Source organism: Pseudomonas sp. 2(2015) (assembly GCF_000955865.1).
Lineage (GTDB): Bacteria > Pseudomonadota > Gammaproteobacteria > Pseudomonadales > Pseudomonadaceae > Aquipseudomonas.
The window spans coordinates 1-111,077 of record NZ_JYOF01000001.1; the positions used below are offsets into that span (position 1 = coordinate 1).

Genomic DNA, 111,077 nt, shown 5'->3' on the forward strand with positions numbered 1-111,077 from the left:
GTAGGTGCCGACGAAGGTGCCGTAGGTGCCGACGAAGGTGCCGGCAGTAATTGGCCCGGTGGGTACACGGTCCGCACCCTGCACATCGTTGGTCAGCACGTTGCCGGTCAGGGTCAGCTGGTTCTCGGTAGCGGTGACGGCGTTGGTATCTGCCGCCGCGTTCGGCACGTCGTCGACGATGGAAACATCGATACTCATGCTCGCGCTGCTGCCATCGGTATCGGTGGCAACCACGTTGAAACTCTCGCCCAGTGAGTTGCTGCCATTGCCGGCGGCATGCGCTTCGCTGCCATTGAGGGTGTAGCTGTAGGTGACCTCCCCGGTGGCCGGGTTAAAACCGTTGATGGTCAGGGTGTTGCCCAGGGCCGTGGTGAGTGATTGCGGGAAGCCATTGACCACCCCGGCACTGATCACATTGATACCGCCCACCGTCAGCGATTGCAGGCCGTCGGCGGCGGTCACGGTGAAGGTTCCACTCTGGGTCAGTGCCGCCGCATCAGGGCTGCTGCCAGCTGCCAGGTTCTTCTCGAACAGCACCAGCTCGCCGCCATTGATGCTCAGCCCGTTGAGTTCCACCGGGTCATTGAGGTTGCTGACGTTGAGCACCAGATTGGCGCTGGAAACATCACCGTCGGCATCGGTGAGGGTGTAGGTGAAGGTCTCGACGCCATTACCACCGCCATGCAGATTGATGAAATCCGGATCGGCAGTATTCAGCGTATAGGTGTAGGAACCGTCGGCGGCCAGCACCAAAGTGCCGTAGGTACCGACGAAGGTGCCGGCGGTAATCGGCCCGGTTGCTACCCGGTCTGCGCCTTGCACGTCATTGGTCAGCACGTTGCCGGTCAGGGTCAGCTGGTTCTCGGTGGCGGTGACGGCATTGCTATCGGCCACTGCCCGCGGTACGTCGTCAATCACCGTGACATCCAGCGAGCCAGTGGCTACGTCGCCGTCGGTATCACTGACCAGTACCGCGATGCTTTCACCAAGCCCGTTGGCACCCGCGCCACTGGGGTGGGTTTCGGCACCGTTGAGGGTGTAGCTGTAGCTGACCACGCCAGTGGCAGGGTCATAGCCGGTAATGGTCAGCAAATTGCCCAGGCCAGTGGTGATCGACTGGCCGATGCCGGTCACCGCACCGGCGGTGACCACATTGATGCCGCCGACGTTAAGGTTGAACACCCCATCGGGTGCCTGCACGGTAAAACTGCCCGCCTGGGTCAGGGCCGCCGGATTGCTGGCCGAGCCCTGGGGTAGATTGGCCTCGTTCAACGACAGCTCGCCGCCCTCGATGGCAAGCCCTTCGAGGCTGACCGGGTTGTCGATCACCGGCACTGGCGGGGCTTCGTCATTGTTGTTGATCAGGCCGACGTCCAGCTGCGGCAACTCGGGAAAGCCGTTGAAGCCTGCAGTGGGAAAGCCGATCTGCGGATCAACGCGCCCGGCCACCTCGTTGAGGATCACGAAGGTATGCCCGCCGCCCAGTGCCCCCGTTGCACCGCCAGTGCTTGGCCCGGCTGCAGTGGGGTCGGCGTCCTGGCTCGGGTCGGCACCCGCAGCGATGGCTTGCTGGAGTTTCTCGACATCAGACAGTTGCGCCTGGCTGGGGGTCTGCGACTCCGGTGTATCAACATGCGGCGCGCGATCCGCCAGCAGCTCAGGGGTCAGGGTCAGATTGCTGTCACGGCCGAGGGTCAGTTCGGCACCGTTTTGCAGGTGGACGGCGACTGCGCCAGCAAGGCCTGTATCCAGCTGCTCGCCGGCATATACCTTGTCGCCTTCGATCAGCGGCCGGCGGCTGCCATCGCTGCCTACAGCGAAGACTTCGCCCACCACCTTGCTGACGACACCGATTAACTTAGCCATGAGCGCACTCCTCCACTGCAAATCGGTTGATTGCAGCAACGTGCGCTGAACTATCGCGTGGCCAGCCCGGCGGAATTAACCCGGGCCAACGCTAAAACAGCCCTGGAGTGCGAGATGATTTCAATGAAATCAATGACTTCGCCTGCCAGAGCTGCGGTGAAAGTGATTGAGCGAAGTGGCCTAGTGACACCTGCCAAAAATTTGTCGCCAAACTTCGCCCCGCCTCCATCCCCTCCGCTACATCCATGCCCTCTGCTGCAAAAACACGGGAACTTTCTCTGACGCCCGAAAAAATGCACCCTAGCGCTGATTCCACGGGCTGCCTGATATGAACAATGTCTCGGATTTCTTAGACCGCATAAGTTTTTTTTCGCATAACTCTTATGAAAAAATCTTCTTAGCTTCGCGCGTAAATGTTCTTAGCTCTGTTGTTACAAGCCTGATACGGTTTGACCTCAGGTTTTCGTCACTTTTTTGACGAATCGCAGGACCATTATTAGAAATCAGGGAGAAGTAACCCATGCGCGTTTTGACCCCCATCACCAGCGCAATTCTGTTGGCCATGGCATGTGCCAATGCCCAGGCGATGTCACTTAATGAGGCTGTGCAAAGCGCCGTGGATTACCACCCGGAAATCGGCTCCAGCAAAAACAGCCGGCTGTCGGCCGATGAAGACGTGAAGTTCGCCCGAGGCGGTTACTTCCCCACCGTCGACCTGGTGGCCGGTTACGGTCGACAACGCTCCGACAACACCAATACCCGTGGCTTCAATGCCGACGGCACGCGTAATCATAATAAAGAGACACTGACCTACACCCAGTCCGACCTGCGCCTGCGGCAGATGCTCTTCGACGGCTTCAACACCGCCAACGAAGTCGGCCGTACCGAGGCAGTGGTGAACTCGCGGGCCTACTACACCCAGGCCACCGCCCAGTCCGTCGCCCTGAGTACCGTCGAGGTGTACCTTGAAGTGCTCAAACGCCGCGAGCTGGTAACCCTGGCCAAGAACAACCTGCAGGCGCACCTGCGGGTCAACGACCAGATCGGCCTGCGCAGTGAGCGCGGGGTCGGCAGCAATGCCGACCGCGACCAGTCCACCGCCCGTCGCGCCCTGGCCGAGAACAACCTGTACACCGCCGAGGTCGACCTGGCCGATGCCGAGGCCAGGTTCTATAGCGTCGTCGGTCGCCAGCCCGATGAGCTGGAAACCCCGGTGACCATCAAGGGTGAAGTGCCTGCTGACCTGGCTGCTGCACGCCAGGACATGCTCGAAAACAACCCTTACCTGAAATCCGCCCAGGCCGACGTCAATGCGGCCGAGCAGCAATACGAAGTGGCCAAGTCGCCGTTCTACCCGCGTATTGACGCAGTATTGGCAACCGGTGCCAACAACAACACTGCAGGTCAGGTCGGCCACGACAACAACGACTGGCAGGCCGGTGTCGAGCTCAGCTACAACCTGTTTCGCGGCGGCAGCGACAAGGCCCGCCTGCAGTCCGATGCGCACAAGATCAACCAGGCCATGGACATCCGCAACAACGCCCTGCGCCAGCTGACCGAAGACCTGTCGCTGTCGTGGAACGCCATGAACAACGCCCGCGTGCAACTGCCGGCGGCCCGCGAGTACGCCGAGACCACCACCCGTGTGCGCGCCGCTTATCAGGACCAGTTCGGCCTCGGCCAACGCACCCTGCTCGATTTGCTCGACAGTGAAAACGAGTTGTACAACGCCAACCGCCGCTACACCGAAGTGCGCTACACCGAAGAGTTCTCCATGTACCGGGTGCTGGCCAACATGGGTGAACTGCTGAACAAGCAGCGCATCTCGCTGCCACCCGAGGCGATCGCCAAGAGCGAAGTGAAGAGCGAGGCGCGCCTGCCCGATATGCGCTAAACCCCTCCAACTGCGGCAGGAGTAGGCGACTGTGACCAGCATGCAACCTGCGAGCTCGGCAATAGATCCGCGCCAGAGTTTCGATGACCCGCTACTCGATGGCTTGCTGATCCTTTGCAAGCTGCATGGTTGCACTGTCAGTCGCGCCGGCCTGAGTGCCGGCCTGCCGCTGCCCGAGCAACGCCTGAGCCTTGAACTGCTGCCCCGGGCAGCGGCACGGGCCGGTTTGCAGGCGCGGATCCTGCGGCGTGAGCTGGGAGCGATCTCGGCGCTCAACCTGCCGGTGCTGTTGCTGCTCAAGGACGGCCGCTGCGCGGTGCTGCGGCGTTGGGGCGATGACGGCCGGGCGCTGATCCTGCCCTGTGAAGCCGAAGGCGGCGAGCAGTGGGTCAGCCGCGAAGAACTGCTGCAAGCCTACGCCGGCGAGGCGCTGTTCGCCCGCCCCCGCCATGAACTCGAAGACCTGCGTGCGCCGTTGATGCCACGGGTCAACGCCTGGTTTCGCGACACCCTCAAACTCTCACGCTGGCTCTACAGCGACGCCATTCTCGCCAGCCTGCTGATCAACCTGCTGGGGCTGATGGTGCCCCTGTTCGTCATGCAGACCTACGACCGCGTGGTGCCCAATCAGGCTACCTCGACGCTGTGGGTACTGAGCGCCGGCCTGCTGATCGGCACCCTGTTCGAATTGACCCTGCGCGTGGTCCGCGCCCACCTGCTCGACCAGGCCGGGAAAAAGACCGACCTGATTCTTTCCGCCACCCTGTTCGAACGCATCACCGGCATGTCGATGAAAGCCCGGCCGGCCACGGTTGGCGGCTTTGCCCAGAGCATTCATGACTTCCAGGGCCTGCGTGAATTCCTTACCGCCGTGACCCTGACCAGCATTATCGACCTGCCCTTCGTGGTGCTGATGCTGGCGGTGATCGGCCTGCTCGGTGGCTGGCTGGTGGTGATCCCGCTGATTGCCTTCCCGGTGACCATTTTCTTTGCCCTGTTCATCCAGGTGCGGCTGCGCGATACCGTGCAAAAAAGCCTGGCCCTGGGCGCGGTGCGCCAGGCGCTGCTGATCGAAACCCTCGGCGGCCTGGAAACCCTCAAGGCCTGCAGCGCCGAAAGCGAGCGCCAGTACCAGTGGGAAAGCACCCACGGCGCCCTCACCCGCCTCGACGCCCACGCCCGCAACCTGTCGGCACTGGCCACCAACGGCACGCTGTTCATCCAGCAGTTCTGCGGCATGGCCACCATCGTTGCCGGGGTCTACAGCATCATTGCCGGCAACCTCAGTGTCGGCGCCCTGGTTGCCAGCTACATGCTCGGCAGCCGGGTGCTGGCACCGCTCGGGCAAATCGCCGGGCTGATCACCCGCTACCAGCAGGCACAGCTGACCATGCGCAGCACCGACGCGCTGATGGCCCTGCCGCAGGAGCGCCAGGCCGGCCAGCAACCGCTGGAGCGCACCCAGTTGCACGGCGGCCTCGACGTCAGCCATGTGAGCTTTCGCTACCACGGCCAGAACGCTGCCGCCCTCAATGACATCAGCTTCAGCGTCAAGCCGGGCGAACGCATCGGCATCATCGGCCGCAGCGGCTCGGGCAAGAGCACCCTGGCGCGCCTGTTGATGGGTTTCTATGCCCCGGACGAAGGGCAGATCCTGCTCGACAACCTCGACCTGCGCCAACTGGACATCGCCGACCTGCGCCACCAACTGGGCTACGTCGCCCATGACCTGCCGCTGCTGGCCGGCAGCCTGCGCGACAACCTGACCCTCGGCGCGCGCTATGTGAGTGACGCGCGCATGCTTGAAGTGGCCGAGCTGACCGGCGTCAGCGAGCTGGCCCGCCAGCACCCGCAAGGCTTCGACCGCCCGGTCGGCGAGCGCGGCCAGTTGCTCTCTGGCGGCCAGCGCCAGGCCGTGCTGCTGGCCAGGGCGATGTTGCTCGAACCGCCGATCATGATCCTCGACGAACCCACCAGCCACATGGACAACAGCAGCGAAGACCAGCTGCGCCAGCGCCTGCATGGCTGGGTGCAGGGCAAAACCCTGCTGCTGGTCACCCACCGCACCTCGATGCTCAGCCTGGTCGACCGGCTGCTGGTACTGGACAACGGCAAGATCGTTGCCGACGGGCCGAAGGAAGCGGTCATCGATGCACTGCGCAAAGGCCGCGTTGGCGCGGCACTCTAGGGGGTCATTCATGTCCGTAAGCCAAGGCCTGCGCAGCTACTTCCAGAGTTTCGGCAAAACCGCCGAACGCGAGTTCATGCCCGATGTGGCCGGCGCCACCCTGCAGGACTCGCCGCGTCTGTCGCGGATCACCGTGTGGCTGGCCGCGGGGCTGTTGCTGGTGGCGCTGCTGTGGGCCAAGTTCGCCGTGCTCGATGAAGTGACCATGGGCGAAGGCAAGGCCATTCCGTCGAGCAAGGTCCAGGTGATCCAGAACCTTGAAGGCGGCATCGTCACCGAGATCTTCGTCCGTGAAGGGCAGATGGTGAACAAGGGCGATACCCTGCTGCGCCTGGACGACACGCGTTTTCTCTCCAACAAGGGCGAGAGCGAAGCCGACCGCTTTGCCCTCACCGCCCAGGTCGAGCGCCTTGCCGCCGAAGCCGAAGGCCGGCCGTTCCAGCTCTCCGAAGAAGTACGCAGCAAGGCGCCGCAGGTGGCTGAAGACGAACTCTCGCTGTACCAGTCGCGCCAGCGTCGGCTGAGCAGCGAAAAGCAGACCCTCAACGAGCAACTGCGGCAAAAAACCCAGGAACTGGCCGAGTTTCGCTCCAAGGTCGAGCAGTACCGCTCGGCCCTGGCGCTGTTGCAGCAGGAACTGAACATGTCGACGCCGCTGGTTGGCACCGGGGCGATCTCACCGGTGGAAATCCTGCGCCTCAAGCGCAGCGCCGTTGAAGCCCGCGGCTCGCTCAACGCCACCAGCCTGGCAATCCCGCGCGCCGAAGCGGCGGTGGCCGAGATCAAGAGCAAGATCGAAGAGTCCGAAGCCGGGTTTCGCTCAGAGGCGGCCAAGGAACTCAACGAAAAACGCACCGACCTGTCGAAGATCACCGCCTCAAGCATTGCCATCGATGACCGGGTAACCCGCACCACCGTGGTTTCGCCGGTGCACGGGATCATCAAGCTGCTCAAGGTCAACACCATCGGCGGCGTGGTCCAGCCCGGCAGTGACCTGCTGGAGATCGTGCCGCTGGAAGACAACCTGCTGATCGAGGCCAAGGTGCGCCCGCAAGATGTCGCCTTCCTGCACCCCGGGCAGTCGGCGATGGTCAAGTTCAGCGCCTACGACTACACCATCTACGGCGGCCTGAAGGCCAAGCTCGAACTGATCAGCGCCGACACCGTCACCGACGACAAGGGCAACGCCTTTTACCTGATCCAGGTGCGCACCGACAAGAACCACCTGGGTGGTGATAACAAACCGCTTTTGATCATCCCCGGCATGACTGCCACGGTGGATATCATCACCGGCCACAAGAGCGTGCTCGATTACCTGCTCAAGCCGGTGCTCAAGGCACGTACCGAAGCCATGCGCGAACGCTGAGGCGCTCGCAGTGGCTCAACGCAGATGATTGCGCTCGTAGGTCTCGCGCCCCATCGCCGCAATCTGCCCCTCGATCAGCGCCTCGAACGGTTTTAACAGCGCGTCAAAATTAACCGGCGCCTCCAGCACGTTGAGCGCCTGCACCAGTGCCTCCAGAGTCGATACTGCCCCCGCCTGCGGCGCTTTGCGCAGGCGATAGCGCGAAGGCAGGACCTGGGCCAGGGTTACCCGCGGCAACGTGCCAAGCAACGGGTTCACATGCAACAACTTGCTCGCCTTGCGCCAGGTACCATCGGGCACCACCAGTTGCCACGGTCGCTTATCCTCTTCGTCGGCATAGGCCACCAGCGGCTGCGCCGCATCGCCCGGAAACAGCAAGGCACTGCGGTACCCCGGTGCTTGCAGCAGCTCAGGCAGATCCTCGAACACTTCGCCCACGTGCAATTGCGCATTGCGCAAGCCAAGCGCCGCCAGCTTGGCGGTATTGAGGGCGTGGCGCACTTCACTGGGATGCTGCAGCAACAGCACGCGGGTACGGCTGTCGAGGGAAGGGATTAGCGGACAAAGGCAATGGGCTTGTGGGCGCAGGCAGCGCTCGCAGTGGATTCTGGACATCGGGTTCTCCTGAGCGGGCAAAGTGTGCCACAGCAGCCCCGAAAAAAGCCCACTTCCCTGTGGGAGAGACGAAAAGCTTCAGCGGTTGAAACGTTCGGCCAGGCTGTACAGGTAATCGGCCATGCGTTCGAGGTCCTGGCTGATCTCGGCGCCCTGCTTGGCCTGCCCGGCGCTGTGATCGCAGAGCTGGGCAATGCGGGTGATCTGCTGGTTGATGTCCTCGGCGACATGACTCTGCTGTTCCGAGGCCGTGGCCATCTGCTGGCTCATGCCGGTGATGCGGCTGACCGCCTGGGTGATGCCCACCAGCGCCGACTGCACCGCCTCGACGCTGTGCACGCTGTCGCGGGAGATCTGCTCGCCCTTGCTGGCACTGGACACCGCCCGCTCGGCGCCGGCGCGCAACGAGGCGATAATCTGGTGGATCTCCTCGGTCGAGGTACGGGTACGCTGGGCCAGCGAGCGCACCTCGTCGGCGACCACGGCAAAGCCCCGGCCCTGCTCGCCGGCCCGCGCCGCCTCGATCGCCGCGTTGAGCGCCAGCAGGTTGGTCTGCTCGGCAATCGAGGTGATGACATCGACCACGCTGCCGATCGACTGGGTCTGATCGGCCAGGGCATTGACCGCCTGGCCGATGTCGCTGACCGCCTCGGCCATACTGCCCATGGCGCGCAGGCTTTGCTGCGCCAGGTCACTGCCCTGCTGGGCCAGGTGATCGGCATCGGAGGCGGCCGTAGCGGTGTTCTGCACGTTGTGCGTCACTTCCTGGATGGTCGCTGCCATTTGCGCAATCGCCGTGGCCGACTGATCGGTTTCGCTGCGTTGCTTGTCGAGCATCTGCGCCTGGGCCCCGGACAGGTCGGAGGATTGCGCGGCGCGCGTCTTGACCCCGACACCGGCATCCACCAGGCGCGTCAGGGCCGTTTGCAAGCGGGCTTCTTCACTGATGATCGCCAGGTCCAGCTGGCCCTGCAGGCCGCTGTTGTCGCTGTAGGTCAGGGCCACCAGAGGGCTGGTGAAGGCTTTCGGGTGTTCGCCCAGGGTGCGGCGGATCACCCGGTTCTGCCGCGCCTCGATCAGGTACCAGGCGCTGAGCAGGCTGGCCATCAGCACACCCAGGGCGGCGTACTGGGGCAGCCACAAATAGCTGATCACAGACAAAATACCAGCGCCGACCAAGGGCCAGCCGTGTTCCACTGTCGCGCCCAGTCGAGCCGCCAGCGGCACCGGGCTGCGCCCCTGGCGCAACCGTGCATACAACGCCGTGGCCCGGCGGATCTGCTCGCGGGTCGGTACCGAGCGCACCGACTCGTAGCCGCTGATCCGGCCGTTTTCGTAAATCGCCGTAACGTAAGCGCTGACCCAGTAGAAGTCGCCGTTTTTGGCGCGGTTCTTCACCACGCCCATCCAGGGTTTGCCCTGTTTGATGGTTTCCCACATATGCCCGAACACCGCGGGGGGCATGTCCGGATGACGCACCAGGTTGTGCGGCTGATCGAGCAATTCCTCGTAGGTAAAACCGCTGATGGCGACAAAGGCGTCGTTGCAATAGGTGATGCGGCTATTGAGGTCGGTAGTGGAAATCAGCCGCTGTTCGCTCGGAAAGGTTCTTTCATGCTCAGTGACGGGCAAATTCATGCGCATCTGGGCGATCCCTGCAAAGGAGAGATGGGAAATTTCATCAAGCCAATACAGGTTTAGCAGAGCAATTACGGGGTTGCGGCCGATATTTTCAGGAATTTTTGCAGCCACGACTAAATTTTTCAGGGGCCGTTTCGTTCAGGCTGGAGTGAGTTGCGCCTTGAGCAGATCGCGAAAGGTCTGGATCAAGGGTTCGCGGCTGCGGCCACGGCGAATGATCATGGAGAACGGCGCCTGATAGCCGAAGGTCGCCGGTGATAACACCCGCAAATCGCCCTTGTCAGCCCAGGCCTGGGCATAGTGTTCCGGCAGGTAGCCGATATAGGCGCCGGACAACACCAGGATCAGTTGCGCCTCCATGCTCTCCACCGTTGCCGCGCTGTGCTTGAAGCCGTGGCGGGCAAGCTCAGCCTGGCTCCAGTAACCGCGACCGACCATGCGCTGCTGGGTAATCACCTGCTCGGGAATGCGCCGCTCGTTGAACAGCGGGTGGCGGTTGCTGCAATACAGCCAATGTTGCTCGCGGTACAACGGCTGATACACCAGCCCGCTCATGCGCGTGGAAAAGGCGCCGATGGCCAGGTCCAGGCGGTTGTCCTGCACCCCCAGTTGCAGCTCGTAGGGGCTCGACACCGACAGGTGCAAGTGCACCGCGGGGTGCTCCTGGCTGTAGGCACCGATAGCTTCAGCCAAAGGCAAGGCCCGATCACCGACGGTGGAGTCGATCACCCCAAGGTTGAGGGTACCGCGCAATTCCCCCTTGAGCGCCGCCGCGTATTGCTCGAAACCGTCCATTTCTGCCAGCAGGCGCAAGGTCTCCTGGTGGAACAGTTCACCCTTGCTGGTCAGGCTGAAACCGCCACGGCCGCGATGGCAAAGGACGATGCCAAGGGCCGCCTCGAGCTGGCTCATGTAGGTACTGATGGCCGAGGTCGACAGGTTCAGCTCGCGCTGGGCGTTGGCAAACCCCTGGTGGCGCACGATGCTGACGAAGATGCGCAGGAGTTTCAGGTCGGGCAAGGCAGAGGCCATGTGATCGCGGTCCGCAGGGCTACAGATGGCCGGATTCTAACCGCAATACCGGCATTAGTTCAGAAAAACCTGAACTAAGTATTTGCCTGTAGCGATTCTTTTCATCCACTACCTTTTGCAGACTCTGCCGCAATGCACCTGCTTGCCGGTATTTCAGGGGTTGCCCCGGGCCAGCCAGACAGGTTCCAACAACTAGAACAATCGAATCGATGAGGCCCGACCGTGGACAAGATTCTGCACCAACCACTGGGCGGCAACGAAATGCCGCGCTTCGGCGGCATCGCCACCATGCTCCGTCTCCCTCACCTGCAAAGCGCCGAAGGCCTGGATGCCGCGTTCATCGGCATCCCCCTGGACATCGGCACCTCGCTGCGCTCCGGCACCCGCTTCGGCCCACGGCAGATCCGCGCCGAATCGGTGATGATCCGCCCGTACAACATGGCCACTGGCGCTGCGCCCTTCGATTCGTTGTCGGTTGCCGATATCGGCGACGTGGCGATCAACACCTTCAACCTGCTCGACGCCGTGCGGATCATTGAAGAAGCCTACGACGAGATCCTCGAACACAACGTCATCCCCATGACCATGGGCGGCGACCACACCATCACCCTGCCGATCCTGCGCGCTATCCACAAGAAGCACGGCAAGGTCGGGCTGGTGCACATCGATGCCCACGCCGACGTCAACGATCACATGTTCGGCGAGAAGATCGCCCACGGCACCACCTTCCGCCGCGCCGTCGAAGAAGGCCTGCTGGACTGCGACCGCGTGGTGCAGATCGGCCTGCGCGCCCAGGGCTATACCGCCGAAGACTTCAACTGGAGCCGCAAGCAGGGCTTCCGTGTGGTCCAGGCCGAAGAGTGCTGGCACAAGTCGCTGGAGCCGTTGATGGCCGAAGTGCGCGAGAAAGTCGGTGGCGGCCCGGTGTACCTGAGCTTCGACATCGACGGTATCGACCCGGCCTGGGCACCGGGCACCGGCACCCCGGAAATCGGCGGCCTGACCACCATCCAGGCGATGGAAATCATCCGTGGTTGCCAGGGCCTGGACCTGATCGGCTGCGACCTGGTTGAAGTCTCGCCACCTTACGACACCACCGGCAACACCTCGCTGCTCGGTGCCAACCTGCTGTACGAAATGCTCTGTGCACTGCCGGGCGTGGTTCGCCGCTAACGGTAGTACACCAGGAGTTGCAACAGGGCAGGAGCCATGACAGTCGGGCCGCAACGACGGCCCACTGAGTAGACGAATGACCCGGCGCCAGGCTTGCCTGGCGCCGGGGTCGATCTCACCATAATAAAGATAATTGGAGACACCCATGGCCTTGGACATATTCGTTGTTCTGATTTATGCCGCCGGCATGCTCGCGCTCGGCTGGTTCGGCATGCGCCGGGCAAAAACCCATGAAGATTACCTGGTGGCCGGGCGCAACCTGGGCCCTAGCCTGTACATGGGCACCATGGCCGCCACGGTACTGGGCGGCGCGTCGACCGTCGGCACCGTACGCCTGGGCTATGTCCACGGGATTTCCGGCTTCTGGCTGTGCGCCGCGCTGGGCCTGGGCATCATCGCCCTGAACCTGTTCCTGGCCAAGCCGCTGCTGCGTCTGAAGATCTTCACCGTTACCCAGGTGCTGGAAAAACGCTACAACCCCATGGCCCGCCAGGCCAGTGCGGTGATCATGCTTGCCTACGCGCTGATGATCGCGGTGACCTCGACCCTGGCCATCGGCACCGTTCTGCAAGTGCTGTTCGACCTGCCGTTCTGGGGCGCGATCCTGCTCGGTGGTGGCGTGGTGGTGGTGTACTCGACCATCGGCGGCATGTGGTCGCTGACCCTGACCGACATCGTCCAGTTCGTGATCAAGACCGTCGGCCTGATGTTCGTCCTGCTGCCCATCTGCCTGTACAAGGTCGGTGGCTGGGATCAACTGGTGGCCAAGCTGCCGGCCAGCAACTTCAGCCTGACCACCATCGGCTGGGACACCATCATCACCTACTTCCTGATCTACTTCTTCGGCATCCTGATCGGCCAGGACATCTGGCAACGGGTGTTCACCGCCCGTGACGAGAAAGTCGCCAAGTACGCGGGCACCACTGCTGGCGTGTACTGCGTGATCTACGGCCTGGTGTGCGCACTGATCGGCATGGCCGCGCATGTCCTCCTGCCGGACCTGGACAACGCCAACAACGCCTTTGCCGCGATCGTCAAATCCACCCTGCCTGACGGTATCCGTGGCCTGGTGATTGCCGCTGCGCTGGCAGCGATGATGTCCACCGCCAGTGCCGGCCTGCTGGCCGCCTCCACGGTCCTGACCGAAGATCTACTGCCGAAACTGCGCGGCGGCAAGCAGTCGAGCCTGGGCATCAACCGCCTGTTCACCCTGCTGACCGGTATTGCCGTACTGGGTATCGCCCTGGTGGTAACCGATGTGATCAGCGCCCTGACCCTGGCCTACAACCTGCTGGTGGGCGGCATGCTGATTCCGCTGATCGGCGCCATCTACTGGAAACGCGCCACCACTGCGGCGGCGATCACCAGCATGACCCTGGGCTTCGTTACCGCCCTGGCGTTCATGATCATGGATGGGATGGATGCCAACACGCCGATCTACTACAGCCTGGCGATCGGCCTGGTGAGCTTTGTGGTAGTCAGCCTGATGTCGCGCCGCCCGGTAGGCGCCGTCAACCTGGCCTGATAGACAGGTGCACCACGGCCGTCGCATCAGCAATGATGCGGCGGCCGATGTGTTTTAGCGACGTGGCTGGCGCTTGCGCTGTTCTTCGTCGGTAGGGATCGGCACCGGCTGCAGCGGTGGCGGGATCAGGCCCAGGGCAGCGGCCAGGTCGTGGAGCCAGTTGAACAGATGGTTTCTCATAACTCCCCCTTACGGGTCAGCCTGCACGGCGAATAAATCCTGCGATGCTTCATACAGATCATAGTCCCAAGTATTGCAATGCGCATGTCTGTGCAACATGACTTGAGGGCAAGTTTGATCTCAATCAAGCCTCCTGCGCCATCTGCGCTGCCTGGGTAACTGTTTCCCCTTGTTGCAAATCGATCCAGGCGCTCAAATTCGCCCCGCGCATGCCCTTGCGCCACATCAGCCAGGTGGTGGCCTGATCGAACGGCGCCTGCAGGCGATGCACCGCCACCCGTTCGCGGCCCGGCAGGCTGTCGAGCATCGACTGCGCCATCAACGCAACCCCAGCCCCGGCTATCACACAGGCGAGCATGCTCGGGTACGACTCGATTTCCATGACCCGGCCCATGGCCGCGTGATCGTGGGCATACCAGGCCTCCAGGCGCATCCGGTACGAACAGCCTTGACGAAAGGTGAACACCGCCCGCCCGGCGACATCGCGAGCACTGCGCACCGGCCCATGGCCGGGTTCGGTGATCAGCACCAGGGTTTCGTCGCACAGCGGCACGCCGTCGAGCCCGGCCAGGGCCAGCGGCCCGTCGACCAGGGCGGCATCCAGGCGGCCGCTGAGCAAGCCTTCGAGCAACTCGCCGCTGGGCGCCGCCTGCACCTGCAGGTTCACCGCCGGGTAAGCGCTGTGGTAACGGGCCAGCAAGTCGGGCAAATGAATGGCCGCAGTGCTGTACATCGAGCCCAGCACGAACTCCCCGGCCGGCTGCCCGCCCTGCACGGCGGCAAAGGCCTCATCGTGCAGGGCGAGCATGCGCCCGGCGTAATCGAGCAGCACCTTGCCCGCCGGCGACAGCTGCAAGCGCTGGCGCTCGCGGCGAAACAGCTCAACGCCCAGTTGCTCTTCGAGCTGGCGCAGGCGCGTCGACAGGTTCGACGGCACCCGGTGCAGGCGCTCGGCGGCGCGGGTCACCGAGCCCTCCTCGGCCACCGCCTGGAAAATCCGCAATTGGCTGAGCTCCACGAGCTATTCTCTAAAACAGAACAAGTTGCTCATCATTATTCAATTTTATTGAAAGTCAACCGGCTTTAGCCTGACGGTCATTCACGCTTGTGCAGGAATTGCCGCCATGTCGCCAGTTGTTCGCCTTCTCGCCTGTGCCGTTGCCCTGATGATGGCCATGGGCATCGGCCGCTTCGCCCTCACCCCACAGCTGCCGCACCTGATCAGCGAAGGGCAGGTCAGCCTGACCGCCGCCGGCCTGATCGCCGCCGCCAACTACCTGGGCTATCTGCTCGGCGCCCTGGACGCCATGTTCGCCCGCCGCCCGGGCCAGGTCAGTGCGCGCCTGCACGGCGGGCTGTGGCTGTGCGTCGTGCTGACCCTGGCGTCGTTCTCGGCCAGCGGCTTCTGGGCCCATCTGCTGCTGCGCTTTGGCACCGGCGTGGCCAGCGCCTGGGTGCTGGTGATGCTTACCAGCCTCAGCCAGCAGGTGGCAGCGGCCAGCAATCGGCCACAGCTCGGCGCCCTGGTGTTTGCCGGGCCCGGGGTGGGAATTTTTTTGACCGGAATGCTGGCGCTGACCGCCAACCTCAACGGGCTGGGCTCGGCGCCGCTGTGGTTGATCTATGCCGCCGTTGCCCTGTTGATGCTGCTGATCGTGCTGCCAGCGCTGCCACGCCCGCAGACGCTAACGCCTACTGTCAGCGGGGCGCGCGTCCAGCCAGCCGGGCAAGGGATTGCCCGCCTGGGCCTGGTGTATGCCCTGTACGGTATTGGCTACATCATCCCCGCGACCTTCATGTCGCAGATGGCCAGCGCGCGCTTTCACGGGCAGTGGCTGGCTGATCTGTTCTGGCCCGGTTTTGGCCTGGCGGCGGCACTGGGCGTGGTGCTGGTCAGCCTGCGCCGCCCGGGCATGGGCAGCACCTCAAGCTGGCTGATAGCGACCCTGTGGCTGCAGGCCGCCGGCGTGTTCGCCTGCCTGCTGGGCAACGGCCCGGGCCTGGCGCTGGGGGTAATCCTCTGTGGCGGCCCGTTCCTGGCCTGCATGCAACTGGTAATGCAACGCTCGCGGGAGCTGGCACCGCACGCCAGCCAGCGCAATGCCGGGCTGTTGACCGCCTGTTTTGCCCTGGGCCAGCTCAGTGGACCGCTGCTGGCGGCGCTGAGCAATCAGTTCGCCGGCAGCCTGCAGCCAGCGCTGCTGATCGCCGCCAGCGGCCTGGTGCTCGCCGGCCTGCTGCTGTTGCGCCCGCAGGCTAGCCGAGCAGGCTGCGCAGGCGCCGGCGCACCCACTGTTCAGCGCTGACCAGGGTCACCCCGAGCAGCACCATGATCGCGCCGAGGACGAAATTCAGGCTCAACGGCTCGCCCAGCAACAGCACGCCGAAGGTCACCCCGAACAACGGAGTAATGAACGAGAACACCGCCAGGTTCGAGGCCAGGTAACGGCGCAGCAGCCAGAACCAGGTCAGGTAACTGAAAAACGACACGATCAGGCCCTGAAACAGCAGGCTGCCGATCGACAGCGGGGTGAACTGCACCTGGGTAACCTGGCCACTGGCGACAGCGATCAACAGCAGGCCGACAAAACCGACCGCCAGTTGATAGAACAGCGTCAGGGTCGCTGGCGCCTCCGACAGCCGCGAAGCGCGCACCACCACGGTGGTTGCGCCCCAGGCCAGGCCCGCCAGCACCCCGAAGGCATCACCCAGCAGCATTTGTGCGTCCAGATGCTCAAGGGAAACGCCACCGGCAAAGGCAAAGGCAATACCGCCAAAGGCCAGCAGGATGCCCAGCCACTGCAAGGGCCGCAGCCGCTCGCTGGGCAGCATGAAATGCAGGCCCAGGGCGGTGAACACTGGTGCGGTGTAGAGGAATACCGACATGTGCGCCGCCGAGGTCAGCTTCAGGCCTTCGGCGATGAACAGAAACTCCAGGCCAAACAGGGAACCGGCCAGTAGCCCGCCGCGCCAGGTGCTGGAGACCTGGTCCCAGCCGCCACGAAAACACATCAGCAGGCCGACCAGCAATGCCGCCATCCCCGAGCGCATGGCTTGCTGCATCACCGGGGCAATATCCGGTGCGGCCCACTTGATCATCACCTGCTGGATGCCCCAAATCAGGCACAGCACCAGCATCACTTGCAGGGCAAAGGCATCGGTATTGCGGCGGCTGGCGCTCATCGGGCGCCCCCGGTTTCTGGCAGCAACATGGCAGGCTCTCGGCAGAAGTGGATCCAGCGCCGATTATCAGCGGCGGCGGCCGCTCAATGCCAGCCTTGTGTTACCTGCTTCAGGCAATCTGCGCCTTGGAGGCCAACTGATCGAAAGTCGCCTCGTCCAATGCATCCTCCTGTTCATCCAGCACCTGGCGCGGGTGATCGTTGCCCGGAATGCTGCTGTCCAGCAGGCTCAGCAGCCGCGAGCCCCGCTCGGTAAGGATGAAGTTCTCGCCGTTGCCGCCCTCGTCTTCCGGGCGTGAGGCAAAGTAACCGCGCTCGAACAGCAGCTTTTCATACTCACATGCCAGGGTTTTCAGATGATCGAGATCGCCAGGGGCTGCACCTTCGGCCGCCAGCTGGGCCGCATGCTGCTCGGCGTAGGGTCTGGGGGTAAAACTGTGGCCGGCGCTGTTCTGCGCTTCGTGCAACAGGCGTTCGATCAGGTCCCAGTCGTAGGTGGTCATCGGCATAGCCTCAATCAGGGGTAGGTAAGATTGTGACCGGTGTACGCAGCTGCGGTTCGACTGAACTTTCGCCGCCCGGCCAGGCTCAACCGCAAGACTTCACCTTGATTGCCCAGGAGCCTGCCAATGAAGACCCTGTTGAACATTGCCGCTGCCGCCAGCCTGCTGCTGGCCCTGCCCGGCTGGGCGTGCACGCTGGAAGAAGCGACGGCCAAGCGCGAAGAACTGGCCAAGGAAGTGAGCAAGCTCACCGAGCAGAACCCGCAGAAGGCCAAGGAGATCAACGACGAGCTGCAGAAGATGGAGCTGGGCACGGCCAGCAAGGACTTGCCGGACAAGTGCCAGCTGATCGACAAGCGGATGCAGGAATTGAAGACCGCTGAGAAAAAGACTTGAAATCGGGGTGAAATAATCGCGGGTCAAGTCGGGTCGCCGCACCGCCGCTCCCACAAGGGCTGCAAAGAACCTGTGGGAGGGCTATGAAGCCGGCGCTTACTCCGCAGCCGGCGCCGGTTTGCGGCGCTTGAGCGGTGCCAGGCCGTCGGCGCTGGCCAGCGGGGCGTTAGGCTTTGGCTTGGCTGTTGGCTTGCGCTTGGCCACGACCTTCTTGTCGCCTTTTTTATCGGTCTTTTTCTTTTTCACACCGGCCGCCTTGCCCGAGGCCTTGACCTTCTTCGGCCCGGTGTAGGTGCCTTTGACTTCCTTGATGACCCGGCGCTCGAAGGTCTGCTTCAGGTAGCGCTCGATGCTCGACATCAGGTTCCAGTCGCCGTGACAGATCAACGACACCGCCAGGCCCTCGTTACCGGCACGGCCGGTACGGCCGATGCGGTGCACGTATTCGTCGCCGCTGCGCGGCATGTCGAAGTTGATTACCAGGTCCAGGCCATCGACGTCCAGGCCGCGGGCGGCAACGTCAGTAGCCACGAGGATCTTGGCGCCGCCCTGCTTCAGGCGCTCGATGGCCAGCTTGCGATCTTTCTGGTCTTTGTCGCCGTGCAGGACGAAAGCCTTGTAGTCCTTGGCCACCAGGTGACCGTAGATGCGGTCGGCCATCACCCGGGTATTGGTGAAGATGATCGCCTTGTCGTAGGTCTCGTTCTCCAGCAGCCACTGCACGATCTGTTCTTTGTGCTGGTTGTGGTCAGCGGTGATGATCTGCTGGCGGGTGCCTTCGGCCAGCTGGCTGACGCTGTTGAGCATCAGGTGCTCAGGGGTTTTCAGCACCTTGCCGATCATGTCGCGCAGGCCGGCGCCGCCGGTGGTGGCGGAGAACAGCATGGTCTGTTCGCGGTTCGGGCATTCATTGCACAGGCGCTCGACGTCTTCGGCAAAGCCCATGTCGAGCATGCGGTCGGCTTCATCGAGCACGATCACCTGGACATGCTCCAGGTGCAGGTTGCCGGCATTGAGCTGCTCGAGCAGGCGGCCCGGGGTGCCGATCAGCACGTCCGGCACCTTGCGCAGCATGGCGGCCTGCTCCTTGAAGTCTTCGCCACCGGTGATCAGCCCGGCCTTGATGAAAGTGAACTGGGAGAAGCGCTCGACTTCCTTGAGGGTCTGCTGCGCCAGCTCGCGGGTCGGCAGCAGCACCAGGGCGCGAATCTCGACGCGTTTCTGCTTGAGGTCAACCAGGCGGTTGAGCATCGGCAGGACGAAGGCTGCGGTCTTGCCGCTACCGGTTTGCGCCGTCACCCGCAGGTCACGCCCTTGCAACGCCAAAGGGATGGCCGCTGCCTGCACCGGCGTCGGCTCGACAAATTTCAGCTCGGCCACGGCTTTGAGCAGGCGTTCGTGCAGGGCGAATTGGGAAAACACGGGTGTACCTCGGGCATGTGCAAAAAATTCAGTTGCATAGGGTAACGTTTTCCGGCGTCGGAGCCGAATTTCTTTTGGCAACTTCTTGCCGATCCGCGCTCTAATGGCCTTGTTTTCGACTTGCGGACCCTTTACGACACCGTTATGGACATTCAACAGCTGTGGCAAAACACCCTGGACCTCTGGGGCACCCTTGATCAACACCCGCTACTGCACGCCGGTATCGGCCTGGGCGTATTGCTGGTGATCGCCCTGCTGCTCGGCCGCGTGGCGCGCTTTCTGGTGCTGCACGCCGCCCGTCTGCTTGGCCGCCAGCCAGCCCTGCACTGGGTCAATGACCTGCGCGAGAACAAAGTGTTCCAGCGCCTGGCCCAGACCACCCCGTCACTAGTGGTGCAGTTTGGCCTCAAACTGGTGCCGGAGCTGAGCGCCACCAGCCAGCACTTTCTCGGCAACCTCGCCCTGGCCTTCACCATCCTGTTCCTGACCCTGGCCCTGAGCGCCCTGCTCGACGCCCTGCTGGACATCTACGCGCGCACCGAGCACGCCCGCACCCGCTCGATCAAGGGTTACGTGCAACTGGCGAAGATGGTCCTGTTCGTGTTCGGCGCCATCGTTATCGTCGCCACCCTGATCGACCGCTCGCCGCTATTGCTGCTCTCGGGCCTGGGTGCCATGTCGGCGGTCATCTTGCTGGTCTACAAGGACACCCTGCTGTCGTTCGTCGCCAGCGTGCAGTTGACCAGCAACGACATGCTGCGGGTCGGCGACTGGATCGAAATGCCCCAGGTCGGCGCCGACGGCGATGTGGTCGACATCACCCTGCACACGGTCAAGGTGCAGAACTTCGACAAGACCATCGTCTCCATCCCCACCTGGCGCTTGATGTCCGAATCCTTCAAGAACTGGCGCGGCATGCAGCAGTCGGGCGGGCGACGGATCAAGCGCAGCTTGTTCATCGATGCCGGCGGCGTGCGTTTCCTGCGCTCCGATGAGGAGCAGCGCCTGAGCGAAGTACGCCTGCTGACCGACTACATTGCCCGCAAGCGCAGTGAGCTCAGAGCCTGGAACGAGGCTCAGGGCAATGTCGCCGAACTGTCCGCCAACCGTCGCCGGATGACCAACATCGGCACCTTCCGTGCCTATGCCCTGGCCTACCTGAAGAGCCACCCGGAGATCCAGCCGAACATGACCTGCATGGTCCGCCAGATGCAGACCACCGCCCAGGGCGTGCCGCTGGAAATCTACTGCTTCACGCGCACCACGGCGTGGGCCGACTACGAGCGGATCCAGGGCGACATCTTCGACTACTTGCTGGCGGTGATGCCGGAGTTCGGCCTGAGCCTGTACCAGCAACCCAGCGGCAATGACCTGCGCGCCGGCCTGTTACCCTCGACCCTGCCCAGCCAGCAGCGGGCGCTGAGTGCCGAGACGACTGAGCCATAGCGACGCGAGGATCACCGCCCCGCCGATGAACAACCGGCCGAGCGGCTCGTGCTGGTTCCAGATCAGCAAATTGAGCAGCAAACCGACCGGCACGTGCAGGTTGTTCATCACCGCCAGGGTGCCGCCTGAAACCAGGCAGGCACCCTTGTTCCACCAGTACAAGCCCAGTGCCGTCGGGCACAGCCCCAAAAACAGCAGCACCAGCCATTGCACCTCGGTGCTCGGCAGGTGCTGGCTGTTGCCAAACAGCAAAAAGGCCGGCAGCACCACCAGCAAGGCGCCCAGGTAGAAGTAACCGAAACGCCGGTAATGCGGCAGGTCGCTGGGGTTGCGCGCGATCAGGTGACGGTACAGCACCTGCCCGGCGGCATAGGTGAAGTTAGCCAGTTGCAGCAGCAAGAAGCCGATGAAAAAGTCCGGGCTGATGCTGTCGAAGCGAATCACCGCCGCGCCGGCAACCGCCACCAGCGCCGCCACCAACGCCCAGGGGTTGAAGCGCCGGTTCAGGGCATCCTCGATCAGGGTCACGTGCAAGGGCGTGAGAATGGTGAACAGCAGCACCTCCGGCACCGTCAGCACGCGGAAGCTCAGGTACAGGCAGACATAGGTGATGCCGTACTGCAGCGCACCGATCAGCAGCATCGAACGCATGAAGCGCGCTTCGACCTGGCGCCAGCGGGTCAGCGGCAGGAACACCAGGCCGGCCAGCAGCACCCGCGCCAGCACGGCGAAATAGCTGTCGACATGCCCGGCCAGGTACTCGCCGATCAGGCTGAAGGAAAACGCCTGGATCAGCGCGACGATCAATAAATAGCCCATGTTGGCCCCTTGCTGTGGAGGCGGCGACCTTAACGGTTAGCGGCTAGCCCGGCAATAGTCGCTGGCAAGGCCGGCTAGCACGCCAAGCAGCATAAAAAAGCCCGGTCACGCGCAAGGCAGACCGGGCAGGTACACCCAAAGGAGCAACAGGTGTCAGGCGGGAAATTTCATTGCCGGCTTAGGCCACGGCGGCAAGCTGCGCCTTGGCCTGGTTCAGGCCCTTCTCGTGGAAATCACCGCCCATGTTCAGGCCTTCGGCGTGGATGAAGGTCACGTCATGGATACCGATGAAGGCCATGACCTGGCGCAGGTAAGGTTCCTGGTGATCGCTGCTGGCGCCGGCATGGATGCCGCCGCGAGCGGTAAGGATGTAGGCGCGCTTGCCGGTCAGCAGGCCCTGGGGCCCGGTTTCGGTGTACTTGAAGGTGATGCCGGCGCGCAGTACGTGGTCCAGCCAGGCCTTGAGGGTGCTGGGGATGGTGAAGTTGTACATCGGCGCGGCCAGCACCAGCACATCGGCGGCCAGCACTTCATCGGTGAGCTCGTTGGAGCGTGCCAGGGCCTCTAGCTCTTCGGCATTGCGCTGGGTTTCGGGCTTCATCCAGCCGCCGAGCAGGTTGCCATCCAGGTGCGGCACCGGGTTGACGGCCAGGTCGCGCAGGGTCACCTGGTCGGCTGGGTGGGCGGCTTGCCACTGGCTGACGAAGTCGCGGGTCAGTTGCCGGGAGATCGAGTCCTGCTGGCGGGCGCTGCTTTCGATGACGAGTACACGGGACATGGGGCTTGCCTCCATCGGCGAGTTCGGTAAGTCGATGGAGGCAAGATTAATGATTGACCTATCGATAAAAAAGCGTAAAAACTGGGTCCAACCTATCAGTTAAATTGTTTTATTTCGGCTTGCAGTCCAAGGTGATGCGCAGCTTGATGATTTCCCGGTTGAACTTGGCAGTGGCGTCGACGCTTTTTTTCGCCGGCACATTCACCCGGCGTACCCGTGGCGCTTCCGGGCCATTGCGGAAAGTCACCTTGCACTGGGCATCGACGTCGCCATAGTTGTTGACGCTGATCGAACCGATGTCACGGTCGGTGTCGTAGGTGGTGTAGTCGACCTTGACGCCGTCGATGTCTTTTTTCACGTCGATGGGATAGGCCAGGGCCGTGAGCGGAAGCAGGGCCAGCAATACAGCACAACATTTCTTCATACGACGCTCTCCATGAAAGAGCGCCAGCTTAGGACAACAGGAGCCGAAGATGAAAGCGCCGCGCGTAACCCTGGATCAGTGGCGGACCCTGCAGGCGGTGGTCGATCACGGCGGTTTTGCCCAGGCCGCCGAGGCCCTGCACCGTTCGCAATCCTCGGTGAGCTATACCGTGGCGCGCATGCAGGACCAGCTCGGCGTACCGCTGCTGCGTATCGACGGGCGCAAGGCGGTGCTGACCGAGGCCGGCAACGTGCTGCTGCGCCGCTCGCGGCAACTGGTCAAGCAGGCCAGCCAGCTTGAAGACCTGGCCCATCACATGGAACAGGGCTGGGAAGCCGAAGTGCGCCTGGTGGTCGATGCCGCCTACCCCAATGCCCGCCTGGTCCGCGCCTTGAGCGCGTTCATGCCGCAAAGCCGTGGCTGCCGGGTGCGCCTGCGCGAAGAGGTGCTGTCCGGGGTTGAAGAGGTGCTGCATGAAGGCATTGCGGACCTTGCCATCAGCGGCTTCAACATTTCCGGCTACCTGGGCACCGAACTGAGTTCGGTCGAATTCGTCGCCGTAGCCCACCCCGAACACAGCCTGCACCGCTTGAACCGGGAACTGAGCTTCCAGGACCTGGAAAGCCAGCTGCAGGTGGTGATTCGCGATTCAGGCCGCGCCCAGCCACGCGATGTCGGCTGGCTGGGCGCCGAACAGCGCTGGACAGTCGGCAGCCTGGCCACCGCCGCCACTTTCGTCAGCAGCGGCCTGGGCTTTGCCTGGCTGCCGCGGCACCTGATCGAACGCGAGCTACGTGAAGGCCTGCTCAAGCCATTACCGCTGGATCAGGGTGGCAGTCGCCACCCACTGTTCTACCTTTACTCGAACAAGGACAAACCCCTGGGCCCGGCAACGCAGATCCTCGTCGAGTTGCTGCGCAATTTCGACACCGCACCGCTGGATGTGCCCTTCGCCGCGCCCGCCCAAGCCTGACAGGAATCACGCCGATGGCCTACTTCGAACATGAAGGTTGCTCGCTACACTACGAGGAATACGGTCAGGGCGAGCCGCTGGTGCTGTTGCATGGCCTGGGCTCCAGTTGCCAGGACTGGGAAATGCAGGTGCCGGAGCTGGCTCGCCACTACCGCGTGATCCTCATGGACATCCGTGGCCATGGCCGCTCCGACAAGCCACGCGAGCGCTACAGCATCGCCAGCTTCAGCGCCGACCTGCTGGCCCTGCTCGAGCGGTTGCAGACCGGCCCCGTGCACCTGGTCGGGCTGTCCATGGGCGGCATGGTCGGTTTTCAGTTTGCCGTCGATCATCCCCAGTGGCTGCGCAGCCTGTGCATCGTCAACAGCGCCCCGGAGGTCAAGCGCCGCAGCCGCAGCGACTGGATCTGGTGGGCCAAGCGCTGGGCCCTGGCCCGCGTGCTGAGCCTTGAAACCATCGGCAAAGGCCTGGCCGAGCGGTTGTTCCCCAAGCCGCAGCAGGCCGATTTACGCCGCAAGATGGCCGAGCGCTGGGCAAAGAACGACAAACGCGCCTACCTGGCCAGTTTCGACGCCATAGTCGGCTGGGGCGTGGCGCAACGCCTGGGGCAGATTCACTGTCCTACCCTGGTCATCAGCGCCGACCAGGATTACACCCCGGTACAACTTAAAGAGCGCTACGTTGCGCTGATTCCACAGGCACGGCTGGCGGTTATCGAAGATTCCCGGCACGCTACACCCCTGGATCAACCTCACGTCTTCAATCAGACGCTGCTGCAGTTCCTGGCGGCGTCCACTACCTCTCAAGGATCATTGAGCCCATGCTGAAAAAACTCCTGCTCGCCACCTGCTCGGTCGTTTTCGCCACCAGCCTGATGGCTTCCGACAAGACGCCCCACGTATTACTCGACACCAGCTTCGGCCAGGTCGAAGTGGAACTGAACGCGGAAAAGGCGCCGATCAGCACCAAGAACTTCCTACAGTACGTGGACAGCGGCTTCTACAACAACACCGTGTTCCACCGGGTGATCCCGGGCTTCATGGTCCAGGGCGGTGGCTTCACCGAGCAGATGGTGCAAAAGCCCACCAAGGACCCGATCCGCAACGAAGCCAGCAATGGCCTGCAGAACGTCCGTGGCACGCTGTCGATGGCGCGCACCTCCGACCCGAACTCGGCCACCAGCCAGTTCTTCATCAACGTCGCCGACAATGCCTTCCTCGACCCGGGCCGCGACCGCGGTTACGCGGTGTTCGGCAAGGTCGTCAAAGGCATGGAAGTGGTCGACCAGATCGTCAACTCGCCCACCACAGTGAAAAAAGGCATGCGCGATGTGCCGGTCGACCCGGTGTTCATCAAGTCGGCCAAACGCATCGACTGACCTTGGGCTTCACAGGGACGTGAACCAGGCCCGCGGGTCGAACTGAACAGGAGTTACCGTTTTCATGCTGTTTCGCCGCTTCGAAAAACTGATCGACATTTTCCGTGAGGCGCCCACTGCGGCGCCACCGACCACGGTGTGGCCGTTCTACGTGTACTACCTGCGCCAGGTCTGGCCGAGCTTTGCCGCCCTGTTGGTGGTCGGCCTGATCGGTGCGCTGATCGAAGTGGCGCTGTTCAGCTACCTGAGCCGGATCATCGACCTGGCCCAGGGCACGCCGAACGTCAACTTTTTCAGCGAGCACGGCGGCGAGCTGATCTGGATGCTGGTGGTGGCGCTGTTGCTGCGCCCGGTGTTCGTCGGCCTGCACGACCTGCTGGTGCACCAGACCATCAGCCCGGGCATGACCAGCATGATCCGCTGGCAAAACCACACCTACGTGCTCAAGCAGAGCCTGAACTTCTTCCAGAGCGATTTTGCCGGGCGCATCGCCCAGCGCATCATGCAGACCGGCAACTCGTTGCGCGACTCGGCGGTGCAGGCGGTGGACGCGCTGTGGCACGTGCTGATCTACGCGATCAGCTCGCTGGTGCTGTTTGCCGAGGCCGACTGGCGGCTGATGTTGCCGCTGATCACCTGGATCGCCTGCTACATCGGCGCGCTCTACTACTTCGTGCCACGGGTCAAGGCCCGTGCGGTGATCTCCTCCGATGCCCGCTCCAAGCTCATGGGCCGCATCGTCGATGGCTACACCAACATCGCCACCCTGAAACTCTTCGCCCATACCGACTTCGAGCAGCAGTACGCCCGCGAAGCGATCAGCGAACAAACCGAAAAAACCCAGCTGGCCGCCCGCGTGGTCACCAGCATGGACGTGGTCATCACCAGCCTCAACGGCCTGCTGATCGTCAGCACCACGGGCCTGGCCCTGTGGCTGTGGACCCAGTCGCTGATCACCGTCGGCGCCATCGCCCTGGCCACCGGCCTGGTGATCCGCATCGTCAACATGTCGGGCTGGATCATGTGGGTGGTCAACGGCATCTTCGAGAACATCGGCATGGTCCAGGACGGCCTGCAGACCATCGCCCAGCCGGTCAGCGTCAACGACTCGCCTAGCGCGCCCAAGCTCAAGGTCGAACGCGGCGGGGTCAAGTTCGACAACGTCAGCTTTCACTATGGCAAGGGCAGCCGCATCATCGATGGCCTCAACCTGGACATCCGCCCCGGCGAGAAGATCGGCCTGATCGGCCCGTCCGGCGCCGGCAAGTCGACCCTGGTCAACCTGCTGCTGCGCCTTTACGACCTGGAAAGCGGGCGCATCCTCATCGATGGCCAGGACATCGCCCAGGTGACCCAGGCCAGCCTGCGCGCACAAATCGGCATGATCACCCAGGACACCTCACTGCTGCACCGCTCGATCCGCGAAAACCTGCTCTATGGCCGGCCCGATGCCACTGAAGATGAGCTATGGGAAGCGGTGCGCCGGGCGCGGGCTGACGAGTTCATCCCGCAGCTGTCCGACGCTCAGGGCCGGACCGGCTTCGATGCCCATGTCGGTGAGCGCGGGGTCAAGCTTTCCGGCGGCCAGCGCCAGCGCATCGCCATAGCCCGGGTGCTGCTCAAGAATGCGCCGATCCTGATCACGGACGAAGCCACCTCAGCGCTGGACTCGGAAGTCGAAGCGGCAATCCAGGAAAGCCTGGAAACCCTGATGCAAGGCAAGACCGTGATTGCCATTGCCCACCGACTGTCGACCATTGCCCGCATGGACCGCCTGGTGGTGCTGGAAAAAGGCCGGATTGCCGAGATGGGCAGCCACTCGGAGTTGCTGGCGCATCAGGGCCTGTATGCGCGGTTGTGGCACCACCAGACGGGGGGGTTTGTCGGGATCGACTGAACACCGTGGTGTCTTCATCGCTGGCAAGCCAGCTCCCACACAGGACCAGTGTGGGAGCGGGCTTGACCCGCGATGAGCCCCTCAACTTTGCCGATAAGGCAACGCCAAACGCGCTTCCTGGGCATAAGCCAACACCCCTGCCCGCTCCTGCTCAAGGAACTCCTCCACTGCCCGGCGCAAGCCCGGGTGCAGCAGATAGTGCCAGGAGCGGGTGATCACCGGCTCAAAGCCGCGAATCAACTTGTGCTCGCCCTGCGCACCGGCATCAAAGCGCTGCAAACCCTCGGCAATCGCCCAATCCATGCCCTGGTAGAAACAGGTCTCGAAGTGCAGCCGGTCGAACTCGTCCAGGCAGCCCCAATAACGGCCATACAGGCTGTCGCCACCGACCAGGCTGAAGGCCATGGCCACATCACGCCCACCCTGGCGCGCCATCACCACGCGTATTGACTCAGGCATGCGCTCGGCCAGCAGGCTGAAGAATTCCCGGGTCAGATACGGCGCACGGCAGCGTACGGCATAGGTATTGGCATAACAGGCGAAGACGAAATCCCACTGCGCCTCACTCAGCGCTTCGCCGCGAAACCAGCGAAACTCGATACCCTGCCCCGCCACCTGCTCGCGCTCCTTGCGCATTTGCTTGCGCTTGCGTGAACTCAAGGTATCGAGAAAATCCTGGAAGTCGCGGTAGCCCTGGTTGCGCCAGTGAAACTGGCATCCCAGGCGCTCCATCCAGCCGTCACGCTCGCGCATCAGCGCATCCGCCTGCGCATCGGTGAAGTTGATATGGGCGCCGGACATCCCCTGCTCGAACAGTTCATCGGTCAGTTGATCCACCAACTCGGCCGCCGCCTGCGGGTCGCCCAGCAGCCGTGGGCCGGTCACCGGCGAGAACGGCACGGCACACAGCAGCTTGGGATAGTAGGCAATACCCGCCCGCTCACAGGCATCGGCCCAGCCGTGGTCGAACACGTACTCGCCGAATGAATGGGTTTTCACGTAGGCCGGCAAGGCCGCTCGCAGTTGCCCGGCGCCGTCGGTCAGCAACTGGTGCGCGGGGCTCCAGCCGGTGTGGCGGCTGACACTGCCGCTGTCCTCCAGGCTGCACAGGAATGCATGGCGCAGGAACGGCTGGTCCCCCGGCACCAGAGCGTCCCAGGTGGCAGGCGTGAGTTCGGCTAGGTGTTGCAGGATGAGCTTGGGCATTGGCGCAGTCTGCCTCGTCGCGCAGACGAAAAAAAGCCCCGCGCAAGCGGGGCTGAAGATCTAACGGATGAGGAGCGGTGTTGCTTAGAACACGTACTGCGCGCGCATTACGAAACCGTCGCCGCTGTCGTCGCCGGCAGCGTTCTGGGCGTTGTCGACCTTGGCCTTGACGTACACGCCGCTGAGTTTGATCGACTCGTTGGCATACCAGTTCAGGCCGACGTTGTGGACCTTGCCTTCGACATCATCGATGTTGGCAAAGGCGCCGTTGTCGTCATCGACGCTCAGGTGGTCATAGCGGTAGAACACTTCCCAGGCACCGATCTGCTTGTTCGAAGGCTTGATGCTGTCGAACTTGCCGAGCTTGTAGCCACGGGCTTCACCGGTGATGGTGTAGGCCAGCTGGCCGTAGTAGCCGTCTGCCTTGATGTCGGAGAACGAGGCGCTGTCGGCCTGGACGTCACGCTTGACGTATTCGCCCTGTACCGAAAACGGGCCCATGGCCCATGCCGCTTCCAGGCCCCAGGCCTTGTCGGTGTCGTAGGCACCGGCCGGGGTGTTGTTGGCGCCGCCCAGGGTCAGGCGGTTGCCGTTGCTGCCGGCATCCTGGCCACCGTCGGTGCTGACGCCGCGCATGCCCAGGCGGCTGCGGATACGACCATCGAAGGCGGTGTCGGAGAGGTCACGCTGGGCGTAGTTGATACCGAAGTGCAGGACATTGCCGGCTTCGTGCATCGGCGCGAAGACGCCGCGCAGGTTGAACTGCTTGGTGCTGTCGCCGTCCTTGTCCTGGTTGGTGGCGTCCTTGGCGAAGGCACCGACCGAGCCGTACAGCGAGTCACCGACGGTACCCGAAGCCTGGATACCCAGGCCGCCGTTGTGGGCGTTGGTCCAGTCGACCAGGTCATAGGCGGCAGTACGTTCCTGCGCGGTCACCCACTTGGAGCTGGTGGCTTTTTCCAGGCCGAACTCGGGGTCGAAACGACCGACCTTGATCGATACCGGGCTGAAGCCGTTGTAGGCCAGGGACGCTTCATCGAAGTAGCCGTCTTCGGAACGGTTGTCACCGCCGGAGTTGTGCGAGAAGTCGTAGGCGATCTGGTAGGCCCAGTCCTTGTACATCACGCCGCCCAGTTCCAGGTAGGCGCGGCGGAAGTAACCGGCGTCGGCGGTATTGCCGTTGTTGGTGTAGAAACCGTCGAAACGGCTGTAGTCAGCCTGGATCCGACCGCCCAGCTTGAAGCTGAATTCCTTGTCGGTGGTAGCGACCTCGAGGCCACCCTTGGTCTTGACTACGATATCGGCGCCGTCGGTGGTCACGGTACCCGCGAAAGCCTGGGCGGTAACGGCCATGGCCAAGGCGCTGGCTACGAAACCTGCGAAGTGCTTACGGATCATCGAAGAAGCTCCCCTACTTTATGGTCTTGATAATGTTGGAAAAACACGCGGCTCAGGCCACTTGTGCTGGGGAGGAATCTTGGCGGGGGTGTATGTCAGATCAGTGGCTTTTAGATAAATGTTTTGTGACAGGGGAACTTTTTTACTTCGAAATGAAATAAGCCGGAAAGCTCCGTTGCAGAGCTTCCCGAGCCGGATTCAGGAGTTTTTCAGCTCGCGCGCCAGACGCTCAGCCAATGCCTCGCTGTCACCCGCCGACTGCTCCGGCAAGGCCCGTACCGTGGCCTGGGCCACGCGCATCTGCTTGAGAAAGCGCCGGCAATGGCGACAGAACAACAAGTGCTGACGGACCATCAGGCGCTCGCCCAGGGTCAGTTGTCCGTCGAGATAGTCGCTGGAGCGGGCGACGAGTTCCTTGCAGCTCAGCATTGACCGGTTTCCTCGAAATGTTCCAGGGTGGCAAAGACCTTCAGGCGCGCGCGGTGCAGCAACACGCGGACATTGGAGAGGGAAATCTCGAGAAGATTACAGATCTGCTCCAGCTCCAGGCCCTGGCGCTCGCGTAGCACCAGCACACTGCATTGCAGTTCCGACAGGCTGAGCAAGGTGTGCTCAAGGCATTCACGCATCTGCTCGCGGCTGAGCAGGGCTTCCGGGGTGTCCTCATGCCAGGCCGAAGGCCCTTGCAGCCAGTGGCCGTCGGTAGCAAAGCGCTCATCGCCAATGGTGCCATGCGGGCCTGGCAGGTCATCGAGAAGCACTTCGCGACGATTTTGCTTGTAGCGGGTCTTGGCCGCGTTGGCGGTAATGGTCAGCAACCAGGTTTTCAGGCTCGAGCGCTGCTCGAACCCCTTGAGGTTGCGCACCACCGCCAGCCAGGCGTCCTGTACCGCTTCGTCGGCATGCCGGCTGCCGACAATCGCATAGGCCACTGCGCGCATGGCGCCCTGATAGCTGTCGACCAGTTCCTTGAACGCCTGTTGCTCACCCTTGAGCAGCCGCTCCAGCAAGCGGGTTTGTTGTTCAGCAGTCATCGCCATCCATCCATCGTTCTGCGAGTAGAGTCCGATTAGGCGGATTTGTTACAGCCAACGCTATCAGTGAAGTGTCGCAACAACGTGGGACACTTCACCGGTAGTTGCAGCTCAACGCTTGCGCAGGATCACGCTACCGATCGAATAGCCGGCCCCGAACGAGCTGAGCACGCCCAGGGCGCCCTGTGGCAGGTCGTCCTGATGCTTGTGCAGGGCGATTACCGAGCCTGCCGAGCTGGTGTTGGCGTAGCTGTCGAGAATCACCGGAGCCTCTTCTTCGAGGGCGTCACGACCAAGCAGTTTCTTCACGATCAGGTGGTTCATGCTCAGGTTGGCCTGGTGCAGCCAGAAGCGCTTGACGTCGCTGACATTGAGGTTGTTCTCGGCCAGGTGCTGGCCGATCAGCTCGGCGACCATCGGGCAGACCTCGCGGAACACCTTGCGGCCTTCCTGGACGAACAGCTTGTCGGGGGCGCCAATGCCCTCTTCGGCTGCGCGGTTGAGGAAGCCGAAGTTGTTGCGGATATTGTTCGAGAACTGGGTCAGCAGTTTGGTGCTGACGATGTCGAACTGGTGCCTGGAGGTGGCCAGGTCGGCGCGCTCTACCAGCACGGCGGTGGCGGCATCACCAAAGATGAAATGGCTGTCGCGGTCACGGAAGTTCAGGTGGCCGGTGCAGATTTCCGGGCTGATCACCAGCACTGCGCGGGCCTGGCCCAACTGTACGCTGTTGCAGGCAGTCTGAATGCCGAAGGTGGCCGACGAGCAGGCTACGTTCATGTCGAAACCAAAGCCGTTGATGCCCAGCGCCTGCTGCACTTCGATGGCAATCGCCGGGTACGGGCGCTGCAGGTTGGAACAGGCAACGATCACCGCATCGACGTCGGCGGCAGTACGCCCGGCGCGTTGCAGGGCCTGCTCGGCGGCGGCCACGGCCATCTGGCAGAGGATCGACGGTTCGTCGTTGGAGCGCTCGGGCAGGCGCGGCTTCATGCGCTGCGGATCGAGGATGCCGTCCTTGTCCATGACGAAGCGGCTCTTGATACCCGAGGCTTTTTCGATGAAGGCGGCGCTGGACTCGGCCAGGGCCTGGACTTCACCGCGCTCGATGGCGGCGGCGTTGTCGCGGTTGAACTGCTGCACGTAGGTATTGAAGGACTCCACCAGCTCTTCGTTGGAAATGCTGTTGGCCGGGGTGTACAGGCCGGTGCCGCTGATGACGACGTTATGCACGGTCGTTCCTCTGTTCGGGGCCATTGCCAGCCCGGCAACGGCCTGTTCGGTCGGTTTGAGTTGGCACCAAAGTACCAACTTTGACTGGCAATGCCCCCAGCTTGCGGGCCACTGCGCAGTGCTGCATGCGTGAGCCGCGCAGGCCCGGCAGGTTATTCCGGGATGCGCGGCGTATATCGGTCAAGTGTGCCACAACTGCAGGGGTTTAGGCTTCCACCTGACTCCACTGCTTGCTCAGTCGTTTGTCGGAAACCGGGACCTTGGTGCCCAACTGCTGGGCGAACAACGACACCCGGTATTCCTCTAGCCACCAGCGGTACAGCTGCAGCTGCTCGTCGCGCTTGCCTTCCTGCAGGTGCTTGTCCAGGCGGGTCTGGTACTGGCTCCAGAGGTTGCCCAGCTCGCCGCTCCAGACCCGGTCCTTCTGCACCTGGGCGCCAAGCTTCTCAAGACGCAGCTCGATCGCCTTGAGGTAGCGCGGCAGCTCCTTGAGCCACAGCCCCGGGGTTTCGCGGACAAAGCCGGGGTAGACCAGGTTGCCCAGTTGCTGCTTGATGTCGTTGAGGGCCACGGCCTGGGCCAGGTCGATCTTGCCCTTGAAGCGCTTTTGCAGGCCATGCCAGAGCTTGAGGATTTCCAGGGTCAGGCGAGCCAGACGCTCGGCGTGCTCGGCCCAGCTGCCGCGCTTGCGCTCGGCCAGCGAAGCCAGGCCGGCGCCGTCGCGTGGCAGCGTGGCCTCGCCTTCGAGGATGCAGCTGTCGAGGCTGGCCAGCAGAATGTCTTCGACCAGCGCCTCGACCCGGCCCAGCTCGCGGTACAGCAAGCCCAGCTCGGTCAGCCCCGGCAGCTTGCCGCGCAAAAACTTGGCCGGCTCCGCCAGTTGTTGCAGCAGCAGGCGCTGCAAGGCTCGGCGGTGCTGGAACTCGGCTTCAGCCTGGGTCGAGAAACGCCCTTCCTTGACCGTGCCGTTTTCTTCCACCAGCGCCGGATAGACCGTCATCGACAGCCCGGCAAACTTTTGTTGCGCAGTCTCGGCCACCTGGGTGAAGGCCTTGGCCTGCACCGGCTGCTGGCTTTGCGCGGTTTGCGGGACCGCCAGCGCGGCCTGGCTGGCCGCGGCAAAGCGCGCGGTCAGCTCGGCCAGGTCACGGCCTTCACCGAGGAACTTGCCCTGGCCATCGACCACTTCCAGGTTCATCTTCAGGTGGCTGTCGACCTGGGCCGCAGCTTCGGCCCAGGCTTCGTCGCTGACCCGCGCACCGGTCATGCGCAGCAACTCGCGGCCGAGCGCCTGGGGCAACGAACCTTCAGCGAAGCTCATGCGCTGCAGGGCGGCCTTGACGAAGTCCGGCACCGGCACGAAGTTCTTGCGCAAGGCCTTGGGCAGGTTGCGCACCAGGGCAATGCACTTGGCTTCCAGCAGGCCCGGTACCAGCCACTCCAGGCGTTCGCCCGGCAGGCTCGGCAGCAGCGGCGCCGGCACCCGCACGGTGACGCCGTCGCGCGGATGGTTTGGCTCGAAGTGGTAACTCAGGGCCAGGCTCAGGTCGCCCAGGCGCAGGGTGTCCGGGTACTGCGCGGCGGTGACTTCACTGGCCTCGCGGGCCAGCACGTCTTCCTCGCGCATGATCAGCAACTGCGGGTCTTTCTGGCTATTGACCCGGTACCAGCTGTCGAAGGTTGCGGTCTGGTGGATCTCGGCCGGCAGCCGCGCCTCATAGAAGCCGTACAGGGTTTCTTCATCGGCGAGGATGTCGCGCCGGCGGGCCTTGGCTTCCAGCTCGTCGAGTTGCTCAAGCAAGCGCCGGTTGGCGGTCAGGCACCTGGCCTTGGACTGGATCTCGCCGCCGACCAGGGCCTCGCGGATAAACAGCTCGCGGGACATTACCGGGTCGACCGGGCCGTAATGCACCGGGCGCCGGCCAACCACGATCAGGCCATAGAGGGTGACCTGCTCGAAGGCCACCACCTGGCCGCGCTTCTTCTCCCAGTGCGGTTCGAAGTGGTTTTTCTTGATCAGGTGCCCGGCCAGCGGCTCGATCCAGTCCGAATCGATCTTGGCCACCATGCGCGCATAGAGCTTGGTGGTTTCCACCAGCTCGGCGGTCATCAACCATTGCGGACGCTTCTTGCCCAGGCCGGACGAGGGGTGCACCCAGAAGCGCCGTTGGCGGGCACCGAGGTAGTCACCGTCTTCGCTCTTCTGGCCGATCTGGCTGAGCAGACCGCAGAGGATCGCCTTGTGCAGGCGCGGGTAGTCGGCAGGCTCTTTATTGATGCTCAACTGCAGGTCGCGGCAGATCAGGCTGAGCTGACGGTGAGCATCGCGCCATTCGCGCAGGCGCAGGTAGTTGAGGAAATTCTTCCGGCACCAGTTGCGCAGCGGGCTGGCGGTCAGAGCCTGGCGTTGCTCTTCAAAGCCACGCCACAGGTTGACCAGCGCGGCGAAGTCGGAGTCGGCGTCTTTCCATTGCGCATGGGCCTGGTCCGCCGCTTGCTGGCGCTCCGGCGGCCGCTCGCGCGGGTCTTGCACCGACAGCGCACTGGCGACGATCAACAGCTCATTGAGGCTGCCCTGCTTGGCGCCTTCGAGCAGCATGCGGCCCAGCCGCGGGTCCACCGGCAGGCGCGCCAACTGGCGGCCCAGGGGCGTGAGCTGGTTCTCGCGGTTGACCGCCGAGAGCTCCTGCAACAGGTTGAAGCCGTCGCTGATGGCCTTGCCGTCCGGCGGCTCGATGAACGGGAAGGCGTCAATATCGCCCAGGCGCAGGTGCAGCATCTGCAGGATGACTGCCGCCAGGTTGGTACGCAGGATTTCAGGGTCGGTAAAGGCCGGCCGCGCATTGAAGTCTTCTTCGCTGTACAGGCGCACGCAGATGCCCGGCTCGACCCGCCCGCAGCGGCCCTTGCGCTGGTTGGCGCTGGCCTGGGACACCGCTTCGATCGGCAGGCGCTGAACTTTGGCCCGGTAGCTGTAGCGGCTGATGCGCGCGGTGCCGCTATCGATCACATAGCGGATGCCCGGCACCGTCAGCGAGGTTTCGGCAACGTTGGTGGCCAGCACCACGCGCCGCCCCGGATGGGACTGGAAAATCTTCTGCTGCTCGGCCGGCGACAGGCGCGCGTACAGCGGCAGGATTTCGGTGTGGCGCAACTGCGCCTTGCGCAGCATCTCGGCAGCGTCGCGAATCTCGCGCTCGCCGGGCAGGAACACCAGCACATCGCCCGGGCCCTTGCCCTGGCTGCGCTCAAAGGCGGCAATCTCGTCGAGGGTGGCGAGGATCGCCTGGTCGACGGTGAGGTCGTCCTCGACGCGGTTGCCCTCCTCGTCCTGCTCGCGGGTTACCGGCCGGTACCAGGTTTCCACCGGGTAGGTGCGGCCCGACACCTCGATGATCGGCGCATCGTTGAAATGCTTGGAGAAGCGCTCAAGGTCGATGGTCGCCGAGGTGATGATGACCTTGAGATCGGGGCGACGCGGCAGCAGGGTCTTGAGGTAACCGAGCAGAAAATCGATATTAAGGCTGCGCTCGTGGGCTTCGTCGACAATGATGGTGTCGTAGCGCTCGAGAAAGCGGTCGTGCTGGGTTTCGGCCAGCAGGATACCGTCGGTCATCAGCTTGACCAGGGTATTGGCGTCGCTCTGGTCTTCGAAGCGCACCTGGTAGCCGACCAGCGCCCCCAGCGGCGTACCGAGTTCTTCGGCGACCCGGGTGGCAACGCTGCGCGCGGCAATCCGCCGAGGCTGGGTATGGGCGATCAGGCCGTGCTGGCCGCGGCCCAGTTCCAGGCAGATCTTCGGCAGCTGGGTGGTTTTGCCCGAGCCGGTTTCGCCGGCGATGATCAGCACCTGATGCTCGGCCAGAACCTTCTTGATTTCTTCACGCTTGGCTGCAATCGGCAGGCTGTCGTCGTAACGGATGCTCGGGACACTGGCCTTGCGCGCGGTGACCTGGGCGCAGGAGGCCTGGACCTTGTCGACCCATTGCGCAAGCCTGGCCTCATCCGGGCGCTTGCGCAGCTCGTGCAACTGCCGGCGCAGACGGTGGCGCTCGGCAATCATGGCGTGGTCGAGGTTTTTCAGCAGTTGATCAATCGCGTGGTCAGTCATGGGGGCTTTTTAGTCGTGCAGGTGAGCCTGCTTTTGCATGATCGGCTTTTCAAGGGCTGCGATTGTCGCAGATTTGCCGACGCTCGGCACGGTTGCGGGCGGGCGGACGATTGTTTAGCCGCGGCTTATCTGAAGTTACCCAAAGGCTGATTTAATGAACCTTCCCCGGCATGGGAGTATCCAGGCATGACTTCGTCTACCGGTTTGCCCCGCCTGCTGCTGCGCCCTTCGTTCCCGAAGGTGCGGGCGCGCTCTGGGGAAAATCCGCTGGTGCACATCATTCTCGCCTTCTGGGCTTTGTGGCACTGCCGCCATGCCCGCCCACCGGACGCCCGCCTCGCTCTGCAGTGAACCGTGCGGCCAGCTTCTGGCCGACCTTCCTTGTCGAAGACTGCCGCCTGACCGGCTAGACAGTCCTGTGCGCCTGAGGGCGCGAGCGAGCACACCATGCACTTTGCCCCTATCGAGCAGGCCCGAACGTTCCTGTCTGAAAACCCCGATATCGAGATGATCGAGCTGTTCATCCTCGACGCCAACGGCGTACCACGCGGCAAGCTGCTGCACCGCGAAGAGCTGCTGGCGGTGTACGAAAGCGGACGGCCATTGCCCAGCACCATCCTCGGTTTGACCCTCAACGGCGACGATGTGGAAAACTCAGGCCTGGTCTGGGATGTCGGCGATATCGATTGCCGCGCCTACCCGCTGGAAAACAGCCTGGTGCGCCTGCCGTGGCGGCAGATTCCCACCGCTGCGGTGCAAGTCAGCATGCACCCCAGCGAAGGCCTGCCGGCGACTGTCGCCGACCCGCGCCACCTGCTGGTCAAGGTCATCGATGCGCTCAAGGCCGACGGTTACTACCCGGTGATGGCCTGCGAGCTGGAGTTCTATCTGCTCGACCAGCAACGTGACAGCCACGGCCGCCCGCAACCGGCCCTGGACCGCGACGGCGGGCGCCCGCGTGGCACTCAGGTCTACGGCCTGCGTGAGCTGGAGCAGATCGAGCCGTTTCTCGCCGACCTCTACGCGGCCTGCAAGGCCCAGGGCATTCCAGCGCGCACGGCGATTTCCGAATACGCCCCGGGCCAGGTGGAAATCACCCTCGAGCATGGCGATGCGCTGCTGGCCATGGACCAGGCGGTGCGCTACAAGCGCCTGGTCAAGGGCGTGGCGCACAAGCACGGGATGCAGGCCTGCTTCATGGCCAAGCCGTTCGATCACCTGGCCGGCACCGGCATGCACATGCACGTGAGCCTGGCCGATGCCCAGGGCAACAACCTGTACGCCAGCGAAGACAAGGCCGGTACACCGCTGCTGCGCCAATCGGTGGCCGGCATGCTCACGCTGCTGCTCGATTCGCTGCTGCTGTTCTGCCCCAACGCCAACTCCTACCGCCGCTTCCAGGCCAACAGCTATGCGCCGCTGGCGCCGACCTGGGGCGTCGACAACCGTACCGTCAGCCTGCGCGTGCCCGGCGGCCCGGCCAACAGCCGGCACATCGAGCACCGCATCTGCGGCGCCGATGCCAACCCTTACCTGGCCGCAGCAGCGATTCTCGCCAGCCTGCATCACGGCATCCGCCAGCAACTGGACCCGGGCGCGCCGGTCGAGGGCAATGGCTACGCCCAGGCCAGCGAACTGCTACCCACCGACTGGCTGACCTCGTTGACTGCGCTTGAGCGTTCAAGCTGGGCCCGCGAAGCCCTGGGCGCCGAGTTCCTCGGCGTGTACCTGGCGGTCAAGCGCGCCGAGTACCGCCAGTTCATGGCCGAAGTCGGCGAACAGGACTGGCGCTGGTACCTGAGCCAGGCCTGACCCTTTATTTTTGCACCAAGGATTTTGTTATGAATGCAGCCGTAAACGCCGGCCCTGCCCAACGCAGCGCCTCGTACTACACCGCCAGCCTCAACGACACCACCCAGTACCCGACCCTCAAGGGCACGGTGAAAGTCGACGTGGCAATCATTGGCGGCGGCTTTACCGGGGTGGCCAGCGCCGTGGAGCTGGCCGAGCGCGGCCTGAAAGTCGCCATCGTTGAAACCAACCGCATCGGCTGGGGCGCCAGCGGGCGCAACGGCGGCCAGGTCACCGGCAGCCTCTCGGGCGATGAAGCGATGCGCAAACAGATGCGCGACAAGCTCGGCGATGACGTCGATGATTTTATCTGGCACCTGCGCTGGCGCGGCCACCAGATCATCGAGCAAAGGGTCGAGCGCTACGGCATCGACTGCGACCTCAAGCGCGGCCACCTACACGCGGCGATGAAAGACTCGCACATGGGCGAGCTGCGCGCCTTCGCTGCCGAGGCCGAGCGTCGCGGCATGGGCGACCAGGTCGAGCTGCTGGGCCAGAACGCCATGCGCGAACACCTGCAAAGCCCGCTGTACCTGGGGGCCTTGAAGAACCGGCGCAACCTGCACCTGCACCCGCTCAACCTGTGCCTGGGCGAAGCCCGCGCCGCGCACAGCCTGGGCGCACTGATCTTCGAGAACTCCGAAGTGCTGGACATCATCCATGGCGAGCAGCCGGCGGTGGTGACGGCCCACGGCCGGGTCGAGGCCAAGCAGATTCTGTTGGCCGGCGACGTCTATCACAAACTGGAAAAACGCCAGCTCAAGGGCAAGATCTTCCCGGCGATGGGCGGTATCGTCACCACCGCGCCGCTCGGTGAGCTGGCCGCGCAGATCAACCCGCAGGATCTTGCGGTGTACGACTGCCGCTTCGTCCTCGACTACTACCGGCTGACCGCCGATGGCCGCCTGCTGTTCGGCGGTGGCGCCAACTATTCCGGGCGCGATTCACGGGATATCGCCGGCGAACTGCGGCCGTGCATCGAGCGCACCTTTCCGGCGCTCAAGGGCGTGCCGATCGAGTTCCAGTGGAGTTGCGCAATGGGCATCGTGGTCAACCGCATTCCGCAGCTGGGCAAGCTCTCGGACAACGTCTGGTACTGCCAGGGCTATTCCGGGCACGGCATCGCCACCAGCCATATCATGGGCGAGATCATGGCCGAAGCACTGACCGGGACGCTGGAGAAATTCGATACCTTTGCCGGCTGCAAACACATCAAGGTGCCAATGGGCGATGTGCTGGGCAATCCGTTGCTGGCGGCGGGGATGTGGTATTACCAGATGCTTGAAAAACTGCGCTGAAAGCATCGCTGGCAAGCCAGCTCCCACAGGATCGATGGTGGGAGCTGGCTTGCCAGCGATCGAGCGCGAAGCGCTCGCCTTGACTCAGGCGATCTTCTTCAGGCCCAGCTTCTTCAGTTCTTCATCACGCAGTTCACGGCGCAGGATCTTGCCGACGTTGGTGGTCGGCAGCGCATCGCGGAACTCGATGAAACGCGGCACCTTGTAGCCGGTGACGTTTGCACGCATGTGCTCCATCACCTGCTCCTTGGTCACGGTCATGCCCGGCTTGACCACGATGAAGATCTTGATCACTTCACCGGATTTTTCATCCGGCACACCGATGGCCGCGCACTGCAGCACGCCTGGCAACGCCGCCAGCACGTCCTCAAGCTCATTCGGATAGACGTTGAAACCGGAGACCAGGATCATGTCTTTCTTGCGATCGACGATGCGCATGTAGCCGTCGGTCTGGATCAGGGCGATGTCACCGGTCTTCAGCCAGCCGTCACTGTCGAGGATCTCGTTGGTGGCGTCTTCGCGCTGCCAGTAACCCTTCATTACCTGCGGCCCTTTCACGCACAGCTCGCCGACTTCGCCCAGGGCCAGTTCAACACCGGCGTCGTCGATGATCTTGCACAGGGTCGAGGGCACCGGAATGCCAATGGTGCCGATCTGGTTCTGCTCGGCCGGGTTGACCGCCGCCACCGGGCTGGTCTCGGTCATGCCATAACCTTCGCAGATGGCGCAGCCGGTGATTGCCTTCCAGCGCTCGGCGACGCTCATTTGCAGGGCCATGCCGCCCGACAGGGTGATCTTCAGGCCAGAGAAATCCAGCTTGCGGAAATTTTCGTTATTGCACAGGGCCACGAACAAGGTATTGAGGCCGACAAAGCCGCTGAACTTCCACTTGCCCAGTTCCTTGACCATCGCCGGCAAGTCGCGCGGGTTGCTGATAAGGATGTTGTGGCTGCCGATCAGCATCATTGCCATGCAATGAAAGGTGAAGGCATAGATGTGATACAGCGGCAACGGCGTGATCAGGATCTCGCAACCTTCATTGAGGTCCGAGCCCATCAGCGCCCGGCATTGCAGCATGTTGGCCACCAGGTTGCGGTGGGTCAGCATCGCGCCCTTGGCTACCCCGGTAGTGCCACCGGTGTATTGCAACACGGCGACGTCATGGCGGTCTGGATTGGCTTCCTGAAAGGTTTTGCCACGGCCCTTGCTCAAGGCGTCGTTGAACTTGACCGCCTTGGGCAGGTTGTACGCCGGGACCATTTTCTTCACGTACTTGATCACGCTGTTGATCAACAGGCGTTTAACCGGTGGCAAGAGGTCGGCCACTTCGGTGACAATAACGTGTTTGACCTGGGTCTTGGGCACTACCTTTTCGGCCAGGTGCGCCATGTTTGCCAGGCAGACCAGCGCCTTGGCGCCGGAATCATTGAACTGGTGTTCCAATTCCCGCGCGGTATACAACGGGTTGGTGTTGACCACGATCAGGCCCGCACGCAGGGCACCGAACACGGCAACGGGGTATTGCAGAACGTTGGGCAGCTGCACGGCAATACGATCACCCGGCTGCAGGTCGGTATGCTGTTGCAGGTAAGCGGCAAACGCCCCCGACAACTCATACAACTCGCCGTATGTAATGGTTTTGCCCAGGTTGCTAAAGGCCGGTTTATCGGCAAAGCGCTGGCAAGACTGCTTCAATACCGCCTGAATATTCGGATACTCATCAGGATTGATTTGCGAGGCAATCCCGGCTGGGTACTTATCCTTCCAAAAGTTTTCGATCATGGAAGCCCACTCCTCCAGCAACAGCGAATTCTTCACCGCAGTCGATGCGATTATTATTGATATAAGATTACGGTTTATTGCAAACCTGATAATCAGAAGCGGGCCGAGAGTAGCAGCTTTGCCAAGGGCCGCCTAGAGCTAAAGTAGCCCAGACAGTCACGGAAATGACTCTTGATAATCACGTAGTCATTTTTAGAGTAAAAATTCTAAAGATTCAAGTTTCAAGCCACAAGCTACAAGCTGGCCGGGCTTGCGGCTTGTAGCTTGTAGCTTGTAGCTTGTAGCTTGTAGCTTGCAGTTCCCTCAGGCTATATCCCGAAGCTCCCTGCGCAGAATCTTGCCCACTGCCGTCATCGGCAGCGACTCGCGCAAGACAATATGCTTGGGCACCTTGTAGCCGGTGAAGTTGGCCTTGCAGTAAGCCTTCAGCTCTTCAAGGCTTACCCCGCCCTCGCGCGGCACCACGAACAGCTTCACCGCCTCGCCCGAACGCTCGTCGGGGATGCCGATCACCGCGCAACTGGCCACTTGCGGATGGCTCATCACCACTTCCTCGATCTCGTTGGGGTACACGTTGAAGCCCGAGACGATGATCATGTCCTTCTTGCGGTCGACGATGCGGGTAAAGCCGTCCGGATCGATCACGGCAATGTCGCCGGTCTTGAACCAGCCTTCGCTGTCCAGCGCCTCGGCCGTCGCCTCGGGGTGCTGCCAGTAACCCTTCATCACTTGCGGGCCCTTGATGCACAACTCGCCGCGCTCGCCGAAGGGCTGCTCGACACCCGCATCGTCAATCACCTTGAACGCCGTGCCCGGCACCGGAATGCCCACGGTGCCCAGGCGTGCCAGCTGGCCGTAAGGGTTGGTGCTGGCTACCGGCGAGGTCTCGGTCAGGCCGTAGCCTTCGACAATGCGGCAACCGGTGATGCTCTCCCAGCGCTCGGCGGTGGCACTGACCAATGCGGTACCGCCGGAGTTGGTGACCTTCAACGCCGAGAAGTCGAGGTTCTTGAACTCTGGGTGGTTCATCAGCGCGACGAACAGGGTGTTGAGCCCGAGCAGCCCGGAGAACTTCCACTTCTTCAGCTCTTTGACAAAGCCGGCGATGTCGCGCGGGTTGGTGATCAGCACGTTGTGGTTGCCGGTAACCATCATGCACATGCAGTTCGCGGTAAAGGCATAGATATGGTAGAGCGGCAGCGGCGCGATCATCACCTCCTGCCCGTCCTTGATCAGGCGCTGGCCATCGGCACCGTGCTGGGAGAAACACGCCAGCACCTGGAGCATGTTCGCCACCAGGTTGCCGTGGGTCAGCATCGCGCCCTTGGCCAGGCCCGTGGTGCCGCCGGTGTATTGCAGCACGGCGATGTCATCGAGGCCCAGCGCAACCGGCTTGAGCGCCTGGCCGCGGCCCTGGGCCAGGGCGCTCTTGAATGGCACCGCCTGCGGCAGGCGGTAGTCCGGGACCATCTTCTTGACCTTGCTGACGATGGTGTTGACCAGCCAGCCCTTGGCCGTCGGCAGCATGTCGCCCATCTTCGCCTCGATGAGGAACTCGATGCCGGTGTCGGGCAGCACCTCCTGCACCAGCTTGCCGAACATGTTCAGGTACACCAGCGCCCGGGCGCCGGAGTCCTTGAACTGGTGGCGCATTTCGCGGGCGGTGTACAGCGGGTTGGTGTTGACCACGATCAGGCCGGCGCGCAAGGCGCCGAACACCGCGATGGGGTACTGCAGCACGTTGGGCATCTGTACCGCGATGCGGTCGCCCGGCACCAGGTCGGTGTGCTGCTGCAGGTAAGCGGCAAAGGCCGCAGAATAGCGTTCGAGTTCGGCGTAGCTCAGGGTGACCCCGAGGTTGCTGAACGCCGGGCGGTCAGCAAACTTCTTGCAGGAGCGTTCGAATACTTCGACCACTGACTTGTAAGCATTTATGTCAATTTGCGAAGGAACCCCTGCCGGGCGCTTGTCATTCCAGAAATCAGCTTGCATCTATTATTGTCCTCATACCTGAGCCGATCCGGCCCCCTTGCCTGCTTGGCGAAGAAGGTGCTCTGCCGACGTTAGCAGGTATGTCGCAGGTGGCAAATACGCCAAGCGCTGTCATTAACATTGTGAATCTTATTGCTGATGACCCTGCGATCCTGTCCCTGGGTTATACACTGTGCTGACTTACCGAGTTGCGCGCACAAGGACCCGCCATGCACCACGACGCGTTCTGGCTCCCGGCCAGCGATCACTGCAGCCTCTACGTTTATCAATGGCTGCCGGCCTCGCCGATCAAGGCGGTGGTGCTGCTGGCCCACGGCATGGCCGAGCACGCCGGGCGCTACCAACGCCTGGGCGAGGCCCTGAGCAATGCCGGCTATGCCCTGCTCGCCCACGACCAGCGCGGCCATGGACGCACCGCCGAACTTGGCACTTTAGGCCTGTTCGCCCGACACAATGGCTGGAACAGCGTGGTCAACGACCTGGCCCTGCTCAGCCAGCACATCGGCCAGCAGTTTCCGGGCACCCCGGTGTTCCTGTTTGGCCACAGCATGGGCAGCTACATTGCCCAGGCCTACCTGATGCACCACGGCGCCAGCCTGCAGGGCGCGATTCTCAGCGGCTCGAACTTCCAACCGCCCGCGCTGTACCGCACCGCCTGCCTGATCGCCCGCTTCGAAGCCTGGCGCCAGGGCCCGCTGGGCCATAGCGCGCTGATCGAGTGGCTGTCGTTCGGCTCGTTCAACAAGGCCTTCAAGCCCAACCGCACGGCGTTCGACTGGCTCAGCCGCGACAACGACGAAGTCGACAAGTATGCTGCCGACCCGTTGTGCGGCTTTCGCTGCAGCAACCGTTTGTGGATCGACTTGCTGATGGGCCTTGAGCAAATCAGCCAGCCACGCAACCTGACGCAGATCGATCCGAACCTGCCGATCCTGGTGATGGGCGGCGAATGTGATCCGGTCAGTGCCGGCAAGCGTCTCAAGGATCTGGCCGGTGCCTTGCGCCTGGCCGGCAATCAGCATGTGCAGTTGCAGCTCTACCCCCAGGCGCGGCATGAGCTGCTCAACGAAACCAACCGTGACGAGGTCACGGCCGCCATCATCGACTGGCTGGAGCAGGCCCTGGCCATTGGCCGCCCCGCCCGCAGCGAATGATCGGCCGACCCGCACGCCAGAAGGAAAGCCAAGCATGACCCAGGTCACCAACACCCCGTACGAAGCCCTTGAAGTCGGCCAGACCGCCAGCTTCAGCAAAACCGTCGAAGAACGTGACATCCAGCTGTTCGCGGCGATGTCCGGTGACCACAACCCGGTGCACCTGGATGCCGAGTTCGCCGCCAAGAGCATGTTCAAGGAGCGCATCGCCCACGGCATGTTCAGCGGTGCGCTGATCAGCGCCGCAGTGGCCTGCGAGCTGCCCGGCCCGGGCACCATCTACCTGGGCCAGACCATGAGCTTCCAGAAGCCGGTCAAGTTCGGCGACACCCTGACCGTGCGCCTGGAAATCCTCGAGAAACTGCCGAAGTTCAAGGTGCGCATCGCCACCCGTGTGTTCAACCAGAACGACGAACTGGTGGTCGATGGCGAGGCCGAGATCCTCGCCCCGCGCAAACAGCAGACCGTCGAGCTGGTCAGCCCGCCGCCTATCACCATCGGCTGATGCCTACAACTCGGCCAGGCGGCGCTCGATAAAGCGCCGCTCGGGGCCCTGACGGGTCAGCTCGAGGGCACTGCGATAGGCCTCGCGGGCGTGATCCAGGCGGCCCAACTGGCGGCACAGTTCGGCGCGGGCCGAATGGGCCAGGTGATAATCCTGCAACTGGCCACGGGCCAGAATTGCCTCCACTGCCGCCAGCCCCGCCTCGGCGCCATCGCGCCGGGCCAGAGCCGCTGCGCGGTTGAGCTCGATCACCGGTGACGGCCAGCGCTGCAGCAGCACATTGTACAAACCGACGATTTCATCCCAGTCCGTTGCCTCGGCACTGGCAGCTTCAGCGTGCACGGCCGCTATCGCTGCCTGCAGGCTATACACACCAAACTGCTGACTGCGCAGAGCTTGCTGCACCAACTGGCAACCTTCAGCTATAAATGCACGGTTCCACAGGCTGCGGTCTTGCTCATCAAGCAGTACCAACTCCCCCTCGGCGTCGCTGCGCGCCTGTTGCCGCGAGGCCTGCAAAAGCATCAAGGCCAACAGCCCGAGCACCTCCGGGTCAGGCAGCAGCTGCTGGAGCAAACGCCCCAGGCGGATCGCTTCATCGCTCAGGTCGTGGCGCATCAGGCTCTCACCCGACGACGCCGAGTAGCCCTCGTTGAACACCAGGTAGATCACCCGCAATACGCTATCAAGGCGCTCCGGCAGCTCGGCCAGCGACGGCACCTGGTACGGTATGCGCGCATCGCGGATCTTGGCCTTGGCCCGCACGATGCGCTGGGCGATGGTCGCCGGGCTCTGCAAAAAGGCGCGGGCGATCTCTTCGGTGGTCAGGTCACAGACTTCGCGCAAGGTCAGCGGCACCTGGGCATCGGCGGCCAGCGCCGGGTGACAACAGGTGAAGATCAGGCGCAGGCGGTCGTCCTCCAGTTCTTCGTCATTCACCTGAACCTCCTCTTGCGCCTCCAGCGCCTGTATCAACTGCACCTGAGAACGGTCGAAGCGCGCACGTCGGCGCAGGCTGTCGATGGCCTTGAAACGCCCGGTAGACACCAGCCAGGCCCGCGGGCTTGCCGGAATGCCGTCGCGTTGCCAGCGCTCCACGGCAATGAAAAACGCCTCGTGCATGGCCTCTTCGGCCAGATCGAAGTCGCCCAACAAGCGAATCAGCGTCGCCAGGATGCGCCGCGACTCCTGACGGTAGACGGCCTCCAGTTGCGCCCGTACCTGTGCCAGCGCTGCCATCAGTCGGGCATCTGCGTGGTCACCAGCGCCACCAGGCGATCCAGGCTCTCACCCCAGCCCCGGTGAAAGCCCATCTCTTCATGGGCCTGGCAATCGGCGGCACTCCAGTGCCAGGCGCGGGCGGTGTACTGGGTCTTGCCGTGGACATCGTCAAAGGTCACCACAGCGGTCATGAACGCCTTGTTCGACGGCACCCAACCCGGACCGAAGGCATCGGTGAAGACGATCCGCGCCGGCGGCACGATCTCCAGAAACACGCCCTGGTTCGGGTATTCGCTGCCGTCCGGGGCACGCATCACCGTACGAAACAAGCCGCCCACCCACAGCTGCATTTCGCATTCCGGCGTGGTCATGCCGTTGGGCCCCCACCACTGGGCCAGCAGTTGTGGCTCGGTCCAGGCGCGAAACACCTTGCGCCGCGGCGCATCGATCAGGCGCGTCAACGACAACTCATGCTGCGCCTTGGGCGGCTCGGGGTGTAAAAGGCTCATCGTGTTGTGCTCCTTGGGTTCAGGGTTGCAAGTCGCGCACCGGCCGCACCTCGACACTGCCGACTCGCGCTGCGGGAATGCCCTTGGCAATGTTCAACGCCTCGTTGAGGTCGCGGGCATCGACCAGATAGAAGCCGGCCAGTTGCTCCTTGGTTTCGGCAAACGGGCCGTCGGTCAGGCTCATCTGCCCGCCGCGTACACGCACGGTGGTCGCGGTCTGCACCGGCTTGAGCGCCTCGGCGGCGAGCATCCGGCCGCTGCCCTGGACCGACTCGGCATAGGCCATGCACTCGGCGTCGGCCGGGCTTTCAGGCAGGCTGTGCAGCAGACTTTCATCACAGTAGACCAGGCACAGGTATTTCATCGTCGTCTCCACCGCTGGGGATACTATGGCGGCAGTTCGCACCGCCTTGAAAAGCGCGATTCGGCATAACTTTCGGGGTTTTCAGCTCAAGGCTTGAGCGAGAACAGCGCGGCACCGGATTCCATGTCGAACGGTGCCGACCAATGCTCATGAATCACCTTCCACTGCCCGTCGATGCGCTGGTAGCCAACGGTCGCGCGCATATAGCAGCCTTGATCCTCACCGCCTTCGCTGCTGGCCGGACCACAGCGGTTGAGCCAATGGGCCAGGGCCAGTTCCGGGGTGGCGTGGATCTGCAGTTGCTCGATTTCGAAGATCATCTCGCCGGGGCAGTGATCCATGCAGGCCTGCCAGTGGGCGCGATAGGCGGCCTTGCCCTGGAACTGCAATTGCTGGATGGCATCGAAGGCGCGAATGTTCTCGGCGTAAGGCGCGGTAATGGCCTCGACATCGCGCGCGCGTACGGCGGGAAGCCACTGCTCGATGAGTTGGCGGATTTCGTTCTCGGCGGCACTGTTCATGGTCGTGTCCTCTGTGCGATAGGGCGCCGGATGACTCGGCGCGTTCACAGATGGTCGAATGGCAGTGGTTGAAATCGACAGGCTAGGGAAATGGATAACCCAGCAACCTCAATTTCGGGACTAAAAAAAGAGCCCCTTGCGGAGCTCTTGGCGTTACTGCGCAAGAAAACTGTCGCCGGAGCGCTTGGCGCGTTTGGCGGCGTGTTTTTCCTTGGCGGTTTTCAGTGGTTTTTTCTTCGTCATCTTTTTTGCATCCAGACCTTTCATCGAAGATCCTCCTGCCTGACGGCACCTGCGCACCGGTGTCCCGAATCATTATAGACCCGGGGTAGCCGCAGGCACGGCAAGGATGAACTCGCGGTAACCGGAAAGGATCACGTAGCCAGCAAAGTAACAGAAGATGCCCGCCGACAGCAGGTACGACCAGGTCAGCAGGCGGTCACCCAGCAGGCGCCCGCCATGACTGGCAATACCGCACAACGACAGACACCAGATCAGCCCGGCGGCAAAAAAACCGCTAAGAAACAGCCCGGCCTCAAGCAGGCTGCCGCCCCCTGAACGGGAAATCAGCACCCCGCCGACCGCAGCAAACCAGAGGATGGCGCTGGGCGAGGACATGGCCAGGAAGATCCCGCGCAGGAACTCGCGCCAGCCCGATTCGATCACCATTGCGCCGGGGGTCTGCAGATGGGTGTTGCCGCGCAGCGCCGCCAGCAGCATCTTGATGGCAAACCATACCAGCAACACCGAGCCGCCCAGCCACAGCACCCAGCGCACCGTTTCAAATTGCAGCAGCACGGTCATCCCGGCCAGCGCCGCAATGGCATACAACAGGTCACCGACACAGGTACCCAGCCCCAGCCAGAAACCCTGCAAAAAACCCCGCTGCATGGCCAGGGTGATCATGGCGATATTGGCAATGCCGATATCCAGGCACAGCGACAAACTCAGCAGAAATCCGTTTGAAAAAGGCATCGACGTTCCGTAACCGCGGTTGATGGCAGGCGCTATTAAAACGGTTTTCTGCTGGCTGTATTAGAAGAGATTGCCTTTATTCAGGCTTGTCATTTTTATCAACCGATCAACTCAGGATTTTTCAATCGCCCGCCAGCACCTGCGCATACCGCTGCCGGTCAATGTTCGCCCCGCTGAGGATCACCGCCACCCTGCGCCCCTGCTGGCGCTCGCGCTCCTGGATCAGTGCGGCAAGGCCGGCGGCGCCTGCGCCTTCGGCGGTGTTGTGAGTGTCTTCGTGGTAGATGCGCATGGCCCGGGCCACTTCTTCGTCGCTGACGCGCACGATGCGTGCGGCATGCTGGCGGATGATTTCAAAGGCTTCGGGCAACGGAATGCGGCAGGCCATGCCATCGGCGAAGGTGTTGGCCGTGGCGGTGGTGACGATGCGGCCCTGCTCCAGGCTCTGGGCAAAGGCGTCGGCGGCGCTGGACACCACGCCGACGATCTCGGTGCGCAGGCCCAGCAGGTTGCGCGCCTGGATCAACCCGCAGATGCCCGAGCCCATGCCGATCGGCACGTAGATGCAATCCAGCTCGCGCACGGCTTCCAGCAGCTCCAGCGCGTAGGTGGCGACGCCACGGATCAACTCGGGGTGAAACGGTGGCACGCTTTCGTAACCATGCAACTGGGCCAGGCGTGCTGCCTCTTCGCGGGCCTGGTCAAAGTCGGCGCCGTGCTCGATCAGTTGGGCGCCCAAAGCGCGCATCGCCGCGTTCTTTTCCAGCGAGTTGCCCTCAGGCACAACGATGATGATCGGCAGCCCGGCATTGCCCGCAGCCAGGGCCATGCTCTGGCCGTGGTTGCCACGGGTGGCGGTGACCAGGCCGCGCACCGCCGGCTTTTGTGCCCGCAGCCACTGCACATACATCAACCCGCCGCGCACCTTGAAGGCGCCGGTCGGGGCATGGTTTTCATGCTTGACCCAGACTTCGCAGCCCAGCCGCTCGGCCAGGCGCGGCCAGGCGTACTGAGGGGTGGCGGGTACGCTGGCATGAACCAGGCGGGCAGCTTCGCGCAGGGCTGGCAGGTCGAACATGGAGCACCTCGGCAGGATCGGATTTGACCTGATCCTAGTCGCCGCGCATTGTATGGGTAAATTCCTATATTGCATGGCCAACAATAAATGTGGACCCCTACCCTCTGCGACGATGCCCAGCCGCGCTACCTGGCCCTGGTCGATGCAATAGCCATTGCCATCGAACGCGGCGAGCTGAAAGTCGGCGAACGCCTGCCGCCACAACGGCGCCTGGCCTGGAACCTGGGGCTCAACCCGAGCACCACCCAGCAGGCCTACCGTGAGGCGGCGGCACGCCATTTGGTTTCGGGTGAAGTCGGCCGTGGCACCTATGTGCTGGCCGGCAGCAAGGAGGCCACGCTGTTTCGCCTCAAGCAGCGCGACGTGCAATCGAGCCTGATCGACCTGTCGACCAACGTGCCGGTGATCGAGCCGGCCAACCGCGACAGCGAAAACACTTTGCAGGCGCTGCTTGAGGAGGGGCTGGCGGCTTGCCTGGATCACTACCTGAGCGCCGAAGAGTTGCTGCGCGCTCGCGTGCACGGCGCCGCCTGGCTGGCCAACCGCGGTTTGCAATTGAACGAGCGGCAATTGCTGCTGTGCGGCGGCGCCCAGCAGGGTTTGTTCACGGTGTTGCTGTCGCTGTGCCAGCCGGGTGAAGCAGTGCTGGTCGAGGCCCTTACCGCCCCCGGCATCAAGGCCGCCTGCCGGCAATTGCGCCTTCCCTTGCATGGCATCGCCCTGGACGATCAGGGCATTGTTGCCGACGACCTCGACCGGGTCGCCAGGGCCACCGGCGCGCGGGTCATGGTCCTGACCCCGAGCCTGCACAACCCAACGGGTGCGTGCATGAGCAGCGCCCGCCAGCAGGCGATTGCCGAGGTGGTCGCGCGCCATGACCTGCTGGTGATCGAAGATGATGTCTACGGCGCGCTCACCGACCAACCACCGCTATGGCGAATGCTCGGTGAGCGCGGCCTGTTGATCAGCAGCCTGTCGAAAACTGTGGGCGCCGGCCTGCGCCTGGGCTGGATTGTGGCTGACCCGCTAGTGTTGGAACAGATTGATCCGCATGCCCAGGCCACTCACTGGCAGGTGTCGCCGCTGAACCTGCAGATCGCCTGCCGCTGGATCGCCGATGGCACCGCTCAAAGGCGCCTGGCCTGGCAGCGCGAGGAAATCACCCAGCGCTGGCGCCTGGCGTGCAAGGTGCTCAGTGGCCACCTGCTTAACACCCGCCAGCCGTCGCCGCACATCTGGGTCAAGGCCGGGCTCAGCGCCGCGCGCTTGGTCGAGGCCTGCCGGGCCCATGGCGTGGCGGTGGTGCCAGGCGAGGTGTTCGCGGTAAAACAGCATGAGCTGGCGGCAATCCGTATCAGCCTGTCGGCCGCTGGCAGCCGCGCCGAACTCAAGCAGGCGCTGGAACAAGTGGCCAAGGCACTGGAGGCCTGATGAGCACGCACGCGTTCTATACCGAGGCACAAACCTGCCTCGCCGCACTCGACCCACAGTGGGCTGCGCACATCGAGGCGATTGGCCCGTGCCTGCACCAGCCCAAACCCACCCGTGACCCGTATCAGGCACTGGTGCGGGCTATCGCCTATCAGCAACTGCATGCCAAGGCCGGCGATGCGATCCTCGCGCGCTTTCTGGCGCTCTACCCGGGAAGCGCCTTTCCCAGCCCCGAGCAGGTGCTGGCGACCACCCCGGAGCAATTGCGCGCCTGCGGCTTTTCAGCGAGTAAACTGGCAACCATCCAGGGCATCGCCCAGGCGCGCCTCGACGGCCTGGTGCCGGACTATCAGCAGGCTCTGATGCTTGAAGACGAGGCACTGATCGAACGCCTGGTGAGCCTGCGTGGCGTGGGCCGCTGGACCGTCGAGATGTTGCTGATCTACACCCTGGAGCGCATGGACATCCTGCCGGCCGACGACTTCGGCGTGCGCGAGGGCTACCGCCGCTTGCAGGGCCTGCAAGGGCAACCGACACGTCGGCAGATGATCGACCTGGGCAAGCACTGGAGCCCCTACCGGACCGTGGCCGCCTGGTACCTGTGGCGAGTGCCGGCCACTCGAGTTTGAACGCAAGACCCGGAGTTTTTCCGCAGCGCCAAAGCCGTAGCCTGAACCCATCGATCAACGCCAGGAGCACCCCGTCATGAGTACAGGCAAACCACGGATCAGCGAATCCGACCCACGCTGGCAGGCCATCCTGGCCCGCGACCCGGCCGCTGACCAGGCCTTCGTCTATGCCGTGCGCACCACCGGCGTGTACTGCCGGGCGAGCAGTAGCTCGCGCCTGCCGCGCATCGACAACGTCGAATTTTTCGACAGCGCCGAACAGGCCGAAGCCGCCGGGTACCGGCCAAGCAAGCGCCGCGGCGCCGACCAGACCCACGTTGCCGAACAGCACCGGGCCCAGGTCACCCGCGCCTGCGCTTTGATCGAAAGTACCGACCCGGCGCCGAGCCTGAACCAGCTGGCCGAGCAATTGAACCTGAGCCCGTCCCACTTTCACCGGGTGTTCAAGGCCGTGACCGGGCTGACGCCCAAGGCCTATGCCTCGGCCCACCGCGCGCACAAGGTACGCACGCAGTTGCAGCGGGCGGCAACGGTGACCGATGCCCTGTACGAGGCCGGGTTCAATTCCAACAGCCGCTTCTACGAATCGAGCAACGCGCGCCTGGGCATGACCCCGGGGGCCTATCGCGACGGCGGTGCCAACACTGAAATCCGCTTTGCCATCGGCCAGTGCTCCTTGGGGGCAATTCTGGTGGCGCAGAGTGAACGGGGGATTTGCGCAATACTGCTCGGTGACGATCCGCAGGCGCTGCTCAATGACCTGCAGGACAAATTCCCCAAGGCCAACCTGATCGGCGGCGACGCCGGGTTCGAAACCCTGGTGGCGAGGGTCGTGGGCTTTATCGAAGCGCCGGGCATCGGCCTGGACCTGCCGCTGGACCTGCGCGGCACGGCGTTCCAGGAACGAGTCTGGCAGGCGCTGCGGGCGATCCCGGCTGGCAGTACAGCCAGTTATGCCGAGATCGCTCAGCGCATCGGCTCTCCCAGGGCGGTGCGCGCGGTGGCCCAGGCTTGCGCGGCCAATGCCCTGGCTGTGGCCATCCCGTGTCACCGGGTGGTGCGCAGCGACGGCAACCTCTCGGGTTACCGCTGGGGCGTGGAGCGCAAGCGTGAGCTGCTGGCGCGCGAGAGCCAGTGAGGCGGGTTACTGGAAGTTGACGTCGAAAGCCTGGTAAAAGGCGTTGCCGGTGTCAGCGACCAGCCACAGCAGCACGATTACGTGATGGCCTTTTTTGTTGGCCGGTAGCTTGACCTCGTGCTCGACCTTGGCCACGAGTTTGTCCGTATGGGCCCAGCGCGGCACATAGGGATAAATGTCATCGGCAAAGGGCGTGGTTTCAAGTTGCGCGCGGGTGATGCGCTTACTCTCGTCCCAGCCATCCTTGGTAATAAACCAGCGATAACCGCGGGTGAGGTGTGGCGCCGTATAAGTCCACTCGACTTTTAAGGTTTGCCCTGGTGTCACGTTCAGCAATGGCCATTTAAATTCATGGCCGAGCTTGGCGCTCATTTCGGCATTGGTAAAGTTGACACAATCACGCTTATCCTGCCGACCGCCACTGAGGATATAGCCGTCTGCCGGGGGTACTGTACTTTGTACATCGTCTTGATAAGGCGCAGGTACGGGGCCGGCGACCGTGTCTGGAAAGTTCTTGCCGCCTTCCATTTCATTGACTTCGGACACCCCCAACAACTTCAGCTCAATCGCCGTGGAACCGCGACTGGCAGGGGTAATCACTCGACCGTGACGCAGAATCTTTTCAGGGCTGTTCATTGCAATCACTCCATGTGAGATAAGAAAACCTGTCCACCCTGGACCCGTTTGACCCTAGCTCAAGCCCTGCAATGCGCAACCCAGAGGCGCCGAACGGTATCAGCCGTTGCTGCAGCCGTCGCCCATGGCGCGGTATTCGATGATGTGGCGCTGACCTTGGTGGTCTTCGTAGGTCATGGTTGCCGGTACCACTTCACAGACATTGGGAATGGTCGACAGGCTGATGACCTTGGCGATATCCAGGTTGGTGCTGTAGTCGTACTGCTCGACAACCGGTTGCGCCGCGGCGGTATTGATTTCATCCGCCAGGGCGAACGAAGAAACAGCAACCAGGGCAACTGCAATTAAACGTTTCATGATAATAGGCCTGCAAAGCAATCAAACTAATCGATTGACTTCATTTGCCAATAAGGGCGCGGAGAAGTTGTTATATCAAGCGATGGGACATAACACGAAGACCCGACCCCACTACAACTTATTCTGTGGGATGTGGTTAGTTTACAAGGTACTTCAGGCCGTTAAATCACGAAGCCGGACAATCACTGTTACCACTTGTGCAACAATAACCCCGAGGCACGCCCCTCGACATTGATTGACTTGCGGTGTAAAAGCCCGGGGTAGAGCCATTGCCAGATCAAACCTGTGACCCGTTTACGCTACTGCCCATTGCTTGCGCCCGAGCGGCCCTTGCTGAATAAATTCTATCGAAACCACGGCTCGCCCATGCGCGCAGCGGTCCAGGGTCGACTTTGGGTGGCCCGGACCGAGGAAATCGTCGCCGCCTTGTGCCTGAGTGAAGTGCCCGGCGGCCATTGGCTGACCGGCTTGTTCGTTGCCCCCGCCTGGCGCGGCCAACAGCTCGCCGGGCGCTTGATCGACGCGGCGCTGGCTGAGTTGCAAGGCAATATCTGGCTGTTCTGTCACCCGGACCTGGCAAGCTTCTACGCCCACCAGGCCTTCACCAGCACCGACGCCCTGCCTGCGCCACTGGCCGAGCGCCTGCAGCGCTACCAGCAAAGCAAGCCGCTGCTGGCGATGGTGCGGGTTCAGTCGTCGCTGGCCGGGTCCAGCCCAGGGAACAGCACCTCGGTATAACCAAAGCGGCTGAAGTCGTGAATGCGCGAGGGGTATAGGCGGCCGATCAGGTGATCGCATTCATGCTGCACCACCCGCGCATGAAAGCCTTCGGCGTTGCGCACGATGGGCTGGCCCTGGGGGTCGATGCCTTCGTAGCGAATCCGCTGGTAGCGTGGCACCACGCCCCTCAGGCCCGGCACCGACAGGCAGCCTTCCCAGCCGTCCTCGACCTCGGTGCCCAAGGGCGTGATCAGCGGGTTGAGCAAAATGGTTCGCGGCACCGCCTCGGCATCCGGGTAGCGCTCGCTGCGCTCGAAGCCGAAGATCACCAGTTGCAGGTCGATGCCGATCTGCGGCGCGGCCAGGCCAACGCCACCGACATGCTCCATGGTTTCGAACATGTCGGCGATCAGCCGCTCAAGCTCGGCGCTGCCGATCATGTGCGCCGGCACCGGCGGGGCGATGCGCAACAAGCGCTCATCTCCCATTTTCAGGATGTCATGAATCATGCTGGCTTCGACTCAGGGGTTCGCTGGCAGGCGTGGTTTCATGATCGAGGGAGTGATCACGGCCCAGCCCGGATACATGCTTTTTATCATGCTCAGGGGCCACGCCATCAAAGTCTTTTTCGCCAGGGTCCTTGCCTTCCTCGGACATATGCTCGATCACCGCGTTCATCTCCGCGCCCAGTAGCAGTACGGCAGCAGAAATGTAGAAGTACAACAGCAGGACAATGATCGCACCGATACTGCCGTACATGGCGTTGTAGTCGGCGAAGGTCTTGACGTAATAACCAAAGCCCAACGAGGCGATGATCCACACCACCACCGCCAGTACCGAACCCGGGGTAATGAAGCGAAACTTCTGCCTCACATCGGGCATTACGTAATAGATCAGCGCCACCGCGACCATCATCAGAATGATGATCGCCGGCCAGCGCAGCACCGTCCACAAGGTGACGATGAACTCCTGCATGCCGATTTGCGCGGCAATCCATTCCATCACCTGCGGCCCCAGCACCATCAGCGCGGCGGCCGCCAGAAGCATGCCGGCGATACCGACGGTGTAGATCACCGACAGCGGAATGCGCTTCCACACCGGGCGCCCTTCGACCACATCATATGCGGCGTTCATGGCGCTCATCATCAGCCGCACGCCGGCTGAAGCGGTCCACAGGGCAATGACGATACCCACCGAGAGCAAGCCGCCCTTGGACTGCTGCAACTGGTCGATCACCGGGTTGACCTGCTCCAGCGCCTGGGGCGGCAACACCAGTTCCGACTGCAGGCGCAGCCAGGAGAAGAAGTCGGGCAAATGCAGGAAACCGATCAGGGCGATCAAAAACAGCAGGAAGGGAAACAGCGAGAACAGCATCTGGTAGGCCAGCGCCGAGGCATAGGTGGACATCTCGTCATCGAGAAATTCCTTGACCGTGCGCACCAGCACACGGTGCAACGGCAAGCCGCGCAGGTCGGGAAAAATCATAGCGTCTCCTTTCGCCGCTCGAGGTTCATGGGCGGGCTCCTCACACACTCATCTGACAGGTACGTCCTGAAGTCTAATCGACGATCGCCTCAAAGTTGCGATTGATTGCTGCAGATAGCACAACGGCCACCCGAGGATGGCCGTCGTCCCGCCCTGCTCACAGGGTTCAAGGCTTCTTCACGGCATCCTTGACCTTGCCGACCACTTGCTGGGCTTCGCCTTTGCGCTCCTGCAGTTCGCCTTCGGCGCGCAGACGATCATTGTCGGTCACTTTGCCGACACCTTGCTTGATGTTGCCAACAGCCTCATTGGCCATGCCTTTGACTTTATCTTTAGTGCCACTCATGGGAGTTCTCCTGAAGGGGAAATAACACGCTGTCAGAGTCGACAGTCTGTGGACCCGTGGCCGCTTGCGAGAGTTTCAATTATTTTCGGCGGCCGCCTGTCGAGCGCGCAGGGGCAATAGAGAGGCCAGCGAGCAACGTCGCTTTATGTTTCATCGCGTTGCCAGCACAATAAGCGACCTTTCAAGCGTCACCCGTAGGAACCTGCATGAAACTCGACAAACCCACCGCCATCGCCCGCCGCAACCAGGAACTGGAACGCCCCGTGCTCAACAGCGACAACACCCTGTTTGCCGTGCTCGACACCAAGCGCAGCCTGTGGTGGTTCGATGTGCCGGTGAAACTGCTGCGCAAGGGCCAGCCCGACTGGGTCAACCTGCTGCTGCACACCCCCGAAACCGACGAGCTGCAGCATTTGAAGGTGCCGGTGAACTACCTGCAGGCCCATCAGGAAAAAATGGAAGTGCGCCACCCGGGCAAGCGTCGCTCGACCATCAGCCTGGCGCTGAGCGCCGATCGCGACTCGCTGCTCAAAGACCTGCGCCCAGGCGGTGAGAACCTGAGCTTTGCAGGCTTCAAGCAGGTCTGATCAAGCCAGTTCGATGCGGTCGGCGTGGATGACGATGCGGCCATCCTTGTACAAGGCACCGATGGCCTTCTTGAAGTTGCCCTTGCTGACCCCGAACAGATCGCTGATCAACTGCGGGTCGCTCTTGTCGCTGACCGGCAGCACGCCGTTGGCGTCCTTGAGCTTGGCGAGAATCTTGTCGTGCAGGCTGTTGGCCAGGTCCTGGCCGATGGGCTGCAGGCTCAGGGCAATCTTGCCGTCGCTGCGCAGCTCTTTGATATAGCCCTTCTCCTGCTTGCCCGAACGCAGGAACTTGAACACCTCGTTCTTGTGAATCAGGCCCCAGTGCTTGTTGTTGATGATCGCCTTGAAGCCCATCGGGGTTTCTTCGACCACCAGCAAATCAACCTCCTGGCCGACCTTATAGTTGGCCGGCACCTTGTCCAGGTAGCGGTCCAGGCGCGCGGTTGCAGTGATGCGGCGGGTGCGCTTGTCGAGGTAGGCATGCACCACGCAGTACTCGCCGGCCTTCATCTGGCGCTTTTCTTCGGAGTACGGCATCAGCAGGTCTTTGGGCAGGCCCCAATCGAGGAAGATGCCGATGCTGTTGATTTCCTTGACCTTGAGGCTGGCGAAGTCGCCGACCTGCAACTTGGTCTTTTCCGTGGTGGCGATCAGCTTGTCTTCGCTGTCGAGGTAGATGAAGACGTTCAGCCAGTCCTCGACCTCGGTGGGCGTGTCCTTGGGGATGTAACGGTTGGGCAGCAGGATTTCGCCGTCCGCCCCGCCGTCCAGGTACAGACCGAAGTCTGTGTGCTTGACCACTTGCAAAGTGTTGTAACGCCCAACTAAAGCCATTTCCGGAAATCCTCGTTGCGAGCGGGGCATTCTACACCTCACGCGGCGATTGCGCCCGGTCGCCGATGACGGCCTGTCAGCAAAATGAACCGCACAGGCTTGCCCTGTTCTATAAAGACAAGCAAGCCTTCGCAAGGATTCGCTCATGTACGCCTGCCTGTCCAAGTACCTGCGCACCGTTCTGTTGCTGGTGATATCGGCCTTGCTAGTGGTCGCCTGCAACCGTATCGACCTGGCCTACCGCAACCTCGACATGCTGGTGCCCTGGTCGCTCAACGACTACCTGAGCATGAATCGCCAGCAAAAAACCTGGCTCAATGAACGGCTCAAACAGCAACTGGCCTGGCATTGCCGCACGCAACTGCCCGGCTACCTGACCTGGATCGACGACATTCAGGCGATGGTCGCCCGTAATGCGATAACCGACCAGCAGTTGCAGGTACGCACTGAAGAAGCCCGGCAGGCGATTGCCAAGGTCGCCGACCAGATCACTCCGTCGGCCGCCGAACTGTTGCGCAGCATGGATGACGAGCAAGTGCGGGAAATGCGCGAAGCCTTTGCCGACGACATTCGCGAACGCCAGGCCAAATACGTCAATACCCCACTGGCGCGGCAGATCGAACGCCGCGCCGAGCGTATGGAAAAACGCTTGAGCACCTGGCTGGGCGAGCTCAGCCCGCAGCAAAAACTTCGAGTCATGACCTGGTCCCAGGGACTGGGCGAGCAGAACCGCCAGTGGATCGCCAACCGCGCCCATTGGCAGGCACAGTTCAGCGCAGCCATGGACCAGCGCCACAGCGACAGCTTCGAACCACGCCTGGAGATCCTCCTGAAAAAGCGCGAAAGCCTGTGGACCCCGGAGTACCGGATCGCCTTCCAGCGCACCGAGCAGGAGGCGCGGCGCTTGTTGGTGGATGTGATGGCGCAGAGCAGCGAACAACAGCGCCAGCACCTAGAGCAGAAGCTTGCGCAGGTGCGCCAGAGTTTCAGTGAGTTGAAGTGCTTGAAGGGGTAGCGGCCGCATTCAACGGTAGGAGCGGGCTTGACCCGCGATGAGGCCAGTACAGCCAGCAAACCAGGAGTTGCCTGGCATACGACCGCTACGCGCTCGATCGCGGGTCAAGCCCGCTCCCACAGTGTTCAGCCCTCCCGGCACTTGCGCCGGTACGGGAACACATCGATCACTTTGCCGCCGCGGATCGCCGCCTGCAGGCTCTTCCAGTAGTCGGCGTCGTACAACTCGCCGTGCAACTGATTGAACAACCGGCGCTGGCCGCTATCGGCGAACAGAAACGGTGGAAACTCCTCGGGGAACACGTCCAGCGGGCCGATCGAGTACCAGGGCTCTGAGGCCATTTCATCCTCCGGCGTGCGCGGCGGCGGGATATAGCGGAAGTTGACCTCGGTCAGAAAGCAGATTTCGTCGTAGTCGTAGAACACCACCCGCCCGTGCCGGGTAACGCCAAAGTTCTTCAGCAGCATGTCACCGGGGAAGATGTTCGCCGCCGCCAGTTGCTTGATGGCCAGGCCGTAGTCTTCCAGGGCCTCGCGTACCTGGGCGTCGTTGGCGTTTTCCAGGTAGAGGTTGAGCGGGGTCATGCGCCGCTCGGTCCAGCAGTGGCGGATCAGCACGGTGTCGCCGTGCACTTCAACGGTGGACGGCGCCACTTCCAGCAGTTCGGCCAGGCACTCGGGCTCGAACTTGCTCAAGGGGAAACGAAAATCGGAGAACTCCTGGGTATCGGCCATGCGCCCGACGCGGTCGACGCTTTTTACCAGCCGGTACTTTTCAATCACCGTGGCGCGGTCGACGTTCTTCGACGGCGAGAAGCGGTCCTTGATGATCTTGAATACGGTGTTGAAGCCCGGCAGGGTAAACACGCTCATGACCATGCCACGCACGCCCGGGGCCATGATGAAGCGGTCATCGGTGCCGGCCAGGTGGTTGATCAGCGCCCGGTAGAACTCCGACTTGCCGTGTTTGTAGAAGCCGATCGAGGTGTACAGCTCGGCGATGTGCTTGCCCGGCAGGATGCGCTTGAGAAAGCCGACGAACTCGGCCGGCACCGGTACATCGACCATGAAGTAGGAGCGGGTGAAGGAGAAGATGATCGACACCTCGGCTTCGTCGGTGATCAGCGCGTCGACCTCAATGCCGTGGCCCTCACGGTGCAGCAGCGGGATCACCAGCGGCCATTGCTCGTCCTGGGTGTACAGGCGCCCGACCAGGTAGGCGCCCTTGTTACGGTACAACACCGAGGAAAACAGCTCGACGGCCAGCGCCGGGTCTTTGCAGACCCAGTCCGGCAGGTTCTCGCGCAGTTGCCCCTCGAGGCGTGCCAAGTCGCCGGCAAGGTCCGCGTAGGGCACATCGAAACGGTAGTCGGCAAACACCTGCGCCAGCAATGCGCTCAAGCCGCTTTGTGGCCGATAGGTGCGGGTTTGCGCTGCCCGCTCGTGGCTGCGCAGCGAGGGCCGGGTGGTGTGGATGAACATGCAGCCATCGCTGATCAGGTCATGGCTGAACAGGCTGCAGAAGATCGAGTTGTACCAGGTCTCGGACAGTTCATCGTCCAGGCGCGGGTCGATCAGGCCTATATAAGCACTTTTGACCAGCGGCCACAGCGCGACGTCGAGCAGCACCTCGCCCTCGAAGCCCTGGCGCAGCCAGCCGCTGACCTCGCTGACTTTTTCCTCATACAGATTGATGCGCGCCGCCGAGGCGCTCTGGGTCTGTTGCCACTGGGCCTGCTCGAATCGCTCGCGGGCGCCGTCGGTGATCTGGCGAAAATGCTCGCGGTAATCGTCGAAGCCATCGAGGATCATCCGGGCGATATCGGCGGCCGGCCATTGCTGGGGCATACGTCAGACCTCTGCGGGAATGTCAAAGCCTGAGCTTAGCCAGTCGCCACGGGCAGGGAAAGCCTGTTGGCGCGGCTGTATCGGCCAAACTCGCCGGGTGCTGAATTCAATCGCAAGAAAGGGAGAGAGCGCAGGCTGCGATGTAACGTAAACTCGCGCCCTGCCCCAAAGGACCCGGAGAGCCCCATGAGCCCCATCGCCATATCCCGCCTGTTGATTCTTGCTGCTGTCTGGGGGGCGAGCTTTCTGTTCATGCGCATCATTGCGCCGGTGCTCGGCACCCTGCCGACGGCGTTTTTCCGCGTCTCCATCGCCTGCCTCGGCCTGCTGGTGATTCTCGCCCTGCTGCGGGTGCGCTGGGACTTCAATGGCAAGCTCAAGGCCTGCCTGGTGCTGGGCATGATCAACTCGGGGATACCCGCCACCCTTTATTCAGTGGCCGCCCAGGTGCTGCCGGCCGGCTACTCGGCGATCTTCAATGCCACCACGCCGCTGATGGGCGTGCTGATTGGCGCGTTGTTGTTCCGTGAACCGCTGACCCTGGCCAAGCTCAGCGGTATCTTTCTCGGCCTGTTCGGGGTTGGCATTCTCAGTGGCGCGGGGCCGGTGGCGTTCGACGCCAAGCTGCTGCAAGGTGCCCTCTCGTGCCTGGCGGCGACCGCGTGCTACGGCCTGGCCGGTTTTCTCGCCCGGCGCTGGCTGGACCAGCAAGGCGGCCTCGACAGTCGCCTGTCGGCGCTGGGCAGCATGATGGGCGCGACCTTGCTGCTGTTACCGTTGTTCGGCTACAGCGTGCTGACCCAGCCACCGGCAAGCTGGGGTGGCTGGCAGGTGTGGGCGTCGTTGCTGGGCCTGGGGCTGGTGTGCACCGCCTTTGCCTACATCCTGTATTTCCGCCTGATCAGCGAGATCGGCCCGGTCAAATCCAGCACCGTGACCTTCATGATCCCGGCCTTCGGTGTGCTGTGGGGCGCCTGGCTGCTGGACGAGCCACTGTCGATGGCGCACCTGTATGGCGGGCTGTTGATTGCCGTGGCGTTGTGGCTGGTGCTCAAGCCTGCGGCGGCTGCCAAGCCGGTTCGCGCCTGACCGGTTAATGCTGTTTCCTGTGGGAGCTGCCAAGCCAGCTTCCACAGTTTCTGGTTTCACCCCTGAAACCAGCCCTTCACTCGCGTTACCGAGAAAAGCCTCTTTTCATTGCACCCGCCATTGCCACGCGCAGTTGTTGTGCAATTTCGTGCCATATAGAAAACCTTGTTTCATATATAAAACAAACAAGTTTTCCTGATAATCCAATAACTCACTAATAAATAAGCACTTTTCAAATAAAACAGGGCCAATACACATTTGGCATTGTTCATGCACTAAACCGCGTATCACCTATAAAACAGACCAGAGAGCTTCCCCAATGGCTGTGAAAGAGATGTACGCAATCCCCTCTCAATGGAATACGCCGCACTCCAAGGAAGACCTGGAGCCGACCGAAATCGAATTTCGCAATGTCGGTAAATGCTTCCCGGCCAAGGGCAAGGCCGAGGCGCCCTTTGCCATTCGCGAGGTGAACTTCAAGATCCGCCGCGGCGAGGTAGTGTCGATCATCGGCCCGTCCGGTTGCGGCAAAAGCACCATCCTCAACATGGGCTCGGGCCTCTACCGCCCCAGCGAAGGCGAAGTTTTCGTCGGTGGCGAAGCGGTGGTCGGGCCGGTGCGCAAGGTCGCCTTCATGCTGCAGAAGGACCTTTTGATGCCCTGGCGCAGCATCCGCCGCAACGTCGAGCTGGGCCTGGAAATCCAGGGCATGCCCGCCGCCAAGCGCCAGCCAATTGCCGAAGATCTGCTCAATCGCTGCCACCTGCAAGGCTTTGCCGACCACTACCCGTTCCAGCTGTCGGGCGGCATGCGTCAGCGCGCCGCCCTGGCCCGGACCCTGGCCATCGACCCGCAGGTGCTGTTCCTCGACGAGCCGTTCTCGGCCCTCGATGCGCAGACCAAGATGATCCTGCAACAGGACCTGGCGCGGATGCTGTTCGAAGAAAAGAAAACCGCGCTGTTCATCACCCATGACCTGGTCGAGGCGATTGCCATGTCCGACCGTCTGCTGGTGATGAGCGCCCGCCCCGGCACCATCATCGAAGAAATCACTGTCGACCTGCCGTTTCGCGACAACCCGCTGGAGCGCCGCAAGCTGCCGGAAATCGGCCCGCTGGCCGGGCGCCTGATGGAACTGCTGAAAGTCGGCGAAGACACCGAACTGCATTGATCAACGGCCACCGGCCCATCAACCGATTCAGGAGTACGCATGTTCAAGTCCCTGCAACGCCTGGCACAGGCTTCAGTCATCGCCCTGGGCCTTGGCCTGGCGATCAGCGCCCAGGCAGAGCCGACCAAGGTCACCTACCTGCTGCCCGCGCCGCCCAACTCGCCGGCTTTTGCGCCGTGGATCATCGCCAAGGAAAAGGGCTACTACCGTGCCAGGGACCTGGACCTGACCTTCATCGCCGCCAAGGGCGGAGTCGATGTCGCCAAGCAGATCGGTGCCGGCAACGCCATGCTCGGCGGCGCCATCGGTGACACCCCGATCGTGGTCCGCGCCAACGGCATTCCAGTGCGTGCGGTAGCGGTGCTCGGTGCCGGCGGGGTGACCATGATCGCCACCAACGCCGGCGAGAACATCCAGTCGATCAAGGACCTCAAGGGCAAGACCCTGACCGTGATGTCCTACTCCGACACCACCTACTACGCCCTGCTCGCCTCGCTGCGCAAGGCTGGCCTGAGCAAGACCGACGTCGATATCCAGGCCGCCGGCCCCTCGGGGGTGTGGCAGCTGTTTTCAGCCAACAAGGCCCAGGCCATGGCCGGGGTGCCGGACTGGGTGGTGAATGCCGAAGAGGCCGGGCTGAAGATCAGCCTGATCCCGCAGAGCGAAATCTTCGAGAGCATGGCCCAGGCGATCCTCGCCTCGGACGACGCCATCAACAACCAGCCGCAGGTGGTCGGCGGCGTGGTCCAGGCCACCCTGCAGGGCATGCGCGACATCATCCAGGACCCGAAAGCCGCCGCCGCCACCTTCGCCAAGGCCGTGCCGGCCTACGCCGGCAAGGAAGCGGCGCTGGAGAAAACCTTGCGCCTGTATGTCGAGCACGTCTACGCCAACCAGACCGTGCTCGGGCGCATCGACCCGGCGCGCCTGGACGCAGTGCGCAAGTTCTACGTCAGCGAAGGCATCGTCGCCAAGGAACCCAAGCTCGACGAGCTCTACAGCAACCAGTTCATCGAAACCACCACGGCCGCGCAATAAGCCTGGATGCATAACAAGGTATTAGCCCGATGAGAAACCTCAACACCTCCGTGCTCGGCAGCGTCGCCCTGCTGATCCTGTTCCTGCTGCTCTGGCAGTGGGGCCCCGGCCTGCTCGGCATGCCCGAGTTCGTCATGCCGCAACTGAGCCGCGTGGCCCAGGAAAGCCTGGTGATGTGGCAGTCCAGCGGCCTGCTGCAACACACCCTGATCACCGCCTTCGAGATCATCGTCGGCTTTGGCCTCGGCGCCCTGCTGGGCGTGGCCATCGGCGTGTCGCTGGGCCTGTCGCCGTCGGCCGAGGCCATGCTCTCGCCGTACATCCTGGCCCTGCAGATCGCCCCGAAAGTCGCCTTCGCGCCGCTGTTCGTGATGTGGCTGGGCTACACCATCTACCCGAAGATCCTCATCGCCATCCTCATCGTGTTCTTCCCGGTGATGATCAACGTGCTCTCGGCGATCCGCACCGTTGACCCGGACATGATCAACCTGGTGCGCACCATGAACGCCAGCCGCTGGCAGATCTTCCGCCTGGTGGAGTTCCCCTCGGCCATGGCCGCGCTGTTCTCGGGCCTGCGCATCGCCTCGACCCTGGCGGTGATCGGCGTCACCGTCGGCGAACTGGTCGGCGGCAACCAGGGCCTGGGCTTCCTGTTGGTCGACGCTGAAGGCCAGGGCAACACCGCCGGGGTCTTCGTCGCCATCGTCATGCTCACCCTGATCGGCGTGCTGGCCTACGGCGCGGTGGTCTGGGCCGAGAAACGCGTCCTGCACTACCTGCCCAAAGCCATGCTGAGTACCCAATGATGAACCCATTCAAAACCATGCTTGAAGGCCGCCGCGTGCTGGTCACCGGTGGCGCCCGTGGCCTGGGCTATGCCTTCGCCCAGGCCATCGGCCAGGCCGGTGCCCGCGTGGTGATCGCCGATATTCTCCAGGAGCGCGTGCTGCAGGCCGCCTGCGAGCTGCGCGAGCAAGGCTTGCAGGTGACCGGCGTGACCCTCGACCTGGGCAACCCGGAGTCGATCACTGCCTGCGTCGCCGAGACAGTTGCCGAGCTCGGCGGCCTCGACGGCCTGGTCAACAACGCCTCGATCACCAACTCCGGCGGCAAGACCTGCGAGCAACTGGACATCGACACCTGGGACCAGGTCATGCAGGTAAACGTGCGCGGCACCTGGCTGATGACCCGCGCCTGCCTGCCAGCCCTGCGCGCCAGCGCCAAGGGCGCGGTGATCAACCTGGCCTCCGACACCCCGCTGTGGGGCGCACCGAACCTGCTGGCGTATGTCGCCAGCAAGGGCGCGATCATCGCCATGACCCGCAGCCTGGCCCGTGAACTTGGCACTGACAACATCACCGTCAATGCCATCGCCCCCGGCCTGGTGCTGGTCGAGGCCACCGCCTATGTGCCCGAGGCGCGCCACCGCCTGTACACCGAACAACGGGCGATTCAGCGCCCGCAACTGCCAGAAGACGTCAGCGGCGCCGTGCTGTTCGCCCTGTCCGACCTGTCGCGTTTCATCACTGGACAAACCCTGCCGGTCAACGGCGGGTTCGTCATGCCTTGAGCAAGGAGAAACCCATGACCGACCTATCCGTACAAAACGCCACCGCGAAAACCTGGGAACAACCCGCAGGCTCGGACCTCGCTGGCTGGATGCAGACCCGCATCGCCCGCTACCAAACCCGCAAGTACGACTGGGACGCGCTGAAGTTCCAGGCCGACTACGACCCCAAGTTCCGCCGCGCGCAAATGCGTTACGTCGGCACTGGCGGCACCGGGGTCAACAGCGACATGAACACCATCCCCTCGGAGCACTTCACCTTCTCGACCATGGTCATCCCGGCCGGTCATGAAGGCCCGCCGCATATCCATACCGACGTCGAGGAAGTGTTCTTCGTGTTGCGCGGCAAGCTCAAGGTGATCATCGAGAAAGACGGCGAGCGCTTCGAAACCGTGCTCACCGACCGCGACCTGATTTCGGTACCGCCGGGCGTGTACCGCGAAGAGATCAACATCGGCGATGAAGACGCGCTGATGTGCGTGATGCTCGGCGCGAAAAAGCCGGTGACCCCGACCTACCCGCCAGCGCACCCGCTGGCCTCGATCAAGCGCGGTTAAGCCGATGTTGCACGCCACCGACCACTCGCTCGCCGGCCTTGCGGCCCAGTTGCAGCAGCGCTTCCCCCAGCGCCTGGTGCAACTGGCAAGCGGCGCCCAGGCGATCCGCGAAGCCGGGCACGGGCCGGCCATCGTGCTGTTGCATGGCATCGGCTCGGGCGCCGCGTCCTGGCTGCAGGTGGCGCTGCAACTGAGCCAGCACGCCCGGGTGATTGCCTGGGATGCACCGGGCTACGGCGACTCAAGCCCGCTGGCCAAGCCTGCGCCGCAGGCGGTGGACTATGCCCGGCGCCTGCGGCATTTGCTCGATGCGCTGCAGATTGACGACTGCCTGCTGGTCGGCCATTCCCTCGGTGCCCTCAGCGCCGCGGCCCTGGCCCAGCAGCAGCCGCAACGGGTGCGGCGCCTGGTGCTGATCAGCCCGGCTCGCGGCTATGGCGACCCGGCCCGTGCCGAGCAGGCGCAACAGGTGCGCAACCAGCGCCTGCACAACCTTGAGCAACTGGGCATCGCCCAGATGGCCAACCAGCGCAGCGCACACATGCTCTCGCCAGCGGCCAGCAGCGAGGCCCGCGCCTGGGTGCAATGGAACATGGCGCGGCTGCTGCCCCAGGGCTATCGCCAGGCCATCGAGTTGCTGTGTGGCGATGACCTGCTGCGCTACGCCGCCCTGGCCGTGCCGTGCGAAGTGCATTGCGGCGCCGCTGACAGCATCACCCGCCCCGAGGACTGCCAGGCCCTGGCCAAGGCCCTGGGGGCAGCGTTCGCGTTGATTGCCGAGGCCGGCCACGCCAGCCCGATCGAACAACCCGAGGCCGTGGCAACGCTGCTTGCCCGGGCCCTCGAAGAATCCCTGACAGGTACTGCGCTATGAATGATTCGGATCTGTTGAAAGACAACCAGGACAAGTACATCGTCCCCGGCCTTGAGCGCGGCCTGTTGCTGCTCTGTGAATTCAGCCGGCAAAACCGCACCCTCACCGCGCCGGAACTGGCGCGGCGCCTGGAGCTGCCACGCTCGACCATCTTCCGCCTGTTGACCACCCTGGAAACCATGGGCTTCGTCACCCGCAGCGGCAACGAGTACCGCCTGGGCATGTCAGTACTGCGCCTGGGCTTCGAGTACCTGGCATCGCTGGAGCTGACCGAGCTCGGTCAACCGCTGCTGGCGCGGCTGTGCGATCACCTTAATTACCCGAGCAACCTGGTGGTGCGTGACGGTCGCTCGATCGTCTACGTGGCCAAGGTTTCGCCGCCGTCGGTGTTCTCCAGCGCGGTCAACGTCGGCACCCGCCTGCCGGCCCACGCCACGGTGCTGGGGCGCATCCTCCTTGAAGACCTGAGCCTGGCCGAGCTGCGTGAGCTGTACCCGGAGGAGCACCTGGAACAGCACTCGCCGTGCACACCGAAAACCGTACTGGAGCTGTTCGACCTGGTGCAGAGCGACCGTCAGCGCGGCTATGTCAGCGGCGAAGGTTTTTTCGAATCATCGATCTCGACCATCGCTGCGCCGGTGCGTGATCACAGTGGCCGGGTGGTTGCCGCCATGGGCGTGACCATCCCTACCGTGCAGGTTGCGCACATCAATTTCGACGGCCTGCTTGGCCATGTGCGGGGCAGCGCCGATGAGCTGTCGCGCCTGCTCAACTACACGCCAAACGCTGGCTCCGGCCGCGTCACCGCGCTGATGAGGGACTGACATGAGCAACCTCTATCAACTGCACGGGCGCACCGCCATCGTCACTGGCGGCTCTTCCGGGATTGGCCTGGCCTGTGTCGAGCAACTGCTTGAAGCCGGTGCGGCAGTGGCCTTTTGTGGTCGCGATCAGGACCGCTTGAACAGCGCCGAAGCCCGCCTGCGCGAACGTTTCCCCGCAGCGCGTCTGTTGGCTCAAGCCTGTGATGTGCTGGATGCCGCGTCAGTCAACGCATTCGCTGCCGCCAGCCTGGCCGCCCTCGGCCCGGCCCAGGTGCTGATCAACAACGCCGGTCAAGGCCGGGTCTCGACCTTCGCCGACACCACTGATGAAGCCTGGAGCGAAGAGCTGCAGCTGAAATTCTTCTCGGTGATCTACCCGGTGCGCGCCTTCCTGGCGCAACTGCAAGGCCAGGCCGGCGCTTCGATCGTCTGCGTCAACTCGCTGCTGGCCAGCCAGCCGGAGCCGCACATGGTCGCCACCTCGGCAGCACGTGCGGGCCTTAAGAACCTGGTGCGCTCGATGGCCACCGAGTTCGCCGAACAGGGCATCCGGGTCAACGGCATCCTTATCGGCCTGGTCGAATCCGGCCAGTGGCGCCGGCGCTTCGAGGCCCGCGAAGAGCGCGATCTGGACTGGTCGCAATGGACCGCGCAACTGGCGCAACGCAAACACATTCCCCTGGGGCGCCTGGGCCTGCCCAAAGAAGCAGCCCAAGCGATCCTGTTCCTGGCTTCGCCCCTGTCGGCCTACACCACTGGCAGCCATATCGATGTTTCTGGAGGCCTGTCCCGCCATGCGTAATGAAAACACTGTCACCGTTGGCGCTGCCATCACCGCGTTCCTCGAACAATGCGAGGTCAAGGCCGCCTTCGGCGTGATCTCGATCCACAACATGCCGATCCTCGATGCCTTCGCCGTACGCGGCAACATCCGCTTCGTCATGGCCCGTGGCGAAGCCGGCGCGACCAACATGGCCGATGCCTACGCCCGCACCACCGGTGGCCTGGGCGTGTGCCTGACGTCCACCGGCACCGCTGCCGGCAACGCCGCCGGGGCGCTGGTCGAAGCACTGACCGCCGGCACGCCGCTGCTGCACATCACCGGGCAGATCGAAACGCCGTACCTGGACCAGGACTTCGCCTACATCCACGAAGCCCGCGACCAGTTGACCATGCTCAAGGCGGTGTCCAAGGCGGCCTTTCGCGTGCGCAGTGTCGAGACCGCGCTGAGCACCCTCAAGCTCGCCGTGCAGACCGCCCTGACCGCGCCCACCGGCCCGGTCAGCGTCGAGATCCCGATCGATATCCAGTCGACCTTCATCCCCATGCCGAGCGACCTCTCGCCGCTGCCGATCCCGGTTGCGGTGCCGGCGCCGGAAGCCCTCGACCTGGTCGCCGAACGCCTGGCCAGCGCCACCCGCCCGCTGCTCTGGCTCGGCGGCGGCGCCCGCCACGCCGGTGCGCAGGTCAAGCGCCTGCTGGACATGGGCGTTGGCGTGATCACCTCGACCCAGGGTCGCGGCGTAGTCAACGAAGACGACGAGCGTTGCCTCGGCGCCTTCTCGCAGAACAAGCTGGTCGAAGGCTTCCTGCAAAGCTGTGATGCGCTGGTGGTGGCCGGTTCGCGCCTGCGCAGCAACGAGACCTTCAAGTACGCCCTGAAGCTGCCGCGCACCACCCTGCGCATCGATGCCAACCCGGCCATCGAAGGGCGCAGCTACTCCAGCGAGCTGTTCATCTGCGGCGACTCGGCCCTGGCCCTCGAGGGCCTGGCCGACCGCCTTGAAGGCCGCCTGAACATCGACCCGAACTTTATCGACGAGCTCAAGGCCGTCCGCACGCAATCGCGCGCGCAGCTGGTGGCCGACCTCGGCCCGTACTCGGCGATGGTCGAACAACTGCAGGGGCTGACCGGGCGCAATTTCTCCTGGGTGCGCGACGTGACCCTGTCCAACAGCATCTGGGGCAACCGCCTGCTCAACCTCTACCACCCGCTGGCCGGCGTGCATGCCCTCGGTGGCGGCATCGGCCAAGGGCTAGCGATGGGCATTGGCGCGGCGGTGGCAGCGGCGGAAACCGACCCGCAGCGCAAGGTCTTCGCCCTGGCTGGCGACGGCGGCTTCATCCTCAACCTCGGTGAGCTGGCGACCCTGGTGCAGGAGAAAGCCAATGTGGTGATCCTGCTGATGAACGACCAGCGCTACGGGGTGATCCGCAACATCCAGGACGCCATCTACGGCGCCCGCCACGCCTATGTCGAGCTGCACACCCCGGACTACACCAAGCTGGCCGAATCGATCGGCCTGCGCCATGGCCTGGTCAGCGACCTGAAGGACTTCGGCGCGGTGCTGGACAACGCCCTGAGCCAGGGCGGGCCGTTTTTGCTGGAAGTCGACATGCTCAGCGTCGGCGGCTTTGCCACCCAGTTCGCCGGTCCCCCCAACAGCGAAACCAAAGCCCAGAAAGCCACGGCCTGAGGACTTGCGCATGCTCAATATCACCATGATCGGCTGCGGCGCCATTGGCGTCGCGGTGCTGGAACTGCTGGAGAACGATGCGCAGCTGCGCGTCGAGCATGTGATCGCCTCGGCCGGCTCCGAAGCCCTGGTGCAACAGCGCCTGGCCAGCTTCAAGCGCCCGCCGCAGGTGCTCACCGCCCTGCCCGCCGACGCCCGCCCGGATTTGCTGGTGGAATGCGCCGGGCACAAGGCAATCGAGGAGCACGTGCTGCCGGCACTGGAGCGCGGCATCGCCTGCCTGATCGTCTCGGTCGGTGCGCTGTCGGAGCTGGGCCTGGTCGAGCGCCTGGAGGCCGCCGCCGCCCGTGGCAACACCCGCATCGAGCTGCTGCCCGGCGCCATCGGCGGCATCGATGCGCTGTCGGCGGCCAAGGTCGGCGGCCTGGATTCGGTCGACTACACCGGGCGCAAACCGGCCAGGGCCTGGAAGAACACCCCGGCCGAAGAGGTTTGCAACCTGGACGCCATCGACCAGGCCACGGTGATCTTCGAAGGCAGCGCCCGCGAAGCTGCGCGCCTGTACCCGAAGAACGCCAACGTCGCCGCCACCTTGTCGCTGGCAGGGCTGGGCCTGGACCGCACGCGAGTGACACTGATTGCCGACCCGCTCAGCGAAGAGAACGTCCACCACTTCGAAGCCCGTGGTGCCTTCGGCGGTTTCGAGATGAGCCTGCGCGGCAAGCCGCTGCAGGCCAACCCGAAAACCTCGGCGCTGACCGTCTACAGCGTGGTCCGTGCCCTGGGCAACCACGCCCATGCCATTTCCATCTAGGGGAACGTCGATGACGCTGGAACAGACTCTACCTATCTGCATTGCCGGCACCTGGCGCCTGGGCGGCGGTGAGCGCTACGCCACGCGCTACCCGGCCACCGGCGAGCCGGTGGCCTGGCTCAACGCCGCCAGCCTCGAGGATGTCGAAGACGCCGTGCAAGGCGCCCACCAGGCTTTCCTCAACAGCGGCTGGGCCCAGCGCAAGCCGCACGAACGCGCCGCCGTGCTGTACCGCATCGGCGAACTGATCCGCCAGCGCAGCGAAGAACTGGCGCAATTGCAACGCCAGGACAACGGCAAGCCGATCAACGAAACCCGCGCCCTGGTGGCCAGCGCCGCCGGTACTTTCCAGTTTTTCGCCGCCGCCTGCGAAACCCTGGAAGAGACCATCACTCCGTCGCGCGGCGACTTCGTCAGCATGAGCGTCTATGAGCCCATGGGCGTGGTCGCGGCTATCACCCCGTGGAACTCGCCGATTGCCAGCGAAGCGCAAAAGGTCGCCCCGGCCCTGGCCGCCGGCAATGCGGTGGTGATCAAGCCGGCAGAAATCACCCCGCTGCTGGCCCTGCAACTGGCGCAGATCTGCGAAGACGCAGGCTTGCCCAAGGGCCTGGTCAGCGTATTGCCGGGCAAGGGCTCATTGCTCGGTGATGCACTGACGCAGCACCCGCTGATCAAGCGTGTGTCGTTCACTGGCGGGACCAAAACCGGCAAGCACATCGCCCACATCGCCGCCGACAAGATGATGCCGGTGTCGCTGGAACTGGGCGGCAAGTCGCCGACCATCGTCCTCGATGATGCCGACCTCGATCACGCCGTGGCCGGGGTGTTGTACGGCATCTTCAGCTCCTCGGGCGAGGCCTGCATTGCCGGCTCGCGTTTGTTTGTTGCCCGCGCTCTGTACGAGCCGTTCATGCAGCGCCTGGTCGCAGGCGCTGCACGTTTGCGCCTGGGCGACCCGGCGGACGAAGCCACGCAGATGGGCCCGCTGATCAGTGCCGCGCACCGCGAGTCGGTGGAGCGCTACGTGGCCCTGGGCCTGGCCGAAGGTGGCCGCCTGCTGCTCGGTGGCCAACGCCCGACTGGCGGCCTGTTTGATCAGGGCTATTTCTACCCGCCGACCATCCTCGAAGGCCTGAGCAACAGCCAGCAGACCTGCCAGGAAGAAATCTTCGGCCCGGTGCTTGTGGCCCTGCCGTTCGACAGCGAGGCAGAGCTGATCGAGCAGGCCAACGACAGCCTCTACGCCCTCGCCGCCGGCATCTGGAGCCGCGACTACAAGCGCGCCTGGGCCCTGGGCCGCAAGATCCAGGCCGGCACGGTGTGGATCAACACCTACAAGCAGTTCTCCATCGCCACCCCGTTCGGCGGCTGGCGTGACAGCGGCCTGGGTCGTGAAAAAGGCCGCCTGGGGATCCTGCAGTACATGGAACAGAAAAGCCTCTACTGGGGCATGAACGAACAACCACTGGCCTGGGCCGGTGTGGAGGCAAGGCCATGAGCGTATTGGGCATCGATGAAGTCACCTACGGCGTCGAAGACCTCGACACCTGCGTGCGCTTCTTCAGCGACTGGGGCCTGGACAAGGTCAGCGAACAGGCCGACGAGGTGGTCTTCGAAACCCTCAACGGCTGCCGGGTGGTACTGGCCGACATCAACAAGCCCGGCCTGCCAGCGGCGATCGAGCCGGGCTCGACCGTGCGTGAAGTGGTCTGGGGCGTGGAAAGCGAAGCGGACCTCGCCCTGTACAGCCAGCGCATCGCCAACGACCCGGGCTTTGTCGAAGGCAACGGGCGCATCGGCTGCACCGACCCCAACGGCCTGGCGATCCGCCTGCAGGTGACCCGCAAGCGCGCACTGGACATCGAGTGCAGCGGCCACAACACCTGGCAGACCAAGGGCCGGATCAACAAGCCGGCGCCGGTGTATGAGCGCGCCACGCCGATCGAGGTCGGCCACGTGGTGTTCTTCGTCAAGGATGTGAATGCCTGCGAAGCCTTCTATCACGAGCGCTTCGGCTTCCAGGCCTCGGACCGCTATCCCAACCGCGGCGCGTTCCTGCGCACCGCCGAAGAAGGTGGCCACCACGATTTGTTCATGCTCCAGCTGCCGGCCCCCCGCGCCGGTCTGAACCACGTCGCCTTCACCGTGCGCGACCTGCACGAAGTGTTCGGCGGCGGCATGCACATCTCGCGCAGTGGCTGGGCCACCGAGATCGGCCCGGGCCGCCACCCGGTGTCGTCGGCGTTCTTCTGGTACTTCAAGAACCCGGCCGGCGCCCTGGTCGAGTATTACGCCGACGAAGACCAGCTGACCGGCGAATGGCAACCGCGCGAGTTCGAGCCGGGCCCGACGGTGTTTGCCGAATGGGCGATTGCCGGCGGCATCGATGGCAATACCCGGCGCCAGCAGCATGTCGAGGCGCCGCAAGGCAAGTTCCTTACCGACAAACCCAAACCCTGAGCAGGAGTTGTCCATGTCTTCGTTGAACATCGCCATCAACGGTGCCGGCATCGGCGGCCTCACCGCCGCCATCGCCCTGCGCCAGGCCGGTCACCAGGTCACGGTTTTCGAACAGTCCAAGGCGTTTTTGCGGGTCGGTGCCGACATCAACCTCACCCCCAACGCCGTGCGCGCCCTCGATGGCCTCGGCGTCGGCCCGGCCGTACGCATTCCGGCCGCGCGCCCGACCCACCGCATCAGCCGTATGTGGGACACAGGCGAAGAAACCTCGCGCCTGGAAATGGCCGACGCCGCGCAAAGCCAGTACGGCGCACCGCAATTGACCATCCACCGCGCCGACCTGCTGGCGGCCCTGGCCGATGTGTTCCCGCTGCACAACGTGCAGTTCGCCAAGCGCGCCGAGCAGGTGCTGCAGGATGCCGACGGCGTCGAGCTGCGCTTCAAGGATGGCAGCCGCCATCGCACCGACCTGCTGATCGGCGCCGACGGCATTCACTCGGTGGTGCGCAATGCCCTGTTCGGTGAAGAGCAGCCGCGCTTTACCGGCGTGGTCGCCTACCGCGCCGTGGTCCCGGCCGAGCGTGTAGCGCATGTACCGAACATCCAGGCCTTCACCAAATGGTGGGGGCCCAACCCGCAGAGCCAGATCGTCACCTTCCCGCTGAACCAGGGCCGCGACATCTTCATCTTCGCCACCACCGCCCAGGACAGCTGGCACCTGGAGTCCTGGACCACTGCTGGCGACGCCGCCGAACTGCGCAGCCATTACCAGGACTTTCACGCCGACGCCCGGGCGCTGCTCGACGCCTGCGACGAAGTCCTCAAGACCGCACTGTACGAGCGTGACCCGCTGCCGTACTGGTCCGAAGGCGCGATCACCCTGCTCGGTGACGCCTGCCACCCGATGATGCCGTTCATGGCCCAGGGCGCCGGCCAGGCCATCGAAGACGCGGTGGTGCTGGCCCGTCATCTGCAGGGCGTAAACAGCCCGGCACAGATCGCCAGCGCCCTGCAGGGTTACCAACGGTCGCGCCTGGAGCGCACCAGCCAGATCCAGATCGGTTCACGCGGCAACCAGTGGCTCAAGGCCGGCGGCAATGCCGACTGGGTCTATGGCTACGACGCCTGGACCGTGCCTACCGCCAGCGCTGCCTGAGGCCCAAGCATGAGCGAGACGATGCAACTGACGGTGGTGCTCAGGCACGACCAGTCGAAGAACCTGGAACAGATCCAGGCGCACATGAAGCAGATGGGCTGGTGGGACAGCTTCCCGCCGGCCGGCGTCGAGCTGGTGTCCTGGACCGTGGCCATGGGCCTGGGCCAGATCGTCACCCTGCGCCTGCCGCCGAGCCTGCTCGGCAAGGTCAATGTGGAACTGGAGCGCGCCGCCTGGGGCGTGTTCCGCACCGAATGCTACCCGACGTACGACTTTGTCCCGGTCCGCGAAATGATCCGCGAACGGGTTCGCAATGGAGGTCAATGACATGAGCAACACCCCACGCTACCTGGAGCCCCATCAGGCGCGCAAACGGCCCAACACCCCGTTCGAGGAACTGCTCGGCGATTCCATCGAGCGCGCCTACGGCAACGGCATCACCCAGCTGCCCGAGCTGCTGGCGCACCTGAACCTGGCCGGTCCGCCCTGCCCCTTGACCCGCGGCGAGTGGACCGAAGACTCCTATAAAACCCTGATGGCGCGGCTGGGCGCATGACCCGCCGGAGGTAAAACAAGATGAATATGCAATTCACCGTCGATCCTGTTGAGAACCACCTGGCCAACGGCCTCAAAGACCTCTGGTTTCCCGTATTGCCCTCCGGGCTGCTTGGCGACAAGCCGCTGTCGGTGCGCCGCCTGGGCTACAAGATTGCCCTGTGGCGCGACAACGATGGCAGCGTGCATGCCCTCGAAGACCACTGCCCGCACCGCGGCGCGCCGCTGTCCCAGGGCCCGGTGCTGGGCGACCGCCTGCAGTGCCCGTACCACGGCGTCGAAGTGCGCTGCGACGGCACCGTGACCAAGGTCCCCGGCAGCCCTGGCTGCAAGCTCGAAGGCAGCCGCCCGACGCGCATGTTTCACACCCGCGAGGCGGCCGGGGCGATCTTTTTGTTCAACGCCACCGACCCACACCTGGACACCCCGCCAGAGCTGGTGCTGCCCGAGCAACTGACCTCGCCCGAGTGGAGCAGCTTTCTCTGCTACACCGAGTGGCAAGGCGACTACCGCTACGTGCTCGACAACGTCATGGACCCGATGCACGGCACCTACCTGCACAAGATGTCGCACTCGATGAGCGAAGGCGAAGCCACCGCCAAGTTCGTCACCCGCGATACCGAGCAGGGTTTCTTCTTCGAGAAGGAAGGCCAGCGCGGGGTCAACTTCGACTGGACCGAATTCCTCGACAACGGCTGCCACTGGCTGCGCCTGGAAATCCCTTACCCGAAGACCGGCGGCCCGGGCGGCAACTTCACCATCATCGGTAGCTACACCCCGAGCAGCCGTAGCCTCTCGGCAGTATTCCACTGGCGCGCGCGGCCACTGACCGGCTGGCAGCGCGACACCTGGCGCTTCCTCTACAAGAACCGCCTGGAAGCCCGCCACTGGGCGGTGCTGGAGCAGGACCGGGTGCTGCTGGAATTCATGGAGTACGACGCCAACCAGCGCGAGAACCTCTACCAGCATGACCTGGGTGTGGTGCGCCTGCGCCGCTACCTCAAGGGCAAGGCCAAGGAGCAACTGGCGCTGATCGAAGCGAAGCAACTGTGATGAACCTGCCCGTGCACCGTATCCAGGCACAGGCGGTGACCGAGCTGGCCACTGCCAGCTGGTCCAACGCCCTGCTGCTGGGCAACGAGCTGGTGATGTCCGGCATGACCGGCCATCCCGCCACCCGCCAGGCCACCGAGGGCGGCGCGCCGCTGGATGCCTACGCGCAGACCCTGGTGGTACTGAACAAGATCCGCGCCCTGGTGGAAGCGGCAGGCGGGCACATCGGCAATCTCTACCGCTTGACGCTGTACCTCACCGACATTGCCGACAAGGATGAAGTCGCTCGCGCCCGCCGCGACTTCTTCCAAGGCTTTGCCTGCTACCCCACCTCCACCCTGGTTCAGGTGAGCGCCCTGGTGTTCCCCGAACTGGTGGTGGAAATCGAAGCCAGCGCCCGGCTCGACATTGACTTGCGCACTGCGCCCTTGAGGTGACCGATGTCCAACTCCTCTACCATTACCGCGCTGGTGCACACCCTGCGCCACGAAGCCGAAGGCATCATCAGCGTCGAACTGCGCCCCTGGGGCGACACCGTGTTCGCGCCGTTCGAAGCCGGCTCGCACATCGACCTGCACCTGCCCAATGGCCTGGTGCGCAGCTATTCACTGCTCAACTCGCCGAGCGACCAGGGCCGTTATGTAGTCGGCATTCTGCGCGATCGCAACAGCCGCGGCGGCTCGGCGTTCGTCCATGAGCAACTGCGGGTTGGCACGCAACTGCACATCTCGCAACCGCGCAACAACTTCGCCCTCGACCCGCACGCCAGCCACAACGTGCTGGTGGCCGGCGGCATCGGCATCACGCCGATCTACTGCATGTTTCGCCAGTTGCTGGCACTGGGCAAATCCGCCGAGCTGATCTACTGCGCCCGCTCGCGTAAGGAAGCGGCGCTGCTGGAAGAACTCAGCGGCGTCGATGCCAAGGTGCTCTACCACTTCAACGACGAGAAAAACGCGGCACCCGACCTGACCCACTACCTGGCCGGGCAGCCCGGCGATACGCACTTCTACTGCTGCGGCCCGACGCCGATGCTCGATGCCTTCGAGAGCACCTGCGAAAGCCTCGGTTACCCCCATGCGCATATCGAACGCTTCACCGCCGCCGAGCTGCCACCCTCGGAAGATGCCCAGGACAGCTACAACGTCGAGCTGAAAAAGTCCGGCAAGACCCTGAACGTCGAGCCTGGGCTGAACCTGCTCGACGTGCTGCTCGAAGCCGGCTGCGATATCGAGTACAGCTGCCGCGAAGGGGTGTGCGGCTCGTGCGAAACCCGGGTGCTGGAAGGTGACATCGACCACCGCGATGGCGTGCTGACCAAGGCCGAACGGGCGGCGAACACATCGATGATGGTCTGTGTCTCGGGCTGCAAGAGCCGGCGCATGGTGCTTGATCTGTAACTGTTGCAACACGCGCAATTGGCCGGCACCGGGTGTGCCGGCTTTTTTTTGCGCGGCTTTCGCAGGTCCGGCGGCCCCAGAACAGTCAATTACTTATTCATTGATAAAACAACCCACGCACTGTCAACGCGCGCTGTGCAGTTAAACCGCACTGCCATTGCCCACCCCTGTTACTTAAACACCACGCTGTTTCACCCACGGCACGAATTAAGGCGTTTCAGATATAAATAATTGTTTTATATCATATTTATTAAAACAACAGTCACTCATCAGCACTGGCACAGTTCCTGCTCTTTACCTCTCGAGTTCAAATAAAAACAACGTACCACCTATAAAACAATAACAAACCTACCGATGCGCCACCGCTGACTTTCGCTTAACGCCTGATTCCAGGCGGCGGACAGCTGTTGCCCAGAGATACTGCTCAACCTTGCGGGGCATTGATATGAACAAGTACGTGATAAGCCTGGGCCTGATCCTTGGCAGCGCCACCAGTTTCGCTTCCGAGCCCGGCCCGGCGGCGCCGGACCAGCCGCCAGCGCTGAAAAAACCCTTCCCGCACATTGCCTGGCGCAGTGACGACGGCCAGAGTTCGCTGGATATCGGCGGCGCGCTACGGGTCAACTACCGCGATGAACACTGGGACACCACCGAGAACAACGGGCGTTTCCTCTTTGATACGTTCCGCCTGGATGTCCAGGCCACCCACAAACAACTGTTCAGCGACATCGGCTACTGGTTCCAGGACGACGGCAAGCGCTCGATCGACCGCGGCTACGTCGGTTATCGCTTCAATGCCAATTCCAACGTGCAACTGGGCGCACCGTTCAAACCCTTTGGCCTTGAGCCCTACCCGCAGTTCGGCTGGAGTTACCACATCCCGTTTTTCATGGGCTATGGCGTCAGCGCCGGCAGCGGCCTGAAGTACAGCTACAAGGACAAGGACTGGGACCTGCAACTGGGCTACTTCCCGCGCATGCTGCCCAGCGGCATCCGCTACTCGCCAGAAGTCGGCCGTTACAGCGATCTCGACGACAACGCCGTGGCCTTCACCCAGTCACGCCAGGACAACGAGAAGCGCAACCAGGTCAACGCCCGGGTGGCCAGGACCTTCAGCGGTGACGGCTGGAAAACCGAAATCGGCGCCTCGCTGGCCGCAGCCGAGCTGTACAACGCCACCACCCGTGACGATGGCGACTACTGGGCCGGCGGCGTGCATGCGATCGTCAACGCCGGCAACTGGACGCTTACCAGCCAGGCGATTCGCTACGAATACGATCCGAAGAACCCCGACGGCGTCAGCAACGACTCGGTGCTGATGGGCGGCAACGGCCTGACCCCGGCCTACCTGATCGCCTCCAAGGCCACCATCGGCTCGATCAACGTCGGCTACGACATCTTCACCCCGGGCCTTGGCCAGTTGAAGAAGATCAAGGTCTACAACGACTACAGCCGCATGATGAAAGACAAAAGCGGCTGGGATGACTCGCAGATGTTTACCGTCGGCGCGCAGTTTTTGGCCATGCCGATCATGGCCTGGGTCGACTTCACCTGGGCGAAGAACGCCAACCCCTTTGGCGGCGCCGAGAACGGCACGGGCTGGACCAGCACCAACTCGGTCGGCAGCAACGACTGGTACTACCGCACCAACATCAACATCGGCTACTACTTCTGACAGCAAACCGCCCGGCGCGCTGCCGGGCGGTCCGTACAGTCAGTCAGCTTGCAACTGCGCCTGCCCGGCTGCGGGCTTGCGGAACACGAACAGCAGGCCGATGACGATCAGCCCCATGCCCAACAGGCTGAGCGCCGCCAGGCGGTTGCCGAAGATCAGGTAGTCCATGACCGCCGTCACTGCGGGCACCAGGTAGAACAGGCTGGTGACATTGACCAGGTTGCCCTTGGCGATCAGCCGGTACAGCAGCAAGGTCGCCAGCAGCGACACCACCAGGCCCATCCACAATAACGCGCCGATGAAACTGTCGGTCAGTTCCACGTGCAGCGGCTGGAACGGCGCAAACACCGCGCACATCATCAGCCCGGCAATGTACTGCAACGGCAGGGTGCCCATGGGGTTGCTGGTGATGCGCTTTTGCATGATCGAACCGCAGGTCATGCTCATCAGCGCCAGCAAGGCAAACAGCATCCCGGCCAGCGACACGCCACCGAGGTTGATGCCCTGGTAAACCACCATGATCAAGCCGCTCAAGCCCAGGCCCAGGCCGAACAACCGGCTCCAGGAGCGCTGGCGCTCCATCAGCACCACGGTGAGGATCGGTTGCACGCCCATGACCGTGGTTATGACCCCGGGGGTAACGTGGGTGTTGAGCGCCAGCAGGTAGAAGATCTGGTAGGCGCCGAGCAGCACGCAACCGGTGGCCAGGGCTTGCAGCAGCGCCGGGCGGCTGCGCGGCCAGTGCAGTTTGAGCAACGGGCTGAGCAACAGCAGGCCGGCCAGGGCCAGGGCCGATCGCAGCAGCAGGAAGGCAAACGGGCTGGCGTGGGCCAGGCCGAGCTTGGAGACGATCGCCCCGCTACTCCAGAGCAGGACGAACAGGCTGGTAGTGGCCGCCGAGGCCATAGATTGTTTCGATAGAACAGACATGAATGCCACCTGTAATTCGGGCAGATAAGCCGAACGGCGCTACCCGCGAGGGGCAGCCAACCGTATTCAGTAGGGTGCAGGTGTGTGGGAACGCAGCGATTGGCCGCTTAGCCCAGCACTACCACCGCTGGCGGTGCAACGATGCACACGACCACGCTACTGACAGGTGGTGGGTAGTGACTGATCATGGCCGGCTGCTGGCTCGCGCGCACAACGACAACCGCGTCAGGCGCGGTAGCGAATACGGTGGCTGGGCAGGAAGCTGGCATGAGCAGGTCTTCGGTGAGGGTGAAGTGGGTCTGACTATAGCGGTGAGTTTATCGCGGGGCAAGTCGGGTCGCCGCTCCCACCGGTGGGAGCGGCGGTGCGGCGACCCGACTTGCCCCGCGATGCTGTTTCAGAACAACCAGCGGTACAACAGGTAGGCCACCAGCACCGCCAGCACCGGACGCAACACCCGGTAGGCCTTGGGATTGGCACGCTTGAACTGCTTCACGCGGCTGCTGATGACATTGCTGAAGCGCTTGCTCCAGGCATAGGCCTGGTTGATCCCGCCCACGCGCTCGTCGTCGGTGTTCTGCGGCGCGGTGGCGCGGCCGAGGAAGGCACTGACCTTGCGGTTGATGCGGGTCATCAGCGGGCTGTTGAGCGGGCGCTCGACGTCGCAGAAGAGGATCACCCGGGTGGTCTCGGTTTCGTTCTTGACCCAGTGCACGTAGGTCTCGTCGAACATCACGTCTTCACCGTCGCGCCAGGCGTACACCTGGCCATCGACGTAGATCCGGCAGTCGTCGGAGTTGGGCGTCGACAGGCCCAGGTGATAGCGCAGGGAACCGGCGAACGGGTCGCGGTGCGGGTTCAGGTGGCTGCCACCAGGCAGCAGGGCGAACATCGCACCTTTGACGTTGGGGATGCTGTTGACCAGCGCGACGGTCTTCGGGCACAACGTCTCGGCCGAAGGCAGCGGCTTGTCGTACCACTTCAGGTAAAAACGCTTCCAGCCCTTCTTGAAGAACGAACCGAAGCCGGCGTCATTGTCTTTCTCGGCAGCGCGGATGTAACCCTCGTCGAACAGGTGCATGGCCTCTTCGCGGATTACTTCCCAGTTGTCCTTGAGTACATCGAGCTCGGGGAAACGGCTGCGGTCCAGGTATGGCTTGGACGGCACACCGGAAAACAGGTACATCAGGGCGTTATAAGGGGCGAACAGCGCCGAATGGTTGACGAACTGGCGCAACATTGGCAAACGCGCCTTGCCGCGCAGGTGCACATACAGCGTGCTGCCGAAAAACAGCAGCAGTACACCTGCCTTGGCGACAAAGGAAAAGGTCATGCAACACTCCTTGGAATTTCGATCAGGCCATCGCTGCCGGATTAATCGAACATATTAACCGATCCAGCCCCGCTGAAAACCTGCAGGGCCGGGATTCAGTGTTAAGGATTGTGCAACAAACAGCGGCGCCGGTTATTGCCCGGGATCAGCGCCGCGGCGACTTACTGCTGGTTTTCCTGCTCGGTGAACAGGTCGGCAAACAGCATGCTCGACAGGTAGCGCTCGCCCGAGTCCGGCAGGATCACGACGATGGTCTTGCCCTGCATTTCCGGTTTTTCCGCCAGGCGCACCGCCGCGGCCATGGCCGCACCGGAGGAGATTCCGCAGAGGATGCCCTCCTCCTGCATCAGGCGCAGGGCCATGGCCTTGGACTCCTCGTCGCTGACCAGCTCGACCTGGTCGACCATCGACAGGTCAAGGTTCTTCGGCACGAAACCGGCGCCAATGCCCTGGATCTTGTGCGGGCTGGGCTTGATCTCTTCACCGGCACGGGCCTGGGTGATCACCGGCGAGCCGAGCGGCTCGACCGCCACCGACAGAATGGCCTTGCCCTGGGTCTGCTTGATGTAGCGCGACACCCCGGTAATGGTGCCGCCGGTGCCGACGCCCGCCACCAGCACATCGACCGCGCCATCGGTGTCGTTCCAGATCTCCGGGCCGGTGGTCTTTTCATGGATCGCCGGGTTGGCCGGGTTCTCGAACTGGCCGGGCAAAAAGTACGCCGACGGGTCGCTGGCGACAATTTCGCTGGCCTTTTCGATCGCGCCTTTCATGCCCTTGGCAGGCTCCGTGAGCACAAGCTCGGCGCCCAGGGCCTTGAGCACCTTGCGCCGTTCGATGCTCATCGACGCCGGCATGGTCAGCAGCAGCTTGTAGCCACGGGCGGCAGCGACAAAGGCCAGGCCGATGCCGGTGTTGCCCGAGGTCGGCTCGACGATGGTCATGCCCGGCTTGAGTTTGCCGCTGCTTTCGGCGTCCCAGATCATGTTCGCGCCGATCCGGCACTTGACCGAATAACCGGGGTTGCGCCCCTCGATCTTGGCCAGCACGGTGACGCCGCGGGGGGCGATGCGGTTGATCTGCACCAGCGGCGTATTGCCGATGGAATGCGCGTTGTCAGCAAAGATACGGCTCATGGCGGGGGTCCTTTTATGCACCGGGCGGAAAACTTCAAGGGTAAGCCTGCAGCGCCAGTGCGTCCACAACCGGCGAACCCCTGAGGCTGACAGGGGTCAACCGATCACTACCTTGCCGGGAACCGCCGCCGATGAAACGCCGCTATCGCTGGCCCTTGTGGGGGCTGCTGGGTATCACATTGTTACTATTGGCCTTGCACCTGACCCTGGCGCTGCTGGTGCGCAACTACCTCAACGACAAGCTGGCCGACATGGGCGACTACCGCGGCCAGGTCACCGATGTCGACCTGGCGTTGTGGCGCGGCGCCTATAAGATCAACGGCCTGAACATCGTCAAGACCAGTGGCAAGGTGCCGGTGCCCCTGCTTGAAGCGCCATTGATCGACCTCTCGATCAGCTGGCATTCGCTGTGGCACGACCAGGCGGTGGTCGCCGAGGTGACCTTCCTCAAGCCGCAGCTGAACTTCGTCGACGGCGCCAGCAAGCAGAGTTCACAGACCGGCCAGGGCACCGACTGGCGCCAGCAGCTGGAAAAACTGCTGCCGATCACCCTCAACGAAGTGCGCATCGAAGACGGCACCTTGAGTTTTCGCAACTTCAACTCCAGGCCGCCGGTCAACCTCAAGGCCACCCAACTCGATGCCAGCATCCGCAACCTGACCAACGTCGAAGACCGCAAGGGCCGCCGCGATGCCACCTTCGACGCCAAGGCCCGCCTGCTGGGCGATGCCAGTGTCGAAAGCAGCGCCACCTTCGACCCGTTCAGCGACTTCGACGACTTCAAATTCCGCCTGCGCGCCACCGGTATCGAACTGCGCCGGCTCAATGACTTCGCCAGCGCCTATGGCAAGTTCGACTTCAATGCCGGCCACGGCGACCTGGTGATCGAGGCGCAAGCGCAAAACGGCCGGCTCACCGGCTACATCAAACCGCTGCTGCGTGATGTCGATGTGTTCAACTGGCAGCAGGACGTTCAGAACCAGGACAAGGGCTTTTTCCGCTCGATCTGGGAAGCGCTGGTCGGCGGCAGCGAAACCGTGCTCAAGAACCAGGGCAAGAACCAGTTCGCCACTCGCGTGGAACTCAGCGGCAGCGTGCATAAAAGCGATATCAGTGCCTTCGAGGCGTTTTTGCAGATATTGCGCAACGGCTTTGTCCAGGCCTTCAACGCCCGTTATGAGCAAACGCCGCCCAAGGCTGACTGAGTCACCGAGTGACGGTCCATTCAGAGACTGAATGGGCCGTCTGCGTTCCCACTCGCCCGGAGCCCGCGTTATAGTCGTGCATGACAATTTTTCCGCCAGGGGCCAAGTACCCCCGGCGCTACGTTAGAGGATCGGTTCATGAAGTTCGAAGGCACCAGCGCTTACGTCGCTACAGACGACCTGAAACTGGCGGTCAACGCGGCAATCACCCTGGAGCGACCGCTGCTGGTCAAGGGCGAGCCGGGCACCGGCAAGACCATGCTCGCCGAACAGCTGGCCGAATCCTTTGGCGCCAAGCTGATCACCTGGCACATCAAGTCGACCACCAAGGCCCACCAGGGCCTCTACGAGTACGACGCGGTCAGCCGCCTGCGTGACTCGCAACTGGGCGTCGACAAGGTCCACGACGTGCGCAACTACCTGAAGAAAGGCAAGCTCTGGGAGGCCTTCGAGTCCGAAGAGCGGGTCATTCTGCTGATCGACGAAATCGACAAGGCCGACATCGAGTTCCCCAACGACCTGTTGCAGGAACTCGACAAAATGGAGTTCTACGTTTACGAGACCGACGAGACGATCAAGGCCAAGCAGCGCCCGATCATCATCATTACCTCCAACAACGAAAAGGAACTGCCCGACGCCTTCTTGCGCCGCTGCTTCTTCCACTACATTGCCTTCCCTGACCGCACCACCCTGCAGCAGATCGTCGATGTGCACTACCCGAACATCAAGAAGGACCTGGTCAGCGAAGCGCTGGACGTGTTCTTCGACGTGCGCAAAGTGCCGGGCCTGAAGAAAAAACCGTCGACCTCCGAGCTGGTCGACTGGCTCAAGCTGCTGATGGCCGACAACATCGGCGAAGCGGTGCTGCGCGAACGTGATCCGACCAAGGCCATCCCGCCGCTGGCCGGGGCCCTGGTCAAGAACGAACAGGACGTGCAGTTGCTCGAGCGCCTGGCCTTCATGAGCCGTCGCGGTAACCGCTGAGCCGGGAGCAATAGCCATGCTGCTCAATCTGTTCAATGAAATGCGCGCGGCCAAGGTGCCGGTGTCGGTACGCGAGCTGCTTGATTTGCTCAATGCCCTCAAGCAGCGCGTGACCTTTGCCGACATGGACGAGTTCTACTACTTGTCGCGGGCCATCCTGGTCAAGGACGAGCGTCATTTCGACAAGTTCGACCGGGCGTTCTCGGCCTACTTCAAGGGCCTTGAGAACCTCAACCAGCACCTGGAAGCCTTGATTCCCGAAGACTGGCTGCGCAAGGAGTTCGAACGCTCGCTGAGCGACGAGGAACGCGCGCAGATCCAGTCCCTGGGCGGCCTCGACAAGCTCATCGAAGAGTTCAAGAAGCGCCTCGAAGAGCAAAAGGAACGCCATGCCGGCGGCAACAAGTGGATCGGCACCGGCGGCACCAGCCCGTTCGGCTCGGGCGGTTTCAACCCCGAGGGCATCCGCGTTGGCGATGCCGGCAAGCGCCAGGGCAAGGCGGTCAAGGTCTGGGACCAGCGCGAGTACAAGAACCTCGACGACCAGGTCGAACTGGGCACGCGCAACATCAAGCTGGCCCTGCGCCGGCTGCGCAAGTTCGCCCGCCAGGGTGCGGCCGAAGAGCTGGATATCGACGGCACCATCGACCACACCGCCCGCGATGCCGGCCTGCTCAACATCCAGATGCGCCCGGAGCGGCGCAACAGCGTCAAGTTGCTGCTGCTGTTCGACATCGGCGGCTCGATGGACGCCCACGTTAAGATCTGCGAAGAGCTGTTCTCGGCCTGCAAGACCGAGTTCAAGCACCTGGAGTACTACTACTTCCACAACTTCGTCTACGAGTCGGTGTGGAAGAACAACCTGCGCCGCACCTCCGAGCGCACCTCGACCCTGGACCTGCTGCACAAGTACGGCGCCGACTACAAGGTGGTGTTCGTCGGTGACGCGGCCATGGCGCCCTACGAGATCACCCAGCCCGGTGGCAGCGTCGAGCACTGGAACGAGGAAGCCGGCTACGTGTGGATGCAGCGCTTCATGGAGAAGTACAAGAAGCTTATCTGGATCAACCCCTACCCCAAGGACACCTGGGGCTACACCGCCTCGACCAACATCGTGCGTGAGCTGGTCGAGGACCGGATGTTTCCGCTGACCTTGCGTGGGCTGGAAGAAGGGATGCGGTTTTTGTCCAAGTAGACACGGGGCCGCTACGCGCCCCATCGCCGGCAAGGCCGGCTCCCACAGAGGTTTGCATTCACCTGTGGGAGCTGGCTTGCCAGCGATGAGGCCCGCTCAGCCAACAAACCTTTCAAGAAACGCCCGCTGCTCAAGCCACGCCATCTCCTGCACCACCGGCCGAAAGCGCACCACCCTCCCCGGCAGCATCTGCGCCATCCTCGCCAGGGCCAGCGGCGTCAACGCGCCCAAGCGTGGATAGCCACCAATGGTCTGGCGATCATTGAGCAGCACGATCGGCTGGCCGTCCGGCGGCACCTGCACCGCGCCTAAAGGGATACCTTCAGAGATCATCGCCGGGCCCTGGTACTGCAACACCGGCCCCAACAGGCGAATGCCCATGCGATCGGCCCGGCTGTCGAGGGTCCAGTCACGGTTGAACGCTTCGAACAGGCTCGTGCCGCTAAAATCGCCGATCTGCGCGCCGAGCAACAGATCAAGCGGCGACCTGTCGGTAAAGTCCGGCCACAACGCCTCCGGCACTTCTTTGAGCGCCGCTGCCACACCGGCGTATTCCAGCGCTTGCCCCTTGGCCAGCGGCGAGCCCAAACCATCCAGCCCGCCGAGCGCTTCACGTACCACGCTGGCACAACTGCCCAGTACCTGCGGCGCCTTGAAGCCACCCGGCGCAGCGATGTAGGCACGGGCGCCATGCAGCGGCGCATTCAGGCGCAGGCGCTGGCCCTTGCCCATGCTGAAGCTGCGCCAGGGCTTGAGCGGCTGGCCATCGAGGCGTGCGTCGAGGTCGGCGCCGGCCAGGGCCAGGCAACAGTCCTGCTCGGCAATCAGGCTGAAACCACCGAGGGTGACCTCGACCACCACGGCCTCGGGCGCGTTGCCCAGCAGCCAGTTGGCCCAGCGCATCGACACCCAGTCCAGCGCCCCGCCCTGGGTCACGCCCAGGTGGCGCACGCCAAAGCGCCCGGCATCCTGCAGCAGGCACAGCGGCGTGCTGGCCTCGATCGACAAGCGGCTCATGCCTGGACCTCCAGCGGGGTATCGTCGCCGCCCAGGTTGATGAAGGTGGCGCGCTCAACCGCCACGAAGCGCACCCGGTCGCCTGGTTGCAACAAGCTGTAGCCGTCGCGCTGACGGTCAAAAAGCTTGCTCGGGGTGCGCCCGATCAGGTTCCAGCCGCCAGGCGAGACTGCCGGATAGGCGGCGGTCTGGCGCTCGGCAATGCCCACGCTGCCGGCCGCCACGCGTTTGCGCGGGGTGGCCAGGCGCGGCGCGGCCAGGGCTTGTTCGACCAGGCCCATGAAGGCGAAGCCGGGGGCAAAGCCCAGGGCGAACACCTGGTACTCACGCTCGCTGTGGCGGCGAATGATGTCGGCCACCGATGTGTTGCAACGCTCGGCCAGCAGTTGCAGCTCCGGGCCGACACTCGGGTCATACCACACCGGAATCTCGTGCTGGCGGCCTGCGCTGCCAGGGTCCGGCTGCAAGTCGGTGAGCGCTTGCCGAATACAGGCCTGGGCCTCGGCCGGCGACAACTGGAGCAGGTCGAACTGCACCATCAGCGTGGTATAGGACGGCACCAGGTCGACCAGGCGCCCGGCAAAGGCGCTGCGCAGGCGCTGGCTGGCGGCAAGCAGCCAGGGCATGTTGCCTTCATCGATCTGGTCGAACAGGCGCACCATCAGGCTATCGATGGCCACTACTTCAATATGGTAATTCATGGCACCGCCTGGGCATCGAGGGCCTGACGGATCTGCCGCACGGCGGCGATCGAGCTGTCGTTATCGCCATGCACGCACAGGGTATCGGCCTGCAGCAGCAACGCGCTGCCATCGCTGGCGCTCAGCGCCTCGCCGCGGGCCAGGCGCAGGGCCTGCTCGACAATCATCGCCGGATCATGGTGCACCGCCCCCGGCAAGCGCCGCGACAGCAAGTGGCCGCTGGCGTCGTAGGCGCGGTCGGCAAAGGCTTCGAACCACAGGGTTACACCGTACTCATCGCCCAAGGCCTGGGCCGCGCTGTTGTCGGCGGTGGCCATCAGCATCAGCGGCAGTTGCCGGTCATAGGCGGCCACGGCTTCGAGCACGGCACGCAGCTTGAGCGGCTCGGCCATCATGTCGTTGTACAGCGCGCCGTGGGGTTTGACGTAGGCAACCCGGGTACCCTGGGTACGGCAAATGCCGTCCAGGGCGCCGATCTGGTAATGCAGCAGGTCGCGAATCTCTTCGGCGCTGCAGGCCATGGAGCGGCGGCCGAAGCCGGCCAGGTCCGGGTAGGCCGGATGGGCGCCGATGCGCACCTGGCTGGCCACGGCCAGGGCCACGGTCTTGCGCATGATCCCGGGGTCGCCGGCATGAAAACCGCAGGCAATGTTGGCGCAATCAACATAAGGCATGACCTGGGCATCCAGGCCCATGGTCCAGCTGCCAAAACTTTCACCCATATCGCAATTCAATAACAGGCGGCTCACGTGTGACACTCCTTCAGGCTCGGCCTTAATGGGCTTCTAATTGTTTGCCGCGGGTTTCCGGCAGGCTCAAGGCTGCCAGAATTACCACTCCGTAGGACACTGCGGCAAATCCGCCGATGCCTAGGCCCAAGGGAATCTTCTGGCTCAGCAAGCCGATCAGCAGCGGGAAGAACGCCGCCAGCGCGCGGCCGATGTTGTAGCAAAAGCCCTGGCCCGAGCCGCGGATGCGGGTGGGGAAGAGTTCGGTGAGAAACGCGCCCATGCCACTGAAGATCCCCGAGGCGAAGAAGCCCAGGGGGAAGCCCAGCCAGAGCATGACGCCGTCGCTGACCGGCATCTGGGTGTAGAGCAGGACAATGATGAACGAGCCGACGGCGAAGAGGATGAAGTTCTTTTTCCGGCCCAGCAGGTCGGTGAGGTAGGCGCTGATCACATAGCCGATGTAGGAGCCGAAGATCACCATCGCCAGGTAGCCGCCGGTACCCAGTACGCTCAAGCCGCGCTCGTTCTTGAGGAAGGTTGGCAGCCACGAGGTGATGGCGTAGTAGCCGCCCAGGGCGCCGGTGGTCAGCAGCGAGGCGCGGATCGTGGTGAAGAGCATGCCCGGGGCGAAGATTTCATAGAAGTGCGACGGCGCTGCGGTCTTTTCCGCGGCCTTGGCCTGCTGGTAGATCTCCGGGTCCTTGACCAGGCGGCGAACGAAAATCACGAACACCGCTGGCACGATGCCCAGCAAAAACAGTGCGCGCCAGGCATCTTCCGGCGGCAACAGCGAAAACAGCACGGCATACAGGATCGCCGTCAGGCCCCAGCCGATGGCCCAGCCGGACTGCACCATGCCCACTGCCTTGCCACGGTCCTGGGCGCGGATCACTTCGCCGATCAGCACGGCGCCGGCGGTCCATTCGCCGCCAAAACCGAAGCCCATCAGGGTGCGGGCGATCAACAACTGCTCGTAGTTCTGGGCAAAACCGCAAAGAAAGGTGAAGAAGGCGAACCACAGCACCGTCAATTGCAGGGTGCGCACCCGGCCGATGCGGTCGGAAAGGATACCGGCGATCCAGCCGCCCAAGGCCGAGGCGATCAGGGTGCTGGTGTGAATCAACCCGGCCTCGGCGGTGCTGATGCCCCACAGGGCGATCAGGGTGGGGATGACGAAGCTGAGCATCTGCGTGTCCATGCCATCGAGGCCGTAGCCGATCTTGCAGCTCCAGAAGGTCCGGCGTTCCTGCTTGTTGATGTTGCGGTACCAGTCGAATGGCCCCGCCACTGACCTGGCTTTGACCTGTTGCTGCACGCCCGATGGGTTCATGGTTGCCTCAGCTTGTTGGTATTGTTTTAACGACGACAACATGTGTCGCGGCTTGAGGATCATTTTTCGACGCCCGCAGGTTGTCGTCCAACGAGAAAAACCAGCTGTCTGGCATAAGAAAAACTTGATCAGTGAGCGCGCCATGAACCTCAAATTCCTCGAAACCTTCGTCTGGGTTGCCCGCCTCAAGAGTTTTCGCCTGACCGCCGAAAAGCTCTTCACCACCCAGGCCTCGATCTCCAGCCGCATCGCCGCGCTTGAGGCCGATCTCGGGGTCAGGTTGCTGCTGCGCGACTCACGCGGCGTGAGCCTGACCCCGGAAGGCAGCAAGGTGCTCGAGTACGCCGAACAGATGCTCGACACCGCCAAGGCCCTCAAGCAATCGCTGGACAGCGACCGGGCCAAGGTCGGGCGGATTCGCATCGGCGTGATGGACACGGTAATCCACACCTGGATGAGCCCGCTGGTGGCGGAGTTGATGGAGCGCTACCCGCAGGTGGAAATCGAGTTGATCGCCGATACAGCGCTTAACTTGCGCGAACAACTGCAAAAAGGCTTTCTCGATGTAATCCTGCAAACCGACCTGTTGCGCCAGGAAAGCATCCGCAGCCTGGACCTGGCGCGCTACCCCATGGGCTGGATCGTCGCCAGCCAGTCAATCTACAACCGCGACTACGCCTCGCTGGCGGACCTGGCCCGCGAGCGCATCGTGACCTTTTCGAAAAATTCCCGCCCGCACCAGGAAGTGCTCAGCCTGCTGCAGGCCGAAGGGGTCGGCGCGCCACGGCTGAACTGCGTGAACTCGGTGGCGGCGATCACCCGGCTGTTGCGTGATGGTTTTGGTATTGGCGCCCTGCCACCGGCGCTGGTCAGCGAGGAACTGGCCCGTGGCGAGCTGATCCTGCTGCCGCTGGCCCGGCAGCCACCGAGCCTGGAGCTGGTGGTGGCCTGGCAGACCGGCGTCGAGCTGGTCGACGAGGTGGTGCAACTGTGCCGCAACGTGCTGGAGCGCTACGCCCGCGATGCCGGGCCGCAGCGCATCGTGCTGGTTTAGCGCCAGCTCTCCTGCACCGCCTTGCGCCGCCCGCCGAGGGCCACCCAGCCGAGCAACAGCAGCAGGCTTTCGACCACCAGCGCCAGCAGCAGCGCGCAGCTCAGGCCCCAGGCCAGGGCCTCGGGGTTAAGCAGAATCTGGTAGCGGTAACCGTTGAGGGTTTCTTCGCGCAGTTGCGGGTTGGCGGTAACCAGCACATGCCAGGTTTTCGCCAGCCACGGGCCCTGCACGATCTGCCATTCCTGCTCGAACTGGCGATTGCGGATCAACAGGCTCTCGATGCTGTTGGCATCGCTGGTGAACACCGGGTCGTCGCTGCTGCGGTAATGGCGCACCAAGGCCTGCAGGTCGCCGTTGAAGAAGCGCTTGGCGGTGTCTTCAAAACCCTTGAGGCCTTCGCGTGATTCAAGCAGGTGCGCCTCGACCCGCTGGCTGTAATCGACGATATAGCCCGGCACCTGCAGCCCGACCAGCAAACCGCAGGTAAACAACAGCAAGCGCAGGTAACTTCTGAACATGGGCTGATCCTTAGCTGGCCTGGCCTTCGGCGATGCATTCGCCACGGCGCCACAGGGCCCACTGGCCAGGTGCGTAGCGATGCCAGGTTTCGTTCTCGGTGAGGGCCTCGGTGGCGATCACCGTGACCACATCGTTAGGGGTGGTTTCGGCCTGGAAGTCGACGATCATGTCGACGTCCTTCAGCCGTGCCGGGCCAAACGGCGCTCGGCGGGTGATGTGCACCAGCTTGGTCGAACAGAAGCAGAACAGCCAGTCGCCATCGCTGAACAGGCAGTTGAACACGCCCTTGCCACGGTATTCGGCGCAGGCCTCGACCAGCACCGGCAGCAATTGCTCGACCTCGACCGGTTCGGGGAAGGCTTCGCGCACGCGGTTGAGCAGGTCGCAAAACGCCGCTTCGCTGTCGGTGTCGCCAACCGGCCGATAGAAGGTCGCCTGGCCCTTGAACTCGCCGAGCTGGCCGTTGTGCGCAAAGCACCAGTTGCGCCCCCACAGCTCGCGCACGAACGGATGGGTGTTGGACAGGCAGACCTTGCCGACGTTGGCCTGGCGAATGTGGCCGATCACCACCTCGCTCTTGATCGGGTAGCGCTGCACCAGGTTGGCGACTTCCGACTCGCAGCTCGCCGCCGGGTCCTGGAACAGGCGCAGGCCACGGCCTTCGTAGAAGGCGATGCCCCAGCCGTCACGGTGCGGGCCGGTGCGCCCGCCGCGCTGCATCAGCCCGGTGAAGCTGAAAACGATGTCGGTCGGCACATTGGCGCTCATGCCCAGTAATTCACACATGCTTGGCTGCTCCGGGCAAAGGCTACAGGCGCGGCTCGACCCGCGTGCCACTGCCGCCCAGCGGCGCTGCAGGTGGCGGGTTACGGTAGCGGTCGCTGCGCTCGGCGGCGAACGGCTCATCGCTCACAGGCTCGTCCGCTTCACGTTGCGCGGCGGCTTGCGCCTGCTCGCGGCGGGCCCTGGCACGGCGCTCGAGCGGCCAGCGGATGAGCACGAACAGCGCATACAGGGCAAAGGCAATCATGCCGTACATGGCCAGGTCGGCTGCGGCGCGCAGGGCGTTGTTGCCGACCTTGAACAGGGTGTCGAGGGCGGCAATGGCGATGGCCGGGGCGAACTTTTCTTTCACCGGGTCGACAATGGTCGGGGTCAGCAGCAGCACCGCCATCAACACCCGCAGCGGTTCGCGCAACCAGCGCCACATCCATGAGGTCAGGCGAAAGCCCACCAGCAGGCATCCCAAGGCGGCAAGGGCGTAGAGGCCCCAGGCGAGCAGATAGTCGTTCTCGGTCATGGTGTCCGTGGCAAGCTAGGCAAATAGACGCTTATGATAAACACTTTTCCGCGCGCAGGCGCCCCCCAGCCAAGAGAACCCCGCATGTCCGCAGACGCCACCGCTCCCCGTGCCCCGATTGCCCGCAAGGCCGAAGGTGCCGATCCCTATGCCTGGCTGCAGCAGCGCGACACCCCCGAGGTGCTGGCGTACCTGAACGCCGAGAACGCCTATCAAGAGGCGCAGCTGGCCGCTCAGGCGCCGCTGCGCGAGCAACTGTTCGAAGAGATCAAGGCGCGCATCCTCGAGACCGACCTGTCGCTGCCCTCGCCCTGGGGCCCGTACCTGTACTACACGCGCACCACCGCCGGCGACGAATACGCCCGCCATTACCGCTGCCCGCGCCCGGCCGACGATTCCAACACGGTCGATGAAAGCCGCGAAGAGCTGCTGCTCGACCCCAATGAACTGGCCCAGGGCGGCTTTCTGTCCCTCGGTGCCTTCAGCATCAGCCCCGACCACCAGCGCCTGGCCTACAGCCTGGACACCACGGGCGACGAAATCTACACCCTGTACGTCAAGGAACTGGCCAGCGGCGCCATCGAGCAACTGCCGTTCGAGGACTGCGACGGCAGCATGACCTGGGCCAACGACAACCAGACGCTGTTCTTCGCCGAGCTGGACGACACCCATCGCCCGCACAAGCTGTTGCGCCATCGCCTGGGCAGCGGCAGCGTTGCACCCGTGTATGAAGAAACCGACGGTCGTTTCTTTCTGCACTGCTACCGCGCCAGCTCCGAGCGCCAGCTGATCCTGCTGCTCAACAGCAAGACCACCAGCGAAGCCTGGGTGCTCGACGCCGAACATCCCGAGCAGGCCTTCACCTGCCTGGCGCCGCGGGTCGAGGGCCACGAGTACTACCCTGACCACGGCCAGCTAGAAGGCCAGTGGCGCTGGTTCATCCGCAGCAACCAGGACGGCATCAACTTCGCCCTGTACCAGGCCCAAGCCGATAGCGTGCCGAGCCGCGAACAATGGCAACTGCTGGTGGCCCACCGCGACACGGTGATGCTCGAAGGCCTGACCCTCAACGCCAGCGCCCTGACCCTGAGCCTGCGCGAAGGCGGCCTGCCGATCATCGAGGTGCGCCCACAAGGCCTGCCGGCCTACCGCGTCGAGCTGCCAGACGCTGCCTACAGCTTGTACGTGCAGGACAGCCTGGAGTTCGTCAGCCCGCGCATCCGCCTGCGTTACCAGTCGCTCAACCGCCCGGCCCAGGTACGCCAACTGGAGCTGGCCAGCGGCGCCCAGCAAGTGCTCAAGCAAACCCCGGTGCTCGGCCCGTTCGACCCGGATGCCTACGTCAGCCAGCGCCTGTGGGCCACTGCCGCCGACGGCACCCAGGTGCCGATCAGCCTGGTGCAGCGCCGCGCCGACGTCGGCAAGCCGATGCCGCTGTACCTGTACGGTTATGGCGCCTATGGCGAAAGCCTCGACCCGTGGTTCTCCCACGCCCGCCTGAGCCTGCTCGAACGCGGCGTGGCCTTTGCCATCGCCCACGTGCGTGGTGGCGGTGAGCTGGGTGAAGCCTGGTACCGCGCCGGCAAACAGGAGCACAAGCACAACACCTTCGGCGACTTCATAGCCTGCGCCGAACACCTGATCGCCCAGGGCGTTACCTGCGCCGGGCAACTGGCGATCAGCGGCGGCAGCGCTGGTGGCCTGCTGATCGGCGCGGTACTGAACCAGCGCCCGGAGCTATTCAAGGCGGCGATTGCCGAAGTGCCGTTCGTCGACGTGCTCAATACCATGCTCGACCCGGAACTGCCGCTGACCGTCACCGAATACGACGAGTGGGGCAACCCCGAGGAACCCGAGGTGTACGAGCGGATCAAGGCCTACGCACCCTATGAAAACGTCCGCGCCCAGGCCTACCCTGCCCTGCTGGTGATCGCCGGTTACAACGACAGCCGTGTGCAGTACTGGGAAGCGGCCAAGTGGGTGGCGCGGCTGCGGGTGACCAAGACCGACGACAACCTGCTGCTGCTCAAGACCGAAATGGGCGCCGGCCACGGCGGCATGAGCGGACGCTACCAGGGGCTGCGCGATGTGGCGCTGGAGTATGCGTTCGTATTCAACGTGCTGGGCGTGGTGTAAATCGGAAAATTTGTTGTCTGAGTCACCGCCCGCCCCTGTAGGAGCGGGCTTGACCCGCGATTATCAGACACCACAAAACTAAAAGAACGACGCAAATGCCTGAACCCACCCACCTCAACAACGAAATCCGCGACATGCTCATGGACTGCGGCCTGTTCGACCAGTTGCTGCCTGTCGACTTCCAGGCCGCCGCCGGCTATTTCAGCATCAGCAGCATGAGCGAAGGTGAAGAAATTTTCCGCGAAGGCGATGCCGGCACCTTCATGTGCATCATCCACCACGGCGTGGTGTCGGTACGCAAGACCGACGCCGAGCAGCGCCAGGTCGAAATCGCCACCCTGCGCAAGGGCCGTGCCTTCGGCGAAATGGCCGTGCTCGACGGTGAACGGCGCTCGGCCAGTTGCATTGCCGCCAGCGACTGCCAACTGCTCAACCTGGGCAAGGACTCGCTGGAAAAGATGCTCAACGACGCCCCGAAGATCGCCGCCAAGATCATCCGCGCCCTGGCCGTGGCCTTGTCGCGGCGCCTGCGCATGCAGGACGGCCAGCGTCTGGCGCAGCAGGTTTAGCCGCCCTTGCCCTTGCTGTAGTTCGGACTCAGGCCGGGCAACGGCTGGTCCTTGGGCGGAGCGGGCAGCGGCATCGGCGGCAGCAATGGCGAGCCCGGTCGCGCATCACCGGCCCGCGGCGGCGTACTTGGCGTCACCTGCGGATAGGGCGTTGGCGTGGCGGTGCCCGGCGCCCCCGGCACCGGCGTGGCCAGCCGCGGTTGCAGCTCGGCGGCCACGGTGCTTTGCAGGCTGGCACAGATCAGTACGGCAATGATCGCGTAACGCATGCGCAGGCTCCTGAGGGTCCTGGCTACAGGCTACTCCCACCGCGCACGGTTTGCCTGTCCGAATTGCCCGCCATCGGGCTAAACTTCAAGGCATAACCGTAACAAGCCCGAGAAAAGGTAATCCCATGAGTTCGTCATCCTCTGCCGCCGCCACCGCACGGCTAGACCGCATCCTTGCCGACGCCAAGCGCGACAAGGAAATGGGCTACCGTGACAAGGCCCTGCGCATGTACCCGCACGTGTGTGGCCGCTGCGCCCGTGAGTTCGCCGGCAAGCGCCTGAGCGAGCTGACCGTGCACCACCGTGACCACAACCACGACAACAACCCCCAGGACGGTTCCAACTGGGAGCTGCTGTGCCTGTACTGTCACGACAACGAGCACTCGCGCTATACCGACCAGCAGTACTTCAGCGAAGGCTCGACCAGCAGCCCGAGCATCGCCAAGGCCACCCACAATCCGTTTGCGGCCCTGGCCGGGATGCTGAAGAAGGACTGAAGCGCCCACAGTCGCCGGCAAGCCCGTATAATCGCGTCTTTTTTGCGAAGGGCCCCGGCACGTGGCGAACAAACGGTACAGCTGCATTGGTCTGTTCAACCCCAAGTCAGCAGAGAACGTCGGTTCGGTGATGCGCGCCGCGGGTTGCTACGGCGTCAACTCGGTGTTCTACACCGGCAAGCGCTATGAGCGCGCCCGCGACTTCGTCACCGACACCAAGCGGGTGCACTACGACATCCCGCTGATCGGTATCGACGACCTGCAGAAGATCATCCCCCTGGGCTGCACGCCGGTGGCAGTGGAGCTGGTCGACGGCGCCCGGCCGCTGCCCGAGTACACCCACCCGGACCGCGCGATCTATATCTTCGGCCCCGAAGACGGCTCCCTCGACCCGAGTGTGCGGGCCTGGTGCGAAGAGACCATCTACATCCCGACCAACGGTTGCATGAACCTTGCCGCTACCGTTAACGTCGTGCTCTACGACCGCCTGGCCAAAGGCCTGAATACCCGCTCCGGGCCGAAATTCAAGTAACTCGACTGAACAGCCCGCCCTGCCCGGCGGTCTGCTGTAGACCATCGCCCCTACTGGAGAATGATCATGTCCGAGAAACAGACGCTTATCCCGGCCAATTCAGCGCATATGGCCAGCGATCAGAATGTCCACGGCTGGGAGCGCGCAGGTTCGGTTGCCACCGGGGTGATCATGGTCGGCAAGGGCCTGCGCCGTGGCGGCCTGTTCGGCTTGATTCAGGTGGCCATCGGCGGGGTTGCCCTGGCCCGTGGCATCACCGGCCACAGCTCGGTGAAAAGCCTGATCGAGCGCGGCCGCAGCGACCTGGACAACATCCGCAGCAAGATCGAACGCAGCGGCGCCGAGCTACAAGCGCTCAAGGCCAACGCCGAAGCCGCTACCCGTGGCACCACGGTGACCGGCAACGACGCGCTCAATGACCCCAAGCCTTAACGCAGCAGCTTGCTCTGCAGCACCTCGGACGACTTGCCCAGCACGCTTTCGCTGAGCTGGATGAACTCGGCGGTGCTGACGCTGTTCAGGCGCATCATCGCCCGGGTGACATCGTCCAGTGAGCGCTGGTTGTGGGTGTGCAGGCGGATTTCCTGGTCAAGTGCGCGCAACAGCAGCACGCCACGGGCGATCACCGCGCTGTCGACCTGTTCGCCGCGCAAGCTGCTGACCTTCTTGCCACTGCGTTCAAGGCTCGCCTGCAGGGCCTGGTAACGCTCGTCGGTCATGCCGCCAGCGCGGCGCAGCAGTTCGCTGGCGTAGTACTCGGCCAGGCTTTCGCTGATCCAGTCGCTGGCCTCGCGATCATTGATTTGCGCAAACACATGCACCAGCTCGCGCAGCACCGGGCTTGAGCCGTTCTCAGCGACCAACGGACGGCTGCTGTGCAGGTAGATGGAGTTGTGCCCGGCGCGAGCGCCGCGCCACAGTTCATCGCGGGCCCCCACCAGCAACAGCTTGGGCGGGTTGCGCGGGAACACTGCCTGCAGCTGTGGCCAGACGAAGGTCAGCAGGGTCAAGTTGTCCAGGCGGCGCATGCCCTGGCCTTGGGGTGCGGCGACACTGACTTCGGTTTCGCCCAGGCGCGCGCGGCGGGTGCCAACGGTGCCGGCGAGCATCCAGCCGGTCGGGCGGTCGAACAGGCGCGAAACGTTGTCGATGCGAAAACGCTGCTTGCCGATGCGCGGCCACGGCGTCTCGACGCTTTTCCAGCCCTTGGGCAGCTCGAAGCTCAGGCGTGCCACCAGTTCGGTGCCGTCGTGCTGGTCCAGGCGTGCCGGCGGCACCAGGTCATCGCCGCGAAACAGCGCCCAGTCCGGGGTCATGCGGGTTTCATAAGCGCCGCCCTTGAGCCGCTGGCTCAGGCGTACCTTGTAGGTGAGCTGGCTTTTGCCCGGCGCCGGTTGCCAGTGGCCACGCTGATCGTCGCCCTGCAGCTGCCACTGGCCGTCGGCCTTGAACTCGCTGTAGGCGCCGTCCTTGCCCAGGTCGAAGTCCAGGCTGCGCACGCTGGCGCCATCGGCCAGGGTCAGGCGCACTTCGGCCTGCTCGCTTTCTGGCAGCAAGCGCACGTGGTAATCCAGATCGACTTTTTTCGCCCAGGCCGGCGAACTGGCCAGCAGGCCCAGCACCAGCCACCCATGGCAACGCACACGCATACAGAAACTCCTTGTTCCGCCAAACGCGCTGTCCGACAACCCTCTGCGAGGCTCAGCCGGCGCGGAAAATCAGATAGTCTTCCCAGTCGTCTTCATCGACGCTGTCTTCGCTGAGCATGCGCCCGGATTGTGAAATCCGTTGCTTGTGCACCTGCTCGCGGTCGCCACACACCAGGTGATGCCAGTCGGGCAGATCCTTGCCCTCGCTGACCAGGCGGTAACCGCAGGTGGTCGGCAGCCATTTGAACTGGTCGGCCTTGCCCGGCGTGAGCTGGATGCAGTCGGGTACGATCTGCATCCGCTGCGGGTAATCGCTGCACTGGCAGGTCTTGAGGTCCAGCAACTTGCAGGCGATACGCGTGTAATAGACGCTGTTGTCGTCTTCATCTTCAAGCTTTTGCAGGCAGCACAGGCCACAGCCGTCACACAGCGACTCCCACTCTTGCGGGTCGAGTTGCTCGAGGGTTTTACGCATCCAGAATGGATTGGCGTTGGCAGTCATGTCGCGGGTGTCCTGTTTCAATTCGTATGCGGCGGCGCGGCGGCGCCAGTCTAGGGCCTGTCACCGGCCATTGCCAGACCGCTTGTCAGCGCTCATATGACACAGTAGTTTGACCAGCGGTCACCTACCCAACTTCAGGAACTATTGATGAGTGCAAATCCTCGCGTTGCCGATCATGCCATCAACGAACAGTTCATCCAGCGCTGGTCGCCGCGCGCCTTCACCGCCGAGCCGATCGACCAGGCCACCCTGCTGAGCTTCCTTGAAGCCGCACGCTGGGCACCGTCGGCCTACAACTCGCAGCCCTGGCGCTTCCTCTATGCCCGCCGCGATACGCCGAACTGGGAACGCTTCCTTGGCTTGCTCAACGAGTTCAACCGCAGCTGGGCCCAGCACGCCTCGGCGCTGGTGATCATCATTTCCAAAACCAGCTTTACCGCGCCGGGCGCCAGCGAAGAAACCCCGGCCCTGTGGCACACCTTCGACACCGGCTCGGCCTGGGGACACCTGGCGTTGCAGGCGAGCCTGAGCGGCTGGCACACCCATGGCATGGCCGGTTTCGATCAGGAACTGACCCGCAAGGAGCTGAAGATCCCCGAAGGCTACGCCCTGCACGCGGCAGTGGCGATCGGCAAGCTGGGCGACAAGTCGACCCTGGCCGAAGGCTTGCAGGCGCGGGAAGTGCCGAGCCCGCGGCGGCCGTTGAGCGAGTTGGCGGCTGAGGGTGATTTCAGCCTGTAGTTTTCAAGGGCTGCTCTGCAGCCCATCGCTGGCAAGGCCAGCTCCCACAGGGTCAAGGGTGCCGTCAAACCTGCGGGAGCCGGCATTGCTGTTAGTAGCCGCGCTGAAAGTCCACTTCCCCGCGCAGCCCTTGACCCGCCTGATACGCCCGCAGGTTCTCGACAAACAAGCGCACCATCGCCGAAGGCGATGTCGGTGCCGAGCTGTGCCCGGTCAGCAGCAAGCCCCAGGCAGTCCAGAACGGATGGCGCTGGGGCAGCGGCTCCTGCCGACAGACATCGATCACCGCACCGGCCAGATGGCCTTTCTTCAAAGCCTCGACCAGGTCGCCATCGACCACCGCCACACCGCGCCCGGCATTGATGAACAACGCCTCGGGGTTGAAGCGCTGAAACAACGCGGCGTCGTACAGGTCATGGGTTGCCGGGGTATCGGGCAGCAGGTTGATGACGTAATCGACCTCGCCGACCAGACGGCCCAGGTCGTCAAGGCCGGCCACTTCGATAAACGGCGCCTGCTCACGCGGCTGGCTGGCGATGCCGTACAACTGCACGCCAAACGGAACCAGAAACTGCGCCACCTGCTGGCCGATATCACCGGTGCCGACGATCAGCGCCCGGCGCCCTTGCAGGCTGCGTCCGGGGCGGTCATCCCACTTGCGCTCGACCTGGCTGACCAGGCGCGCCAGTACCTCGCGCTCGTGGCCGAGCATGTAGGTGAGCACATACTCGGCCATGACCTGGCCAAAGATGCCCACCGCCCGGGTCAGGCGGTAGTCGCGCTGCAGGCCGTCAGCCAGCAGCGGGGTGATGCCGGCCCAGGTCGACTGCAGCCACTGCGGCTGGTGGCCCTGGCGCAGCAAGGTCGCCAGCAGGTCCGGCTGGCCCAGCCACACCGGGCTGGCGGCGGCCATCCGCGCAAGCTCGGCCGAATCGCCACTGTTCAGGACCTCCAGGTCCGGTGCCATCTCGCGCAACAGCCGAGCGTAGAGGGCATGATCCTGTTCAGCGATCAAAACACGCATGTTCATTGCAACCTTGGGTAACGGCGCAAGCCGCCAGGGGCTGGCGGCGCGACAAAGAGGGGGATCAGACCGGGTCGTTGCGACGCAGCAGCTCTTCTGGCAGGTGCTCGATGTACTCGTCCTCGGCCGGTGGCATTTGCAGGTGGTAACCCTGCTGTTCGAGGTTTTCCAGGACCTTGGCAATATCTTCGCGGGCCAGCTGGCGCTCCGGGCTCAGGACCAGGTCGAAGGCATGCACGGGCTTGCCAAAGAACGGCAGCAGGCCTTCGGGCACGCGCTCCAGGCCGTCGGCCTTGAGCACGTACAGGTACATTTCGTTCTTGCGCGGGCTCTTGTAGATCGAGCAGATACGTTTCATGGTTGGTCTCCGGCGCCCGCCAGGCAATCAAGCAGCGCCTGCCCCATGCGCTCACGGCGCCAGCCGCGCAGCGACTCGGGGAGTTGATAGGGTCCGTTGGGGTAGCCGCTCTTGAGCAGCAGTTCCAGGGTTTTCTTGCGCAGCATCAGCTCGGGGGCGATGTTCAGGCGCTCGGCCTCGGCCTGGCCGATGGCGCGCAGTTGCTTGAGCAGCGCCGAGGCTTCGATCGGCAGCGGCTCGGGCACCGCTGGCGGCCATTGCTCTGGCGGCAGGCTGGCGGCCTGCTTGATCAGGCCGAGCAAAAACTCGCCATCCTGACGAATGGTGCGCGGGTGCATGTCTTCGATCTTGGCCAGCGCCGACAGTGAGTCGGGCTGGGTGCGGGCCATCGGCCACAAGGCGTTTTCACGCACGATGCGGTTGCGCGGCAGGTCACGGGCACGCGCCTCGCGCTCGCGCCAGGCGCACAGCTCGCGCAGTACCGCCAGTTGCGCACGCGACAGCTTCCAGGCCAGCTTGGCTTCGCGGTATAGCTCAAGGGGATCGGTTTCGCGGCGCAGCTGGGCAACCAGTTCGGCGCCGTCTTCAAGCACCCAGGCGTTCTTGTCATCCGACAATTGCGGGCGCAGGCGCTCGTACAGTTCGGCCAGGTGCACGGCGTCTTCGGCGGCGTAGCTGACCTGGGTGTCCGACAGCGGGCGTTGCAGCCAGTCGGAGCGGGTTTCACCCTTGGGCAGGTCGATGCCAAGCACTTCCTGGACCAGGCGCGAATAGCCCATGGAGAAGCCCAGGTTGAGGTAACCGGCGGCCAGCTGGGTGTCGAACAACGGCGCCGGCAGGCTGCCGGTCAGGCGCGACAGCACTTCGAGGTCTTCGCTGCAGGCATGCAGGACCTTGATCACCTGCGGATCTTCGAGCAGGCCGGCCAGCGGCTGCCAGTCGCCGATGCGCAGCGGATCGATCAGGTAGGCCCGTGCCCCGTCGCCGACCTGGATCAAACCGGCTTTCGGATAAAAGGTATCGACCCGCATGAACTCGGTGTCGAGTGCCACGAAGGGCAGCGTGCGCCACTGCTGGCAATGCTCTGCCAGGCTGCGGTCATCGCAAATCCAGTGAATATCAATGGCCACAAGGCTCTCCCACAAACAATGGCGCGCAGTATATACGGCGCAGGCCATCGTCGGGAAACCACTCGACCGCTATCCCTGCCGCCGCTACCGCGCCTGTGATCAGTGCCGGGCCAACATCGGCCGGCAACTGGCGAACAGGTCCAGCTGCGGCTTGTACAGGGCGGTGTGCACCTGCAGCAGGCCGAGCATGGAATGGAACAGATTGTCCTGGCTCAGCGGTTGATTACGGGCCTTCTGCAGGCAGTCGCTGTCGACGCCGAAGCTGGCCTTGTAACTGTCGGAGAACCACGCCAGCAGCGGCACGTGTTTTTGCTGCTCCGGCGCCAGCATGTATGGCGTGCCATGCAGGTACAGGTTGTACTCACCGAGCGATTCGCCGTGGTCGGAGAGGTACAGCATGGCGGTGTCGACCTTGTCCTGCTTGCTGCGCAAGAGGTCGATCAGCGAAGCGAGGACATGGTCGGTGTACACCAGAGTGTTGTCATAGGCGTTGACGATGCTCTCCTGGCTGCACTGGTTGAGGGCGTTGCTGCGGCACACCGGAGTGAAGCGCTCGTACGCTTTGGGGTAACGCTTGTAGTAGTCCGGCCCGTGGCTGCCCATCTGGTGCAGGACCAGCACGGTGTCCTGTTGCAGGTTGTCGATGAAGCTGTCCAGGCCCTTGAGCAGGATCTCGTCGCGGCACTCGTCATCGGCGCACAGCGCCGGGTCCTTGAGGTTGCTGACATCCTCGAACACCACCCGGTCGCAAGTGCCCTTGCAGCCAGACTGGTTATCACGCCAGCGCACCGCCAGCCCTGCCCGCTGCAGCACATCGAGCAGGCCTTCCTGGTTTTTTGCGGTGCTGGCGTCGTAATCCTTGCGGGTGAAGCCGGAGAACATGCACGGCACCGACACGGCGGTTTCGGTGCCGCAGGAGTGCACGTCGGTGAAGGCGATCAGGCCCTTTTCCTGGCTCAGTTGCGGTGTGGTGTCACGGCCATAGCCGAGCACCCCGAAGTTCGGCGCCCGCGCGCTCTCGCCGACCACCAGCACAGTCAGCGACTTGCGCGTACGTTGCTGCCAGGCGACGTCGAGCCTGGCGTCCTCGCCGATGGCGCGAAACGGCTTGGCGGCGCTGCCAACGCGCTCGCCGACATAGCCCAGGGAGGCGCCGACAAAATTGCTCGGCACCAGCAGCAGGCGGATTTCATGGTGATTGCGAAACAGCGAAGCCAGGCCCTGGTAGTTGATCAGCGCGACGGCGCCCAGCACCACAACACAGGCGACACTGGCGAGTAACTTGCCAAACAATTCGCGGGCCCAGTTACGGTATAAAACCGGCGTCTTGTACAACAACAAAGAAGGCAAGACACCTAAAAACGTTATATATAAAAAAAGTTTAATCGAGAGCAGGTCACGCACTTCCGTGGCATTGGTTTCCATGGCATTGCGCAGCATGCCGACATCGATCATTACCCCGTACTGGCTCATGAAGTACGCCACTGCGGCACTGACCATGAACAAGGTAATCAGCAGCGGTTTGAGCAGCGGCCTGAAGGCCAGCAGGGTCAATACCAGGTTGAACGCACAGAGGATCATCACCCCAAAGGCCGCGCGCAGCAGCAGGCCGTGGGCATCGGTGGCAAGCACCGAGGCCAGGTGTTGCCACAATAACGAATTGAAGCCGATCAACAGGTACAGGCTGGCAATCAACGTGACCCATTCGGCCCGCAGGGGTTTGACCTTGAACATGATGGTTCGCTTATTTAAACGTCGGGAACAGTGCCGTTGCGGCACTACCTGGAAACAGCCCGAACTTTAAGTAGCCAGTCATCAATTTTTTGTGAAAAAGACGCCAACAAATAGTCGCTTGGCGTCTATTTAAGTATGACGTTCAGCGTGTGTTCAGGCACCAGCCTGTTTACCCCGGCAGGTGCACTTTTGAATAGGAATCGCGATCAATATCGATTACCTCGACGCACAGCTGGATGTCCAGCCCCGGCGTGCCTGGCACGGCCTCCTTGAGCACCTCCAGCAGGCTCGCCGACAGCTGGCGTTTGATCTCGGCCGAACGGCCGCTGAGGATCGCCAGCTTGATGTGGGCGAACGCACGCTCCACCGGCGCTACGCCCACGCGAAAACTGGCCAGGGCCACGGCGCGGCTCTTGATGTCCAGCTCTTCGGCGAACTGGCCGCTGCCGACCAGGGCGTGGTTAAGGCGCAGCAACAGGCGGTCGACCTCGAGGTTTTTCAGGTTGTCGCTGTATTCCACATGAAGATGAGGCATTGCACGGAGTCCTGGGCGGGGCAAATGTTGCAACAGACTACCTCAGCCCCGAAACCCGGCAAAGACGACTATCCTCTAAGTTCATGACTTCCACCCCACAAACCCCGGAGAGGTGAAGAAATGCCGGTCAAGCACGATTTGCTCGCAGACTTGAATCTGACCAAGGACCAGTTCATCGAGAAGAAACAACACGACCCGCGGCTGAGTCAGCTGCATGAAGACTACAACCGCAAAGACGCCGAAGTCGTCGATGCCGAGAACAATAGCGCCGCCGATGACACCGTCACCCGGCTACGCAAGGAACGCCTGAAGATCAAGGACGAGATCGTCGCCCATCTTAAGTAACCCGCAATACCTGTGGGAGCGGGCTTGACCCGCGATAGCGATCTACCTGCCACATCGCATCGCCAGGCAAGCTCGCTCCTGCCAGCCCCCCTTAAGACCGCGCCCACACCACCGGAAACCAGTCCTCGCGCATGCGATCGCCGCTCTTCAGGTCAATCCCCGGAAACGGCGGTGAGGTCCGGCCGGGCCGCTGGATATAGCGCACGTCATCCCCCATGAAGCGCGTCGAGAAGGCCCGGCGGCGGTTGCTGCCGTTGTTGCCGGCGGCGCCATGCACGGTACGAAAATCGAACACCACCGCATCACCTGGTTCAAGCTCCGGCGAAAGAATCTGGTATTCGCCGTTCTCCACGTCCGGCATGTCCATGAACAGGCTTTCACCGGAGCCGGCATCGGTGGCGCCATAGAAATCCTTGTTGCTGGCCCAGCTCTTGGGCCGAACCGGCTTGGGCCAGCGATGGGAGCCGAGGACCACACTCAAGGTGTTGTGGCGGGTGACCGGGTCCAGCGGTATCCAGTAGCTGGCGGTTTGCAGGCCGTCGACGCAGTAGTACGGCAGGTCCTGGTGCCAGGGCGTGGGCTTGGAGGTGCCCGGCTCCTTGACCAGGATGTGTTCATGGAACACCTGCACTTGCCGCGACTGCATCAGCGCTCCGGCAAGCGCCGCAGCGGGCGAGTTGAGCACGAAGTCCTTGAATGCCGGGATGCGTTGCCAGTTGCAGTAATCCTCGAAGAAGCGCCCGCCTTCGCCACTGCCGACGTTCTCGATGGCAAAGGCGCTGGGCGCGGCCAGGTTCTGTTCAAAACCTTCGCGCAGCGGTTCGATCCAGTCGCGGAACACGCCACGCAAGACCACTGCACCTTCACGCTGGAACTGTTCGATATCGGTATTCATCGCAGACCACCTCTCTTGTTGTAATGACAAAAGTATTGGGCGCCCGCGCGCAGCCGGTAAACCACAGATTACCTATGCGCCACTATAGGCAATCTGTATGGCGCGACGGTTGTCAGCCCGCCGCCTTTGGCCGGTTAATGGCCCTGCCTGTGTCCTACGGCGCCTTGCTATCCAAGAATAAAAACAACGAGGAGTTACCTGGGATGAACGAAAACAGCACCGCCTTGCGGCGCGGTCTGAGTACCCGCCACATTCGCTTCATGGCGCTCGGTTCTGCCATCGGCACCGGGCTTTTCTATGGCTCTGCAGCGGCCATCAAACTGGCCGGCCCTTCGGTGTTGCTCGCCTACCTGATCGGTGGCGCGGCGATCTACATGATGATGCGCGCCCTCGGCGAGATGGCCGTGCGCAACCCGGTGTCCGGCTCCTTCGGGCAATACGCCAGCCAGTACCTGGGGCGCTTTGCCGGTTTTCTCACCGGCTGGAGCTACGCCTTCTCGATGCTGGTGGTGTGCCTGGCGGATGTCACCGCCTTCGGCGTCTACATGAGCTTCTGGTTCCCCGACACGCCGCGCTGGATCTGGGTGCTGGGCATCGTCTTCTTCATCGGCGCGCTGAACCTGTGCAGCGTGCGGGTGTTTGGCGAACTGGAGTTCTGGCTGTCGCTGCTGAAAGTCACCGCCATCGTCTCGATGATCCTTGCCGGCGCCGCCGTGCTGATGTTCGGCATCCAGCTGGGCGGCGCCGGCGAGCCCCTGGCGGCGGTGAGCAACCTGTGGAGCCATGGCGGCTTCTTCCCCAATGGCGTAGGCGGCATGATCGCCTCGTTCACCGTGGTGATGTTCGCCTTCGGCGGCGTCGAGATGATCGGCATCACCGCCGGCGAAGCCAAGGACCCGCAGCGGGTGATCCCCCGGGCGATCAACTCGGTGCCGCTGCGCATCCTGCTGTTCTACGTGTTCACCCTGTTGGTGCTGATGTCGATCTACCCCTGGTCGAAGATCGGCAGCGAAGGTAGCCCCTTCGTGCAGATTTTCAGCGGCCTGGGCATTGGCTCGGCGGCGACGCTGCTGAACATCGTGGTGATTTCGGCGGCGGTGTCGGCGATCAACAGCGACATCTTCAGCGCCGGGCGGATGATGTACGGCATGGCCCACAACGGCCAGGCACCGGCCAGCTTCGCCCAGCTGTCGCGCTTCGGTGTGCCGTGGATGACCGTGGTGGTGATGGCCGTGGCCCTGCTGCTGGGGGTGGTGCTCAACTACCTGGCGCCGGACAACCTGTTCCTTATCCTCGCGGCGGTGGTGACCTTCTCGATCGTATGGGTGTGGCTGATGATCCTGCTGTCGCAGATCGTCATGCGCCGCGGCATGAGCACCGAGGAGGTAGCCCGGCTGCACTTCCCGGTGCCGTTCTGGCCGGTCGGCCCGGCCTGCGCGGTGGTGTTCATGCTGTTCATCTTCGGCGTGCTGGCCTGGTTCCCCGACACGCGCATGGCCCTGTACGTGGGCATCGGCTGGCTGGCCCTGCTGTCACTGGGCTACTGGCTGTTCGTCGCCCGCCAAGCGCAGGTCAGGCTGGCCGGATCGCCGGGTAACTGATCAGGTCGCCAGCTGCTCGCTGGCCCAGTCGAGGAAGGCCTGCGCCGCCGGTGACGGGCGCATGGCGCTGGACTGGGCCAGCACCACCGGCTGCGGGCTGACCGTTTCCAGCAGGGGCCGGCAGGCCAGCGGCTGGCCGTCGTAGCTGCAATCGGCCACCGGCCGGGTGCAAGACAGCGCCACGCCATAGCCATGGGCGACCAGCCCGCGCTGCATCTCGAAAGTCTGGGTCAGTTGCAGGCTGGCCGGTTGCAGGTCATGGGCCCAGAACAGCGAAAGAAAGTATTCGCGTGTCCGGGCGATGTCTTCGAGAATCAAACACTCCGTGGCCAGGTCCACCAGCGATACCCGCTCCTGCAACGCCAGCGGGTGATCGGCCGGCAGCAGGGCGTAAGGCGTCAGTTGCGCCAGCACGCGCTTTTCGATCGGCGCATCGAGCCCCACGTCATAGGTCAGCGCCAGCTCCGCCTTGCCATCGCTCAGGCGCCGGTTGACCTCGGCAAGATCGGCTTCGAACAAGGTGATGGTGACTTCCGGATGGCGTCGGCGAAAGCCGCTCAACAGGCGCGGCGCGTAGTACGGCCCCAGGTCCTGGAAGCAGATCAGGCTCAGGCTCCCGCGCACCACCTGTTGCTGCTCGCCCTTGCCGCTGATGGCCGAGGCCAGGTTGAGCATGTCGCGCGCCTGTTCGAGCAGCTTGCGCCCGGCCGGGGTCAGCTCCAGGCCACGGCTGACCTGGCGATGAAAGAGCTTCTCGCCCAGGCTCGCCTCCAGCTGCGACAGCGCCAGCGACACCGACGGCTGGGAAATATGCTTGGTGCGCGCCGCGGCACTGACACTACCCTGCTCGGCGGCAGCGACGAAATACTCCAACTGGCGAAAGGTGAAGCCGATCATCGCAATGCCCCTCTGGGATGCTGAAACCAACAGTCGCGCAGTTACCCCGCCAGCGCCGGGCTCAACGCCGCGGGCGTATGCCAGGGAATATCGGCCCAGGCACCGCTGCCGGGGGCCAGCAACTGGCGCAGATGCTGCTCGTGGAACGCTTCGCCCAGCGAGTCGACGCGAAACGCCGCGACCCATTGCTCGCGCCCCAGCTTATAGGCTTTGCCGAAATCTTCCCAACTGTCGAAACAGTCCTGCGCCCGCTGCGCATTGAGCAGCAGCACACGCCAGGCAAGATCAGGCTCGAGCCAGCGCATCAGCAGCGCACAACGGGCCACAAACGCCACCCGCGCACAGGCAAAGGCCATGGCCGCACGCGGCTCATCGCTGGCCGTCAGCGCCTGCAGGTCGAGGCTGTACCATTGCTGTTCGAGGGTGGCGCTGAAGTGCGCGCGCACGGCCTCGTCATCGCAGTTGCTGCGAACCCCGGCCTGGTGCAGCAACGCTGCCCGCACGATCTTCTGCGCTTGCTCGTTGAAGTGATCGCAGGCCGGCGAGTAGAAGCCCTCGACGCCCATCGCATCGGCCATGGGCCTGGCCAACAACAGCGACCAGTGCTTGCGCTGGCTGAACAACGGCGCGGCACGCGGTCGCAATACCCGCCACAATAACCAGGCTGAAACAACAGCCGCGATCAGTAAAAACATGCGTTTCTCCTTACCTTGCCCGGGCCTGCCAGGCCTGGATTTCCTCACCCTCGGCCGGCGTCATGTCCGGCCATGGCACGCCTTCGGTCTGGTACAGCGGATCATTGAGCTGACGCTCAGCGCGCTTGCTGACGATATGCCGGGTGGCGTACTTGACCGACACCGCTTGCGGACCAGCCTGCAAGAACTGCTGCGGCTGACGCCCGGCCACCAGCCACTCGACCATGGCCGACGGCGCTTCGAGGCGCTCGTACAGCTGCGGATAACGGGCCACCAGGCGGGTCTGCGCGGTCGGGTCGCTGACCTCTTCGATGCGCAGCCACCCAGCTTCAGTGCGTACGATGCCGATGGCGATGCAGTCGGCGGGCGTCTGCTGGTCGGTGCCCAGGGCATTCAGGCACTGCAGCAAGTCCTGGTAATAACGCTCGACCGGCGGCCGGTTCTGCTTGCCCTTGACCTGCTCGACGGTCAAGGTGCCGTCGGCCTGAACGATCAGGCTGATGGTGATGTGTGGCTGGCCCTGGCCGTCGCGAAAACTCAACACGCGCATGCGCCGCTGCTCCACCGCTTCGGCATAGCGCTCGCCGTAGCCGCCGGTGAGGGCGCGGCGATCGGCGAACTGGCCCAGGCAGTGGCGCATCACGTAGCTTTCAAAGGCCATCTCGGCGCGCAGCAAAGGGCTCTCGGGGCGCAGCTCCTGCAATACGTGCTCAGCAGTGGTCACCCGCGTGAGCAAGGCCTCGGGCTGGCTCTGGCGCCAGCCCTGCTCGAGCCGCGCGGCCATCTGCGCGTGCTCCTTGTGCCACAGCGCCAGCGCCTGCGGGCAGTTGATGCGATCGAGCTTGCCAGCCAGCGCGGTGCCCTGGCGCGAGGTCAGGAACTCCACCAGCAAGGCCTCCTCGGCCAGCAGTGGCGCCTGCTGCGGATCGATCCAAACCAGCGGCGCCTGCTGCGACTGTTTGCCGGCGTCGCCCAGATGCCTGGCCACCCACGCCGGCGGTTCGGCCCCCAGCGCCTCGACCGCCTGCTCCAGGGTCAGGATCGGCCGCGCCGGCTCGAAGTTGCCGACCAGGTGCCGGTAGAAATGGTTGAGCAACCATTTGCCCACCTCTGGCGCATCACCACGGGCCTTGCTGCGCTCGGCAATGGCGCGCTTGAGTTGATCGGCATTGAGTGCGTTGCGCGGGGCGTAACCGGACTGTCGCAGCTCCGGTGTCACTTCCATATCTGCCACCAGGCCTTGCCAGCCGGTTTTTCAACGGCCTGCAGCTCGGCGATGCTCTGGCTGAAGATTTCATTGTTGCTCTGGTCGATAGCGTTGTCTGGATCACTGCGCAGGATCGAGCGCTGGTAGTAGGCGATGGCCTCTTCCTTGCGCCCCAGGCCCTTGAGCACATCGCCGGAGCAGCCCAGCAGGCTGGCGATGTCACCTTCGTTGACATAGGGCGCGTAGCGCAGCCACAGGCTGGTGGCGGCCTCCGGCAGGTTGTACGACAGGTACGTGGCCACTTTTATCCGCGCGAACAGTTGCGAGATTTCCAGGTCCTTGTCGGCGACTCCTTGCTCTTGCTGCCATTTGAGCACGCGCTCAAGCCAGATCAGGATTTCGCGTTCGCGGTCCAGGCGGTACAGGGCCCGGCTGACTTCGAACAGGTACTCTTCGGGGTCGTGGCGGCTGTAGCCATAGTCGGCGGCGAAGTGCCAGAGCTGTTCGGCGGCTTCGGCGATGCCCGCGTCATCCCCCAGCTCAATGCGGTTTTGCAGGGTGCCATGATAGTGTTCTGCGAACGGACTGGCGGCAATGCCACGGGCATGCAGCTCCAGGGCCTGCTCATACATGCGCAGGTCGTTGTAGCAGCGGTAGTTGATCGCCAGGTTGTTGCAGAGCATCGAGTACATGTGCACACAGGCATCGTAACGATGCCCGCGACCGGTGGCGAAGCATTGCTCCATGCGAGCCTGGCCGCGTTCGTAGGCCAGCTTTTGTACTTCGCGCAACAACGACCAGGCCTGATCTGCTTCCTCGCTCGAGAGCTTCTCGACTTCCACCTCGACCAGGTCGTCGATGTTGCAAGCGAAACTGTAATAGTTCATGCCACCAGCCATTGTCAGCAGCGGTTGGCGCAAGGCATCGACAATGCCGAACACACTGGCATGGGCGCTGAACAGGCTGTAGGCGCTGCGGTGGTCTTGCATATTGCCGGCCGAAACGGCCTCGCGCAGCATCGTAAGTTCAGTGTTGGCGTCAATGCGCCCGGCCTGGCGTTCACGCACTGCCAGCAGGCGGTTGATCCAGGGGTGGTTCGGCGCACGGCGGCGGGCCTCTTCCAAAGCCTGGGCGAAGACGTTGTCGAGCTGCTCAAGGTCATCGCGGGCAGCATGCAGCGCATCGAGCAGCGGGCCCATCGACGGCGTCGACTCGTCGCGCCATGGCAGCCCGGAAACAAACCGCTCCAACACCTTTTGATCATCACAGGCGCGCATCACGCACAGCGGCCACCATGGCGACTGGTCCTCGGCATCGAGCAGGCGATCGTGTACCCAGTAGGCAGTGCCCGGCCACATCTGGTTGCGAACGCCATAGATTTCCATGAATGCACGCTGCCCGGCGTCGTCGATCTGACCGTTTTCAAGCAACCAGGGCAAGTGGAATTCGACAAAGTTGTCACCGCCGCTGGAGTCCAGTTCCAGGGTCGCCACTTCACAGATTTTCAAGGCGCCGGGCAGGTCGCCCTGGGCCTTCAATGAGCGCGCCGCCAGGCGCGCCAGGCGCACTTCCCACTCGCGGCGCTGGGGCAGCGACAGCTCGGCGATCAACTGCACTACAGGTTGCTCGAACATCGCCAGGCGCAGCGGCACGAT

General features: G+C 63.4%; 111 protein-coding genes (1 of these 111 running past the window's edge). 55 read left to right on the plus strand and 56 right to left on the minus strand.

What is annotated here, in order from left to right:
* A partial coding sequence (locus UB48_RS00005; RefSeq protein WP_045193385.1) for a retention module-containing protein occupies positions 1-1,866 on the minus strand: 1,866 nt, incomplete at its 3' end.
* Positions 1,867-2,386: 520 nt separating this feature from the next.
* Here UB48_RS00005 and UB48_RS00010 point away from each other — a divergent pair.
* Genes UB48_RS00010 through UB48_RS00020 form a run of 3 tightly spaced genes read left to right on the plus strand, consistent with a single transcriptional unit; the run spans position 2,387 to position 7,314 of the window.
* On the plus strand, positions 2,387-3,760 hold the full coding sequence (locus UB48_RS00010; protein WP_045193386.1) for a TolC family outer membrane protein: 1,374 nt from the start codon (positions 2,387-2,389) through the stop codon (positions 3,758-3,760).
* Between the two features lie 31 nt (positions 3,761-3,791).
* A complete protein-coding gene (locus UB48_RS00015; RefSeq protein ID WP_045193387.1) occupies positions 3,792-5,948 on the plus strand; it encodes a type I secretion system permease/ATPase in 2,157 nt (718 codons plus the stop codon).
* A 10-nt stretch (positions 5,949-5,958) separates the two neighbouring features.
* Positions 5,959-7,314, plus strand: coding sequence for an HlyD family type I secretion periplasmic adaptor subunit (locus UB48_RS00020; RefSeq protein WP_045193388.1), 1,356 nt, complete (start codon positions 5,959-5,961; stop codon positions 7,312-7,314).
* Between the two features lie 15 nt (positions 7,315-7,329).
* Here the strand turns inward: UB48_RS00020 and UB48_RS00025 are convergent, their stop codons facing one another.
* The 3 genes from UB48_RS00025 to UB48_RS00035 form a co-directional block, all read right to left on the minus strand.
* Positions 7,330-7,929, minus strand: a complete 600-nt coding sequence (locus UB48_RS00025) for a tRNA-uridine aminocarboxypropyltransferase (protein WP_045193389.1) — start codon at positions 7,927-7,929, stop codon at positions 7,330-7,332.
* A gap of 78 nt (positions 7,930-8,007) precedes the next feature.
* Positions 8,008-9,573, minus strand: coding sequence for a methyl-accepting chemotaxis protein (locus UB48_RS00030; RefSeq protein ID WP_045193390.1), 1,566 nt, complete (start codon positions 9,571-9,573; stop codon positions 8,008-8,010).
* A gap of 135 nt (positions 9,574-9,708) precedes the next feature.
* A complete protein-coding gene (locus tag UB48_RS00035) occupies positions 9,709-10,602 on the minus strand; it encodes a LysR family transcriptional regulator (protein WP_045193391.1) in 894 nt (297 codons plus the stop codon).
* A 222-nt stretch (positions 10,603-10,824) separates the two neighbouring features.
* Between UB48_RS00035 and speB the strand changes: the two genes are divergently transcribed.
* Together speB and UB48_RS00045 are read left to right on the plus strand one after the other, a co-directional pair.
* Positions 10,825-11,775: an agmatinase gene (gene speB, locus UB48_RS00040; protein WP_045193392.1), complete on the plus strand. Its 951-nt coding sequence runs from the start codon at positions 10,825-10,827 to the stop codon at positions 11,773-11,775.
* Between the two features lie 145 nt (positions 11,776-11,920).
* On the plus strand, positions 11,921-13,300 hold the full coding sequence (locus UB48_RS00045; RefSeq protein ID WP_045193393.1) for a sodium:solute symporter: 1,380 nt from the start codon (positions 11,921-11,923) through the stop codon (positions 13,298-13,300).
* 54 nt (positions 13,301-13,354) lie between these two features.
* Here UB48_RS00045 and UB48_RS28135 read toward each other — a convergent pair whose 3' ends face one another.
* Both UB48_RS28135 and UB48_RS00050 read right to left on the minus strand, forming a co-directional pair.
* Positions 13,355-13,480 carry a PA1414 family protein gene (locus UB48_RS28135; protein WP_010223057.1) on the minus strand — a complete coding sequence of 42 codons (126 nt, stop codon included), beginning with the start codon at positions 13,478-13,480 and terminating at the stop codon, positions 13,355-13,357.
* A 124-nt stretch (positions 13,481-13,604) separates the two neighbouring features.
* Complete coding sequence (locus tag UB48_RS00050; RefSeq protein WP_045193394.1) at positions 13,605-14,498, minus strand: LysR family transcriptional regulator; 894 nt, start codon at positions 14,496-14,498, stop codon at positions 13,605-13,607.
* 106 nt (positions 14,499-14,604) lie between these two features.
* Between UB48_RS00050 and UB48_RS00055 the strand changes: the two genes are divergently transcribed.
* Positions 14,605-15,786 (plus strand): MFS transporter, encoded by a 1,182-nt coding sequence (locus UB48_RS00055; RefSeq protein WP_045193395.1) that lies wholly within the window; start codon positions 14,605-14,607, stop codon positions 15,784-15,786.
* On the opposite strand, the gene UB48_RS00060 is transcribed toward UB48_RS00055, so the two are convergent.
* Positions 15,737-16,663, minus strand: a complete 927-nt coding sequence (locus tag UB48_RS00060) for a DMT family transporter (protein WP_045193396.1) — start codon at positions 16,661-16,663, stop codon at positions 15,737-15,739. The genes UB48_RS00055 and UB48_RS00060 overlap by 50 nt on opposite strands.
* A 109-nt stretch (positions 16,664-16,772) precedes the next feature.
* Complete coding sequence (locus tag UB48_RS00065) at positions 16,773-17,165, minus strand: hypothetical protein (protein ID WP_045193397.1); 393 nt, start codon at positions 17,163-17,165, stop codon at positions 16,773-16,775.
* 126 nt (positions 17,166-17,291) lie between these two features.
* Here UB48_RS00065 and UB48_RS00070 point away from each other — a divergent pair, with 126 nt between their 5' ends.
* The gene (locus tag UB48_RS00070) at positions 17,292-17,561 is read left to right on the plus strand and encodes a hypothetical protein (RefSeq protein ID WP_045193398.1); all 270 of its coding nucleotides are present in this window, start codon (positions 17,292-17,294) and stop codon (positions 17,559-17,561) included.
* Positions 17,562-17,657: 96 nt separating this feature from the next.
* On the opposite strand, the gene UB48_RS00075 is transcribed toward UB48_RS00070, so the two are convergent.
* A complete protein-coding gene (locus UB48_RS00075) occupies positions 17,658-18,983 on the minus strand; it encodes a DEAD/DEAH box helicase (protein ID WP_045193399.1) in 1,326 nt (441 codons plus the stop codon).
* Between the two features lie 144 nt (positions 18,984-19,127).
* Here UB48_RS00075 and UB48_RS00080 point away from each other — a divergent pair, with 144 nt between their 5' ends.
* Entirely contained in the window at positions 19,128-20,429 is a 1,302-nt protein-coding gene (locus tag UB48_RS00080) for a mechanosensitive ion channel family protein (protein WP_045193400.1), read from the plus strand.
* On the opposite strand, the gene UB48_RS00085 is transcribed toward UB48_RS00080, so the two are convergent.
* From UB48_RS00085 to UB48_RS00095, 3 genes are all read right to left on the minus strand, one after another.
* On the minus strand, positions 20,370-21,248 hold the full coding sequence (locus UB48_RS00085) for a carboxylate/amino acid/amine transporter (RefSeq protein ID WP_045193401.1): 879 nt from the start codon (positions 21,246-21,248) through the stop codon (positions 20,370-20,372). The two genes, UB48_RS00080 and UB48_RS00085, sit on opposite strands and share 60 nt — an antisense overlap.
* 178 nt (positions 21,249-21,426) lie before the next feature.
* The gene (locus UB48_RS00090; RefSeq protein WP_045193402.1) at positions 21,427-22,026 is read right to left on the minus strand and encodes an FMN-dependent NADH-azoreductase; all 600 of its coding nucleotides are present in this window, start codon (positions 22,024-22,026) and stop codon (positions 21,427-21,429) included.
* 109 nt (positions 22,027-22,135) lie between these two features.
* Positions 22,136-22,450: a hypothetical protein gene (locus UB48_RS00095; RefSeq protein ID WP_045193403.1), complete on the minus strand. Its 315-nt coding sequence runs from the start codon at positions 22,448-22,450 to the stop codon at positions 22,136-22,138.
* A 49-nt stretch (positions 22,451-22,499) separates the two neighbouring features.
* On the opposite strand from UB48_RS00095, the gene UB48_RS00100 reads away from it, so the two are divergent.
* The 4 genes from UB48_RS00100 to UB48_RS00115 all read left to right on the plus strand — a co-directional run bounded on the left by UB48_RS00100 (position 22,500) and on the right by UB48_RS00115 (position 26,698).
* Positions 22,500-23,423 (plus strand): LysR family transcriptional regulator, encoded by a 924-nt coding sequence (locus UB48_RS00100; RefSeq protein WP_045193404.1) that lies wholly within the window; start codon positions 22,500-22,502, stop codon positions 23,421-23,423.
* Positions 23,424-23,437: 14 nt separating this feature from the next.
* On the plus strand, positions 23,438-24,250 hold the full coding sequence (locus tag UB48_RS00105; protein ID WP_045193405.1) for an alpha/beta fold hydrolase: 813 nt from the start codon (positions 23,438-23,440) through the stop codon (positions 24,248-24,250).
* The gene (locus UB48_RS00110) at positions 24,244-24,801 is read left to right on the plus strand and encodes a peptidylprolyl isomerase (protein WP_045193406.1); all 558 of its coding nucleotides are present in this window, start codon (positions 24,244-24,246) and stop codon (positions 24,799-24,801) included. Before UB48_RS00105 ends, UB48_RS00110 begins: the two co-directional genes overlap by 7 nt.
* Before the next feature lie 64 nt (positions 24,802-24,865).
* On the plus strand, positions 24,866-26,698 hold the full coding sequence (locus UB48_RS00115) for an ABC transporter ATP-binding protein (RefSeq protein WP_045193407.1): 1,833 nt from the start codon (positions 24,866-24,868) through the stop codon (positions 26,696-26,698).
* A gap of 81 nt (positions 26,699-26,779) precedes the next feature.
* On the opposite strand, the gene UB48_RS00120 is transcribed toward UB48_RS00115, so the two are convergent.
* The 6 genes from UB48_RS00120 to hrpA form a co-directional block, all read right to left on the minus strand.
* Positions 26,780-27,904 carry a GNAT family N-acetyltransferase gene (locus tag UB48_RS00120; protein ID WP_045193408.1) on the minus strand — a complete coding sequence of 375 codons (1,125 nt, stop codon included), beginning with the start codon at positions 27,902-27,904 and terminating at the stop codon, positions 26,780-26,782.
* A gap of 84 nt (positions 27,905-27,988) precedes the next feature.
* Positions 27,989-29,302, minus strand: coding sequence for an OprO/OprP family phosphate-selective porin (locus UB48_RS00125; protein ID WP_045193409.1), 1,314 nt, complete (start codon positions 29,300-29,302; stop codon positions 27,989-27,991).
* A 198-nt stretch (positions 29,303-29,500) separates the two neighbouring features.
* Positions 29,501-29,731, minus strand: a complete 231-nt coding sequence (locus tag UB48_RS00130; RefSeq protein WP_045193410.1) for an anti-sigma factor — start codon at positions 29,729-29,731, stop codon at positions 29,501-29,503.
* A complete protein-coding gene (locus tag UB48_RS00135; RefSeq protein WP_045193411.1) occupies positions 29,725-30,336 on the minus strand; it encodes an RNA polymerase sigma factor in 612 nt (203 codons plus the stop codon). The genes UB48_RS00130 and UB48_RS00135 overlap by 7 nt, the downstream gene beginning before the upstream one ends.
* 111 nt (positions 30,337-30,447) lie before the next feature.
* The gene (locus UB48_RS00140) at positions 30,448-31,569 is read right to left on the minus strand and encodes a beta-ketoacyl-ACP synthase III (RefSeq protein WP_045193412.1); all 1,122 of its coding nucleotides are present in this window, start codon (positions 31,567-31,569) and stop codon (positions 30,448-30,450) included.
* A 205-nt stretch (positions 31,570-31,774) separates the two neighbouring features.
* A complete protein-coding gene (gene hrpA / locus UB48_RS00145) occupies positions 31,775-35,680 on the minus strand; it encodes an ATP-dependent RNA helicase HrpA (protein WP_045193413.1) in 3,906 nt (1,301 codons plus the stop codon).
* Between the two features lie 186 nt (positions 35,681-35,866).
* Here hrpA and UB48_RS27900 point away from each other — a divergent pair, with 186 nt between their 5' ends.
* From UB48_RS27900 to UB48_RS00155, 3 genes are all read left to right on the plus strand, one after another.
* Complete coding sequence (locus UB48_RS27900; protein WP_177329126.1) at positions 35,867-36,031, plus strand: hypothetical protein; 165 nt, start codon at positions 35,867-35,869, stop codon at positions 36,029-36,031.
* 96 nt (positions 36,032-36,127) lie between these two features.
* Entirely contained in the window at positions 36,128-37,492 is a 1,365-nt protein-coding gene (locus tag UB48_RS00150) for a glutamine synthetase family protein (RefSeq protein WP_045193414.1), read from the plus strand.
* Between the two features lie 29 nt (positions 37,493-37,521).
* The gene (locus UB48_RS00155; RefSeq protein ID WP_045193415.1) at positions 37,522-38,829 is read left to right on the plus strand and encodes an FAD-binding oxidoreductase; all 1,308 of its coding nucleotides are present in this window, start codon (positions 37,522-37,524) and stop codon (positions 38,827-38,829) included.
* Between the two features lie 84 nt (positions 38,830-38,913).
* Here UB48_RS00155 and fadD1 read toward each other — a convergent pair whose 3' ends face one another.
* Together fadD1 and fadD2 are read right to left on the minus strand one after the other, a co-directional pair.
* Positions 38,914-40,611, minus strand: coding sequence for a long-chain-fatty-acid--CoA ligase FadD1 (gene fadD1 / locus UB48_RS00160; protein ID WP_045193416.1), 1,698 nt, complete (start codon positions 40,609-40,611; stop codon positions 38,914-38,916).
* 303 nt (positions 40,612-40,914) lie between these two features.
* On the minus strand, positions 40,915-42,603 hold the full coding sequence (gene fadD2, locus UB48_RS00165; RefSeq protein ID WP_045193417.1) for a long-chain-fatty-acid--CoA ligase FadD2: 1,689 nt from the start codon (positions 42,601-42,603) through the stop codon (positions 40,915-40,917).
* 209 nt (positions 42,604-42,812) lie between these two features.
* Here fadD2 and UB48_RS00170 point away from each other — a divergent pair, with 209 nt between their 5' ends.
* A complete protein-coding gene (locus UB48_RS00170; protein WP_045193418.1) occupies positions 42,813-43,757 on the plus strand; it encodes an alpha/beta hydrolase in 945 nt (314 codons plus the stop codon).
* Between the two features lie 34 nt (positions 43,758-43,791).
* The gene (locus tag UB48_RS00175; protein WP_045187560.1) at positions 43,792-44,262 is read left to right on the plus strand and encodes a MaoC family dehydratase; all 471 of its coding nucleotides are present in this window, start codon (positions 43,792-43,794) and stop codon (positions 44,260-44,262) included.
* A 3-nt stretch (positions 44,263-44,265) separates the two neighbouring features.
* Here UB48_RS00175 and UB48_RS00180 read toward each other — a convergent pair whose 3' ends face one another.
* The 6 genes from UB48_RS00180 to UB48_RS00205 all read right to left on the minus strand — a co-directional run bounded on the left by UB48_RS00180 (position 44,266) and on the right by UB48_RS00205 (position 48,930).
* Positions 44,266-45,501, minus strand: coding sequence for an RNA polymerase sigma factor (locus UB48_RS00180; protein ID WP_045193420.1), 1,236 nt, complete (start codon positions 45,499-45,501; stop codon positions 44,266-44,268).
* Complete coding sequence (locus UB48_RS00185) at positions 45,501-45,992, minus strand: SRPBCC family protein (RefSeq protein WP_045193421.1); 492 nt, start codon at positions 45,990-45,992, stop codon at positions 45,501-45,503. The genes UB48_RS00180 and UB48_RS00185 overlap by 1 nt, the downstream gene beginning before the upstream one ends.
* A 19-nt stretch (positions 45,993-46,011) precedes the next feature.
* Positions 46,012-46,356: a YciI family protein gene (locus tag UB48_RS00190; RefSeq protein ID WP_045193422.1), complete on the minus strand. Its 345-nt coding sequence runs from the start codon at positions 46,354-46,356 to the stop codon at positions 46,012-46,014.
* Between the two features lie 86 nt (positions 46,357-46,442).
* Positions 46,443-46,877 carry a nuclear transport factor 2 family protein gene (locus UB48_RS00195; RefSeq protein WP_045193423.1) on the minus strand — a complete coding sequence of 145 codons (435 nt, stop codon included), beginning with the start codon at positions 46,875-46,877 and terminating at the stop codon, positions 46,443-46,445.
* A gap of 315 nt (positions 46,878-47,192) precedes the next feature.
* Positions 47,193-47,852 (minus strand): LysE family translocator, encoded by a 660-nt coding sequence (locus UB48_RS00200; RefSeq protein ID WP_045193424.1) that lies wholly within the window; start codon positions 47,850-47,852, stop codon positions 47,193-47,195.
* A 121-nt stretch (positions 47,853-47,973) separates the two neighbouring features.
* Entirely contained in the window at positions 47,974-48,930 is a 957-nt protein-coding gene (locus tag UB48_RS00205; RefSeq protein WP_045193425.1) for a threonine dehydratase, read from the minus strand.
* Positions 48,931-49,017: 87 nt separating this feature from the next.
* Between UB48_RS00205 and UB48_RS00210 the strand changes: the two genes are divergently transcribed.
* The 3 genes from UB48_RS00210 (at position 49,018) to ada (ending at position 52,128) form a co-directional block, all read left to right on the plus strand.
* On the plus strand, positions 49,018-50,361 hold the full coding sequence (locus UB48_RS00210; protein ID WP_045193426.1) for a PLP-dependent aminotransferase family protein: 1,344 nt from the start codon (positions 49,018-49,020) through the stop codon (positions 50,359-50,361).
* Positions 50,361-50,990: a DNA-3-methyladenine glycosylase gene (locus tag UB48_RS00215; protein ID WP_045193427.1), complete on the plus strand. Its 630-nt coding sequence runs from the start codon at positions 50,361-50,363 to the stop codon at positions 50,988-50,990. The genes UB48_RS00210 and UB48_RS00215 overlap by 1 nt, the downstream gene beginning before the upstream one ends.
* Before the next feature lie 76 nt (positions 50,991-51,066).
* Complete coding sequence (gene ada / locus UB48_RS00220; protein ID WP_045193428.1) at positions 51,067-52,128, plus strand: bifunctional DNA-binding transcriptional regulator/O6-methylguanine-DNA methyltransferase Ada; 1,062 nt, start codon at positions 51,067-51,069, stop codon at positions 52,126-52,128.
* Positions 52,129-52,134: 6 nt separating this feature from the next.
* On the opposite strand, the gene UB48_RS00225 is transcribed toward ada, so the two are convergent.
* Both UB48_RS00225 and UB48_RS00230 read right to left on the minus strand, forming a co-directional pair.
* Complete coding sequence (locus UB48_RS00225; RefSeq protein WP_045193429.1) at positions 52,135-52,764, minus strand: lytic polysaccharide monooxygenase auxiliary activity family 9 protein; 630 nt, start codon at positions 52,762-52,764, stop codon at positions 52,135-52,137.
* A 99-nt stretch (positions 52,765-52,863) separates the two neighbouring features.
* A complete protein-coding gene (locus UB48_RS00230) occupies positions 52,864-53,121 on the minus strand; it encodes a DUF2790 domain-containing protein (protein WP_045193430.1) in 258 nt (85 codons plus the stop codon).
* Positions 53,122-53,487: 366 nt separating this feature from the next.
* On the opposite strand from UB48_RS00230, the gene UB48_RS00235 reads away from it, so the two are divergent.
* Entirely contained in the window at positions 53,488-53,859 is a 372-nt protein-coding gene (locus tag UB48_RS00235) for a GNAT family N-acetyltransferase (RefSeq protein WP_082075363.1), read from the plus strand.
* Here the strand turns inward: UB48_RS00235 and def are convergent.
* The 3 genes from def to UB48_RS00250 form a co-directional block, all read right to left on the minus strand.
* Entirely contained in the window at positions 53,811-54,350 is a 540-nt protein-coding gene (gene def, locus UB48_RS00240) for a peptide deformylase (RefSeq protein WP_045193433.1), read from the minus strand. The genes UB48_RS00235 and def overlap by 49 nt on opposite strands.
* Positions 54,340-55,326, minus strand: coding sequence for a YihY/virulence factor BrkB family protein (locus tag UB48_RS00245; RefSeq protein WP_045193434.1), 987 nt, complete (start codon positions 55,324-55,326; stop codon positions 54,340-54,342). The genes def and UB48_RS00245 overlap by 11 nt, the downstream gene beginning before the upstream one ends.
* A 166-nt stretch (positions 55,327-55,492) precedes the next feature.
* Positions 55,493-55,672: a CsbD family protein gene (locus UB48_RS00250; RefSeq protein WP_045193435.1), complete on the minus strand. Its 180-nt coding sequence runs from the start codon at positions 55,670-55,672 to the stop codon at positions 55,493-55,495.
* 206 nt (positions 55,673-55,878) lie between these two features.
* Between UB48_RS00250 and UB48_RS00255 the strand changes: the two genes are divergently transcribed.
* Positions 55,879-56,259 (plus strand): hypothetical protein, encoded by a 381-nt coding sequence (locus UB48_RS00255; protein ID WP_038996550.1) that lies wholly within the window; start codon positions 55,879-55,881, stop codon positions 56,257-56,259.
* On the opposite strand, the gene UB48_RS00260 is transcribed toward UB48_RS00255, so the two are convergent.
* Complete coding sequence (locus tag UB48_RS00260; protein WP_045193436.1) at positions 56,260-57,096, minus strand: S1 RNA-binding domain-containing protein; 837 nt, start codon at positions 57,094-57,096, stop codon at positions 56,260-56,262. It abuts the gene before it with no gap.
* Between the two features lie 145 nt (positions 57,097-57,241).
* On the opposite strand from UB48_RS00260, the gene UB48_RS00265 reads away from it, so the two are divergent.
* Positions 57,242-58,111, plus strand: coding sequence for a DUF6279 family lipoprotein (locus UB48_RS00265; RefSeq protein WP_045193437.1), 870 nt, complete (start codon positions 57,242-57,244; stop codon positions 58,109-58,111).
* 125 nt (positions 58,112-58,236) lie between these two features.
* On the opposite strand, the gene aceK is transcribed toward UB48_RS00265, so the two are convergent.
* The gene (aceK, locus tag UB48_RS00270; RefSeq protein WP_045193438.1) at positions 58,237-59,958 is read right to left on the minus strand and encodes a bifunctional isocitrate dehydrogenase kinase/phosphatase; all 1,722 of its coding nucleotides are present in this window, start codon (positions 59,956-59,958) and stop codon (positions 58,237-58,239) included.
* Between the two features lie 186 nt (positions 59,959-60,144).
* On the opposite strand from aceK, the gene UB48_RS00275 reads away from it, so the two are divergent.
* The 20 genes from UB48_RS00275 to UB48_RS00370 all read left to right on the plus strand — a co-directional run bounded on the left by UB48_RS00275 (position 60,145) and on the right by UB48_RS00370 (position 78,671).
* A complete protein-coding gene (locus tag UB48_RS00275; RefSeq protein WP_045193439.1) occupies positions 60,145-61,047 on the plus strand; it encodes a DMT family transporter in 903 nt (300 codons plus the stop codon).
* Positions 61,048-61,381: 334 nt separating this feature from the next.
* Complete coding sequence (locus tag UB48_RS00280) at positions 61,382-62,218, plus strand: ABC transporter ATP-binding protein (protein ID WP_045193440.1); 837 nt, start codon at positions 61,382-61,384, stop codon at positions 62,216-62,218.
* 39 nt (positions 62,219-62,257) lie between these two features.
* Positions 62,258-63,256 (plus strand): ABC transporter substrate-binding protein, encoded by a 999-nt coding sequence (locus UB48_RS00285; protein WP_045193441.1) that lies wholly within the window; start codon positions 62,258-62,260, stop codon positions 63,254-63,256.
* A 29-nt stretch (positions 63,257-63,285) separates the two neighbouring features.
* Complete coding sequence (locus UB48_RS00290; RefSeq protein WP_045193442.1) at positions 63,286-64,062, plus strand: ABC transporter permease; 777 nt, start codon at positions 63,286-63,288, stop codon at positions 64,060-64,062.
* The gene (locus UB48_RS00295) at positions 64,062-64,826 is read left to right on the plus strand and encodes an SDR family oxidoreductase (protein ID WP_045193702.1); all 765 of its coding nucleotides are present in this window, start codon (positions 64,062-64,064) and stop codon (positions 64,824-64,826) included. The genes UB48_RS00290 and UB48_RS00295 overlap by 1 nt, the downstream gene beginning before the upstream one ends.
* Positions 64,827-64,840: 14 nt before the next feature.
* Positions 64,841-65,380, plus strand: a complete 540-nt coding sequence (locus UB48_RS00300; protein ID WP_045193443.1) for a cupin domain-containing protein — start codon at positions 64,841-64,843, stop codon at positions 65,378-65,380.
* A gap of 4 nt (positions 65,381-65,384) precedes the next feature.
* Positions 65,385-66,254: an alpha/beta fold hydrolase gene (locus tag UB48_RS00305; protein WP_045193444.1), complete on the plus strand. Its 870-nt coding sequence runs from the start codon at positions 65,385-65,387 to the stop codon at positions 66,252-66,254.
* Positions 66,251-67,078, plus strand: a complete 828-nt coding sequence (locus tag UB48_RS00310; RefSeq protein ID WP_045193445.1) for an IclR family transcriptional regulator — start codon at positions 66,251-66,253, stop codon at positions 67,076-67,078. The genes UB48_RS00305 and UB48_RS00310 overlap by 4 nt, the downstream gene beginning before the upstream one ends.
* Position 67,079: 1 nt before the next feature.
* Positions 67,080-67,880, plus strand: a complete 801-nt coding sequence (locus UB48_RS00315) for an SDR family oxidoreductase (RefSeq protein WP_045193447.1) — start codon at positions 67,080-67,082, stop codon at positions 67,878-67,880.
* Positions 67,873-69,555 (plus strand): thiamine pyrophosphate-binding protein, encoded by a 1,683-nt coding sequence (locus UB48_RS00320; protein WP_045193448.1) that lies wholly within the window; start codon positions 67,873-67,875, stop codon positions 69,553-69,555. Before UB48_RS00315 ends, UB48_RS00320 begins: the two co-directional genes overlap by 8 nt.
* A 10-nt stretch (positions 69,556-69,565) precedes the next feature.
* Positions 69,566-70,369, plus strand: a complete 804-nt coding sequence (locus tag UB48_RS00325) for an aspartate dehydrogenase (protein ID WP_045193450.1) — start codon at positions 69,566-69,568, stop codon at positions 70,367-70,369.
* A gap of 10 nt (positions 70,370-70,379) precedes the next feature.
* Positions 70,380-71,870 carry an aldehyde dehydrogenase gene (locus tag UB48_RS00330; RefSeq protein ID WP_045193451.1) on the plus strand — a complete coding sequence of 497 codons (1,491 nt, stop codon included), beginning with the start codon at positions 70,380-70,382 and terminating at the stop codon, positions 71,868-71,870.
* On the plus strand, positions 71,867-72,832 hold the full coding sequence (locus UB48_RS00335; protein ID WP_045193452.1) for a VOC family protein: 966 nt from the start codon (positions 71,867-71,869) through the stop codon (positions 72,830-72,832). The genes UB48_RS00330 and UB48_RS00335 overlap by 4 nt, the downstream gene beginning before the upstream one ends.
* A 13-nt stretch (positions 72,833-72,845) precedes the next feature.
* Positions 72,846-73,988 carry an FAD-dependent monooxygenase gene (locus UB48_RS00340; protein WP_045193453.1) on the plus strand — a complete coding sequence of 381 codons (1,143 nt, stop codon included), beginning with the start codon at positions 72,846-72,848 and terminating at the stop codon, positions 73,986-73,988.
* Between the two features lie 9 nt (positions 73,989-73,997).
* A complete protein-coding gene (locus UB48_RS00345; protein ID WP_045193455.1) occupies positions 73,998-74,315 on the plus strand; it encodes a hypothetical protein in 318 nt (105 codons plus the stop codon).
* Position 74,316: 1 nt separating this feature from the next.
* On the plus strand, positions 74,317-74,544 hold the full coding sequence (locus UB48_RS00350; protein WP_045193456.1) for a recombinase-like helix-turn-helix domain-containing protein: 228 nt from the start codon (positions 74,317-74,319) through the stop codon (positions 74,542-74,544).
* A 20-nt stretch (positions 74,545-74,564) separates the two neighbouring features.
* Positions 74,565-75,596, plus strand: a complete 1,032-nt coding sequence (locus UB48_RS00355) for an aromatic ring-hydroxylating dioxygenase subunit alpha (protein WP_045193457.1) — start codon at positions 74,565-74,567, stop codon at positions 75,594-75,596.
* The gene (locus tag UB48_RS00360; protein WP_045193459.1) at positions 75,596-76,033 is read left to right on the plus strand and encodes a Rid family hydrolase; all 438 of its coding nucleotides are present in this window, start codon (positions 75,596-75,598) and stop codon (positions 76,031-76,033) included. Before UB48_RS00355 ends, UB48_RS00360 begins: the two co-directional genes overlap by 1 nt.
* Before the next feature lie 3 nt (positions 76,034-76,036).
* Positions 76,037-76,996: a PDR/VanB family oxidoreductase gene (locus UB48_RS00365; protein WP_045193460.1), complete on the plus strand. Its 960-nt coding sequence runs from the start codon at positions 76,037-76,039 to the stop codon at positions 76,994-76,996.
* 445 nt (positions 76,997-77,441) lie between these two features.
* The gene (locus tag UB48_RS00370) at positions 77,442-78,671 is read left to right on the plus strand and encodes a hypothetical protein (protein ID WP_045193461.1); all 1,230 of its coding nucleotides are present in this window, start codon (positions 77,442-77,444) and stop codon (positions 78,669-78,671) included.
* Between the two features lie 39 nt (positions 78,672-78,710).
* Here the strand turns inward: UB48_RS00370 and UB48_RS00375 are convergent, their stop codons facing one another.
* The 3 genes from UB48_RS00375 to cysK form a co-directional block, all read right to left on the minus strand.
* Entirely contained in the window at positions 78,711-79,601 is an 891-nt protein-coding gene (locus UB48_RS00375; protein ID WP_045193462.1) for a DMT family transporter, read from the minus strand.
* A gap of 397 nt (positions 79,602-79,998) precedes the next feature.
* On the minus strand, positions 79,999-80,934 hold the full coding sequence (locus UB48_RS00380) for an aspartyl/asparaginyl beta-hydroxylase domain-containing protein (protein ID WP_045193463.1): 936 nt from the start codon (positions 80,932-80,934) through the stop codon (positions 79,999-80,001).
* A 161-nt stretch (positions 80,935-81,095) separates the two neighbouring features.
* Positions 81,096-82,070, minus strand: coding sequence for a cysteine synthase A (gene cysK, locus UB48_RS00385; protein WP_045193464.1), 975 nt, complete (start codon positions 82,068-82,070; stop codon positions 81,096-81,098).
* 131 nt (positions 82,071-82,201) lie between these two features.
* Between cysK and UB48_RS00390 the strand changes: the two genes are divergently transcribed.
* From UB48_RS00390 to UB48_RS00400, 3 genes are all read left to right on the plus strand, one after another.
* Positions 82,202-83,275 carry a DUF748 domain-containing protein gene (locus UB48_RS00390; protein ID WP_045193465.1) on the plus strand — a complete coding sequence of 358 codons (1,074 nt, stop codon included), beginning with the start codon at positions 82,202-82,204 and terminating at the stop codon, positions 83,273-83,275.
* 138 nt (positions 83,276-83,413) lie between these two features.
* Positions 83,414-84,259, plus strand: coding sequence for a MoxR family ATPase (locus UB48_RS00395; protein ID WP_038996581.1), 846 nt, complete (start codon positions 83,414-83,416; stop codon positions 84,257-84,259).
* Positions 84,260-84,275: 16 nt separating this feature from the next.
* The gene (locus UB48_RS00400) at positions 84,276-85,454 is read left to right on the plus strand and encodes a VWA domain-containing protein (RefSeq protein WP_045193466.1); all 1,179 of its coding nucleotides are present in this window, start codon (positions 84,276-84,278) and stop codon (positions 85,452-85,454) included.
* Positions 85,455-85,550: 96 nt separating this feature from the next.
* On the opposite strand, the gene UB48_RS00405 is transcribed toward UB48_RS00400, so the two are convergent.
* From UB48_RS00405 to UB48_RS00420, 4 genes are read right to left on the minus strand one after another with little or no spacing between them, the layout of a single operon-like run.
* Complete coding sequence (locus tag UB48_RS00405; RefSeq protein ID WP_045193467.1) at positions 85,551-86,471, minus strand: biotin-dependent carboxyltransferase family protein; 921 nt, start codon at positions 86,469-86,471, stop codon at positions 85,551-85,553.
* Positions 86,468-87,172 (minus strand): 5-oxoprolinase subunit PxpB, encoded by a 705-nt coding sequence (gene pxpB / locus UB48_RS00410; RefSeq protein WP_045193468.1) that lies wholly within the window; start codon positions 87,170-87,172, stop codon positions 86,468-86,470. Before pxpB ends, UB48_RS00405 begins: the two co-directional genes overlap by 4 nt.
* Positions 87,169-87,921: a 5-oxoprolinase subunit PxpA gene (locus UB48_RS00415; RefSeq protein ID WP_082075365.1), complete on the minus strand. Its 753-nt coding sequence runs from the start codon at positions 87,919-87,921 to the stop codon at positions 87,169-87,171. Before UB48_RS00415 ends, pxpB begins: the two co-directional genes overlap by 4 nt.
* 25 nt (positions 87,922-87,946) lie before the next feature.
* Entirely contained in the window at positions 87,947-89,233 is a 1,287-nt protein-coding gene (locus UB48_RS00420) for an MFS transporter (RefSeq protein ID WP_045193471.1), read from the minus strand.
* A gap of 142 nt (positions 89,234-89,375) precedes the next feature.
* Here UB48_RS00420 and UB48_RS00425 point away from each other — a divergent pair, with 142 nt between their 5' ends.
* The gene (locus UB48_RS00425) at positions 89,376-90,287 is read left to right on the plus strand and encodes a LysR family transcriptional regulator (protein WP_045193472.1); all 912 of its coding nucleotides are present in this window, start codon (positions 89,376-89,378) and stop codon (positions 90,285-90,287) included.
* Here the strand turns inward: UB48_RS00425 and UB48_RS00430 are convergent.
* Genes UB48_RS00430 through UB48_RS00440 form a run of 3 tightly spaced genes read right to left on the minus strand, consistent with a single transcriptional unit; the run spans position 90,284 to position 92,106 of the window.
* A complete protein-coding gene (locus UB48_RS00430) occupies positions 90,284-90,805 on the minus strand; it encodes a DUF2937 family protein (RefSeq protein ID WP_045193473.1) in 522 nt (173 codons plus the stop codon). The genes UB48_RS00425 and UB48_RS00430 overlap by 4 nt on opposite strands.
* A 10-nt stretch (positions 90,806-90,815) precedes the next feature.
* The gene (locus UB48_RS00435; RefSeq protein WP_045193474.1) at positions 90,816-91,592 is read right to left on the minus strand and encodes a class II glutamine amidotransferase; all 777 of its coding nucleotides are present in this window, start codon (positions 91,590-91,592) and stop codon (positions 90,816-90,818) included.
* A gap of 22 nt (positions 91,593-91,614) precedes the next feature.
* On the minus strand, positions 91,615-92,106 hold the full coding sequence (locus tag UB48_RS00440) for a hypothetical protein (RefSeq protein WP_045193475.1): 492 nt from the start codon (positions 92,104-92,106) through the stop codon (positions 91,615-91,617).
* Positions 92,107-92,190: 84 nt separating this feature from the next.
* On the opposite strand from UB48_RS00440, the gene UB48_RS00445 reads away from it, so the two are divergent.
* Together UB48_RS00445 and UB48_RS00450 are read left to right on the plus strand one after the other, a co-directional pair.
* Positions 92,191-94,242, plus strand: a complete 2,052-nt coding sequence (locus UB48_RS00445; RefSeq protein WP_045193476.1) for a S9 family peptidase — start codon at positions 92,191-92,193, stop codon at positions 94,240-94,242.
* Positions 94,243-94,337: 95 nt separating this feature from the next.
* Positions 94,338-94,811: a cyclic nucleotide-binding domain-containing protein gene (locus UB48_RS00450; protein ID WP_045193477.1), complete on the plus strand. Its 474-nt coding sequence runs from the start codon at positions 94,338-94,340 to the stop codon at positions 94,809-94,811.
* On the opposite strand, the gene UB48_RS00455 is transcribed toward UB48_RS00450, so the two are convergent.
* Positions 94,808-95,080, minus strand: coding sequence for a hypothetical protein (locus UB48_RS00455; protein ID WP_045193478.1), 273 nt, complete (start codon positions 95,078-95,080; stop codon positions 94,808-94,810). The two genes, UB48_RS00450 and UB48_RS00455, sit on opposite strands and share 4 nt — an antisense overlap.
* A 125-nt stretch (positions 95,081-95,205) precedes the next feature.
* Here UB48_RS00455 and UB48_RS00460 point away from each other — a divergent pair, with 125 nt between their 5' ends.
* The 3 genes from UB48_RS00460 (at position 95,206) to UB48_RS00470 (ending at position 96,541) form a co-directional block, all read left to right on the plus strand.
* Positions 95,206-95,577, plus strand: coding sequence for a YajD family HNH nuclease (locus UB48_RS00460; protein ID WP_038996595.1), 372 nt, complete (start codon positions 95,206-95,208; stop codon positions 95,575-95,577).
* 61 nt (positions 95,578-95,638) lie between these two features.
* The gene (locus tag UB48_RS00465; RefSeq protein ID WP_010223125.1) at positions 95,639-96,109 is read left to right on the plus strand and encodes an RNA methyltransferase; all 471 of its coding nucleotides are present in this window, start codon (positions 95,639-95,641) and stop codon (positions 96,107-96,109) included.
* 66 nt (positions 96,110-96,175) lie between these two features.
* Positions 96,176-96,541, plus strand: a complete 366-nt coding sequence (locus UB48_RS00470; RefSeq protein WP_045193479.1) for a DUF2892 domain-containing protein — start codon at positions 96,176-96,178, stop codon at positions 96,539-96,541.
* On the opposite strand, the gene UB48_RS00475 is transcribed toward UB48_RS00470, so the two are convergent.
* The gene (locus tag UB48_RS00475) at positions 96,538-97,752 is read right to left on the minus strand and encodes a hypothetical protein (RefSeq protein ID WP_045193703.1); all 1,215 of its coding nucleotides are present in this window, start codon (positions 97,750-97,752) and stop codon (positions 96,538-96,540) included. The genes UB48_RS00470 and UB48_RS00475 overlap by 4 nt on opposite strands.
* 58 nt (positions 97,753-97,810) lie before the next feature.
* Positions 97,811-98,260 carry a YcgN family cysteine cluster protein gene (locus UB48_RS00480; RefSeq protein WP_045193480.1) on the minus strand — a complete coding sequence of 150 codons (450 nt, stop codon included), beginning with the start codon at positions 98,258-98,260 and terminating at the stop codon, positions 97,811-97,813.
* A 147-nt stretch (positions 98,261-98,407) separates the two neighbouring features.
* Between UB48_RS00480 and UB48_RS00485 the strand changes: the two genes are divergently transcribed.
* Complete coding sequence (locus tag UB48_RS00485) at positions 98,408-99,001, plus strand: nitroreductase family protein (RefSeq protein WP_045193482.1); 594 nt, start codon at positions 98,408-98,410, stop codon at positions 98,999-99,001.
* Between the two features lie 91 nt (positions 99,002-99,092).
* On the opposite strand, the gene UB48_RS00490 is transcribed toward UB48_RS00485, so the two are convergent.
* The 5 genes from UB48_RS00490 to UB48_RS00510 all read right to left on the minus strand — a co-directional run bounded on the left by UB48_RS00490 (position 99,093) and on the right by UB48_RS00510 (position 103,782).
* A complete protein-coding gene (locus UB48_RS00490; RefSeq protein ID WP_045193705.1) occupies positions 99,093-100,025 on the minus strand; it encodes a D-2-hydroxyacid dehydrogenase in 933 nt (310 codons plus the stop codon).
* Positions 100,026-100,089: 64 nt separating this feature from the next.
* Positions 100,090-100,383, minus strand: coding sequence for a YcgL domain-containing protein (locus tag UB48_RS00495; RefSeq protein ID WP_045193483.1), 294 nt, complete (start codon positions 100,381-100,383; stop codon positions 100,090-100,092).
* Positions 100,380-101,513 (minus strand): ribonuclease D, encoded by a 1,134-nt coding sequence (rnd, locus tag UB48_RS00500; RefSeq protein ID WP_045193484.1) that lies wholly within the window; start codon positions 101,511-101,513, stop codon positions 100,380-100,382. The genes UB48_RS00495 and rnd overlap by 4 nt, the downstream gene beginning before the upstream one ends.
* A gap of 99 nt (positions 101,514-101,612) precedes the next feature.
* Positions 101,613-103,247, minus strand: a complete 1,635-nt coding sequence (locus UB48_RS00505; protein WP_045193485.1) for a phosphoethanolamine transferase — start codon at positions 103,245-103,247, stop codon at positions 101,613-101,615.
* A 169-nt stretch (positions 103,248-103,416) separates the two neighbouring features.
* Positions 103,417-103,782 (minus strand): 5-carboxymethyl-2-hydroxymuconate Delta-isomerase, encoded by a 366-nt coding sequence (locus UB48_RS00510; protein WP_045193486.1) that lies wholly within the window; start codon positions 103,780-103,782, stop codon positions 103,417-103,419.
* A 120-nt stretch (positions 103,783-103,902) separates the two neighbouring features.
* Between UB48_RS00510 and UB48_RS00515 the strand changes: the two genes are divergently transcribed.
* The gene (locus UB48_RS00515; protein ID WP_045193487.1) at positions 103,903-104,127 is read left to right on the plus strand and encodes a YdcH family protein; all 225 of its coding nucleotides are present in this window, start codon (positions 103,903-103,905) and stop codon (positions 104,125-104,127) included.
* Between the two features lie 91 nt (positions 104,128-104,218).
* Here the strand turns inward: UB48_RS00515 and UB48_RS00520 are convergent, their stop codons facing one another.
* Positions 104,219-105,022 (minus strand): phytanoyl-CoA dioxygenase family protein, encoded by an 804-nt coding sequence (locus tag UB48_RS00520; protein ID WP_045193488.1) that lies wholly within the window; start codon positions 105,020-105,022, stop codon positions 104,219-104,221.
* A 203-nt stretch (positions 105,023-105,225) separates the two neighbouring features.
* On the opposite strand from UB48_RS00520, the gene UB48_RS00525 reads away from it, so the two are divergent.
* Positions 105,226-106,623: an amino acid permease gene (locus UB48_RS00525; RefSeq protein ID WP_045193489.1), complete on the plus strand. Its 1,398-nt coding sequence runs from the start codon at positions 105,226-105,228 to the stop codon at positions 106,621-106,623.
* Here the strand turns inward: UB48_RS00525 and UB48_RS00530 are convergent, their stop codons facing one another.
* The 4 genes in view from UB48_RS00530 to UB48_RS00545 are tightly spaced (at most 41 nt apart) and all read right to left on the minus strand, a layout consistent with a single transcriptional unit that may run on beyond the window.
* On the minus strand, positions 106,624-107,520 hold the full coding sequence (locus UB48_RS00530; RefSeq protein ID WP_045193490.1) for a LysR substrate-binding domain-containing protein: 897 nt from the start codon (positions 107,518-107,520) through the stop codon (positions 106,624-106,626).
* Between the two features lie 41 nt (positions 107,521-107,561).
* Entirely contained in the window at positions 107,562-108,215 is a 654-nt protein-coding gene (locus UB48_RS00535; protein ID WP_045193491.1) for a DUF1266 domain-containing protein, read from the minus strand.
* Between the two features lie 10 nt (positions 108,216-108,225).
* The gene (locus UB48_RS00540) at positions 108,226-109,440 is read right to left on the minus strand and encodes a hypothetical protein (RefSeq protein WP_045193492.1); all 1,215 of its coding nucleotides are present in this window, start codon (positions 109,438-109,440) and stop codon (positions 108,226-108,228) included.
* Positions 109,431-111,077 carry the 3' portion of a hypothetical protein gene (locus tag UB48_RS00545; protein WP_045193494.1) on the minus strand. It continues 681 nt past the right edge of the window, so the window shows 1,647 of its 2,328 coding nt (coding positions 682-2,328); its start codon lies off the right edge, out of view; the stop codon is at positions 109,431-109,433. Before UB48_RS00545 ends, UB48_RS00540 begins: the two co-directional genes overlap by 10 nt.

What these genes read in the sequence shown, in the direction of transcription:
- UB48_RS00155 (WP_045193415.1), top strand. Translation starts at nt 37,522, where the DNA reads ATGAATGCAGCCGTAAACGCCGGCCCTGCCCAACGCAGCGCCTCGTAC.
- UB48_RS00490 (WP_045193705.1), bottom strand. Translation starts at nt 100,025, where the DNA reads ATGCGTGTTTTGATCGCTGAACAGGATCATGCCCTCTACGCTCGGCTG.
- UB48_RS00255 (WP_038996550.1), top strand. Translation starts at nt 55,879, where the DNA reads ATGAAACTCGACAAACCCACCGCCATCGCCCGCCGCAACCAGGAACTG.
- UB48_RS00035 (WP_045193391.1), bottom strand. Translation starts at nt 10,602, where the DNA reads ATGGCCTCTGCCTTGCCCGACCTGAAACTCCTGCGCATCTTCGTCAGC.
- UB48_RS00390 (WP_045193465.1), top strand. Translation starts at nt 82,202, where the DNA reads ATGAAACGCCGCTATCGCTGGCCCTTGTGGGGGCTGCTGGGTATCACA.
- UB48_RS00130 (WP_045193410.1), bottom strand. Translation starts at nt 29,731, where the DNA reads ATGCTGAGCTGCAAGGAACTCGTCGCCCGCTCCAGCGACTATCTCGAC.
- UB48_RS00305 (WP_045193444.1), top strand. Translation starts at nt 65,385, where the DNA reads ATGTTGCACGCCACCGACCACTCGCTCGCCGGCCTTGCGGCCCAGTTG.
- def (WP_045193433.1), bottom strand. Translation starts at nt 54,350, where the DNA reads ATGATTCATGACATCCTGAAAATGGGAGATGAGCGCTTGTTGCGCATC.
- UB48_RS00290 (WP_045193442.1), top strand. Translation starts at nt 63,286, where the DNA reads ATGAGAAACCTCAACACCTCCGTGCTCGGCAGCGTCGCCCTGCTGATC.
- UB48_RS00300 (WP_045193443.1), top strand. Translation starts at nt 64,841, where the DNA reads ATGACCGACCTATCCGTACAAAACGCCACCGCGAAAACCTGGGAACAA.
- UB48_RS00400 (WP_045193466.1), top strand. Translation starts at nt 84,276, where the DNA reads ATGCTGCTCAATCTGTTCAATGAAATGCGCGCGGCCAAGGTGCCGGTG.
- UB48_RS00375 (WP_045193462.1), bottom strand. Translation starts at nt 79,601, where the DNA reads ATGTCTGTTCTATCGAAACAATCTATGGCCTCGGCGGCCACTACCAGC.
- UB48_RS00170 (WP_045193418.1), top strand. Translation starts at nt 42,813, where the DNA reads ATGCACCACGACGCGTTCTGGCTCCCGGCCAGCGATCACTGCAGCCTC.
- UB48_RS00480 (WP_045193480.1), bottom strand. Translation starts at nt 98,260, where the DNA reads ATGACTGCCAACGCCAATCCATTCTGGATGCGTAAAACCCTCGAGCAA.
- UB48_RS00190 (WP_045193422.1), bottom strand. Translation starts at nt 46,356, where the DNA reads ATGAAATACCTGTGCCTGGTCTACTGTGATGAAAGTCTGCTGCACAGC.
- UB48_RS00150 (WP_045193414.1), top strand. Translation starts at nt 36,128, where the DNA reads ATGCACTTTGCCCCTATCGAGCAGGCCCGAACGTTCCTGTCTGAAAAC.
- UB48_RS28135 (WP_010223057.1), bottom strand. Translation starts at nt 13,480, where the DNA reads ATGAGAAACCATCTGTTCAACTGGCTCCACGACCTGGCCGCTGCCCTG.
- UB48_RS00200 (WP_045193424.1), bottom strand. Translation starts at nt 47,852, where the DNA reads ATGCCTTTTTCAAACGGATTTCTGCTGAGTTTGTCGCTGTGCCTGGAT.
- UB48_RS00215 (WP_045193427.1), top strand. Translation starts at nt 50,361, where the DNA reads ATGAGCACGCACGCGTTCTATACCGAGGCACAAACCTGCCTCGCCGCA.
- UB48_RS00455 (WP_045193478.1), bottom strand. Translation starts at nt 95,080, where the DNA reads ATGCGTTACGCGATCATTGCCGTACTGATCTGTGCCAGCCTGCAAAGC.
- UB48_RS00430 (WP_045193473.1), bottom strand. Translation starts at nt 90,805, where the DNA reads ATGTTCAGAAGTTACCTGCGCTTGCTGTTGTTTACCTGCGGTTTGCTG.
- UB48_RS00340 (WP_045193453.1), top strand. Translation starts at nt 72,846, where the DNA reads ATGTCTTCGTTGAACATCGCCATCAACGGTGCCGGCATCGGCGGCCTC.
- UB48_RS00535 (WP_045193491.1), bottom strand. Translation starts at nt 108,215, where the DNA reads ATGTTTTTACTGATCGCGGCTGTTGTTTCAGCCTGGTTATTGTGGCGG.
- UB48_RS00370 (WP_045193461.1), top strand. Translation starts at nt 77,442, where the DNA reads ATGAACAAGTACGTGATAAGCCTGGGCCTGATCCTTGGCAGCGCCACC.
- UB48_RS00310 (WP_045193445.1), top strand. Translation starts at nt 66,251, where the DNA reads ATGAATGATTCGGATCTGTTGAAAGACAACCAGGACAAGTACATCGTC.
- pxpB (WP_045193468.1), bottom strand. Translation starts at nt 87,172, where the DNA reads ATGAATTACCATATTGAAGTAGTGGCCATCGATAGCCTGATGGTGCGC.
- fadD1 (WP_045193416.1), bottom strand. Translation starts at nt 40,611, where the DNA reads ATGATCGAAAACTTTTGGAAGGATAAGTACCCAGCCGGGATTGCCTCG.
- UB48_RS00225 (WP_045193429.1), bottom strand. Translation starts at nt 52,764, where the DNA reads ATGAACAGCCCTGAAAAGATTCTGCGTCACGGTCGAGTGATTACCCCT.
- UB48_RS00180 (WP_045193420.1), bottom strand. Translation starts at nt 45,501, where the DNA reads ATGGCAGCGCTGGCACAGGTACGGGCGCAACTGGAGGCCGTCTACCGT.
- UB48_RS00045 (WP_045193393.1), top strand. Translation starts at nt 11,921, where the DNA reads ATGGCCTTGGACATATTCGTTGTTCTGATTTATGCCGCCGGCATGCTC.
- UB48_RS00460 (WP_038996595.1), top strand. Translation starts at nt 95,206, where the DNA reads ATGAGTTCGTCATCCTCTGCCGCCGCCACCGCACGGCTAGACCGCATC.
- UB48_RS00420 (WP_045193471.1), bottom strand. Translation starts at nt 89,233, where the DNA reads ATGAACCCATCGGGCGTGCAGCAACAGGTCAAAGCCAGGTCAGTGGCG.
- UB48_RS00235 (WP_082075363.1), top strand. Translation starts at nt 53,488, where the DNA reads ATGCGCGCAGCGGTCCAGGGTCGACTTTGGGTGGCCCGGACCGAGGAA.
- UB48_RS00275 (WP_045193439.1), top strand. Translation starts at nt 60,145, where the DNA reads ATGAGCCCCATCGCCATATCCCGCCTGTTGATTCTTGCTGCTGTCTGG.
- UB48_RS00355 (WP_045193457.1), top strand. Translation starts at nt 74,565, where the DNA reads ATGAATATGCAATTCACCGTCGATCCTGTTGAGAACCACCTGGCCAAC.
- UB48_RS00110 (WP_045193406.1), top strand. Translation starts at nt 24,244, where the DNA reads ATGCTGAAAAAACTCCTGCTCGCCACCTGCTCGGTCGTTTTCGCCACC.
- UB48_RS00195 (WP_045193423.1), bottom strand. Translation starts at nt 46,877, where the DNA reads ATGAACAGTGCCGCCGAGAACGAAATCCGCCAACTCATCGAGCAGTGG.
- hrpA (WP_045193413.1), bottom strand. Translation starts at nt 35,680, where the DNA reads ATGACTGACCACGCGATTGATCAACTGCTGAAAAACCTCGACCACGCC.
- UB48_RS00540 (WP_045193492.1), bottom strand. Translation starts at nt 109,440, where the DNA reads ATGGAAGTGACACCGGAGCTGCGACAGTCCGGTTACGCCCCGCGCAAC.
- UB48_RS00505 (WP_045193485.1), bottom strand. Translation starts at nt 103,247, where the DNA reads ATGTTCAAGGTCAAACCCCTGCGGGCCGAATGGGTCACGTTGATTGCC.
- UB48_RS00100 (WP_045193404.1), top strand. Translation starts at nt 22,500, where the DNA reads ATGAAAGCGCCGCGCGTAACCCTGGATCAGTGGCGGACCCTGCAGGCG.
- UB48_RS00115 (WP_045193407.1), top strand. Translation starts at nt 24,866, where the DNA reads ATGCTGTTTCGCCGCTTCGAAAAACTGATCGACATTTTCCGTGAGGCG.
- UB48_RS00330 (WP_045193451.1), top strand. Translation starts at nt 70,380, where the DNA reads ATGACGCTGGAACAGACTCTACCTATCTGCATTGCCGGCACCTGGCGC.
- UB48_RS00135 (WP_045193411.1), bottom strand. Translation starts at nt 30,336, where the DNA reads ATGACTGCTGAACAACAAACCCGCTTGCTGGAGCGGCTGCTCAAGGGT.
- UB48_RS00525 (WP_045193489.1), top strand. Translation starts at nt 105,226, where the DNA reads ATGAACGAAAACAGCACCGCCTTGCGGCGCGGTCTGAGTACCCGCCAC.
- UB48_RS00060 (WP_045193396.1), bottom strand. Translation starts at nt 16,663, where the DNA reads ATGAGCGCCAGCCGCCGCAATACCGATGCCTTTGCCCTGCAAGTGATG.
- UB48_RS00530 (WP_045193490.1), bottom strand. Translation starts at nt 107,520, where the DNA reads ATGATCGGCTTCACCTTTCGCCAGTTGGAGTATTTCGTCGCTGCCGCC.
- UB48_RS00185 (WP_045193421.1), bottom strand. Translation starts at nt 45,992, where the DNA reads ATGAGCCTTTTACACCCCGAGCCGCCCAAGGCGCAGCATGAGTTGTCG.
- UB48_RS00470 (WP_045193479.1), top strand. Translation starts at nt 96,176, where the DNA reads ATGTCCGAGAAACAGACGCTTATCCCGGCCAATTCAGCGCATATGGCC.
- aceK (WP_045193438.1), bottom strand. Translation starts at nt 59,958, where the DNA reads ATGCCCCAGCAATGGCCGGCCGCCGATATCGCCCGGATGATCCTCGAT.
- UB48_RS00435 (WP_045193474.1), bottom strand. Translation starts at nt 91,592, where the DNA reads ATGTGTGAATTACTGGGCATGAGCGCCAATGTGCCGACCGACATCGTT.
- UB48_RS00425 (WP_045193472.1), top strand. Translation starts at nt 89,376, where the DNA reads ATGAACCTCAAATTCCTCGAAACCTTCGTCTGGGTTGCCCGCCTCAAG.
- UB48_RS00230 (WP_045193430.1), bottom strand. Translation starts at nt 53,121, where the DNA reads ATGAAACGTTTAATTGCAGTTGCCCTGGTTGCTGTTTCTTCGTTCGCC.
- UB48_RS00125 (WP_045193409.1), bottom strand. Translation starts at nt 29,302, where the DNA reads ATGATCCGTAAGCACTTCGCAGGTTTCGTAGCCAGCGCCTTGGCCATG.
- cysK (WP_045193464.1), bottom strand. Translation starts at nt 82,070, where the DNA reads ATGAGCCGTATCTTTGCTGACAACGCGCATTCCATCGGCAATACGCCG.
- UB48_RS00080 (WP_045193400.1), top strand. Translation starts at nt 19,128, where the DNA reads ATGGACATTCAACAGCTGTGGCAAAACACCCTGGACCTCTGGGGCACC.
- UB48_RS00210 (WP_045193426.1), top strand. Translation starts at nt 49,018, where the DNA reads ATGTGGACCCCTACCCTCTGCGACGATGCCCAGCCGCGCTACCTGGCC.
- UB48_RS00260 (WP_045193436.1), bottom strand. Translation starts at nt 57,096, where the DNA reads ATGGCTTTAGTTGGGCGTTACAACACTTTGCAAGTGGTCAAGCACACA.
- UB48_RS00285 (WP_045193441.1), top strand. Translation starts at nt 62,258, where the DNA reads ATGTTCAAGTCCCTGCAACGCCTGGCACAGGCTTCAGTCATCGCCCTG.
- UB48_RS00325 (WP_045193450.1), top strand. Translation starts at nt 69,566, where the DNA reads ATGCTCAATATCACCATGATCGGCTGCGGCGCCATTGGCGTCGCGGTG.
- UB48_RS00380 (WP_045193463.1), bottom strand. Translation starts at nt 80,934, where the DNA reads ATGACCTTTTCCTTTGTCGCCAAGGCAGGTGTACTGCTGCTGTTTTTC.
- fadD2 (WP_045193417.1), bottom strand. Translation starts at nt 42,603, where the DNA reads ATGCAAGCTGATTTCTGGAATGACAAGCGCCCGGCAGGGGTTCCTTCG.
- UB48_RS00345 (WP_045193455.1), top strand. Translation starts at nt 73,998, where the DNA reads ATGAGCGAGACGATGCAACTGACGGTGGTGCTCAGGCACGACCAGTCG.
- UB48_RS00085 (WP_045193401.1), bottom strand. Translation starts at nt 21,248, where the DNA reads ATGGGCTATTTATTGATCGTCGCGCTGATCCAGGCGTTTTCCTTCAGC.
- UB48_RS00515 (WP_045193487.1), top strand. Translation starts at nt 103,903, where the DNA reads ATGCCGGTCAAGCACGATTTGCTCGCAGACTTGAATCTGACCAAGGAC.
- UB48_RS00065 (WP_045193397.1), bottom strand. Translation starts at nt 17,165, where the DNA reads ATGACCACCTACGACTGGGACCTGATCGAACGCCTGTTGCACGAAGCG.
- UB48_RS00320 (WP_045193448.1), top strand. Translation starts at nt 67,873, where the DNA reads ATGCGTAATGAAAACACTGTCACCGTTGGCGCTGCCATCACCGCGTTC.
- ada (WP_045193428.1), top strand. Translation starts at nt 51,067, where the DNA reads ATGAGTACAGGCAAACCACGGATCAGCGAATCCGACCCACGCTGGCAG.
- UB48_RS00070 (WP_045193398.1), top strand. Translation starts at nt 17,292, where the DNA reads ATGAAGACCCTGTTGAACATTGCCGCTGCCGCCAGCCTGCTGCTGGCC.
- UB48_RS00120 (WP_045193408.1), bottom strand. Translation starts at nt 27,904, where the DNA reads ATGCCCAAGCTCATCCTGCAACACCTAGCCGAACTCACGCCTGCCACC.
- UB48_RS00090 (WP_045193402.1), bottom strand. Translation starts at nt 22,026, where the DNA reads ATGTCCCGTGTACTCGTCATCGAAAGCAGCGCCCGCCAGCAGGACTCG.
- UB48_RS00440 (WP_045193475.1), bottom strand. Translation starts at nt 92,106, where the DNA reads ATGACCGAGAACGACTATCTGCTCGCCTGGGGCCTCTACGCCCTTGCC.
- UB48_RS00295 (WP_045193702.1), top strand. Translation starts at nt 64,062, where the DNA reads ATGAACCCATTCAAAACCATGCTTGAAGGCCGCCGCGTGCTGGTCACC.
- UB48_RS00510 (WP_045193486.1), bottom strand. Translation starts at nt 103,782, where the DNA reads ATGCCTCATCTTCATGTGGAATACAGCGACAACCTGAAAAACCTCGAG.
- UB48_RS00250 (WP_045193435.1), bottom strand. Translation starts at nt 55,672, where the DNA reads ATGAGTGGCACTAAAGATAAAGTCAAAGGCATGGCCAATGAGGCTGTT.
- UB48_RS00265 (WP_045193437.1), top strand. Translation starts at nt 57,242, where the DNA reads ATGTACGCCTGCCTGTCCAAGTACCTGCGCACCGTTCTGTTGCTGGTG.
- UB48_RS27900 (WP_177329126.1), top strand. Translation starts at nt 35,867, where the DNA reads ATGACTTCGTCTACCGGTTTGCCCCGCCTGCTGCTGCGCCCTTCGTTC.
- UB48_RS00245 (WP_045193434.1), bottom strand. Translation starts at nt 55,326, where the DNA reads ATGATTTTTCCCGACCTGCGCGGCTTGCCGTTGCACCGTGTGCTGGTG.
- UB48_RS00395 (WP_038996581.1), top strand. Translation starts at nt 83,414, where the DNA reads ATGAAGTTCGAAGGCACCAGCGCTTACGTCGCTACAGACGACCTGAAA.
- UB48_RS00175 (WP_045187560.1), top strand. Translation starts at nt 43,792, where the DNA reads ATGACCCAGGTCACCAACACCCCGTACGAAGCCCTTGAAGTCGGCCAG.
- UB48_RS00315 (WP_045193447.1), top strand. Translation starts at nt 67,080, where the DNA reads ATGAGCAACCTCTATCAACTGCACGGGCGCACCGCCATCGTCACTGGC.
- UB48_RS00445 (WP_045193476.1), top strand. Translation starts at nt 92,191, where the DNA reads ATGTCCGCAGACGCCACCGCTCCCCGTGCCCCGATTGCCCGCAAGGCC.
- UB48_RS00520 (WP_045193488.1), bottom strand. Translation starts at nt 105,022, where the DNA reads ATGAATACCGATATCGAACAGTTCCAGCGTGAAGGTGCAGTGGTCTTG.
- UB48_RS00405 (WP_045193467.1), bottom strand. Translation starts at nt 86,471, where the DNA reads ATGAGCCGCTTGTCGATCGAGGCCAGCACGCCGCTGTGCCTGCTGCAG.
- UB48_RS00020 (WP_045193388.1), top strand. Translation starts at nt 5,959, where the DNA reads ATGTCCGTAAGCCAAGGCCTGCGCAGCTACTTCCAGAGTTTCGGCAAA.
- UB48_RS00360 (WP_045193459.1), top strand. Translation starts at nt 75,596, where the DNA reads ATGAACCTGCCCGTGCACCGTATCCAGGCACAGGCGGTGACCGAGCTG.
- UB48_RS00485 (WP_045193482.1), top strand. Translation starts at nt 98,408, where the DNA reads ATGAGTGCAAATCCTCGCGTTGCCGATCATGCCATCAACGAACAGTTC.
- UB48_RS00335 (WP_045193452.1), top strand. Translation starts at nt 71,867, where the DNA reads ATGAGCGTATTGGGCATCGATGAAGTCACCTACGGCGTCGAAGACCTC.
- UB48_RS00205 (WP_045193425.1), bottom strand. Translation starts at nt 48,930, where the DNA reads ATGTTCGACCTGCCAGCCCTGCGCGAAGCTGCCCGCCTGGTTCATGCC.
- UB48_RS00450 (WP_045193477.1), top strand. Translation starts at nt 94,338, where the DNA reads ATGCCTGAACCCACCCACCTCAACAACGAAATCCGCGACATGCTCATG.
- UB48_RS00350 (WP_045193456.1), top strand. Translation starts at nt 74,317, where the DNA reads ATGAGCAACACCCCACGCTACCTGGAGCCCCATCAGGCGCGCAAACGG.
- UB48_RS00095 (WP_045193403.1), bottom strand. Translation starts at nt 22,450, where the DNA reads ATGAAGAAATGTTGTGCTGTATTGCTGGCCCTGCTTCCGCTCACGGCC.
- UB48_RS00010 (WP_045193386.1), top strand. Translation starts at nt 2,387, where the DNA reads ATGCGCGTTTTGACCCCCATCACCAGCGCAATTCTGTTGGCCATGGCA.
- UB48_RS00495 (WP_045193483.1), bottom strand. Translation starts at nt 100,383, where the DNA reads ATGAAACGTATCTGCTCGATCTACAAGAGCCCGCGCAAGAACGAAATG.
- UB48_RS00365 (WP_045193460.1), top strand. Translation starts at nt 76,037, where the DNA reads ATGTCCAACTCCTCTACCATTACCGCGCTGGTGCACACCCTGCGCCAC.
- UB48_RS00030 (WP_045193390.1), bottom strand. Translation starts at nt 9,573, where the DNA reads ATGCGCATGAATTTGCCCGTCACTGAGCATGAAAGAACCTTTCCGAGC.
- UB48_RS00055 (WP_045193395.1), top strand. Translation starts at nt 14,605, where the DNA reads ATGTCGCCAGTTGTTCGCCTTCTCGCCTGTGCCGTTGCCCTGATGATG.
- UB48_RS00280 (WP_045193440.1), top strand. Translation starts at nt 61,382, where the DNA reads ATGTACGCAATCCCCTCTCAATGGAATACGCCGCACTCCAAGGAAGAC.
- UB48_RS00025 (WP_045193389.1), bottom strand. Translation starts at nt 7,929, where the DNA reads ATGTCCAGAATCCACTGCGAGCGCTGCCTGCGCCCACAAGCCCATTGC.
- UB48_RS00105 (WP_045193405.1), top strand. Translation starts at nt 23,438, where the DNA reads ATGGCCTACTTCGAACATGAAGGTTGCTCGCTACACTACGAGGAATAC.